104 protein-coding genes and 1 other annotated feature (1 of these 105 only partly in view) are annotated in these 114,171 nt (G+C 64.4%); of the genes, 73 read left to right on the top strand and 31 right to left on the bottom strand.

Annotated elements, in window-relative coordinates; all coding sequences use genetic code 11:
* The 7 genes from QCE69_RS30655 to QCE69_RS30685 all read left to right on the top strand — a co-directional run.
* Positions 1–503, top strand: partial view of an FAD-dependent oxidoreductase gene (locus tag QCE69_RS30655; protein ID WP_309934660.1) — the end only. It extends 1,246 nt beyond the left edge of the window; 503 of the gene's 1,749 nt are visible here — the last part of the coding sequence; the start codon falls outside the window, past its left edge; it ends in the stop codon at positions 501–503.
* Positions 500–1,111, top strand: coding sequence for an NIPSNAP family protein (locus QCE69_RS30660; RefSeq protein WP_309934661.1), 612 nt, complete (start codon positions 500–502; stop codon positions 1,109–1,111). Before QCE69_RS30655 ends, QCE69_RS30660 begins: the two co-directional genes overlap by 4 nt.
* Before the next feature lie 14 nt (positions 1,112–1,125).
* On the top strand, positions 1,126–1,950 hold the full coding sequence (locus QCE69_RS30665) for a sugar phosphate isomerase/epimerase (protein ID WP_309934662.1): 825 nt from the start codon (positions 1,126–1,128) through the stop codon (positions 1,948–1,950).
* A 68-nt stretch (positions 1,951–2,018) separates the two neighbouring features.
* Positions 2,019–2,873, top strand: a complete 855-nt coding sequence (locus QCE69_RS30670) for an IclR family transcriptional regulator (RefSeq protein ID WP_309934664.1) — start codon at positions 2,019–2,021, stop codon at positions 2,871–2,873.
* Between the two features lie 86 nt (positions 2,874–2,959).
* Complete coding sequence (locus QCE69_RS30675; RefSeq protein WP_309926133.1) at positions 2,960–3,157, top strand: stability determinant; 198 nt, start codon at positions 2,960–2,962, stop codon at positions 3,155–3,157.
* Complete coding sequence (locus QCE69_RS30680) at positions 3,154–3,375, top strand: type II toxin-antitoxin system RelE/ParE family toxin (RefSeq protein WP_309926136.1); 222 nt, start codon at positions 3,154–3,156, stop codon at positions 3,373–3,375. The genes QCE69_RS30675 and QCE69_RS30680 overlap by 4 nt, the downstream gene beginning before the upstream one ends.
* A 142-nt stretch (positions 3,376–3,517) precedes the next feature.
* On the top strand, positions 3,518–5,011 hold the full coding sequence (locus tag QCE69_RS30685) for a cytochrome P450 (protein ID WP_309926137.1): 1,494 nt from the start codon (positions 3,518–3,520) through the stop codon (positions 5,009–5,011).
* Here the strand turns inward: QCE69_RS30685 and QCE69_RS30690 are convergent.
* Positions 5,008–5,637 carry an XRE family transcriptional regulator gene (locus QCE69_RS30690; protein WP_309926140.1) on the bottom strand — a complete coding sequence of 210 codons (630 nt, stop codon included), beginning with the start codon at positions 5,635–5,637 and terminating at the stop codon, positions 5,008–5,010. The genes QCE69_RS30685 and QCE69_RS30690 overlap by 4 nt on opposite strands.
* A 262-nt stretch (positions 5,638–5,899) precedes the next feature.
* On the opposite strand from QCE69_RS30690, the gene QCE69_RS30695 reads away from it, so the two are divergent.
* The 8 genes from QCE69_RS30695 (at position 5,900) to QCE69_RS30730 (ending at position 14,398) form a co-directional block, all read left to right on the top strand.
* Entirely contained in the window at positions 5,900–7,399 is a 1,500-nt protein-coding gene (locus QCE69_RS30695; RefSeq protein WP_309926142.1) for an aldehyde dehydrogenase family protein, read from the top strand.
* Between the two features lie 54 nt (positions 7,400–7,453).
* Positions 7,454–8,626 carry an FAD-binding oxidoreductase gene (locus tag QCE69_RS30700; RefSeq protein ID WP_309926144.1) on the top strand — a complete coding sequence of 391 codons (1,173 nt, stop codon included), beginning with the start codon at positions 7,454–7,456 and terminating at the stop codon, positions 8,624–8,626.
* Between the two features lie 283 nt (positions 8,627–8,909).
* Complete coding sequence (locus QCE69_RS30705) at positions 8,910–9,107, top strand: hypothetical protein (protein ID WP_309926146.1); 198 nt, start codon at positions 8,910–8,912, stop codon at positions 9,105–9,107.
* A gap of 316 nt (positions 9,108–9,423) precedes the next feature.
* On the top strand, positions 9,424–9,813 hold the full coding sequence (locus QCE69_RS30710) for a PaaI family thioesterase (protein ID WP_404987610.1): 390 nt from the start codon (positions 9,424–9,426) through the stop codon (positions 9,811–9,813).
* A gap of 16 nt (positions 9,814–9,829) precedes the next feature.
* Complete coding sequence (locus QCE69_RS30715; protein WP_309926148.1) at positions 9,830–10,759, top strand: LysR family transcriptional regulator; 930 nt, start codon at positions 9,830–9,832, stop codon at positions 10,757–10,759.
* A 120-nt stretch (positions 10,760–10,879) separates the two neighbouring features.
* The gene (locus QCE69_RS30720; RefSeq protein ID WP_309926151.1) at positions 10,880–12,073 is read left to right on the top strand and encodes a CaiB/BaiF CoA-transferase family protein; all 1,194 of its coding nucleotides are present in this window, start codon (positions 10,880–10,882) and stop codon (positions 12,071–12,073) included.
* Positions 12,070–13,017, top strand: a complete 948-nt coding sequence (locus QCE69_RS30725; RefSeq protein ID WP_309926153.1) for a hydroxymethylglutaryl-CoA lyase — start codon at positions 12,070–12,072, stop codon at positions 13,015–13,017. Before QCE69_RS30720 ends, QCE69_RS30725 begins: the two co-directional genes overlap by 4 nt.
* 31 nt (positions 13,018–13,048) lie before the next feature.
* Positions 13,049–14,398 (top strand): MFS transporter, encoded by a 1,350-nt coding sequence (locus QCE69_RS30730; protein ID WP_309926154.1) that lies wholly within the window; start codon positions 13,049–13,051, stop codon positions 14,396–14,398.
* Positions 14,399–15,142: 744 nt separating this feature from the next.
* Here QCE69_RS30730 and QCE69_RS30735 read toward each other — a convergent pair.
* On the bottom strand, positions 15,143–16,249 hold the full coding sequence (locus tag QCE69_RS30735; protein WP_309926156.1) for an acetate/propionate family kinase: 1,107 nt from the start codon (positions 16,247–16,249) through the stop codon (positions 15,143–15,145).
* A 4-nt stretch (positions 16,250–16,253) separates the two neighbouring features.
* Positions 16,254–18,650 carry a phosphoketolase family protein gene (locus QCE69_RS30740; protein WP_309926158.1) on the bottom strand — a complete coding sequence of 799 codons (2,397 nt, stop codon included), beginning with the start codon at positions 18,648–18,650 and terminating at the stop codon, positions 16,254–16,256.
* Positions 18,651–18,906: 256 nt separating this feature from the next.
* On the opposite strand from QCE69_RS30740, the gene QCE69_RS30745 reads away from it, so the two are divergent.
* On the top strand, positions 18,907–23,292 hold the full coding sequence (locus QCE69_RS30745) for a DEAD/DEAH box helicase (protein ID WP_309934666.1): 4,386 nt from the start codon (positions 18,907–18,909) through the stop codon (positions 23,290–23,292).
* Positions 23,293–23,314: 22 nt separating this feature from the next.
* Here the strand turns inward: QCE69_RS30745 and QCE69_RS30750 are convergent, their stop codons facing one another.
* The gene (locus QCE69_RS30750) at positions 23,315–23,545 is read right to left on the bottom strand and encodes a hypothetical protein (RefSeq protein WP_309926162.1); all 231 of its coding nucleotides are present in this window, start codon (positions 23,543–23,545) and stop codon (positions 23,315–23,317) included.
* 478 nt (positions 23,546–24,023) lie between these two features.
* On the opposite strand from QCE69_RS30750, the gene QCE69_RS30755 reads away from it, so the two are divergent.
* On the top strand, positions 24,024–26,249 hold the full coding sequence (locus tag QCE69_RS30755; RefSeq protein WP_309934668.1) for a protein kinase domain-containing protein: 2,226 nt from the start codon (positions 24,024–24,026) through the stop codon (positions 26,247–26,249).
* Positions 26,250–26,318: 69 nt separating this feature from the next.
* Here QCE69_RS30755 and QCE69_RS30760 read toward each other — a convergent pair whose 3' ends face one another.
* Positions 26,319–26,744 carry a phasin family protein gene (locus QCE69_RS30760; RefSeq protein ID WP_309926165.1) on the bottom strand — a complete coding sequence of 142 codons (426 nt, stop codon included), beginning with the start codon at positions 26,742–26,744 and terminating at the stop codon, positions 26,319–26,321.
* 319 nt (positions 26,745–27,063) lie between these two features.
* On the opposite strand from QCE69_RS30760, the gene QCE69_RS30765 reads away from it, so the two are divergent.
* A complete protein-coding gene (locus QCE69_RS30765) occupies positions 27,064–27,255 on the top strand; it encodes a DUF2964 family protein (RefSeq protein ID WP_309820007.1) in 192 nt (63 codons plus the stop codon).
* 17 nt (positions 27,256–27,272) lie between these two features.
* On the opposite strand, the gene QCE69_RS30770 is transcribed toward QCE69_RS30765, so the two are convergent.
* On the bottom strand, positions 27,273–27,656 hold the full coding sequence (locus tag QCE69_RS30770) for a DUF3564 family protein (protein ID WP_309926166.1): 384 nt from the start codon (positions 27,654–27,656) through the stop codon (positions 27,273–27,275).
* A 70-nt stretch (positions 27,657–27,726) separates the two neighbouring features.
* On the opposite strand from QCE69_RS30770, the gene QCE69_RS30775 reads away from it, so the two are divergent.
* Positions 27,727–27,975: a hypothetical protein gene (locus QCE69_RS30775; RefSeq protein ID WP_309934669.1), complete on the top strand. Its 249-nt coding sequence runs from the start codon at positions 27,727–27,729 to the stop codon at positions 27,973–27,975.
* 317 nt (positions 27,976–28,292) lie between these two features.
* Here QCE69_RS30775 and QCE69_RS30780 read toward each other — a convergent pair whose 3' ends face one another.
* From QCE69_RS30780 to QCE69_RS30795, 4 genes are all read right to left on the bottom strand, one after another.
* Positions 28,293–28,970, bottom strand: coding sequence for a helix-turn-helix domain-containing protein (locus QCE69_RS30780; RefSeq protein ID WP_309934671.1), 678 nt, complete (start codon positions 28,968–28,970; stop codon positions 28,293–28,295).
* Between the two features lie 75 nt (positions 28,971–29,045).
* Positions 29,046–30,374: an ATP-binding protein gene (locus QCE69_RS30785; protein ID WP_309934673.1), complete on the bottom strand. Its 1,329-nt coding sequence runs from the start codon at positions 30,372–30,374 to the stop codon at positions 29,046–29,048.
* Positions 30,371–31,093 carry a response regulator gene (locus tag QCE69_RS30790; protein WP_309926172.1) on the bottom strand — a complete coding sequence of 241 codons (723 nt, stop codon included), beginning with the start codon at positions 31,091–31,093 and terminating at the stop codon, positions 30,371–30,373. Before QCE69_RS30790 ends, QCE69_RS30785 begins: the two co-directional genes overlap by 4 nt.
* Before the next feature lie 31 nt (positions 31,094–31,124).
* Positions 31,125–31,427 (bottom strand): EF-hand domain-containing protein, encoded by a 303-nt coding sequence (locus QCE69_RS30795; protein WP_309926174.1) that lies wholly within the window; start codon positions 31,425–31,427, stop codon positions 31,125–31,127.
* Positions 31,428–31,685: 258 nt separating this feature from the next.
* Here QCE69_RS30795 and QCE69_RS30800 point away from each other — a divergent pair, with 258 nt between their 5' ends.
* The 9 genes from QCE69_RS30800 (at position 31,686) to QCE69_RS30840 (ending at position 40,128) form a co-directional block, all read left to right on the top strand.
* Positions 31,686–32,042 carry a hypothetical protein gene (locus tag QCE69_RS30800; protein ID WP_309934674.1) on the top strand — a complete coding sequence of 119 codons (357 nt, stop codon included), beginning with the start codon at positions 31,686–31,688 and terminating at the stop codon, positions 32,040–32,042.
* Between the two features lie 206 nt (positions 32,043–32,248).
* Positions 32,249–32,530, top strand: a complete 282-nt coding sequence (locus QCE69_RS30805; RefSeq protein ID WP_309934675.1) for a DUF3303 family protein — start codon at positions 32,249–32,251, stop codon at positions 32,528–32,530.
* 203 nt (positions 32,531–32,733) lie between these two features.
* Complete coding sequence (locus QCE69_RS30810; protein ID WP_309926179.1) at positions 32,734–33,570, top strand: 3-keto-5-aminohexanoate cleavage protein; 837 nt, start codon at positions 32,734–32,736, stop codon at positions 33,568–33,570.
* A 194-nt stretch (positions 33,571–33,764) separates the two neighbouring features.
* The gene (locus QCE69_RS30815; protein ID WP_309926181.1) at positions 33,765–34,457 is read left to right on the top strand and encodes a FadR/GntR family transcriptional regulator; all 693 of its coding nucleotides are present in this window, start codon (positions 33,765–33,767) and stop codon (positions 34,455–34,457) included.
* A gap of 638 nt (positions 34,458–35,095) precedes the next feature.
* Positions 35,096–36,199, top strand: a complete 1,104-nt coding sequence (locus QCE69_RS30820) for an ABC transporter substrate-binding protein (RefSeq protein WP_404986155.1) — start codon at positions 35,096–35,098, stop codon at positions 36,197–36,199.
* A gap of 90 nt (positions 36,200–36,289) precedes the next feature.
* Positions 36,290–37,366 (top strand): ABC transporter ATP-binding protein, encoded by a 1,077-nt coding sequence (locus tag QCE69_RS30825; protein ID WP_309934676.1) that lies wholly within the window; start codon positions 36,290–36,292, stop codon positions 37,364–37,366.
* Entirely contained in the window at positions 37,363–38,229 is an 867-nt protein-coding gene (locus QCE69_RS30830) for a sugar ABC transporter permease (protein ID WP_309926185.1), read from the top strand. Before QCE69_RS30825 ends, QCE69_RS30830 begins: the two co-directional genes overlap by 4 nt.
* A 68-nt stretch (positions 38,230–38,297) precedes the next feature.
* The gene (locus tag QCE69_RS30835; protein WP_409021261.1) at positions 38,298–39,137 is read left to right on the top strand and encodes an ABC transporter permease; all 840 of its coding nucleotides are present in this window, start codon (positions 38,298–38,300) and stop codon (positions 39,135–39,137) included.
* 64 nt (positions 39,138–39,201) lie between these two features.
* On the top strand, positions 39,202–40,128 hold the full coding sequence (locus QCE69_RS30840; RefSeq protein ID WP_309935418.1) for an aldose epimerase: 927 nt from the start codon (positions 39,202–39,204) through the stop codon (positions 40,126–40,128).
* 109 nt (positions 40,129–40,237) lie between these two features.
* On the opposite strand, the gene QCE69_RS30845 is transcribed toward QCE69_RS30840, so the two are convergent.
* Positions 40,238–40,690 carry a histidine kinase gene (locus QCE69_RS30845; RefSeq protein ID WP_309820036.1) on the bottom strand — a complete coding sequence of 151 codons (453 nt, stop codon included), beginning with the start codon at positions 40,688–40,690 and terminating at the stop codon, positions 40,238–40,240.
* A gap of 192 nt (positions 40,691–40,882) precedes the next feature.
* Between QCE69_RS30845 and QCE69_RS30850 the strand changes: the two genes are divergently transcribed.
* Positions 40,883–41,578 carry a response regulator transcription factor gene (locus QCE69_RS30850; RefSeq protein WP_309934678.1) on the top strand — a complete coding sequence of 232 codons (696 nt, stop codon included), beginning with the start codon at positions 40,883–40,885 and terminating at the stop codon, positions 41,576–41,578.
* A 149-nt stretch (positions 41,579–41,727) separates the two neighbouring features.
* Positions 41,728–42,234 carry a hypothetical protein gene (locus QCE69_RS30855; protein ID WP_309926191.1) on the top strand — a complete coding sequence of 169 codons (507 nt, stop codon included), beginning with the start codon at positions 41,728–41,730 and terminating at the stop codon, positions 42,232–42,234.
* Positions 42,235–42,252: 18 nt separating this feature from the next.
* On the opposite strand, the gene QCE69_RS30860 is transcribed toward QCE69_RS30855, so the two are convergent.
* Positions 42,253–42,609 (bottom strand): hypothetical protein, encoded by a 357-nt coding sequence (locus tag QCE69_RS30860; protein ID WP_309934680.1) that lies wholly within the window; start codon positions 42,607–42,609, stop codon positions 42,253–42,255.
* 366 nt (positions 42,610–42,975) lie between these two features.
* Between QCE69_RS30860 and mprF the strand changes: the two genes are divergently transcribed.
* Together mprF and QCE69_RS30870 are read left to right on the top strand one after the other, a co-directional pair.
* Complete coding sequence (mprF, locus tag QCE69_RS30865) at positions 42,976–45,570, top strand: bifunctional lysylphosphatidylglycerol flippase/synthetase MprF (RefSeq protein WP_309934682.1); 2,595 nt, start codon at positions 42,976–42,978, stop codon at positions 45,568–45,570.
* Positions 45,567–46,862 (top strand): AcvB/VirJ family lysyl-phosphatidylglycerol hydrolase, encoded by a 1,296-nt coding sequence (locus QCE69_RS30870; RefSeq protein WP_309934684.1) that lies wholly within the window; start codon positions 45,567–45,569, stop codon positions 46,860–46,862. Before mprF ends, QCE69_RS30870 begins: the two co-directional genes overlap by 4 nt.
* Positions 46,863–46,906: 44 nt before the next feature.
* Here QCE69_RS30870 and QCE69_RS30875 read toward each other — a convergent pair whose 3' ends face one another.
* The gene (locus QCE69_RS30875) at positions 46,907–47,416 is read right to left on the bottom strand and encodes a DUF1993 domain-containing protein (RefSeq protein ID WP_309934686.1); all 510 of its coding nucleotides are present in this window, start codon (positions 47,414–47,416) and stop codon (positions 46,907–46,909) included.
* A gap of 140 nt (positions 47,417–47,556) precedes the next feature.
* On the bottom strand, positions 47,557–47,736 hold the full coding sequence (locus QCE69_RS30880) for an oxidoreductase-like domain-containing protein (protein WP_309934688.1): 180 nt from the start codon (positions 47,734–47,736) through the stop codon (positions 47,557–47,559).
* Positions 47,737–47,910: 174 nt separating this feature from the next.
* On the opposite strand from QCE69_RS30880, the gene QCE69_RS30885 reads away from it, so the two are divergent.
* The 3 genes from QCE69_RS30885 to QCE69_RS30895 all read left to right on the top strand — a co-directional run bounded on the left by QCE69_RS30885 (position 47,911) and on the right by QCE69_RS30895 (position 53,227).
* Positions 47,911–50,334: a penicillin acylase family protein gene (locus tag QCE69_RS30885; protein WP_309934691.1), complete on the top strand. Its 2,424-nt coding sequence runs from the start codon at positions 47,911–47,913 to the stop codon at positions 50,332–50,334.
* Between the two features lie 130 nt (positions 50,335–50,464).
* The gene (locus QCE69_RS30890; RefSeq protein ID WP_309934694.1) at positions 50,465–51,934 is read left to right on the top strand and encodes a M20 family metallopeptidase; all 1,470 of its coding nucleotides are present in this window, start codon (positions 50,465–50,467) and stop codon (positions 51,932–51,934) included.
* Positions 51,935–52,117: 183 nt separating this feature from the next.
* Positions 52,118–53,227 carry a malate/lactate/ureidoglycolate dehydrogenase gene (locus QCE69_RS30895; protein ID WP_309934696.1) on the top strand — a complete coding sequence of 370 codons (1,110 nt, stop codon included), beginning with the start codon at positions 52,118–52,120 and terminating at the stop codon, positions 53,225–53,227.
* Between the two features lie 76 nt (positions 53,228–53,303).
* On the opposite strand, the gene QCE69_RS30900 is transcribed toward QCE69_RS30895, so the two are convergent.
* On the bottom strand, positions 53,304–54,209 hold the full coding sequence (locus tag QCE69_RS30900) for an NAD-dependent epimerase/dehydratase family protein (RefSeq protein WP_309934698.1): 906 nt from the start codon (positions 54,207–54,209) through the stop codon (positions 53,304–53,306).
* A gap of 199 nt (positions 54,210–54,408) precedes the next feature.
* On the opposite strand from QCE69_RS30900, the gene QCE69_RS30905 reads away from it, so the two are divergent.
* A complete protein-coding gene (locus QCE69_RS30905; RefSeq protein ID WP_309934699.1) occupies positions 54,409–54,801 on the top strand; it encodes a RidA family protein in 393 nt (130 codons plus the stop codon).
* Between the two features lie 16 nt (positions 54,802–54,817).
* Here the strand turns inward: QCE69_RS30905 and QCE69_RS30910 are convergent, their stop codons facing one another.
* Together QCE69_RS30910 and QCE69_RS30915 are read right to left on the bottom strand one after the other, a co-directional pair.
* A complete protein-coding gene (locus QCE69_RS30910) occupies positions 54,818–56,539 on the bottom strand; it encodes an acid phosphatase (RefSeq protein WP_309934701.1) in 1,722 nt (573 codons plus the stop codon).
* A 226-nt stretch (positions 56,540–56,765) separates the two neighbouring features.
* The gene (locus QCE69_RS30915; RefSeq protein ID WP_309927505.1) at positions 56,766–57,560 is read right to left on the bottom strand and encodes a sulfite exporter TauE/SafE family protein; all 795 of its coding nucleotides are present in this window, start codon (positions 57,558–57,560) and stop codon (positions 56,766–56,768) included.
* A 179-nt stretch (positions 57,561–57,739) separates the two neighbouring features.
* Here QCE69_RS30915 and QCE69_RS30920 point away from each other — a divergent pair, with 179 nt between their 5' ends.
* Entirely contained in the window at positions 57,740–60,016 is a 2,277-nt protein-coding gene (locus QCE69_RS30920) for an amylo-alpha-1,6-glucosidase (protein ID WP_309926214.1), read from the top strand.
* A gap of 46 nt (positions 60,017–60,062) precedes the next feature.
* Here QCE69_RS30920 and QCE69_RS30925 read toward each other — a convergent pair whose 3' ends face one another.
* Together QCE69_RS30925 and QCE69_RS30930 are read right to left on the bottom strand one after the other, a co-directional pair.
* A complete protein-coding gene (locus tag QCE69_RS30925) occupies positions 60,063–61,244 on the bottom strand; it encodes a 4-hydroxybenzoate 3-monooxygenase (protein ID WP_309934703.1) in 1,182 nt (393 codons plus the stop codon).
* Positions 61,245–61,447: 203 nt separating this feature from the next.
* Positions 61,448–62,488: an aldo/keto reductase gene (locus tag QCE69_RS30930; RefSeq protein ID WP_309934705.1), complete on the bottom strand. Its 1,041-nt coding sequence runs from the start codon at positions 62,486–62,488 to the stop codon at positions 61,448–61,450.
* Between the two features lie 216 nt (positions 62,489–62,704).
* Here QCE69_RS30930 and QCE69_RS30935 point away from each other — a divergent pair, with 216 nt between their 5' ends.
* From QCE69_RS30935 to QCE69_RS30955, 5 genes are all read left to right on the top strand, one after another.
* A complete protein-coding gene (locus QCE69_RS30935) occupies positions 62,705–63,715 on the top strand; it encodes an AraC family transcriptional regulator (protein ID WP_309934707.1) in 1,011 nt (336 codons plus the stop codon).
* Between the two features lie 165 nt (positions 63,716–63,880).
* Complete coding sequence (locus tag QCE69_RS30940) at positions 63,881–64,264, top strand: hypothetical protein (RefSeq protein WP_309820075.1); 384 nt, start codon at positions 63,881–63,883, stop codon at positions 64,262–64,264.
* A gap of 85 nt (positions 64,265–64,349) precedes the next feature.
* Positions 64,350–64,487, top strand: a complete 138-nt coding sequence (locus tag QCE69_RS30945; protein ID WP_309926221.1) for a hypothetical protein — start codon at positions 64,350–64,352, stop codon at positions 64,485–64,487.
* A gap of 55 nt (positions 64,488–64,542) precedes the next feature.
* On the top strand, positions 64,543–65,067 hold the full coding sequence (locus tag QCE69_RS30950; protein WP_309820080.1) for an RNA polymerase sigma factor: 525 nt from the start codon (positions 64,543–64,545) through the stop codon (positions 65,065–65,067).
* Positions 65,064–65,858, top strand: coding sequence for an anti-sigma factor (locus tag QCE69_RS30955; RefSeq protein ID WP_309934710.1), 795 nt, complete (start codon positions 65,064–65,066; stop codon positions 65,856–65,858). The genes QCE69_RS30950 and QCE69_RS30955 overlap by 4 nt, the downstream gene beginning before the upstream one ends.
* Before the next feature lie 87 nt (positions 65,859–65,945).
* Here the strand turns inward: QCE69_RS30955 and QCE69_RS30960 are convergent, their stop codons facing one another.
* A complete protein-coding gene (locus tag QCE69_RS30960; protein WP_309820084.1) occupies positions 65,946–66,167 on the bottom strand; it encodes a hypothetical protein in 222 nt (73 codons plus the stop codon).
* Between the two features lie 422 nt (positions 66,168–66,589).
* On the opposite strand from QCE69_RS30960, the gene QCE69_RS30965 reads away from it, so the two are divergent.
* On the top strand, positions 66,590–67,114 hold the full coding sequence (locus tag QCE69_RS30965) for an Rrf2 family transcriptional regulator (RefSeq protein WP_309934712.1): 525 nt from the start codon (positions 66,590–66,592) through the stop codon (positions 67,112–67,114).
* Positions 67,115–67,129: 15 nt separating this feature from the next.
* On the opposite strand, the gene QCE69_RS30970 is transcribed toward QCE69_RS30965, so the two are convergent.
* Positions 67,130–67,552, bottom strand: coding sequence for a BspC domain-containing protein (locus QCE69_RS30970; RefSeq protein ID WP_309820088.1), 423 nt, complete (start codon positions 67,550–67,552; stop codon positions 67,130–67,132).
* Between the two features lie 232 nt (positions 67,553–67,784).
* Here QCE69_RS30970 and QCE69_RS30975 point away from each other — a divergent pair, with 232 nt between their 5' ends.
* The 3 genes from QCE69_RS30975 to QCE69_RS30985 all read left to right on the top strand — a co-directional run bounded on the left by QCE69_RS30975 (position 67,785) and on the right by QCE69_RS30985 (position 70,425).
* A complete protein-coding gene (locus QCE69_RS30975; RefSeq protein WP_309934714.1) occupies positions 67,785–68,330 on the top strand; it encodes a putative glycolipid-binding domain-containing protein in 546 nt (181 codons plus the stop codon).
* 78 nt (positions 68,331–68,408) lie between these two features.
* Complete coding sequence (gene selD / locus QCE69_RS30980; RefSeq protein ID WP_309935420.1) at positions 68,409–69,455, top strand: selenide, water dikinase SelD; 1,047 nt, start codon at positions 68,409–68,411, stop codon at positions 69,453–69,455.
* Between the two features lie 34 nt (positions 69,456–69,489).
* On the top strand, positions 69,490–70,425 hold the full coding sequence (locus tag QCE69_RS30985) for a cation diffusion facilitator family transporter (protein WP_309926229.1): 936 nt from the start codon (positions 69,490–69,492) through the stop codon (positions 70,423–70,425).
* Between the two features lie 17 nt (positions 70,426–70,442).
* Here QCE69_RS30985 and QCE69_RS30990 read toward each other — a convergent pair whose 3' ends face one another.
* A complete protein-coding gene (locus tag QCE69_RS30990) occupies positions 70,443–70,724 on the bottom strand; it encodes a hypothetical protein (RefSeq protein ID WP_309934716.1) in 282 nt (93 codons plus the stop codon).
* Positions 70,725–70,891: 167 nt separating this feature from the next.
* Here QCE69_RS30990 and QCE69_RS30995 point away from each other — a divergent pair, with 167 nt between their 5' ends.
* The 5 genes from QCE69_RS30995 (at position 70,892) to QCE69_RS31015 (ending at position 78,821) form a co-directional block, all read left to right on the top strand.
* Entirely contained in the window at positions 70,892–73,465 is a 2,574-nt protein-coding gene (locus QCE69_RS30995; protein WP_309934718.1) for a mechanosensitive ion channel domain-containing protein, read from the top strand.
* Positions 73,466–73,596: 131 nt separating this feature from the next.
* Positions 73,597–74,748 (top strand): purine nucleoside permease, encoded by a 1,152-nt coding sequence (locus QCE69_RS31000; RefSeq protein ID WP_309926233.1) that lies wholly within the window; start codon positions 73,597–73,599, stop codon positions 74,746–74,748.
* A 526-nt stretch (positions 74,749–75,274) separates the two neighbouring features.
* On the top strand, positions 75,275–75,592 hold the full coding sequence (gene flhD, locus QCE69_RS31005; protein ID WP_309926234.1) for a flagellar transcriptional regulator FlhD: 318 nt from the start codon (positions 75,275–75,277) through the stop codon (positions 75,590–75,592).
* Positions 75,593–75,610: 18 nt separating this feature from the next.
* On the top strand, positions 75,611–76,270 hold the full coding sequence (flhC, locus tag QCE69_RS31010) for a flagellar transcriptional regulator FlhC (RefSeq protein WP_309820112.1): 660 nt from the start codon (positions 75,611–75,613) through the stop codon (positions 76,268–76,270).
* A gap of 163 nt (positions 76,271–76,433) precedes the next feature.
* On the top strand, positions 76,434–78,821 hold the full coding sequence (locus tag QCE69_RS31015) for a DNA polymerase II (RefSeq protein ID WP_309934720.1): 2,388 nt from the start codon (positions 76,434–76,436) through the stop codon (positions 78,819–78,821).
* Here QCE69_RS31015 and QCE69_RS31020 read toward each other — a convergent pair.
* From QCE69_RS31020 to QCE69_RS31035, 4 genes are all read right to left on the bottom strand, one after another.
* A complete protein-coding gene (locus QCE69_RS31020) occupies positions 78,818–79,822 on the bottom strand; it encodes a hypothetical protein (RefSeq protein ID WP_309934722.1) in 1,005 nt (334 codons plus the stop codon). The two genes, QCE69_RS31015 and QCE69_RS31020, sit on opposite strands and share 4 nt — an antisense overlap.
* Positions 79,823–79,973: 151 nt before the next feature.
* Entirely contained in the window at positions 79,974–81,728 is a 1,755-nt protein-coding gene (locus QCE69_RS31025) for a pyridoxal-dependent decarboxylase (RefSeq protein ID WP_309934724.1), read from the bottom strand.
* Positions 81,725–82,831: a cupin domain-containing protein gene (locus QCE69_RS31030; protein ID WP_309934726.1), complete on the bottom strand. Its 1,107-nt coding sequence runs from the start codon at positions 82,829–82,831 to the stop codon at positions 81,725–81,727. Before QCE69_RS31030 ends, QCE69_RS31025 begins: the two co-directional genes overlap by 4 nt.
* A 9-nt stretch (positions 82,832–82,840) precedes the next feature.
* A complete protein-coding gene (locus QCE69_RS31035) occupies positions 82,841–83,860 on the bottom strand; it encodes an aminotransferase class I/II-fold pyridoxal phosphate-dependent enzyme (protein WP_309934729.1) in 1,020 nt (339 codons plus the stop codon).
* A gap of 407 nt (positions 83,861–84,267) precedes the next feature.
* Here QCE69_RS31035 and QCE69_RS31040 point away from each other — a divergent pair, with 407 nt between their 5' ends.
* Positions 84,268–84,510 (top strand): hypothetical protein, encoded by a 243-nt coding sequence (locus tag QCE69_RS31040; RefSeq protein WP_309820123.1) that lies wholly within the window; start codon positions 84,268–84,270, stop codon positions 84,508–84,510.
* Between the two features lie 58 nt (positions 84,511–84,568).
* Here the strand turns inward: QCE69_RS31040 and QCE69_RS31045 are convergent, their stop codons facing one another.
* Together QCE69_RS31045 and QCE69_RS31050 are read right to left on the bottom strand one after the other, a co-directional pair.
* Positions 84,569–84,994 (bottom strand): HPF/RaiA family ribosome-associated protein, encoded by a 426-nt coding sequence (locus QCE69_RS31045; RefSeq protein ID WP_309926246.1) that lies wholly within the window; start codon positions 84,992–84,994, stop codon positions 84,569–84,571.
* A gap of 95 nt (positions 84,995–85,089) precedes the next feature.
* Entirely contained in the window at positions 85,090–85,971 is an 882-nt protein-coding gene (locus QCE69_RS31050) for a LysR family transcriptional regulator (protein ID WP_309934730.1), read from the bottom strand.
* A gap of 143 nt (positions 85,972–86,114) precedes the next feature.
* On the opposite strand from QCE69_RS31050, the gene QCE69_RS31055 reads away from it, so the two are divergent.
* Positions 86,115–86,906, top strand: coding sequence for a TerC family protein (locus QCE69_RS31055; protein WP_309934732.1), 792 nt, complete (start codon positions 86,115–86,117; stop codon positions 86,904–86,906).
* A 241-nt stretch (positions 86,907–87,147) separates the two neighbouring features.
* Positions 87,148–88,566, top strand: coding sequence for a hypothetical protein (locus tag QCE69_RS31060; protein ID WP_309934734.1), 1,419 nt, complete (start codon positions 87,148–87,150; stop codon positions 88,564–88,566).
* Here QCE69_RS31060 and QCE69_RS31065 read toward each other — a convergent pair whose 3' ends face one another.
* Positions 88,567–90,186, bottom strand: a complete 1,620-nt coding sequence (locus tag QCE69_RS31065) for a Na+/H+ antiporter (RefSeq protein WP_309934736.1) — start codon at positions 90,184–90,186, stop codon at positions 88,567–88,569.
* A gap of 140 nt (positions 90,187–90,326) precedes the next feature.
* Here QCE69_RS31065 and QCE69_RS31070 point away from each other — a divergent pair, with 140 nt between their 5' ends.
* The 9 genes from QCE69_RS31070 to QCE69_RS31110 all read left to right on the top strand — a co-directional run bounded on the left by QCE69_RS31070 (position 90,327) and on the right by QCE69_RS31110 (position 99,678).
* Complete coding sequence (locus tag QCE69_RS31070) at positions 90,327–90,551, top strand: hypothetical protein (protein WP_309926255.1); 225 nt, start codon at positions 90,327–90,329, stop codon at positions 90,549–90,551.
* 106 nt (positions 90,552–90,657) lie between these two features.
* Positions 90,658–92,496 carry a glycoside hydrolase family 15 protein gene (locus tag QCE69_RS31075; RefSeq protein ID WP_309926257.1) on the top strand — a complete coding sequence of 613 codons (1,839 nt, stop codon included), beginning with the start codon at positions 90,658–90,660 and terminating at the stop codon, positions 92,494–92,496.
* Positions 92,497–92,578: 82 nt separating this feature from the next.
* Complete coding sequence (gene dhaL / locus QCE69_RS31080) at positions 92,579–93,214, top strand: dihydroxyacetone kinase subunit DhaL (protein WP_309926259.1); 636 nt, start codon at positions 92,579–92,581, stop codon at positions 93,212–93,214.
* A 21-nt stretch (positions 93,215–93,235) separates the two neighbouring features.
* Positions 93,236–94,225 (top strand): dihydroxyacetone kinase subunit DhaK, encoded by a 990-nt coding sequence (gene dhaK, locus QCE69_RS31085; RefSeq protein ID WP_309934740.1) that lies wholly within the window; start codon positions 93,236–93,238, stop codon positions 94,223–94,225.
* A gap of 348 nt (positions 94,226–94,573) precedes the next feature.
* Positions 94,574–95,782, top strand: coding sequence for an ABC transporter substrate-binding protein (locus QCE69_RS31090; RefSeq protein WP_404987799.1), 1,209 nt, complete (start codon positions 94,574–94,576; stop codon positions 95,780–95,782).
* An 86-nt stretch (positions 95,783–95,868) separates the two neighbouring features.
* A complete protein-coding gene (locus QCE69_RS31095) occupies positions 95,869–96,741 on the top strand; it encodes a branched-chain amino acid ABC transporter permease (RefSeq protein ID WP_309820144.1) in 873 nt (290 codons plus the stop codon).
* 10 nt (positions 96,742–96,751) lie between these two features.
* A complete protein-coding gene (locus tag QCE69_RS31100; RefSeq protein ID WP_309934743.1) occupies positions 96,752–98,695 on the top strand; it encodes a branched-chain amino acid ABC transporter ATP-binding protein/permease in 1,944 nt (647 codons plus the stop codon).
* A gap of 149 nt (positions 98,696–98,844) precedes the next feature.
* Entirely contained in the window at positions 98,845–99,315 is a 471-nt protein-coding gene (locus QCE69_RS31105) for a type VI secretion system tube protein Hcp (RefSeq protein WP_309926266.1), read from the top strand.
* A 12-nt stretch (positions 99,316–99,327) separates the two neighbouring features.
* A complete protein-coding gene (locus QCE69_RS31110) occupies positions 99,328–99,678 on the top strand; it encodes a hypothetical protein (protein WP_309934745.1) in 351 nt (116 codons plus the stop codon).
* Positions 99,679–99,709: 31 nt separating this feature from the next.
* On the opposite strand, the gene QCE69_RS31115 is transcribed toward QCE69_RS31110, so the two are convergent.
* Positions 99,710–100,944, bottom strand: a protein-coding gene (locus tag QCE69_RS31115; protein WP_309934748.1) for an IS3 family transposase whose coding sequence is annotated in 2 segments (ribosomal slippage) — positions 99,710–100,653 and positions 100,653–100,944 — 1,236 coding nt in all. Because the reading frame shifts where the segments join, the coding sequence is not laid out codon by codon here.
* Positions 100,547–100,663 (bottom strand) — a sequence feature (AL1L pseudoknot). It overlaps the preceding gene by 117 nt.
* A gap of 159 nt (positions 100,945–101,103) precedes the next feature.
* On the opposite strand from QCE69_RS31115, the gene QCE69_RS31120 reads away from it, so the two are divergent.
* The 10 genes from QCE69_RS31120 (at position 101,104) to QCE69_RS31165 (ending at position 112,545) form a co-directional block, all read left to right on the top strand.
* Complete coding sequence (locus QCE69_RS31120) at positions 101,104–101,478, top strand: DUF1493 family protein (RefSeq protein WP_309934750.1); 375 nt, start codon at positions 101,104–101,106, stop codon at positions 101,476–101,478.
* 11 nt (positions 101,479–101,489) lie between these two features.
* Positions 101,490–101,864 (top strand): DUF1493 family protein, encoded by a 375-nt coding sequence (locus QCE69_RS31125; RefSeq protein WP_309934752.1) that lies wholly within the window; start codon positions 101,490–101,492, stop codon positions 101,862–101,864.
* Positions 101,865–102,006: 142 nt separating this feature from the next.
* Positions 102,007–102,741 (top strand): ABC transporter ATP-binding protein, encoded by a 735-nt coding sequence (locus QCE69_RS31130; RefSeq protein ID WP_309838060.1) that lies wholly within the window; start codon positions 102,007–102,009, stop codon positions 102,739–102,741.
* A gap of 72 nt (positions 102,742–102,813) precedes the next feature.
* The gene (locus QCE69_RS31135) at positions 102,814–103,650 is read left to right on the top strand and encodes a ThiF family adenylyltransferase (protein ID WP_309934755.1); all 837 of its coding nucleotides are present in this window, start codon (positions 102,814–102,816) and stop codon (positions 103,648–103,650) included.
* Between the two features lie 148 nt (positions 103,651–103,798).
* Complete coding sequence (locus QCE69_RS31140; RefSeq protein ID WP_309934757.1) at positions 103,799–105,724, top strand: potassium transporter Kup; 1,926 nt, start codon at positions 103,799–103,801, stop codon at positions 105,722–105,724.
* Between the two features lie 95 nt (positions 105,725–105,819).
* The gene (locus QCE69_RS31145) at positions 105,820–107,820 is read left to right on the top strand and encodes an acyl CoA:acetate/3-ketoacid CoA transferase (RefSeq protein WP_309934759.1); all 2,001 of its coding nucleotides are present in this window, start codon (positions 105,820–105,822) and stop codon (positions 107,818–107,820) included.
* Positions 107,821–108,261: 441 nt separating this feature from the next.
* Positions 108,262–109,380, top strand: coding sequence for a hypothetical protein (locus tag QCE69_RS31150; protein WP_309934760.1), 1,119 nt, complete (start codon positions 108,262–108,264; stop codon positions 109,378–109,380).
* A gap of 33 nt (positions 109,381–109,413) precedes the next feature.
* Positions 109,414–110,412: an SGNH/GDSL hydrolase family protein gene (locus QCE69_RS31155; RefSeq protein WP_309934763.1), complete on the top strand. Its 999-nt coding sequence runs from the start codon at positions 109,414–109,416 to the stop codon at positions 110,410–110,412.
* 5 nt (positions 110,413–110,417) lie between these two features.
* Positions 110,418–112,250, top strand: a complete 1,833-nt coding sequence (locus QCE69_RS31160; protein ID WP_309934765.1) for a carbamoyltransferase — start codon at positions 110,418–110,420, stop codon at positions 112,248–112,250.
* Positions 112,243–112,545, top strand: a complete 303-nt coding sequence (locus QCE69_RS31165; protein ID WP_309926285.1) for a hypothetical protein — start codon at positions 112,243–112,245, stop codon at positions 112,543–112,545. Before QCE69_RS31160 ends, QCE69_RS31165 begins: the two co-directional genes overlap by 8 nt.
* A 55-nt stretch (positions 112,546–112,600) precedes the next feature.
* Here the strand turns inward: QCE69_RS31165 and QCE69_RS31170 are convergent, their stop codons facing one another.
* Complete coding sequence (locus tag QCE69_RS31170; RefSeq protein ID WP_309935422.1) at positions 112,601–114,100, bottom strand: amino acid permease; 1,500 nt, start codon at positions 114,098–114,100, stop codon at positions 112,601–112,603.
* Positions 114,101–114,171: the final 71 nt, after the last annotated feature.

The raw sequence follows: 114,171 nt of genomic DNA on the forward strand, positions 1-114,171 counted from the left end.
ATCTCAAGTCCGCGCCGACGCTCGAAGCGCTCGCGCAGCAATGCGGCATCGACGCGCGCGGTCTCGCCGATACCGTCGCCACCTGCAACGCGTACGCCAAGGACGGCTTCGATCCGCAGTTCCACAAGGGTTCGACGCCGTACAACCGCTTCCAGGGCGATGCGCTGCATCGGCCGAATCCCTGCGTCGCGCCGCTCGCGGACGGTCCGTTCCACGCGGTGAAGATCGTGCCCGGCAGTCTCGGCACCTTCGCCGGACTTTCCACCGACGCCCGCGCGCGCGTGCTCGATGCCTCCGCCGCGCCCGTCGCCGGGTTGTATGCGGTCGGCAACGACGCCGCGAGCATGATGGGCGGCCACTATCCCGCCGGCGGCATCACGCTGGGTCCGGCGATGACCTTCGGCTATCTGGCCGGCCTCGAACTGGCGCAGGCGCCGCTGCATGACGACAGCGGCGCCTGTGCGCAAGACTCTCATTCCACACAGGCAAGGACTTTTCAATGACTCTCTACGACACAGTCACGTTGACGGTGAAGCTCGGCGCGAACGCGCGGGTCTTCGAGCACATCGAGGCGAACGGCGCCGCGCCGGGCGTGAAGCTGCTCGGCTGCTGGTATTCCGACATCGGCGCACTGGGCCGCGTGATGGTGCTGCGCGGCTTCGATTCGGAAGCGGCGCTCGTGCGCGAACGGCAGCAGCTGTTGCTCGAAGGCAATCCGTTCGGCTGCGGCGAGTTCGTCACCGATGTCGAGGTGAGCAGCTACGCGCTGTTCCCGTTCCTTCCGCCGATCGAGCCTGCCGTGCACGGCGGCATCTACGAGATGCGCGTCTACGGCACGAAGCTCGCGAGCCTGCAACACACGATCGACGCATGGCAGGGCGCGTTGCCTGAGCGCACGAAGCGCTCGCCGCTGATCGGCGCCATGTATGCGCTCGACGGCACGGTGCCGCGCTTTCTCAACATCTGGCCGTATGCGAGCGTCGACGAGCGTTCGCGCATCCGCGCCGAAGCGGTGGCGGACGGCATCTGGCCGCCGAAGGGCGGACCGGCCCATCTGACGACGATGGAATCGACCATCTACATGCCGGCGCCGTTCTCGCCGCTGCGCTGAAGGGAGACGCCGCCATGTCACGACGCAAGTTGTCCCTGTCGGCCCTGACGGTGCTGGAGCTGACGCCGCCGCAGATGGTCGAGTGCGCGGCGCGGGCCGGTTACGATTTTGTCGGCCTGCGGCTCTTGCCGGCGACGGACACGGAGGTGCGCCATGAGATCGTCGGTGCGACGCGGCTCAAGCGCGAGACGCTGGCGGCGTTGCGCGATACCGGCATCGGCGTGCTCGATGCCGAGATCCTGCGTTTGAAACCGGACACGGATGTCGCCGCGTACGAGCCAATGCTCGCGACCGCTGCCGAACTCGGCGCGCGCTACGTGCTCGTCGCGGGCAACGATCCCGACGAGGCGCGTACCGCCGCGCGTCTCGCGGCGCTGTGCGATCTTGCGCAGCCGTATGGCCTGTCGCCCTCGCTTGAACCGATGCCGTGGACGGACGCGAAGGACATCGTGCAGGGCGCGCGCATCGTAAGGGCGGCGGGGCGTGCGAACACGGGCTTGATCGTCGATCCGATTCATTTTGACCGCGCCGGTTCGTCGACCGTCGCGCTCGCCGACCTGCCGCGCGAATGGTTCGGCTATCTGCAATTCTGCGACGCGCCCGCCGAACGTCCGACGGACCTCGACACGCTGCTGTATCAGGCGCGCGCCGAACGCATGATTCCGGGCGAAGGCGGCCTCGATCTGACCGGCATGCTGCGGGCGCTGCCGGAGAATCTGCCGCTGTCGATCGAAACGCCAATGAACCAGTGGGCCCGCAGCGCCGATGCCCTCACGCGGGCCACGCGTCTGCGCGAGGCGACGCTGGCGGTGCTGGAAGCGGCGCACGCAAAAGAATGACATCTGGCGGTTGAATTCCGAGGTGGAATCGTGTTCTTATTCCGAATCGGAACTTCGAGAGGCTGAAGATGGCAGGAAACCTGGAGCGGGCGTTGTCGATCATCGAGTTGCTGGCGAAAAACGGCGGGCGCATGCCGCTCGCCACCATCGCCGACACGCTCAACATTCCACGCAGCGGCACGCACCGGCTGCTCGCGATGCTGATTGACGAAGGCTACGTCCGTCAGGACGAGGATCACGGCGAATATATGCTGGCGCTGAAGCTGGTGTCGCTGGCGCTCATCTATCTGTCGACGGGCGGCGTGCTCGACGTCTCCCAGCCGGTGCTCGACCGGCTCGCGGCGCAATCGGGCGAACTGGCGCGGCTGGGCGTCGTGGAGGACGACCACATCACGTTCGTCGGCAAGGCGCAGGGCGCAAAATCCGGGCTGCGCTACGACCCCGACATGGGCAGCCAGCCGCCGCTGCATTGCACGGCGAGCGGGCAGGCGTGGCTGTCGTCGCTGACCGACGAAGCCGCGCTCGAACTCGTGGCGAGGCAGGGCGGGCTCGGCAAGCCGGGCGCGGGCGGGCCCAGGGCGCCGAAGGGCATTCAGGAATTCCTCGCCGGCTTGCAGGCGGCGCGCGAACGCGGCTATGGCATCGCGAGCGAAACGTACGAGGCCGGGATGACGTCGATGGCCGCGCCGATCCACCATCCGGTAACGGGCGTGGTGGTGGGCGTCGTGAGTCTGGCCGGGCCGACCAGCCGCCTGCCCGACACCCGCCTGGAGGCGCTCGCGCCCGCGTTGCTCGAAGCCGCGTCGGACATGAGTGCGGCGACTCTGAGTTCGCCTTATTTCAAGCGATCGGCGGGCAAGGTGGAGGGGCACGTGGTCTTGGCGTCGGGCGGCAAGGGCAGCCCTAAGTCGAAGGCCGGGTAAGCGGCGGGCGCGCTGGCCGAATGGCCGAGGTGACGCCCCGCGCGGCCCTGCGATATCATGAATTCATCATGAAACGAGAACCGCAAATGACTACTCCGCTCGATCCCATCGTGTCCGAGTTCGCTACCGTCGAAGAAGCCGAAGCCTATGACAAGTGGTTTCGCGAGAAAGTGAGACGGTCCATGGCGGATACGCGGCCGCGGATTCCGCATGATCAGGTCATGGCCGAAATGGAAGAAATCATTCTAGCTGCCGAGAGACGCCACAAGTCGAGGGCAACTTGACGTTAAATGTTGTCTGGACTCAAGCCGCGCGCCTCGACCTCAAGGAGATCATCCAGTACATCGCAGAACGCAGTCCCGCCGCTGCCCGCATGATCAAAGCGCTGATCGGGGCGGCACCTGAGTCGGCCGCGGAGCTCCTTATCTTTATCGTACTGGCCGCGTTTTCGGAACTCGCGAAATCGTCGTTCACCCTTATTTCATCATTGTGTATGCAGTGAAGGAACCCATCGAAATCCTCACGTACTTCATTCGCGACAAAGTTCCCCTTTTTTATAACCGTATGGTCGCGGCGGATCGTAGAGCCGCCACCAGCGGGCCTCGGCACCCTCCTGCCCGGATCAAGCCTTCGCGAGGCCGATCATGCACGCAGCGCCTGTTACGCCGTCCTTCCGCGAAGTCGACGACCTGCCGTCTCCGCGCGGCCTGCCTCTGCTGGGCAATCTGCATCAGCTACCGCCCGCCACGCACCACCTGACGCTCGAGCGCTGGGCCACCGAACTGGGCACGCCCTACGTCTTCCGCTTCGGCACCACGCGGGTGACAGTCTGGGACGACATCGACTTGTCCCATACAGTGCTGCGCGAACGTCCGTATCGCTACCGCCGCTATGCGCCCATCGAGAGAATCCTGAAGGAGTTCGGCTGCAACGGGCTGTTTTCGATCGAAGGCGACGGATGGGAATCGCAACGCCGCCTCGTCATGCAGGCGCTGTCCATTCCGCACATCAAGACGTTCTATCCGACGCTCGCCGCCATCACCGAGCGTCTGCGGCGCCGCTGGGAAGCCGCGGCGCGCGCCGGGGCGGTGGTGGACATGCTCGACGACCTGAAGCGTTTCACCGTCGATGTCACGAGCGCGCTCGCACTCGGCGACGACCCGAACACGCTGGAAAACGGGCGCGAGTTGATCCAGCAGCAACTGGCCATGCTGCTGCCGACGCTGATGGCGCGCGTCAATTCGCCGTTCGCGTGGTGGCATTACGTGAAGCTCCCGCGTGACCGCCAGTTCGACGCCGCGATGATCGACGTGCATCGCCATATCCGTTCGTTGATGGCGCGCACGCGCGCGCGCATGCGCGAGGAGGCGCGGGCCGAAGCCCGCGAGATGCCGTTCATGGATCTCGACGTCGAACCACGCAATCTGCTCGAAGCGATGCTCGCGCTGCGCGACGTGCCCGGCTCCGGCCTGACCGACGACGAAGTCGCCGCCAACGTGCTGACGATGCTCGTGGCGGGCGAGGAGACGACCGCGACGAGCATCGCCTGGGCGCTGCTGTTCCTAGGCGCGGACGAAGCCTTGCAGGAGCGGGTCGCGGCGCACGCGCGCACGGTCCTCGGCGATGCCGCCGTGTGCCCGGGCTACGCCGCGATGCGCACGCTCGACCTGTGCGAGGCGCTCTGCACGGAAGCGAGCCGTCTGCATCCGGTCGCGCCGTATCTTTCGCTCGAACCGGTCGAAGACGTGCGGCTGCGCGGCGTGCGCCTGCCGGCCGGCACCAAGATCTTCCTGCTGCATCGCCCCGCGATGCTCGACCCGCGCAACTTCGCCGCGCCCGAACGCTACGATCCGGACCGCTGGCTGCATGAGCACCGGGCGCAGCAGGGCGCGCCGGACGACTGTCCGGCGCAGCGTGGCGCGCACGAGCCCCATGCCTATCTGCAATTCGGCGCGGGGCCGCGGGTGTGTCCGGGACGCCATCTGGCGGCGGTCGAGATGCGGCTCGTGATCTCGATGCTGACGGCGAACTTCACCGCCCGGCTCGCCGTGGACGCGTCGCGGATCCACGAGACCTGCGCATTCACGGTGGGGCCGAGCGCCATGCCGATGCGGCTTGCGTTGCGCGCGCGCAGCTAGGCGGTGTTTTCGGGTGGATCGCCGGAAGGCACGCTGCCGCCCGTCGCCATCCAGAGCACTTCGGCGTCTTCCTCGCTCGTCGAGATGGCCGCGTGGCCGGTGCGCGAATCGAAGTACATGCTGTCGCCGGCGTTCAGCTGGGTGGGCGCATACAGCTCGGAATACAGGCACACGCTGCCGCTGATCACGTACAGGAATTCCTCGCCTTCGTGGCGGCCCCAGTCGTCGAATGCGTCGAGGGTATGCGCCGAGATCCGGATGCGGAACGGCAGCATGGCTTTGTGCGCGAGCTCGGTGGCGAGCAGTTCCATCTGATAGCCGCGATACGCGTGACGCTGCCCGGCGTCGCGCCGGGTGAGCGCCCGACGTCCGCTCGCGCTGGGCGCCGGCGCCGTGCCGAACAGTTCGCCGAGGTCGATGCGCAGCCCGCGGACAATTTTCTGCAACACGTCGAAGGTCGGCGACATCAGCCCGTTCTCGATCTTCGACAGCGCCGAACGCGACACGCCGCACACGCGGCTCGCAGTGTCGAGCGTCAGGTCGAGCGCGAGCCGCGCGTGCCTGACCCGCCGTCCGAGATCGACCGGGGAAGTATCCGGCGGGTTTTTCGTGCTGGGGCTAGCCATGGGAAGATGGGTGTCGTGGGTCGCAGAGGACATCGTTTTGTTTCCGATCATAACATCGCGATAGCGCCGGGCGGGACGTGCAGGAATGCCCAAAAGCGCTGGCAAGCATGCGTAACAACCATGATATTGAGCGCTGTTGTGGCGCGGAGCCGCAGCGCGTATAGTTTCCGAAATTCTCTCAAGTTTCTGATAAGAAACAGCGCTGGGCCGTCGCGTTGCACGGCCGGTGCGAGCCGGACTTACTTTCGAAAGGACCCTCATCGTGAACGCACAATCGATCCTCGCCGACCTCGGCATCGCGCATCTCGTCGCCGACGGCGACCTTGCCGTCGCTTCGCCGATCACGGGTGACGTCATCGGCCGCGTGAAGCAGCACACCGCCGCCGACGTCGACACCGCGCTGGCCGCCGCCCGCGACGCCTTCGCCACCTGGCGCAACGTGCCCGCGCCGCGCCGCGGCGAACTGGTCCGCCTGCTCGGCAATCGTCTGCGCGAGAAAAAGGAAGCGCTCGGCAAGCTGGTGTCGCTCGAAGCGGGCAAGATTCTTCAGGAAGGGCTGGGCGAGGTGCAGGAAATGATCGACATTTGCGACTTCGCGGTCGGCCTGTCGCGTCAGCTCTACGGCCTGTCGATCGCGTCGGAGCGTCCGGGTCACCGGATGGCCGAAACCTGGCATCCGATGGGCGTCTGTTCGATCATCTCCGCCTTCAATTTCCCGGTGGCCGTGTGGTCATGGAACGCGGCGCTGGCGCTCGTGTGCGGCAACGCCGTCGTGTGGAAGCCGTCGGAAAAGACGCCGCTCACGGCGCTCGCCGTCGATCGCATCCTGCGCGACGCCCTCGACGAATTCGGCTCGGCGCCGGCCGGACTGGCTGCGCTGCTCATCGGCGGGCGCGAGGTGGGCACGGCGCTCGTCGCGGACAAGCGTTCCGATATCGTCAGCGCAACCGGCAGCACGGAAATGGGCCGCAAGGTCGGCGTCGCGGTTGCGCAGCGTTTCGGCCGCTCGATCCTCGAACTCGGCGGCAACAACGCGGGCATCGTCTCGCAGACTGCGAATCGCGACCTGGCGCTGCGCGGCATCCTGTTCTCGGCGGTCGGCACGGCGGGGCAGCGCTGCACGTCGCTGCGCCGGCTGTTCGTGCACGACAGCATCTATGACGAAACCGTCGCGCGTCTGAAAGAGCTGTACGGCAAGGTGCCGGTCGGCAATCCGCTGGAGACGGGCGTGCTGATGGGACCGCTGATCGACGTGCAGGCGTTCGCGCGCATGCAGGACGCGCTCGAGCAGGCCAAGGGCGAGGGCGGCACCGTGCATGGCGGCGAGCGCGTCGCCGTGAAGGGTCACGAGAATGGTTACTACGTGCGTCCGGCGCTGGTCGAAATGCCGTCGCAGACCGACGTCGTGCTGAAGGAAACCTTCGCGCCGATCCTCTATGTGATGCGCTACAGCGATTTCGACGACGCCATCGCCGCCAACAACGCGGCCGTGCATGGCCTTTCGTCATGCACGTTCACGACCGACCTGCGCGAAGCCGAGCGCTTCCTGTCGGCTTCGGGCAGCGATTGCGGCATCGCCAACGTGAACATCGGGCCGAGCGGCGCGGAGATCGGCGGCGCGTTCGGCGGCGAGAAGGAAACCGGCGGCGGACGCGAATCCGGCTCGGATGCGTGGAAGGGCTACATGCGCCGCGCGACCAACACGATCAACTACTCGTCGGAATTGCCGCTGGCGCAGGGCATCGACTTCAACCTGGGCTAAGCGCGCAGCGGCGTCGGCATCGAATATCGGCAGTGGCATTCGCACGGAGGCGGCGTGGCTTCTCAAGTGGTGATTGTGGGTGGCGGCGTGATCGGCAGTTCGGTCGCGTATTTCTTGCGGGCTGCGGATCCGACCGTGCAGGTCACGGTGATCGAGCGCGATCCGACTTACGCGCGCTCGTCGTCGGCGCTCTCGGCGGCGTCGATCCGCCAGCAGTTCTCGACGCCGCTCTCGGTGCGCATGTCGCTCTACGGCATCGAGTTCCTGCGCTCGATCGGCGAGCGGCTGGAGGTGAACGGCGAACGGCCGTCGATCGATCTGCATGAAGGCGGCTATCTGTTCCTCGCGACCGCTCCCGGGGCCGCGACGCTGCGCGAGAACCACGCGCTGCAACGCGAACTCGGCGCGGATATCAGTCTGCTCGATGCCGCGCAGCTCGCCACGCGCTTTCCCTGGCTGCATACCGGGGATCTGGCGGCGGGCGCCTACGGTGAGAGCGGCGAAGGCTGGTTCGACGGCTACGGCCTCGTGCAGGCTTTGCGGCGCAAGGCTCAGGCGCTCGGGGCGCGTTACGTGGCGAGCGAGGTGACGGGCATCCGGCGTGACGGCCGGCGCGCGACGGCGGTGCAGGCGGCGAACGGCGAAACCCATGCGTGCGACGTGCTGGTGAACGCCGCGGGCGCGTGGGCGCGGCCGGTGGCGAAGATGCTGGGCATCGACCTGCCGGTGCATGCGCGGCGCCGGAGCATCTTCAATGTGTCGTCGCCGGCGCGGCTCGAAGGCGCGCCGTTGCTGATCGATCCGAGCGGCGTCTATTTCCGGCCTGAAGGGCAGACCTATATTTGCGGGACCTCGCCTTCCGCAGAACATGATCCCGACGACTTGCCGCTTGACGAAGTCGATCACGCGCTCTTCGATGACGTGATCTGGCCGACGCTTGCCCATCGCGTGCCGGGCTTCGAGGCGCTGCGGGTCGAGCGTTGCTGGTCCGGTTACTACGAGTACAACGTGCTCGACCAGAACGCGATCATCGGCGCGCATCCGGAGGTCGAGAACTGCTTCTTCGCCAATGGCTTCAGCGGCCATGGACTGCAGCAAGGTCCGGCGACGGGGCGTGGCGTCAGCGAAATGATCCTGCACGGGCGCTATGAAACGCTCGATCTCTCGCCGCTCGACTGGACGCGCGTGCTGGAAGGCCGGCCGATCGTGGAAAAGAATGTGGTGTAACTCATAGAAGAGTGCAGTGCGGAATGTGGAGTGCTTTTAAAGCACCGCTTTCGCACTCATTCGATTTGAGAATGCCCGGCTGCGACCGGGCATTCTTTTCGCTTCGAAAAAGGACAGGTAGATTGAAACGATTCCGTTTGCGCAACACGCAGACATTCTTTTGAGTCTTGCTTCGTTTTTCGGCCGCGTCCATTAATGAAATCCACTAGGGCCAGCCGCTTCAAGGAGGCGCATTCTGGAACCATCAATCTTGTCGAGTGCATCGAACGAAAGGAGACTAACGATGGATGCCAATACGAGCGCGCATTACTACGCCTGGATCGAAGACGGCGAACTGCCCCCGGATACAAGCGTGTCCGTATCGCACCGCTCCAGCCAGGTATCGGCGGAACCGGATTATGTCGCGGAAATCTGCGGACGCTTTGCCAGTGAGAAATCGGAAGAGGAACAGAAATCCTGCGTCATTCGTGGATATAACTGATCGCAACATCGCAATGTGTTGCGTGCATGGCACGCTTTGTCACGAGGCATTTTAAGCGTAACAAATTTTGTCAATTTCAATTGATGTTCCGGTTTCATGAGTCATGTGAAATTGGTGAATGACTGGCGGAGACGTAAAAAATCTCCGCTCGCGCGTCACTGGTTTTCGAGCATGCAGATTTTGCCAATTGGCCATGTTTTACGCGTTGACCGTTCCTGAATTCATCCAACCCGCTGCGAGCGGGTTTTTTTGTGCCCCGCAGCGATGTGGAGCTCCAGGTGGCACAATTGCACGCAACGAAAACGGAGAAGGAGCAATGGTGGCGCACCTGGACCTGGACAATCCGTTTCTCGAAGCGCTGGGCGCGACGTTCAGCGAGTGGCGCGCCGGTTACGCCGAATTCCTGATGCCGATACACGCCGGGCATCTGAACCGGCAACGCATCCTGCAGGGCGGCGCGATCGCCACGCTGCTCGACGCGGCATGCGGATACGCCGGTCTCTTCACGACCGGCCCCGAACCCGTGCACGGCTTCACGCTTTCGCTGACGGTGAACTATCTGGACCGGGGCGTCGGCGACAAGGTGGTCGCCAAAGGCTTCCTGGAGCGTCAGGGGCGCTCGGTCTATTTCGCTCGCGGCGAGGCGTGGGTCGACGGTCGCGTGATGATCGCGAGCGCGCAAGGCACCTTCAAATACGCCCGCTAGGCGCGCCCATCCGGCGATGGCCCTCAAGAATCTTCTCCGACGTCTCGATCTCACGACTCTGCAACTCTTCCTCGCGGTCCATGAGGAAGGCACTCTCACGCGCGCGGCGGAACGCGAGGCGATTGCGGTGTCGGCGGCCAGCAAGCGGCTGCTCGAACTGGAGCAGGCCGTCGGCGCCGTGCTGTTCGAGCGCAAGGCGCGCGGCATGGCGCTCACGCCTGCCGGCGAGACGCTGTTGCATCACGCGCGCCGCGTGTTGCGCGATGTCGAGAACATCGGCATCGAACTGGCGGAACATGCGAGCGGCGTGCGCGGCTACGTGCGCATGATGGCCAACCTGTCGGCGATCGTGGAATTCCTGCCGGAGGATCTGCGCGCGTTCATCTCGATGCACGACCAGGTCAAGATCGATCTGGAAGAGCGGCCGAGCGGCGGCATCATCGAGGGTGTGGCGGACAGTCTCGTCGATCTCGGCATCTGTTCCGGCGACGCCGATACGCGCGGCCTCGACACCGTGCATTACCGGCACGACCGGCTCGTCATCGTGACGCCGCTGACGCATCCGTTGACGAAACGCGACCGCGTGAGCTTCGCCGATACTCTCGACTTCGATCACATCGGCCTCCATTCAGCGAGTTCGATCAACATGCGCACGCATCTGGCCGCGCGTCAGGCGGGCCGCGCGTTGCGGTTGCGCATCCACGTGCCGGGCTTCGACGCCGTGTGCCGCATGGTGCAGGCCGGCATGGGCGTGGGCGTGCTGCCCTTGCACGTGTTCGAGGCGATCGGGCGGCAGCTTGGCCTTGCCGCCGTCGCGCTCGAGGAGGAATGGGCCGCGCGCAGTCTCGTGATCGTCGTGCGCGATGCGGACGCGCTGTCGCCGGTCAGCCGTCTTCTGTTCGATCACTTGCGCACGGTCGAAGCGTCTTCCGGCACGTCGGCCTAACGCTCAAAAGCCCGCGATCGTTCGCGTTTCGCGAACGATCCTTGCCGAAATGCGGTTGGACGCCCCCGAGCGTTCGCCAATAAGCTTGTCTCCATCAAACGAAATCAGGAGACGAGCGGCATGAGCGGACCCCTTCAAGGCATCCGGGTCATCGAAATCGGCACGTTGATCGCCGCGCCCTTCGCGGCGCGCATGCTGGCCGAGTTCGGTGCGGAAGTCATCAAGATCGAGACGCCCAATGGCGGCGACCCGCTGCGCAAATGGCGCAAGCTTCACGAGGGCACGTCGCTCTGGTGGTATCTGCAATCGCGCAACAAGAAGTCGGTCTGCGTGAACCTCAAGTCGCCGGACGGCGCGGAGGTCATCAAGCGTCTTGCAAAGGACGCGGACATCGTCGTCGAAAACATGCGTCCCGGCGCGCTCGAAAAGCTCGGCCTCGGCTGGGACGTGCTGCACGCAATCAATCCGAAGCTGACGATGGTGCGCATCTCCGGCTATGGCCAGACCGGTCCGTATCGCGACCGTCCGGGGTTCGGGGCGATCGGCGAGGCGATGGGCGGCATCCGCTATACGACCGGCGACGCGGAGGGACTGCCGGCGCGTGTCGGCGTGAGCCTCGGCGATTCGCTGGCCTCGCTGCACGGGGTGATCGGCGCCCTGATGTCGGTGTTGCGCGTCAAGACCGGACAGGGCGACGGACAGGTGGTCGATGTATCGCTCGTCGAAAGCGTCTTCAACCTGATGGAAAGCCTGGTGCCGGAATACGACCTGCTCGGCCACGTGCGCGAACGCAGCGGCGGCGCATTGCCGGGCATCGCGCCGTCGAATACGTATCGGACGGAAGAGGGCGGCTTCGTCGTGATCGCGGGCAACAGCGATCCGATCTACAAGCGCCTGATGCACGTGATCGGCCGGCCCGATCTCGCCGACGATCCCGCGCTCGCCCGCAACGACGGCCGCGTCCGTCACAGCGCGATGCTCGACGAAGCCATCACGGCGTGGACCACGCATCACTCGATGGACGACGTGCTCGCTGTGCTCGAGCGCGAAGAAGTGCCCGCGGGCCGCATCTATTCGGTCGCGGACATCGTCAACGACGCGCACTACCAAGCCCGCGACATGCTGCTGCACGCGAACCTGCCGGGCGGGGCGTCGGTGAAGATGCCGGGCATCGTGCCGAAGCTCTCCGAAACGCCGGGCGAAGTGCGCTGGCAAGGTCCGGCGCTCGGCGAACACACTCAAGCGGTGCTGGAATCGCTCGGCTTCGATGCCGGCGAGGTCGAACATCTGCGCGCGGAAGGAGCGGTTCAATGAATTTTGCATACAAAGAACCGCTGATCGTCCAGGAAGTCGCGCCGCGCGACGGTTTGCAGATCGAGAAGCAGTGGGTCGACACGGCGGACAAGATTGCGCTGATCGATGCGCTTGCGGCGTGCGGTTTCACGCGCATCGAGGCGGGCTCGTTCGTATCGCCGAAAGCGATTCCGGCGTTGCGCGACGGCGAGGCGGTGTTCAACGGCATCGCCCGCAAGGAGGGGGTGATCTACGTCGCGCTGGTGCCCAACGTGAAGGGCGCGGAGCGCGCGCTTGCGGCACGGGCGAATGAGCTCAATCTCGTGATGTCGGCAAGCCAGACGCACAACCGCGCCAACATGCGCATGAGCTGCGAAGACTCGCTGGCGGGCTTCGGCGATATCGTGCGGCTGGTGCAGGGGGCGTCGACGACGGTCTCGCTGAACGCGACTGTGGCGACGGCGTTCGGCTGTCCGTTCGAAGGCCGGGTGGATGAAGACCGCGTGGTGTCGATAGCCCGGACCTACCGTGAGATGGGCATTGCCGGCATCACGCTCGCCGACACCACCGGCATGGCGAATCCGCGTCAGGTTGCGCGGCTCGTCGAACGCGTGCTTGCGGACGTGCCCGCCGCCGACCTCACTTTGCATTTCCACAATACGCGCGGCCTCGGGCTCGCCAATGTGCTCGCTGCTTACCAGGCGGGTGCCCGCCGTTTCGATGCGGCGCTGGGCGGACTCGGCGGCTGTCCGTTCGCTCCGGGTGCGTCCGGAAACATCTGCACTGAAGACCTCGTGAATCTGTGCGACGAAACGGGCATTCCTGCGGGGATCGATCTTTCGCAACTGATCCGTCTGTCGCGCACGCTGCCTGGACTGGTCGGTCATGACGTGCCGGGGCAGGTCGCGAAGGCGGGCCGCAACTGCGATCTGCATCCGGTGCCCGACTACGTGCGGTCCATCTGACCCACCCATCACAACAAGACTGGAGACAAACATGAGCGACCTGAGCGTCAACGCGGCCGACGAGCCGCATTCCCTCGCCAACACATCGGACATCATTCGCAAGGTGGCATGGCGGCTGATGCCGCTCATCATGCTGTGCTACTTCTTTGCGTTCTTCGATCGCATCAATATCAGCTTCGCGAAGTTTCAGATGCAGAGTTCGCTGGGGCTGTCCGATACGGCCTACGGTCTCGGGGCGAGTCTCTTCGTGATTGGCTACGTGCTGTTCGAAGTGCCCAGCAACATGCTGCTCTACAAGGTGGGCGCACGCCGCTGGATCGCGCGCATCATGATCTCGTGGGGGATCGCGACGGCGCTCATGGTCTTCGTGCAGACGGAATGGCAGTTCTACGGACTGCGCTTCATCATCGGCGCGATGGAGGCGGGCTTCGCGCCCGGCGTGCTGTACTACCTGACGCTATGGTTCCCGGCGAGCTATCGCGGCCGCATTACTTCGATGCTGTTTCTCGCGTCGGCATTCTCCGGCTTGTTCGGTGCGCCGCTTTCAGGACTCGTGCTTGGGCACTTGAACGGTGTGGCGGGCATTGCGGGCTGGCACTGGCTGTTTTTGCTCGGCGGCATGCCGTGCGTGCTGCTGGGCATTCTCGTGCTGAAGGTGCTGAAGGATCGTGTCGATGATGCCGCCTGGCTCAGCAGCGCCGAGAAGACCTGTCTGAAGAGCCAGATCTCGACACAGAGCCAGCACACGGATACGGGTCATTCGCTGTTCGGCGCGATCAGGACGCCCGGTTTCCTGATGCTCGGCCTGATCTACTTCCTGATTCAGATCGCCTCCTACGGCCTCAACTTCTGGGCCCCGCATCTGATTCGCGCGGCGGGCACGCAGAATCCGACGATCATCGGTCTGCTTACGGCGGTGCCGTATATCTGTGGCGCGATCTGCATGGTGGTGGTCGGCCGCATGTCGGATCGCTCGGGCGAACGCCGCAAGTTCGTCGCGATCCTGCTGGTCATGGCGGCCGTGGGGTTCTTCGCAGCGGGCATCTTCGACAAGCAGACGGGCTTGCTGATCGCCGCGCTGGGCGTGATGGGCGCGGGCGTGATCGCGTCGATCCCGGCGTTCTGGGCGCTGCCGCCGAAGCTTCTGACCGGCGCGGGCGCGGCGGGCGGTATCGCGTTGATCAATACGCTGGGGCAACTTGGCGGCATCGTGAGCCCGGTGATGGTCGGCCGCATTCGCGACACGATGGGCAGCACGACGCCTGCGCTGTATGCGATTGGTGCGATGAGTGTGTTGTGCGCGTTGTTGTTGCTGTTCGGGTTGCCCCAGTCGCTGCGGCAGCGGGATCATGCGGAAGAGGGGGGAGGTGTTCGGGGGTAGTGTCTGGGCGTTCCTGCGCGAGGCGGGTAGCGGAGATTCGATGCGGCGGTTGATATGCCTGCCGCTTTGAGCTTTTGATAGAGCGTTTGGCGTTTTGAATGCGTTCGACCAGATGGCATTTTGAGTGACGCATTCAAAATGCTGCGAAACGACCCGGGCGAGGCGTGGCGAACGAGTGGTCCGCCACGCTTTGATGCGGAGCAACGCAAGATTGCATCGCGACCTGCTCGGCAGATCTGCTTGAGATTCGTGCATTTGGCGTTTTGCATACGTTCGACCAAATGGCGTTTTGCGTATTGGATGCAGGATGTCGCGAGACGGGCTAACTGCGGCGCGCAGCGAACGAGCGATCCGCCGCGCGGTGATACAGAGCAAGGCAAAGTCACATCACGACTTGCTCGACTACCCCGCCGAAGCTTCTCGCATCAGGCATTTTGCATGCATTCGGCCAAATGGCGTTAAGCATGCCGTATTCAAAATGCCGCGAGGCGAGCAAGCCTATGCTTCGGGAAGCAATAAGGCGAAGAGGGCGCAACGCAGGATCGCAACATGCCTCGCTCCGCTGCAAAAGACTTCGCCCGACAGTCCAGCCCAGCCCCTTTGCATCCGGCATTTCGAACGCCATCGACCAAATGGCATTTTCCGGGCCGCATGAAAAATGCCACAAAGCAAGCAGAACCGACCCCGGCACGCCAACCCACCGACGCCCATCATACCCTGCAAAGGCGCAACGCAAGCGTCACCTCAGTCCCCCACCAACCTCCTGCAATGCCGCGCGATCTGCCGTTCCTCCTGAGTCGCGACCACGCGATGCGCCGCCCCCAAAAACCCGAGCCCTTCAAGCACCTGCGAACGCACCGCGTCGCTGTGCTCTCCGATCCCTCCGCTGAACACGATCAGATCGACGCCGCCCAGCAACGCCGCATACGCGCCAATGGTCTTGCGCACCGCCGTGCAGAACACATCGACGGCCAGCGACGCATCCGCGTCGCCCTGCGCGCGGCGTGCCAGCAGCCCTTGCATGTCGTCGTCCGATTCCGACAACGCCTTCATTCCGCCGCGCCGGTTCACCAGCGTTTCGATGCCGTCGGCGTCGAGCGAGGCATGGCGCAGCAGATGAATCAGCACGCCGGGATCGAGATCGCCGCTGCGCGTGGCCATCGGAATCCCGCCGGCGGGCGTCATGCCCATCGACGTATCGACGGAGCGCCCGTTCTGCAGCGCACACAGACTGGCGCCGCTGCCGAGATGGGCGATGACCGTGCGCGCCGGCAGGTCCGCGCCAAGCTCGCCGACGATGGACTCGTAAGACAGCCCATGAAACCCATAGCGAACGACACCCCGCTCCGCATACTCGCGCGGCAACGCAAAGCGCGTTGCCCGCTCAGGCAGCGTGCGGTGGAACGCGGTATCGAAGCAAGCGAAATGAGGCACATCGGCGAAGATGCGCTGTGCCTCGTCAATCAGCGCCAGCGCGGGCGGCAGGTGCAGCGGCGCGAACGGCACCGCTTCTTGCAGCGTGTGCTTCACGTCCTCGGTGATGCGGCAATGTTCGCGCAGCCGCGGTCCGCCATGCACGACACGATGCCCGACGCCCACGAGCGGCACATCCAGATGCTCGGCGAGCGCGTCGGCGACGCGCTTCAGCGCATCGTGCTGCGTCTCCATCACATGATCCTGCGCGACATCGATACGGCCGTCCGACGACTTCATCGACCAGGATCCGTTGTCGCGCCCGATACCTTTCGCACTGCCCGAGAGCCATGCGTGCTCGTCGCCGTCGCGTGCGGTGAACACGCCGAACTTGAGCGACGACGAGCCGCTGTTGAGCACCAGAATGCCTTCGTCCATGGCATCAACCCTTCCAGGTCCAGTCACGGATCTCGTCGCGATCGATGCCTTCCTCATGCGCGTACCGCACGCTCTCGATGATCTCGTTCCTGAGCCACTCCTTCGCATGCGCGCTGCTTTCTGCGATGCGCGGCACGCGGTCGATCACATCGATGGCGAGCGTGAAGCGGTCCACCCCGTTGATGATCGCGAGTTCGAACGGCGTGTTGATATTGCCGCGTTCTCGATAGCCATGCACATGCATGTTCTCGTGATTGGTGCGGTTGTAGGTGAGCTTGTGCACCAGCGTCGGATAGGAATGGAAGTTGAAGATGACCGGCTTGTCGCGCGTGAAGAGGGAATCGAAGTCGCGGTCGGACAGACCATGCGGATGATCGGTATCCGGCATGAGCCTGAACAGGTCGACCACGTTGACGAAACGAATCTTCAGGTCAGGACAGTTCGCCTTGAGGATCTCGACGGCGGCAAGCGCTTCCATGGTCGCGATGTCGCCCGCGCACGCCACCACCACGTCCGGCTCCGCGCCCTGATCGGTCGAGGCCCAGTCCCAGATGCCGATGCCTTTCGCGCAGTGCACGATTGCATCCTGCATGCTCAGGTACTGCAGATGCGGCTGCTTGTCCGCGACGATCACGTTCACGTAATCGTGCGTACGCAGGCAATGATCCGCGACGCTCAAAAGGCAGTTCGCGTCAGGCGGCAGATAGATGCGGACAACGCCCGGGCTCTTGTTGGTGACGACATCGAGGAAGCCCGGGTCCTGATGCGTGAAGCCGTTGTGATCCTGACGCCACACGAGCGACGTGATGAGCAGGTTGATCGACGGGATGGGCTTGCGCCAGTCGAGTTCGTTCTTGGCCTTCTCCAGCCACTTCGCGTGCTGGTTGAACATCGAATCGATCACGTGCACGAACGCTTCATACGTCGCGAACAGGCCGTGTCTTCCGGTCAGCACATAGCCTTCGAACCAGCCTTCCAGCGTGTGTTCCGAGAGCATCTCCATTACGCGTCCGTCGATGGACAGCGCGCCGCCGTCGGCATCCTCCGGCAGCGTCTCGGCGAGCCAGCGCTTTCCCGAGGCTTCATATACGCCGTCGAGCTTGTTGCTCGCCGTTTCATCGGGACCGAACAGGCGGAAGCTCGTCATGTTGCGGCGAATCACGTCGCGCAGGAAGGTGGCGAGCACCATCGTCGGCGATTGATACGTGTTCGCCGCCCGCTTGAATTCGAACGCGTACTCGCGAATGTCGGGCAGATCCAGCGACTGGCGCTGCAAGCCGCCGTTCGCGTGCGGATTCGCGCTGATGCGCCGCAGGCCTTCGGGCGCCAGCGCGCGCAAGGATTCGATCAGCCGGCCGTCTTCATCGAACAGCTCTTCGGGCTTGTAACTGCGCAGCCATTCTTCCAGCAAGGCAAGGTTGCGGTGGTTGCTCGCCGGGTCGGCGATCGGCACCTGATGCGAGCGCCAGAAGTCCTCGACCTTGTGCCCATTGACCTCCTTCGGCCCGGTCCAGCCTTTCGGGGTGCGCAGCACGATCATCGGCCAGCGCGGCCGCGTCACGTTGCCGGGATTCGCGCGCGCGTTCGCCTGGATGGCGCGGATATCGGCGATGCAGCGTTCGAGCGTCGCCGCCATGCGCTGATGCATCTTCTCGGGCTCGTGCCCTTCGACGAAGTGCGGCTCGTAACCATAGCCCTTGAACAGCGCAGCGAGTTCCTCATGCGGGATCCGCGCAAGGATGGTCGGATTGGCAATCTTGTAGCCGTTGAGATGCAGGATCGGCAACACGGCGCCATCGGTGGCCGGGTTGAGGAACTTGTTCGAATGCCAGGACGTGGCGAGCGGGCCGGTCTCCGCCTCGCCGTCACCCACTACGGTAGCGACGATCAGGTCCGGATTGTCGAACGCCGCGCCGAACGAATGCGACAGGCTATAGCCGAGCTCGCCGCCTTCGTGAATCGATCCCGGCGTCTCAGGTGTGCAATGCGAGCCGATGCCGCCCGGCGACGAAAACGCGCGGAACAACTTGAGCATGCCGCGTTCGTCGGTGCTGCGATCGGGATAGATTTCCGAGTAGTGACCCTCGAGGTAAGAATTGGACAGCGTCGCGGGCGCGCCATGGCCCGGGCCTGACACGAACAGGATGTTGAGATCGTCGCGTTTGATCAGGCGATTCAGATGCACCCACACGAACGATTGTCCCGGATCGGAGCCCCAGTGCCCGAGCAGACGCCGCTTGATGTGCTCCGGTTGCAGGCGTTCGCGCAGCAGCGGATTGGCGCGCAGATAGATCATGCCGGCCGAAAGATAATTGCAGGCCCGCCAGTACGCATCGATTCGTGCGAGGAGATCGGGGGCGAGAGGCGTCTCGAGGGAAGTCGGGGTGACGTCGTCGTTCAAGGGCTTCTCCTTGCAGGTGGGATGAGGGGTCGAACGTGGTGCGTGCGGCTTGGCGCAAGATCGGGTCCCGCGCGTGTCTCCATGTTCAGGCGCGTTCGTGGCGCTGGTTTGACGATCAGGTATCGGCAGACATCATAGAACGGTCGGCGCGATCGGGCAGCGGAGGCGACAATCCACCGCGGGGCTTGTCTTCCGCCTGCGCGCACGCATATTCAGCGCTCCCGCGCCGTTTCGAAAGCGCCCCTAGAATAGCTGGATGCCCCGACAATCCCCTCCCGCGAACGACGCCCTGCAAGGCTTTCATCCGGCCGTCGCCGGCTGGTTCCGCGCACGCTTCGCCTCGCCGACGCCCGCCCAGGCGCGCGCCTGGCCGCTGGTGCAGGCGCGCCGTTCGACACTCGTTGCCGCGCCCACGGGTTCGGGCAAGACGCTCACCGCGTTCCTGGCTGCACTCGATGAACTCGTCCGCGACGGCATTGCCGCCGGTGGCGTGTTGCCGGACGAGACGCGGGTCGTCTATGTGTCGCCGCTGAAGGCGCTGTCCAATGACATCCGCGTGAATCTGGAAGAGCCGCTCGCGGGCATCGCGCAGGCCTTGCGCGAATCGGGCACGGCGGCGCCGGAGATCCGCGCCGCCGTGCGCACCGGCGACACCACGCAGCAGGAGCGCAATGCGGTCAGGAAGCGTCCGCCGCACATCCTCGTCACCACGCCGGAATCGCTTTACGTACTGCTTTCGTCGGACTCGGGACGCGCGATGCTGTCCACCACGCGCACCGTGATCGTCGATGAAATTCACGCCGTGGCGGGCAGCAAGCGCGGCTCGCACCTGAGCCTGTCGCTTGCGCGGCTCGACGCGCTGTGCGAGGAAGCAGGGCATCAGCGGCCCGTGCGCATCGGTCTCTCGGCCACGCAGAAGCCTATCGAACGCGTGGCGCGGTTTCTCGTCGGTGGCTATGAGCCGTGCGAGATCGTCGACGTCGGGCATGTCCGCGCGCGCGATCTCGCGCTCGATCTCCCGCCGATGCCGCTCGAAGCCGTCATGTCCAACGACATGTGGGAGCGCGTCTACGACCGTCTCGCGGATCTGTCGGCGCAACACCGCACGTCGCTCGTTTTCGTCAACACGCGACGCATGGCGGAGCGCGCGGCGCGCCATCTCACCGACCGCCTCGGCAAGGACGCCGTCGCCGCGCATCACGGCAGCCTGGCGCGCGAGCAGCGGCTGGTCGCCGAACAACGCCTCAAGCGCGGCGAGTTGCGTGTGCTGATTGCAACGGCGTCGCTGGAACTGGGCATTGATATCGGCGATGTCGATCTCGTCTGCCAGCTCGGCTCACCGGGTTCGATCGGCGCGTTCCTGCAGCGGGTCGGGCGCTCGGGGCATCACGTGGGCGGCATGCCGAAAGGGCGGCTGTTTCCGACTTCGCGCGACGATCTGATCGAATGCGCCGCCTTGATCGATTGCGTGCGGCGCGGCGAACTCGATGCGCTGAAGATTCCGCGCGCGCCCCTCGACGTGCTCGCGCAGCAGATCACCGCCGAAGTCTCATGCCGCGAATGGAGCGAGGATGCGCTGTACGAGCGCATCACGCAGGCGTTTCCGTATGCGGAGCTGGCGCGCAGCCGCTACGACGCCGTGCTGCGCACGCTCGCGGAAGGCTATACGGGACGTCAGGGCGTGCGCGCGGCCTATGTGCATCGCGACGCGGTGAGCCGGACGCTGCGCGGACGGCGCGGCGGCAAGCTAACTGCCGTGACCTCGGGCGGCGCGATCCCCGATAACGCCGATTTCGCGGTGCTGCTGGAGCCGCAGGGCTTGCAGATCGGCACCGTGAACGAAGACTTCGCCGTTGAAAGTCTCGCGGGCGATGTCTTCCAGCTCGGCAATACGTCGTACCGGATCGTGCGCGTGGAAGGCGGCCGTGTGCGTGTGGAGAATGCCAACGGGCAGCCGCCGAATATTCCGTTCTGGCTCGGCGAAGCGCCCGGGCGCAGCGATGAGCTGTCGCATGCGATCGCGCGCATGCGTGCGGGCATCGATACGCGGCTGGCGCAGGACGACAGCATCGAAGCGGTCATCGCGTGGCTGGCGCAAGAGAGCGGCATCGGCGACGAGGCGGCGCGGCAGATCGTCGAATACCTGGCGCGTGCGCGCGCCGCGCTCACCGTGTTGCCGACGCAGGACACGCTCGTCATGGAGCGCTTCTTCGATGAATCCGGCGGCACGCAGCTCGTGATTCACGCGCCGTTCGGCAGCCGCGTGAATCGCGCGTGGGGTCTCGCGCTGCGCAAGCGCTTTTGCCGTACTTTTAATTTTGAATTACAGGCTGCGGCGACCGAGGACGCCATCGTGCTCTCGCTGACAGGCAGTCACAGTTTCACGCTCGACGAAGTGTGGCGCTATCTGAAGTCCAGCACCGCCGAGCACGTGCTGATCCAGGCGCTGCTCGATGCGCCGCTGTTCGGCGTGCGCTGGCGCTGGAACGCGACCAACGCGCTCGCGCTGCCGCGCTATGCGGGCGGGCGCAAGGTGGCGCCGCAATTGCAGCGCATGAAGAGCGAGGACCTGCTCGCGGCGGTGTTCCCGGACCAGGTGGCGTGCGCAGAAAACCTGGCGAGCGAGCGCGAGGTGCCCGCGCATCCGCTGGTCGAGCAGACGCTCGACGACTGCCTGCACGACGCCATGGACAGCGACGCTTGGCTCGCGTTGCTGGGCCGCATCGAAAGCGGCGCGGTGCGGCTGGTGACGCGCGAATTGCCGGCGCCGTCGCCGCTGGCGGCCGAGATCCTGTCGGCCAAGCCCTATGCATTCCTCGACGACGCACCGCTCGAAGAGCGCCGCACGCAGGCGGTGCTGGCGCGCCGCTGGACCGATCCGCAATCGGTCGACGATCTGGGTGCGCTCGATCCCGAAGCCATCGAGAGCGTCCGCGCGGAAGCCTGGCCCGATGTCACCAGCGCCGACGAGATGCACGAGGCGCTGACGACGCTTGCCTGCATCGCCGAGCGCGAAGCGCAGCGCCACCCGCACTGGCCCGCGTGGCTGGAGACGCTGGCGCGCGGCGGCCGGGCGACGCGGCTGCAGGTCGCGGAACACGATGCGCTGTGGACGCCCGTCGAGCGGCTCGCGTGCCTGCGCGCGGTCTATGAGCACGCGCCGATGCAGCCGACGTTGCGGCCGCCCGCCGGCTTCGACGAGGTCTGGAGCCCCGACGACGCGCTCGTCGAGATCGTGCGGGCGCGCTTGTCCGGTTGCGGGCCGCTGACGGTGCCGGACATCGCGCGGCCGCTTGCGTTGCCGGCCTCGGCTGTCGCTCTCGCGCTGACACGGCTGGAGGCACAGGGTTATGTGATGCGCGGACGCTTCACGCCAGGCGCGCAGACCGAGGAATGGTGCGAGCGGCATCTGCTCGCGCGGATTCATCGCTACACGGTGCGGCGGTTGCGGCGCGAGATCGAGCCGGTCGAGCGGCAGGACTTCATGCGTTTCCTGTTCGAATGGCAGCGCGTCGGGACGGATGCGCGCGGTGCCGGCCGTGACGCGCTCGGCGCCGTGCTGGAACAACTGGAAGGTTTCGAGGCGCCGGCCGTCGCGTGGGAAGACGAGATACTGCCGGCCCGCATCGGCGATTATTCGGGACTCTGGCTCGACGAACTCTGCCGCGCCGGCAAGCTGGTCTGGACGCGGCCGGCGGGACGCGCACGCGCGACGGGCGCCCCGGTGCGCGGCACACCCATCGTGCTGTTGCCACGCCGCCATCTCGACGCATGGAATGCGCTCCTGTCCGCCGATGAAGCGCCGCAAATGTCGTCGCGCGCGCAGCGCGTGTTCGATGCGTTGCAAACTCATGGCGCCATGTTCTTCGACGAACTCCTTGCCGACGCGCGTCTCCTTCGCACGGAGCTCGAGGATGCGCTCGGCGAACTCGTGTCGCTCGGACTCGTCAACGCGGACAGCTTTGCCGGTCTGCGCGCGTTGCTCGCACCCGCGGCGAAGCGCAACGCCTTCGCACGGCGTCCGCGGCGCGGCGGACTGTTCATCGGCGGAATGGACGACGCCGGGCGCTGGGCGCTGCTGCGGCGCGCCCGCGAAGAAGGCGAGCGCGACGACGCCGCGCTCGAACACGTCGCGCTGACTTTGTTGCGGCGCTATGGCGTGGTGTTCTGGCGCCTGCTCGAACGCGAAGCCGGATGGCTGCCGCCCTGGCGCGATCTGCTGCGCGTCTATCACCGGCTGGAAGCGCGAGGCGAGATTCGCGGCGGGCGCTTCGTCGCCGGTCTGGCGGGCGAGCAGTTCGCGCTGCCGGAGGCGGTGCCCTTGCTGCGCGACATGCGCCGCCGCGCACGAGACGGGGCGTTGGTCGCGCTGTCGGCGGTGGATCCGCTCAATCTGGTCGGTACGCTGTTGCCCGGCGACAAAGTGCCGGCGCTCGCGGGCAATCGGGTGCTGTATCTCGATGGCGTGCCGGCGGGCGCGGTGATCGCGGGCAAGACCCGTTATCTCGGCGAATTCGATGCCGCGACGCGTGAGCAGGTGCGTCTCGCGCTGGTGAAGCGCACGGCGCGTTCGCTCGCGCTGTCGGCGAGCGCGCCGGGCGCCGGTCTGACGGGCGGTGCCGTGCCGGCGCGCCATGGATGACGCGCCTGCGCCGGCCGTGGCGTCAGTTTTCTTCCTTCTTGCCGACGATCTTCGTCGTGAACGGGCCGGGCGGCTGCACCGGCACGTCTCTCACCGGCACGCCCGGATAGTCGACGACACGATTCGGGTTCGCTGCGGTCCGGATACGAAACGATGGCTTGAGCCCGTCTCGCGCGCCGCCGACGATGGTATGCATCGCTTGCCGGTCGAGTTCGACGCTGTCGGCGAGATCCCTGATTTTGATGACAGCCATGATGAGTTCCTCCGTGGGTTCGTGAGCCGGCGCGCCGCACTTCAGTCGGGTTGACTTCAGCCTTCGCACTGTTTGGCTCTTTGCATGCAAAACACAACAAACCGCGCCAGCGCCTGCGGGGCAGGAGGTCTGAACCTTCCGCCCTGACCGACAGCGCCTGATCGCTCGTGCCGAATGACGCGAAAGGCATGCCAGATACGGCGTGATCGGCGCATCGGAGGCTCCGAGGTCCGCGCAGCGGGCGTTGCGCGCGATATCGAGGGCGCCAAAATCGAACCGCGCCACAGCGTTCGTCGTGCGTGAGCCGACACTTCAGCGAAATGTGTCGGTATCCGAAAGACATGTGCGCGATGCCGCGCAGAATCAAAAACGTCATTTGCTTAAGGCGCAAGCGAAGTCTAGTATCGAACCAGCATGAAGTATTTGTTACGACAAGTGGACTTGGTCGATCGAACAGGAGCCGCGTCGCGTCGCACAGATGACAAGTTTTGCGCAAGCGATACGTACTTTCCAGAGCAACAGCGCGTCGCGCGACGAGTTCTTTTCCCGGGTTGACGGCGCCCTTGCGACCGAGCAGTCCGCGCCAAAGCAACTCATGGAGATCCTCGACGAGGAGCACGCGGTCAAGCCTCTGCCCCCGGATGTCTACGCGGCCATCCGGCGCCGTGTCGACCATGCGGCACGCATTCGTCCCGAACTCGACTCAAACACCGGCCCCGTCGGCAGCGACGAGACGCGCCTGCAGACCACCACGAGCTTCGCCCCGCCCCCCATGCCGCCTTCGCTGCCCGAGCGCGATCCGAGCAGCAGCTCGGGCGGATCCGGCGCGACGAGCGGCACCAGCGGCACCAGCGGCACCAGCGGCACCGGCGGCACCGGCGGGACGTTCGGTCAGGCGACGCAGATAAGAACCGACCACGACCAGCGCATGAAAGGCGTCGGCGACACGCTCAACAGTCGCTTCGTGCTGGAGGAGTGTCTTGGCATCGGCGGCATGGGCACGGTCTACAAGGCCCTGGACCTGCGCAAGCTCGAAGCATCGGACCGTCGCCCGTATGTCGCGATCAAGGTGCTCAACCTGCAGTTCCGTGGCAATCCGAAGTCGCTGATCGCATTGCAACGCGAAGCCCGCAAGGCGCAGCAACTGGCGCACCGCAACATCGTGACCGTGTATGACTTCGATCGCGACGGCCCGGTTGTCTATCTGACGATGGAATATCTTTCCGGACAGCCGCTCTCGCGCCTGCTGCGAAATCCGAACTTCAAGGGCATGCCGTTCGCCGAGGTGTTTCCCATCTTCAAGGGCATGGCCAATGCGCTCGCCTATGCGCACGAGCGCGGCTTCGTTCATTGCGATTTCAAGCCGGCCAACGTGTTCCTGCTGGATACGTCGGAAGTCAAGGTGATCGACTTCGGCATTTCGCGCGTGATTCAGCGCCCCGAGGAAGAGAGCGAGGCAACCGTCTTCGATCCAGGCAGCCTCGGGGCGCTGACGCCCGCGTACGCGAGTCCCGAAATGCTGGAGCATCGCGAGCCGGACCCGCGCGACGATGTCTATGCGCTCGGTTGCATCACCTATGAGTTGCTGACAGGAAAGCATCCGTTCGACCGCGTGCCCGCGCAACAGGCGAAGGCCGCGGGCATGAAGCCGCAGCGTCCGGAGCATCTCGGCAACAAGCAGTGGAAAGCGCTGAAGGCGTCGCTGGCGTTCGAACGTGAAGCGCGCACGGCGAGCGTGGCGCAACTGCTGGAGGACATCAGCGACCCGCAGCCAGCCGCTGCGGCAATGCGCAAGAGCAAGCAGGGCGGGACGCCGAAACTGGCGATCGGCGCGGCGGCGGCGGCAGCGCTGTTGGTTGCCGGTGGCGGGTATTACTACTACGAGCATGGCAAGGGCGTGACGGAAGTGGCTCACGAAGCGGCACACGAAGCACCGCGGCCGTCCGTCGCGCATGTTGAACGCGCAGCGCCGCCGTCAGCCGGTTCGCAGGTGGCGATCACGCCCGTCCTGCCCGCGCCGCCCGCGCCGGTGCTCACGATGGCAGCGGTCACGCCCGTGCTGGCAAGCGTGCCGTGCTCGGCGCTGGTGGCTTCGGTGCACGACCAGACCGTCGACGTGCAGGGCTTCGTTTCACAGCGTTATGGCCTCGCACGGCTCAAGGACACGCTCGGACGCGTACCCGGCGTGAAGACCACCAATTTCGGCGTGCAGCAGGTCGCGGATGACAAGTGCGATCTGCTCAAGGTATTCGCGCCGTACTGGTCGGCGAATCGTCAGTCGGGACGGCCGGCCTCGGTGCATACGCGTTCGCAGGCGACCCGGCTCACCGAAGGGCAGCCGCTGATCATCGACCTGATGACGCCCGGCTTCGATTCGAGCGTCAACGTAGATTACTACAAGCTCGAAGGCAGCGTCGTGCATCTGCTGCCGAACCAGCGCTCGCGCGACAACCAGGCGCCGCCGAACTACACGGCGACGATCGGCTCGATGGGTGACTGGATCGTCGGCAAGCCGTTCGGTTCGGAGATGATCGTGCTGATGCTCGCGCCCGCGCCGCTCTTCGATGCACCGCGTCCGGACAGCGAAGCGAAGTCCGACTATCTGCGCGCAGTCGAGAAACGCCTGGCGGCGCTGGCAAGCAAGTACGGACGCGACAAGGTGGCCGTCGACATGTTCCAGATCACGACGCAGGCGAAGCAGTAACGGGATGTCGAAGCGGGTTCCGTTCGCGGTGGACTTGAAGACGAGAAGAACGGAACCGCGCCGGAGCGCCTAGCTTTGAGGCTTCTCCATCGATGACTTCAATTCCTTCAGCGCATCTTCCATCCGCTTGCTGACGAGCGCATAGGCTTCGGCCTGCGTCTGTTGAGTGGTGCGCGCGATGTCCTGCATGTCGGCGAGTGCGTTATGCAAGGCGCGCTGGACGACTTCGTTGGCGTTGAACGGCGGTTGCGCCGATCCAGTGGCGAACTGCTTGGCGATGCCCTCCAGATCGCTCAAGGTGCGGCGCAGGATTTCAAGCTGCTTGTCGCGCAACGCTTCGATGCCGCCGAACGCGACGCGGTTCGTTGCCGCGAGTGCCTCGACGTCCTTGCGACGCGATTCCATGATCGCGGCGACATCGAATCCCGGCAACTGATATTGCTGGAACATGGCGGCAAACTGGCTGAACGGATCGCTGAAATTTTGATTCATCATGTCTCCCAGATTCGTTCGGTCGAGCGCGGATTCCGCTGTCCGACTGCATGAAGAGCGCGGATGACCGGGCTGTCTCACCTTGCGTGCGTCCCCAGGCCGAGACGCCGCCGGCACCTGATACTACCAATTTAAAGGCCGATCTTGGGGCAAGGGAAAACGCCATGTGGGCGACGATGACGATCGCGCTCGCCATGATGCCCGCTTGATGCAGGTCAACGTGCGCCATGGTGCCGCAACGACCATGAATACACGGTGACAGGCGGTGGCGAGCGGTTCACGGGCAGCTGGCTCCCGCCGCGGAAGCAGGCGGGAGCGCATCATGATCAAGGGCGAAGGACGAATCGTTGCGGCGCTGGGGGCGGTCTTCGTGACACTCGGCGGCATTCATGCGGCACTGCGCGGGCTGCTGTTCGACGAGACCGCTGTGACCTGGTACGGCGTGCTCGCGATTCTGCTGGGGGCGGCGTCGTTTGTCGTGATGCTGACGCCTCTGCCGGGCGATGATCCCTGATCCTTCGGCCGGGTGAATCAGCGATCTTCTCCTCCCGCGAACACGCCATGCTCGGCCTGGATCTGTTCGCGGTCGATGCACTGCACATGCCAGCGTCCAGTGCTGTGCGGGTTTGAGCCATCGACGCCACCGGCATACCACAGCACGCGTCCGGCGAGGCCTTCGCAAGGGCCGCCGGGGGTATCGAAGTCAAGACGCTCCAGCACGCAGATCGGCTCTTCGATGCGCTGGCCGCAGATCATCGTTCCGTTCGTTCCCGCGCGCAGTCCGCCCCAGTCAGGGACTTCGACCGCCTGGTGTCCCTCGCGCGACCAGCGGCGTGTTTCCTTGTCGAGCCACAGAATGGCGTATGCCGCGGATTGGGCGCCTTCGAAACCATCCAGCTTCACGGTGATACGCATGTCATCCTCCATGATACGAATCGATGGACATGACGCTCGGCGCATGTACGCCGGCCATGAGCGTCGTCGAATGAAAGGCGGCGTCTCGAAGCAACTCGCTTCAGGCGTTGCGCCGCGCGTATTGGTTCGGGCCTCGCACGCCGAGAGCAGCAATGTCGGTTTCGAACGGCATACGGCCAATAAGTTTAATGGCGCCGCATGGACAAGTTTCATCGGCGCGACGTTCGGAAAGGGAGCCTCTATCGACAGCGCTTGCGCATTGCAGCAGAGCGAAGCATGCAAGCATCAAGCAAGTCCAATGCCGATTTGCGTCGGATGACGTCACGAAAGTACCGGCGCATCAATTTCAGTCTAGCTCGGCAATATGACGACTTTCAGTCGGCGTTTTGCCGCAGGCTTCCAAGGCGCAACCCCATCACATAAGCCGCAAGCGTGCCGACGGTGACACGCGAATCCGCCCGCCGTCCGTGCGCGTTGCACCACGCCGGACAATGAACGCCCCAGCAGGTTGCAACCCGCACGAACGGCGGCGTCGGGCGGGTCCGTTGCGTGTGCGGTGCAACAATGAATGCAGAATGCATCATTCAAAGAACCAGGCGTCGTTGGCATGGCGAAATGGATCGCGCACCGATGCGCTCAAAGGCGCTCCAGCTTCATGCGATCGACGATATGCAACTGCCTGCCGTTGAGCCCGATCACGCCTTCACGTTGCAGCTTCGACAGCATCCGGCTCACGGTTTCCAGTTCGAGACCGAGATAACTTCCGATGTCGCTGCGCGTCATTGGCAGCAGCAGGTCAGCCGGCGGCGCTGGCGCGTCGAGCCGCTCGGACAGGTCCAGCAGGAACGCCGCCACGCGCTCGCGCGCGGGCATCGTGCCCAGCATCAGTGCGAGTCGCGAGGCCCGCACGATCTCGGCGCTCATGATCGCCAGCAGTTCGTGCTGCATGGCCGCATATTCGCGGCACAGCGGTTCGAGAATGCCCACGGGCATGATGCGCACCACGCTGTTTTCGAGTGCGATGGCGTCGCTTTCATGTCGTCCCGTGCAGATGCCGTCGAGGCCAAGCGTTTCCTCCGGCAGATGGAAGCCGGTGACCTGGGTATGAGGCGCGCTGTCCAGATCGTTCGCCGGAAAGGTCGCGACGCTCTTGAAGCAGCCGCTCTGCACGGTATAAAGCGAGCGCAGCGGCTCACCCGTGGTGTAGAGCGCGGCGCCTCGTTCGAGAGTACGGGTGGGAAACGGAATCGCATCCGCGTCGGCTAAGCGGACGTGAAGCGTGACTGCCGTGTTGCGGTGAAGCGAGGGTTCCATGGCGCGCTCCTCCTGCTGATTGCAGTATGGTTCTCGGATCGCGGAAAGGACAACCCGCCGCTGATGGCGTAAGCATCAGAGCGGCAGAACGATACGCACCTCGGCGCCGCCGCCCTCGCGCGGACGCAGTTCGAGCGTGCCGCCATGCAGCCTGGCAATGCGCTCGACGATCGCGAGGCCCAGCCCCGTGCCTTTCGGCTGGCCTTCGCCGCCGCCGCGCCTGAACGGCTGCTTGAGCGCCTCGGGATCCTGCCCGGCGAGTCCCTTGCCGCGATCCGCAATCACGACGCACACGCTTCGTGTCCGCGCATCGGTCCAGGTGCGAGCCTCCAGTCCCACCACACCGTAAAGGACCGCATTCTGCATGACGTTCATCAACATGCGCATCATGCTGATGGGACGGAACGCGAAGGGCTGCACTTCGCCGAGTTCCAGCGTGAACTCGTGACCCAGGCCTGCAAAATCAGCGGCGAGATTCGCGATCAGCGCATTCAGGTCGCCGACGACCGGCATCTCCTTCGCGCCGCTTCCGGCATAGTCCATGAACTGCTGCAGGATCGTGTCGATGGTCTCGAGGTAGCCTTCCGCCGATGCCGCGAATGACGCGTCCATCGACGGCACGGACGACATGGCCATCGCGAGACGCAGCTTGGTCATCGGCGTGCGGATGTCGTGCGAAATACCGGCGAGCATCAGTGCGCGCGTCGCGTCGGCTTCCCTCAGCGCGGCGGTCATGCGGTTGAAGGCGTCGCTGACTTCCGCGATTTCGGTCGGGCCATCGTTCGGCAGGACGCCCGGGTCCCCACCCGCTGAGACACGGCGCGCCGCGTCGGCGAGATGGGCGAGCGGGCGGTTCAGGTGCCGCTGGATCACATACGCCGTGCCGGTGGCAAGCGCGCCCAGTCCCAGCGAGAGCAGCAGGGCCGTAGCGATGCCGTCGCCATGGGCGGCTTCGGGAACCGGCAATGCAATCCAGCGCGGCTCGTCCGACAGATGCGCGCGAATCCACAAGCGCTGCTGACCGTCGTCGCTGGTATCGCCGCTTTGCCAGCGCACCAGCAGATCGGCAGGCAGATGACGCCGCAGGCTCTCGACAAAGGTCCGCCGCTGATAGGTTTCATAGAAATGCAGGCGCGACTCAGGCGTGAAGGGCGCGGCGCCCGCGGGCAATTCGGCGCGCATGTCGAGATGCGACGTGACGGTTTGCGCGGCATCGGGCGGGGTCGTCCTGAGCAGCGTGTCGAGGGTGACGATGTAACTCGCGAACGCGGAGGCCGCGCGCTCAATGCGCGGCGTCTGGATGAAATGCAGCAGCACGGCGATGGCGCAGACCTGGCTCGCCGCGACCAGCGCGACAAGCAACAGCACGTTGCGCGCGAAGAGCGAGCGCGGCGCGAGCTTCACGGCGCATCCGCCTCGACTTCGGCGAGCAGCATGTAACCGACGCCCCACACGGTCTTGATAAAGCGCGGCTTGCCCGGATCTTCCTCGACGAGTTGCCGCAGCCGCAACACCTGCACGTCGATGCTGCGATCGAGCGCGTCATGATCGCGGCCTCGCGTGCGCGCGATGAGGTTGTCGCGGCTCACCCCACGATTCGGCGATGAACCGAGCGCGTTCAGCAACTGCATCTGCGCAGAGTGGATCTCGAAGGGCTCGCCATTCCTGAAGAGCATCTGGCGCGCGAGATCGAGGCGAAATTCGCCGAAGCGGATGACTTGCCGGGTATGGGTCGGATCGCCGGCGGCGATCTTCTGGCGGCGCAGCAGCGCGCGCACCCGCGCGACGAGTTCCTGCGGCAGGAACGGCTTGGCGAGATAGTCGTCCGCGCCGGTCTCGAGGCCGACGACCTTGTCGACGGGATCGCCCTTGGCTGTGAGCATGAGGATCGGCAGCGTCTGGCCTTCGGCACGCAGACGCTTGCACACGGAGAGACCGTCTTCCGGCTCCATCATCCAGTCGAGCACGAGCAGGTCATAAGGTTCGCGCTGGAGATAGCGGTCGAGCCGCTTGCCGTTCTCGACGACACGCACTTCGAATCCCTGCGAACTCAGAAAGCGCTGCAGCATGTTGCGCAACTCGGCTTCGTCGTCGAGCACGATGATCTTCGGCAGGGTGTCCATGAGCGGGCTCCGGGCGGTCAGCGTTCAGCGTTCAGCGTTGCGAGGCGTGGGCGCGCATGAACGCCTCGATCTGCGGCAGGGTGACGAAACCGTTCTTCTGCGTATCGATCTCGTCGAAATGCTTCGCCACCATCGGCATGCCGCTGGCGGCCTGCTCACGGGTGAGTCTGCCATCGCGCGTGGTGTTGGCGTTCGTGAAGCGGGCCTGCAACTGGCCAAGCGCGCGTTCGACATGCGGGCTTGCGCCCATCGGTTGGGTGGCGGTCTGCGCGAAGGCCGGGGCCAAAGCGACGCACACCAGGCAGGCAGCAACAGCGGCAAGGGTCTTTCGCATGAGTCTCTCCTTGATTCGGATGCGAATGAGCAAGACAGGTGAGGCTCATTCTATTGAGCCGCGTTGCAAGCGCAATCCCGAGCGCGCCGTGAATCCATGTCGCCGCATGTCATGTGCACGGCATGGCCGGCGATGACACGCGCCGACACAAGTCATCGCTCACGCTTTGCGCGGCGCTTCGCTATCGTTCTCATCGCCGGCCGACGCTTCCTTTGCTCGGCCATTCCCAACGTCTGACGTGCATTGAGGACCATCATCATGAACTTTCGCTTGCTGAGTGTTTCCGCCGTGGCCGCCATTACCCTGACTTGCGCGAGGACCGCAATGGCCGGTACGAGCGTGCAGGTTTCCTATGTGGCGCCCGCAGTCGTCATCGCAGCGCCGCGCCCGGTGTACTACTACGCACCGCCTCCGCGGCCTCCGTACTACTATGTGCCCGCGCGTACCGTGACGATTGTGCCAGTGGCTGCTCCGGTGGCAGTCATTGCACCGCCGCCCCCGCGGCCGCCAGTGATCGTCGCTCCGGTCCCGCTGCCAGCTTATGCGGTGACGCCCGCGATCCGGGTGACTTACGCGCAGCCGGTGACACGGGTGCCCGTTGTCGTGCTGCCCTGAACGCTTCTTCAATGCGACGCAACAGGTGGCAAGAGCATAGTGCATTCGAGGCATGCTGAATGCGTAATGCAATACGCAAAATACGTTTCACGCTTTTCTTTCCGGCCGCCTCCTATACTGGATTGATTGCATCGTCCACGCGCCGATGCAGCCGCGCGTACGTCGCCATGCATACGCGTCGCGGTGTCCATCGGGAGGATCGAGCCATGCTATTCATCGTCAACTGGACGGCGCAACCCGAAGTGGAAAGACAGGCCGCCGAGCGATTCCTCCAGACGCGCGGCGCGCCGCCGGATGGCATCCATCTGATTGGCCGATGGCATGCAATCGGTTCGATCTGGGGTATCGCCGTATGTGAATGCGATGACGTCGAACCGCTGGCTCGCTGGGCGCTCGAATGGGCCGACATCTTCATGTTCGACATCAAGCCAGCCATCACCGACGAGCAGGTCGGCAGGATGCTTGCGGAACACGCCCAGAAACCATAAAGAGGCCGCGCGCGCGGGCGTCAACCGCACCGTACAACGAACGGTCGTTTGCAACTGTCCGCGATGAACGATCTAAGGGTTTGTGTGGCTTGCAGCGCGGCAGGCCATGCCTCAGCATTCACAAACGTACTAGATAGTTAATTTTGGATGGCGTTGCGCGATTGCGTGCTCCGTCTGACGATATTGCCGCATAGGAGCGAAGCGTGACTGAAGCGAAGACCCAGGAACCTTGCGTGATTTCCGTCGCGATCACCGGATCGGTGCCGCGCAAGAAAGACAATCCCGCCGTGCCCATCACGATTGCCGAGCAGATCGAAAGCACGCACGAAGCCTACGACGCGGGCGCGACGCTCGTGCATCTGCATGTGCGCGACGAGGACGAGCGCTCCAGCTCGGACCGTCACCGCTTTGCGGAACTGCAGGAGGGCATTCGCAAGCACTGTCCGGACATCATCATCCAGTTCTCGACGGGCGGACGCGGCCGCTCCTTCGAGCAGCGGGGCGCGATGCTGGATCTGAAGCCCGACATGGCGTCGCTTGCCACGGGATCAGTGAACTTTCCGACTATCGTCTACGAGAATCCGCCGGACTTCGTGCGCTCGCTGGCGCAAACCATGCTCGACCATCACGTGAAACCCGAGATCGAAATCTTCGATCTGGCGATGCTGTACAGCACCGTCGATCTCGTGAACCAGGGCTTGCTGAAGTCGCCGGTGCATGTGCAGTTCGTCCTTGGCGTAAAGAATGCCTTGCCCGCGCGGCGCGAGATCCTCGAGTTCGAAGTCGAGCAGTTGCGCAAGCATCTCCCCGATGCAACCTGGACCGCAGCAGGTATCGGGCGCCATCAACTCGAGGTAAACCACTGGACGCTCGAAATGGGCGGTCACTGCCGTACCGGTCTCGAAGACAACGTGCGCTGGGACAAGGACACCCTCGCCAAGAGCAATGCACAACTGGTCAGCCGGGTGGCCTCGCTGTGCGCGGAGTATGGCCGGCCGGTAGCGACCGCGAAGGAAGCGCGCAGGCTGCTGTCGCTGTAGACGAACGAAGCAGTTCCGCAAACAGGGAAGGGCGCGCCGCCGGGCATCGGGGCGCGCCCTTGTCGTTTCCACGCAGCACTGAAACGCGTTTGCACGTTGCATTTTGCATTCGTGATGCAAAACTCATCCGCCGAATCAAAAAAAGCTGCCTTACAATCGGTGCTCCTCCCTGACAAGCGTGCCCTCGCGAGAACATGAACGAGCGCAAGGCAGCCGGCCTCGCCGACCGGATCTACAGCGACATTCTCAACCGCATCGTCGAAGGCGAGTTCAAGGAAGGCGATCGCCTGCTGACAGAGCACGCGCTCGCAGAACGCTTCGCCACTTCGCGCCCCACGGTGCGCGAGGCGCTTGCCCGCCTGCGCGCCGACGGCATCATCGTGACGCGGCGCGGTTCGGGCACCGTGGTCGGGCGTCGGCCTGATCCGGACGCTCGCCGCTTTGCGCCTGTGGAAACCTTGTCCGACATCCGGCGCTGCTATGAATTTCGTCTGGTGATGGAAACCGGCGCGGCCGAGCTGGCCGCCGACAAGGCCGAGGACTCCGACCTGCACGCGCTCAGGCTTGCCTGGAACCGGATGGCAAGCTCCGTCGAGGCGCAAAAGGGCATCGATGCGCACGACGACTTTGCCTTCCGGCTAGCCGTGGCGCGAACGTCCAGAAACCCTTTCTTCGTCACGATGCTGTCCTTCATCGAAGAGCAGATCATCTTCAGTTCGAATCTGTCGCAGACGCTGTCGCCGCTCAATGCGCTGGAACGTCAGCGGCTCACTCAGCAAGAGCTCCTCGAGGTGCTCGAAGCGATCGAAGCCCATGATCGCGAGAAAGCTGCGGCTGCCATGGACGCTCATCTCAGGCACGCACTCGAGCGCATGTTCGGCGTTTAGCGAGTTCTTCGGCAATGCGTTGTCATACAACCTTGGCAACCGCGCAGAGCTTTTGGAAGTTGCCTGACAACATCTCGCATGAAGGCAGGAAGAATTTGGGGGTGGCATCGAGTCCATGTAGACCGGCCGCTAGTCTGCCTGAAGGAGTCCAGGCGCTCGGACCCACGGCGTGGCCGCCCAATTGAAGCCTCAAAGGAAACTCACGGAAACGCTCAAGGAAACATTCTTGATGAGCGGTTAAACCGTCGAGAAAACACTGGCTTCGGGTATCTCCCGAGATACGGCCGCAAGCCGTTATCAGCTTAAGAAAACGATACCTCTCAAGGTTTCGGTAACACGCCAGCACAAGGCAATTTGCTTGACATCCTATAACCTCGTTAGCTATTTTTCAGCTTCCAGCGGCAATCAGGATGCGCGCAGAAACAAACCACCAGACAAGCCCGACTTAAAAAACACGCAGCACAGAGAAAGAATCACAAACGGGGCGGCGCTCGCGCGGCAAGCGATGTCGGTGACGCGACCGATCCCTTCCCGACCCGTGGTTGCGAGCGAAGTGAGGAGACGACAACATGGTTTTCAAGGCAGGACTGTCAGTGAAGCTGGCGGCGGTGTGCATCGCCGTCGGCGCGGCCTTCGGCATGAGTGCGGCGCAGGCGGCCGATCCCGTGTCGATCAACATCGTGGACGTCGCAGGCAATCTGCAACTGACGCAAAAGGGCTTCGAGGCTTTCAAGGCCAAGTATCCCGACCTGGTTTCCAGCATCACCTTCACCAATGCCCCGGCGCCGCAGCTGCCCGGCAAGATCAAGGCAATGCAGGCGGCGGGGCGCTCGGACATCGACCTCGTCGTGACGGGCACTGACGCGCTCGCGGCCGGCATCCAGCAGGGCCTGTGGGAGAAGCTCCTGCCGGATCAATCGAAGGCATTCCCCGGCGTACTCGACAAGTACGCGCCCGGTCCGCGCAAGATGCAGGACATCGCGCAAGGCTATGGCCTCGAAGTGACGTACATGCCCGCGGGTCCGCTGCTCGAATACAACCCGGCCAAGGTCACCGACGTCCCCAAGACTCCGGATCAGTTGCTGGCGTGGTGCAAGGCGCATCCGAACAAGCTGATCTATGCGCGTCCAGCCAACTCTGGCCCGGGCCGCACCTTCCTGATGGGTTTGCCGTACGTGCTCGGCGACAAGGACCCGATGGACCCGATCAACGGCTGGGACAAGACCTGGGCGTTCCTCAAGCAGCTCAACGACTGCGTTCCGTACTATCCGGGCGGCACGTCGGCCGTGATGAAGGAACTCGGGGAAGGCACGCGCGACATGACCGTGACAGTAACGGGCTGGGACATCAATCCGCGCGCGCTCGGCATCGTGCCCGCGGAATTCAAGGTCGGCGCCTTCGACAACATGACCTGGGTCAACGACGCCCACTACATGGTCATCCCGAAGGGCGTGCCGAAGGAAAAGCTCGACGTGCTCTACAAGCTGATGAACTTCATGCTGGAGCCCGCGCAGCAGGCGCTGACCTATGACGACGGCTACTTCTATCCGGGCCCGGCGGTGAAGGACGTGCCGCTCTCGATGGCCCCGGCGAAGAGCCAGGAAGTGATCCAGAAGTTCGGCCGTCCCGAGTACGCGAAGCTGCTTGCGGACCGTCCGCACGTCGTGCCGCTGAATGCCCAGGCGATGGTCGCCGCCTTCCAGAAATGGGATCGCGAGATCGGCGCGGCAAAGACGAAGTAAGCCCACCGCGGCCCCGATGCGGCGACGTTCCTGGCAAGGAGCGTCGCCGCCTGCACAAGACACGCGCTTATCCGCGCGCAGGAATTCGTCATGAAGCACACCTTTGAGCAACTGCGCCTCGACTCGGTCTCGCGCAGCTTCACCAACGCGGAAGGGCAACAGCTCGCCGCACTGAAAGGCCTCGATCTGAACATCCAGCGCGGGGAGTTCATCGCGCTGCTGGGGCCATCGGGTTGCGGCAAGTCGACCGCGCTCAACTGCATCGCCGGCCTGCAGCCGCTGACGGGGGGCGGTATCTGGCTCGATGACAAACGTATCGACGTGCTGCCGCCCGAGAAGCGCGGCTTCGGCATGGTCTTCCAGAACTACGCGCTGTTCCCGCATATGTCGGTGCTCGACAACGTCGGCTTCGGCCTCAAGATGCGCGGCGTGCCGAAAGCCGAAGCGACCAGGCGCGCAAAAGCCGCATTGCAACTCGTGCAACTGACCGGTCACGACGCCAAGCTGCCCGGCCAGCTCTCCGGCGGCCAGCAGCAGCGCGTGGCCATTGCCCGCGCGATCGTCATCGAGCCGCCGCTCGTGCTGATGGACGAACCGCTCTCGAACCTCGACACCAAGCTGCGCATCGAGATGCGCGCGGAGATCCGCCGCATTCACGGCAAGCTGGAGCGCGCCACGCTCTACGTGACGCACGATCAGGACGAGGCGCTGTCGATGGCGGATCGCATCGTGGTGATGAGGGAAGGCGTGGTGCAGCAGGTGGCGTCGCCGAAGGAAGTCTATTCGCGACCGAAGAACCTGCACGTCGCGTGCTTCATGGGCTTTCGCAATGTCGTCGCGGCGACGCTCGAAGGCACGCAGGGCGAGGCGGTCGCCGTGAACGCGAACGGCGTCAAGCTGCTCGGCACGCCGATGGAAGGTTTCGACAGCAAGCAGGTCGCGGTGGCGTTGCGCCCCGAAGACATGGAGCGCGCGACGCCCGGCACTGAAAACGCCTTCGATGCGCACGTGGAAGTGGTCGAGTATGGCGGCCGCGATTCGCTCATCATCGTGAATACGGCGTTCGGCAGGCTGTGGGCGCGCATCGCGGGTGAATGTGCGGAAGGCGAGCGCATTGCGCTGCGCGTGGCGCCATCGAAGATCCTCGTCTACGGAGCAGAGCAATGATCGCGCTGCCCGCCCAGCCGCGCGATCCGAAGGGCTGGCTGGTTGCGCCGGCGCTGCTCTTCATCGTCGCGCTGTTCATCTATCCGTTCGCGTACGGCCTGATGCTGTCGTTCCAGCCGATGAACGGCGGCAGCATCTGGGCCAACTACATCACGTTCTTCACCGATACGTCGATGTGGCCGACCATCATCGTCACGCTGAAGCTCGCCGTGCCTGCCACCGTCATCAACGTCGGCGTCTCGGTCCCGGTGGCGTTCGCGTTGCGCCGCACGTCGCCGTGGCAGAAGTTCGTGACCACGCTGCTGGTCGTGCCGGTGACGCTCGGCACGGTGCTGATCGCCGACGGCATGCTCACCTATTTCAGCCCCAACGGCTGGTTTCCGCAGGCCTTGCAGGCGTTGCACCTGTACGGCGATGAAGTGCGCCTCACGCATAACTACTGGGGTGTGCTGATCTCGCTGATCGTGTCGGGTTTTCCGTTCGCGTTCCTGCTGACCTTGTCCTACGTGACCGGCATCGACCCGACGCTCGCGCGCGCGGCCGCGACGCTCGGCGCGAGTCCCTGGCAGCAGTTTCGCCAGGTCTACCTGCCGTTGCTGCTGCCGGGCCTGACGATGACTGCGTGCCTGTCCTTCGTGCAGGCGTTTTCGGTGTTCCCGTCGGCGGTGCTGCTTGGCGCGCCGGCCGGTCCGACGCGCGTCATTTCCATCGCTGCGTCGGAAGCCGCGTTCGAAAGCTATGACTATGCGCTGGCATCGACCATCGCGATCGTCATGGGTTTCGTGCAGTTGCTCGTGGTGGGCGGCATGCTCGGCGCGCGCCGTTTCTTCTATACGGGTCCGGTGACCGGAGGCAAGGGCTGATGACAACCGATAACCACGCGGCGTCCGGCTGGCAGGCCGGCGCCCCGACACAAGGCGCCACCCGTGCGATGAAACAGCAAACGAGCCTCCGCGACCGACTGTGGAATTGCATCGTCTGGGCGACGATGGGCTTCTTCCTGCTCAACGTACTGTTGCTGATCGCGACCGTCGCCGTGAACTCGGTGGCGACACGCTGGTTCGGTACGCTGCTGCCGCAGGGCTTCACGTTGCACTGGTATGCGCAGGCATGGAGCGATTTCCAGCTCTCGAGCGTGCTGCTCGTGACGCTCGAAGTGGTGGGCGCGGTGGTGCTGCTGTCCATCGTGCTCGGCGTGCCGGCGGCGTACGCGCTGGCGCGCGTGCAGTTCCCCGGCAAGCGCTTCGCGATGCTCGTGTTCCTGCTGCCGCTGATGGTGCCGCCCGTGACCTACGGCATTCCGATGGCCACGGTCATGTACAAGTTCCATCTCGCGGGCACGCTGACCGGCGTGATTCTCGCGAACCTGGTGCCGGCGCTGCCGTTCGTGATTCTGGTGATGACGCCGTTTATCGAGCAGATCGATCCGAATCTGGAATCAGCCGCACGCATTTTTGGTGCGAACACGTTCCGTTATTTTCGTTACGTGCTGCTGCCGCTGCTCGTGCCGGGCATGCTCGCGGCAGGGCTGCTGGTGCTGGTGCGCACCATCGGCATGTTCGAGCTCACCTTCTTCACCGCCGGACCGACCACGCAGACGCTGGTGGTCGCGCTGTACTACGCGGTGTTCTCGACGGGCGTGCGCGCGCCGCAATCCATCGACGCCATGGCGATGATCTACATGGCGATCACGATGGTCTGGGTGCTGATCGCGCTGCAGTTCGTGAGTCCGACGCAGCTCGTGTCGCGGGTGAAGGAACAGAAACAGTGACCGTGACCGACATGGACGCGGCCGCGCGCCGGTTTCTCCCTGACGAAACAGCAACGTGACGAAGATGCGTGAGGTCGTGACACTCGAGGCGGAGCCGAAGCTCGTCATCTCCAGCGGGCCGCATACGCTGGAGATCGCGCCGCAGGCCGGCGGGCGCATCACGCGCTTCGCCACCGCGGATGCACACGGCGTTCAGGAATGGCTCGCGCCGGTGACGGCGGCGAGCTGGCCCTGCCACGCGTGGCCGAAAGGCGGAAGCTATCCGCTCGTGCCGTTCTCCAACCGGGTGCGCGATGCGCGCTTCGCGGGGCCGGACGGTTCACTCGTCGAACTGGCGACGTTTCCCGGCATGCGGCACGCGCTGCATGGCTTCGGCCAGTTCGCGGCGTGGCAGGTGGAACTGCACGAGCCGGATTGCGCCGTGCTGCGCTTCGTGCATCGCGCGGACCAGCATGGCTGGCCGTGGGCGTTCGAAGCGGTGCAGCTGATCGAGGCCACGCCCGAGGGCGCGCGCCTGTCGATGCGCGTGTTGAACCGCTCATCGCTGCCAATGCCGGTCGGGCTGGGTTTCCATCCTTATTTCGCCGCGACGGAGGCGGAAGTCGACGCGGCCACGCTGTGGCGCCATGAGGAAGAGATCGCGGTCGGGGTCGCCAGCGAGGCGCCGCCCCGCCGGCACGCGCGCGAGATGCAGGGCTACACGCGCTATCTCAGCGGCTGGGACGGCCGCGTGACGCTGCATTACGCGCACGGCCGCACGCTTGCCCTCATGGCCGGCGACGCCTTGAGCCATGTCGTCGTGCATTGTCCGGCCGGGGCGGGCTATCTGTGCGTCGAGCCGGTGTCGCACGTCAGCGACGGCTTCAATCTCGCGGCGCGCGGCGTGGACGGAACGGGTGTGGCGGTCATCGAGCCAGGTAGTGAAATACGGGCGTCGCTCGCGATGGCAACCGGCGTGATCCCGGCCCCAGGCGACGGCGGCGGCGCCTGACGCGCGCTTCCACCGAGGTCCGCACACGCGAGGCATTCGCCGGCAACAGGCCTCGAGCCACAAGACAGGCAAGCGGGTTCATGCGACACCTCCTGCAAACATGGAAACATCAGCGCCTGAGCGGCGCTGAAAAGAACGCTTCGACCATATCGACGATCCGCCAGGTCGCGCACGGCCGGCGGCAATGCGCGTCGAACCCGGCGTCCTTGAGCATCTGGACGGGATCGGCGGGCCAGACGTTGCTCATCGCGACGAGCAGGCGCCCGGTCATCTCCGAATCCATCTGTAGCGTGCGCAGGAAGACGTAGCCGGAGTCGCTGTCGAGGCTGGTGTCGAGCAGCAGCGCGTGCGGCTGCCAGCTGCCGACCAGCGCGCGGACGGATTTGAGATCCTGCGAATGGATGACCTGCAAGCCTTTGAGCCGAAGTTGCACGGCGAGCGAATCGCCGATCGACTTGTCCTTGTGGGCGATCAGCACGCGGCGTGATGCATCGCTGGTACGAGCCCGCTTGATTCGCCACAACGCGAACTCGCTCTCGTTGTGGGCTAGACGGCTTGACATCTCATCCTCCTGGTCGTTATTTGATATGGCTGATTCGATGCCGCCAGTTTCGACCGGCCGTGCTTATCGCTCAACCCGGCACGGGAAGGGGAGTTCAGAGATTTTGGGAGACTGCCGAATGGATCCCTGCGAAAGGGGGGTAGAAGTCGTCCAAGGCCCGCGTAAGATCGAAACCGTTCTCGGAGCGTCGCAATGGAAAATGGCTATTTCAAAACAGTGTTGCTAGTTGAGGACGAAGGGCTCACCAGGAGCGCGATGAAAAGTCTCATCCTGGCCAATGAGCCTTTGCTCGAAATCGACGAGGCCGACGGTTTCGAACAGGCGAAAGCCAAGCTTTCTGCCAATACCTACGACCTCATCTTCCTCGACTACCATCTGCGTGGCCAGGACACCGGCATGGACCTGCTGAACTGGATCCGCGAGGAAGAGCAGGAAGTCCAGACCATCATGCTGTCCGCCCAGGATGACCGCGACACCGTGCTCGAATGCATCAAGAACGGCGCGTGCGGCTTCATTTCCAAGGGCAGCGAGCAGGGCGCCGGCGTGTTCCGCGAGGCGCTCAAGACCATCCTGAACGGCCGCGTGTACCTGCCCAACACGGTGCTCGGCAAGGGCGGTCACAGTCCGAGGCCGGTCACGCCGCATCCGAGCGTGACGGTCGAGTCGCTCGACCTGCCGCCGCGCCTTACCGAGACGCTGCGCTATCTGCTGCAGGGGCTGTCGAACAAGGCGATCGCGCGCAAGATGAACATCAGCGAAAACACCGCAAAGGAATATTCGAGCGATCTGCTCGCGCGCTTCCACGTCACGCGGCGAACCTTCCTGATTGTCGAGATGGCGCGGCGCGGCATCGAGATGCCGATGAGCAATACCTCGTCGGCGTCCTGATCCGCACGCAGCCGCGCAGGGCCGTCTCGGAGGCGGCCCATCGTCGTTTAGGAACGTTCCGAGGAATTCATCGCGAGATGGTAAGGTAGAGCCCGGACTAATTCGAGACGGGTTCAGCGCAGGTGATTCGCAGGCTATCGTTCAAGACAATGCAAGGTGCCGGCGCGGCGGTTGCCGCGAGCGCGGTGCTCATTCTCGGCGCGTGTGCGCCCCTTCCACAGCAGGACGGCACGGATGCCGCCGCGCCCGCGTCGGGCACGGCGCCGGTCCAGACGGCGCGCACGCCGGTGCGGCCGCCCGCGCCGGCCCTGCCTCCCGGCGAGCGCCGCATCATGGTCGGCAGCCCGGACGGCTACCACCTGATGGTCAAGACGAAGACTCCCAGCCAGGTGTGCGACGACGATGCCTTCGCCGACGGCGTCCGCTACGGTTACGCGCTCACCTGGAACCGGATGGTCGGCGAGGACGCGCGCAACGGCGGCAAACCGAAGCGCAAGTTCGATCCGTCCGCGATCCACTCGCAGGACGATCAATACAAGATCCAGTGGGATGGCAAGGAGCGCGTCAACGCGTGCGCGTCGGACGGCTATCTGATCGGACGGGTGGTCGGCACCCATCTGGCGGGCGTCGACATGCGCGACGGCAAGCCTTCCTGAGCCGCCGCGCCGGAGAATTCAGTCGCAAGTATGGGTGGCCGCGACATAGCGGCTCGCCACGCCAATATCGCCGTAGATCGTGTAGCCGGTGTTGTTCGCCGATGCCTGCGCGATCAACAACACCACGGATTGACTCGTCGGACCGCCGCTCGGAATCGAGATGGCCTGCGTATCGGGGCCCGGCGAGTATTCCCGCACGCGCCCGCCAATCGACGTCCAGGCCGACTTCACACAACGTGTGAACTCGTAAGGCTTGCTCTGCGAGGTGCCGGATCCGATCGGCACGGTCCTGAGCAGGCTGTCGTCCGTCGCGACGCACGCGCACAGCAGGGAAGCACTCAGGGCCGCGCACAGGAGTGTCACTTTTCTCTTCATATGATTCGATACCTTTTTTAGTCATTTCCGCGTTGCCGCGTGGCCGGTCCGATCTTAGCGGCTTTCTTGCATTCCGACCGACAACGGTTATTACAATCAGTAATAACGGAAGCGCCGCAGCAGCGGCTGCTAACCTTACAGTCCGTACTTTTCCCAATATGCGTCAAGTCGGGTCAACCGTCGCCGTTATATAGGCGTTTCATTGCCTGAAGCCATTTGTATGGCGCGAGCGCGGGCGACCCGAGCCGAAAGCGCGTTTTCTGAGCGCGTGTGGCGCGTACGGTGCGCGAGCCCGATAACCCCGATGTACCGCTGCCCCCGGCGATTCCTCGCCGGCTGGCATCGTGAGCCAGTCTGATAGAACGCATGTCCCGCACAAAGTTGCTCGCCCGGCTTCGCGCCATCGCCCCGTCCGGCCCCACGGCCGGCGGCTTCCAGCTTCAGCGCCTCGCCGCGCCCGTCCTGACGGTCGTGATCTGCGTGCTGCTCCTGATCGTCTTCCAGCATCTTTCGCGCGCGGTCGACTATAAGTCGGTCGTGCATTCGCTGCGCGTGATGACGCCGCAAGCCTGGCTCGCCGCGCTGTTCGCCACCGCGCTGTCCTTCGCCGCACTCGTCGGGCGCGATGCGGTCGGGTTGCGGCACATCGGCGTGACGCTGCCGCGCTCGCTGCTGTGGGTCGGCGCGACGGTCGGCTCGGCGCTCGGCAACGTCACCGGCTTCGGCGCGCTGACGGGCGGCGCGGTGCGTTGCCGCGTCTATGGCGCCTCCGGCGTGACGCCCGCGCAAGTCGGCCGGCTCACCCTGTTCACCAGCATCACGCTGGCGCTCTCGCTGGCCTTCATGGCCGCGGCCGGCATGCTGTTCGACGCGCGCACGCTCGCGGCCCTGCTGCATCTGCCGCCCGCCGCACTCCGCGCGACGGGCGCAGCGCTGCTGGCCGTGTTCGCCGCGATGGTCCTGCTGTGCGGCCGCGCGCCGCGCACGCTGCAGTCGCGCTGGAAGTGGGTGTCTTTCACCGTGCCGGCGCGGCGCGATTTCGTCGCGCAGGCGGCGCTGGCCGTCGTCGATGTCTTCGGCGCGGGCCTCGCGCTCTGGGCGCTGCTGCCGAATCCGCAAGTCGGCTTCATCGACTTCATGACGGTCTTCTCGGCCGCGATGCTGCTGGGCATGATCGGTCATACGCCGGGCGGCGTCGGCGTGTTCGAGGCTGCGATGGTCTTCGCGCTCGGCGGCAGCGCGCAGACGCCGGACGTCGTCGCGGCGCTGCTCGCGTATCGCGCGATCTATTTCGGCCTGCCGCTGATCCTCTCGGCTGGCGTGATGGCCGCCTTCGAAGGCCGCGCGCTGAAGGGCCGCTTCGGCTTCCTGAGCCCGCATCACGTGTCGCAGCTCGCGCCGGTGTTCCTGTCGATCGTCACGTTCGCGGCCGGCACCATGCTCGTCATCTCCGGCGCGACGCCGGCCTTCAAGATGCGCATCGCGCTCCTGCAGACCCTCGTGCCGCTGTGGGTGCTGGAAAGCTCGCAACTGCTCGGCTCCGTGCTCGGCGTGCTGCTGCTGTTCGTCGCGCGCGGCCTGCTGCGCCGGCTCGACGCCGCCTGGTGGCTCGCGCTGGGCCTGGCGGTCGCCAACCTGGCGCTGTCGCTGGCGAAGGGTCTGGCCTTCGTCGAAGTCGGCGTGCTGGCGTTCCTGATCGTGCTGCTGGTGCTGACGCGCGAGCGCTTCAACCGCCGTTCGTCGCTGTTTGCCGAGCGTTTCACGGCGACCTGGCTGATCTCGATCGGCGTCGTGATGGCGTTCGCCTTCTGGATCATGTTCTTCGCGTTCCGCGACGTGCCGTACAGCGGCGATCTCTGGTGGCAGTTCGCGTTCGACGAGCGCGCACCGCGTGCGCTGCGCGCGACGCTCGCCGCGGCTGTGTTCGGCACGGTGTTCGCCGTCTGGCAACTGCTGCGTCCGGCGGCGGGCCGTTTCGTGAAGCCCGCGCCGCAGGATCTCGCCGATGCCGCGCGCATCTTCCGCGCGCAGGAACGCAGCGACGCCGGCCTCGCGATGATGGGCGACAAGAGTTTCCTGTTTTCGGAGTCGCGCGAAGCCTTCCTGATGTACGCCAAGCACGGCCGCACGTGGGCCGCGCTGCATGATCCGGTGGGTCCGCGCCGCGAGTGGGCGGAGCTGATCCGCAAATTCGTGGAACTGGCGCATGCACACAACGGCCGCGCCGCGTTCTATCAGGTGCGCGCCGACGCGCTGCCGCTGTATCTCGACGCCGGCCTGACGCTGATGAAGCTCGGCGAGGAAGCGCACGTGGCGCTGGCGGACTTCGACCTGAAGGGATCGCACCGCTCGCATCTGCGCTATGCGCTCAAGCGCGGCGAGCGCGATGGCTTCGATACCGAGGTCATCGGGCCGGACCGCATCGTCGCCAGCCTGCCGATGCTGCGCGCCATCTCCGACGACTGGCTCGACAGCCGTTCCGCGCGCGAGAAAAGCTTTTCGGTGGCGGCGTTCACGGAGGACTATCTGTCGGCGCAATCGGTGCTGCTGGTCCGGCAGCAGGGCGTGCCGGTGGCGTTCGTCACCTTCATGACCACCGACATGAACACCGAAGCGACCGTCGGCGTGATGCGCCATGTCGAAGCGGCGTCGTCGTACGCGATGGAGTATCTCTTCACGAAGCTCGCGCTGCATCTGAAGGAAACGGGCTTCAAGTCGCTGTCGTTGGGCATCGCGCCTTTGTCGGGCATGGAGCCGACGCCGCTCGCGTCGCACTGGCACCGCTTCGCCGGCCTCGTCTGGCGTTTCGGCGGACGCTTCTACAACTTCCGCGGGCTGCGCGGATTCAAGAGCAAGTTCCAGCCGCGCTGGGAGCCGCGTTATCTGGCGGCATCCGGTTCGGTCGGCGTATTTTTCACTTTGGCGGATCTCTCGCTTCTCGCGGGCGGCTGGCGTTCATGACATTCCTTTGCAAGAAAGCGGCGGCGTTCGTAGCCGCCGCCGTGTGTGCTGTTTCCTGGCTGGGCGCGGCGCATGCCGCTGAATCGATTCCCGGCGGCCGCTACGGCCAGGTGACGCTGACGAAACCCGCCGGCGACATGACCGGTTTCGTCGTGCTGTTTTCGGAGAAGAGCGGCTGGAGTCCGTCGGACCAGCAGGCCGCTGACGCCCTCGCCGCGAAAGGCGCGATGGTGATCGGCGTCGATACGCTGAAATACGCGGCGCAGGTGAAGGCGGACAAGAGCGAGAAGGAGTGTCACAACCTCGTCGGCGATGCGGAGAACATGAGCCATCAGCTCGAGCGCACCGTGCAGACGAACCACTACTATTCGCCGATCCTCGCCGGCACGGGCCAGGGCGCGGCGCTCGCCGAGAGTTCGCTGCGGCAGGCTCCGGACAATACGGTGGCGGGCGCGGTGTCGCTCAACGCCGATGCCCAGCTCGACGCCCGGTTCGATCCGTGTCCGCCTGACCCGACCATCATCCACGCCCAGGGTTTGCCGGGGTTTCTGGAGCGCGCGGCGGCGCCGCAGCCGGGTCATTCAAAGGCCGATGCGCTGGTCGCGCTGACCGCGCCGCACCTGAAGAAGGCCGAGCCGGTCGCCGAGGGCGATGTCTCCGATCTGCCGCTGATCGAACTGCGCGCTGACAAGCCGACCGATCTGCTCGCCATCGTGATTTCCGGCGACGGCGGCTGGCGCGATCTCGACAAGACCATGGCGCTTGCGTTGCAGCGTGACGGGGTGTCGGTGATCGGCATCGATTCGTTGCGCTACTTCTGGAGCGAAAAAACGCCGCAGCAGACGGCCAACGACCTCGCTCGCGTGATCCGCTTCTACAACGCGCGCTGGCATACGAGCCACGTGGCGCTGCTGGGTTACTCGTTCGGCGCCGACGTCATGCCGTTCGCCTACAACCGTCTGCCGGACGCGGTGCGCGAACAGGTGTCGTACATCTCGCTGATGGGCTTTTCGCCCGCCGCCGATTTCCAGATCCGCGTGACGGGCTGGCTCGGCATGCCGGCGAGCGACAAGGCGCTGAAGGTGCGGCCGGAACTGAACAAGGTGCCGCCGGCGATGGTGCAATGCATCTACGGTGAGAAGGAAGAAGACACGCTGTGCCCGGACCTGACGAAGACGGGTATTGAAGTGGTGAAGCTGCCGGGCGACCACCACTTCGGCGGCGACTACGACGCGCTCGCGCGCCGGATTCTCGCCGGCTGGCGCAAGCAGATCGCGGCGCGGCAGGGGTGAGCGGGACGGTTCGTCCCGCAGCGCCCGGCGTCTTCACTTGAGTCCTACTTGAGCGGACCGAGGAAATCCCGTTTGCCGATCGGCGCGCCGAGATGGCGCAGGATGTCGTGCGTCGTGACGACGTGGAAATAGAAGTTCGGCAGCCCGAAGCCGAGCAGATAATCGACGCCGGAAAACGACGGCGAAAAGTCCGGAAACTTCAGCGTGACCGTGCGCGCTTCGCTGTCGACGAGCGTGGACTTGTCGATGCTCGTCAGAAACGCAATCGTCTTCTCGATGCGCGCCTGCAGTGACGCGAAGCTGTCCTCGTCGTCCTCGAAACGCGGCGCCTCGACGCCTGACAGGCGTGCCGCCGACAGTTTGGCTGTGTCGCTGGCGCGCTGGATCTGCGCGACGAGCGGCAGCATGTCGGGTGCGAGCCGGGCGTTGAGGACATCTGCGTGGGCGAGGCCTTTCTGGTCCGCGAAGGCGGCGCCTTTGGCGAGCAGATCCGCGCACACTTCGAGGCCGCGGATGAAGACGGGAATCGATGCGCGATACATCGTGAGAGACATGGGGCGCTGCTCCTAGAGAATGGTTTTTGTCTGCTTTTTGCCTGCTTCCAGGCAGCCGGAACCGGCTCCGGCCAACAGGGGGACACCAGCATAGCGCCGTGCCCGCGGAACTGCTCGGATCGCCGGACGAAGGCCGTCTGTCAATCGTCCCGGGCTGCTTGCGGACGATGACGCGCTTCCCACGCAGCCAGTTCCGTCCGATAGCGCGCCAGCGCTTCGTCGTAAAGATCGAACACGCAGGGGTCGCAGCCGCTTTGACAGCAATCTCCAGGCAGCGGGGATTCGGGCGGAGTGGGGCGGGGATCTTCGGAATCGGTCATCTTCGGGGTGAATGATCAGGGGCGGCACCGGTTCGCGGTACCACCGCGAGCGGCTAGACTTTGGCGGTGCATGCTTCGCACCGGATGCGATACTGCGCGCGGACAGTGGTTCGCCCATCGTCACGGCTTCATGGTTTCATGGTGTCACGCTGACTGGACCGAGGGACTCGCGCGATGAATCAGACCATCAGCCTCGTCATCTCCGGTGTGCTCGCGAGTGTTTTGCTGGCCGGTTGCGCCTATCCGCCGTCTGCACAGTTCACACAGAGCACGAGCACCTGGAGCGCCGAAATCCGCCGCACCCGTGACGGCATTCCGCACATCCGCGCCGCCGACTGGGGCAGTCTGGGTTTCGGTTTCGGGTATGCACAGGCGGAGGATAACCTCTGCACGCTCGCCGATGCCTTCGTCACCTATCGGGGCGAGCGTTCCGCCTTCTTCGGCGCGGATGCCCGTCCTTCCGCGCCCGCGACCTTCGGTCAGCCGCGCAATATCGACTCGGACTTCTTCTTCAAGCTGATCGGCGAGCAGGCGAATCTCGACCGCTTTCGCGCGGCGCAGCCGGCCGACTTGCGCAATCTTATCGATGGTTTCGCCAGTGGCTACAACCGCTATCTCACCGAAATCGATGCAGGCCGTTCGCCGGGCGCGCATGCGGCGTGCCGGGGCAAGCCGTGGATCGCGAAGATCAGCGCCGACGATATCTACCGGCGTCTGATCGCGGCCAATCTGGCCGGCGGTTCGGTGCGCTTCATCACGCCGATCGCGACGGCCCATCCGCCGAGCGCGGCCACCACCGCGCCGCGCGGCGCACTCGACGCGCCGCAGCAGACCGCGAACACGCTGCGTTTTGCGATCGGCGACACGCCCGGCATCGGCAGCAATGCGCTTGCGTTCGGCGCTCCGGTGACACACGATGGACGCAGCATCCTGTTCGGCAATCCGCACTGGTTCTGGCGTGGCCCGGACCGTTTCTATCAGGCGCAGCTGACCATTCCGGGCAAGGTGAATGTCGCGGGCGTGTCGTTTCTCGGCGTGCCGCTGATCGTGCTCGGCTTCAACGAGAACGTCGCGTGGACGCATACGGTGTCGAGCGCGCGGCGCTTCGGCATCTTCCAGCTCACGCTGGATCCGGCTGATCCGACGCGCTATCTCGTCGACGGCCAAAGCGAGGCCATGACGCCCGTGCCGCTCACGGTGCGCGCGCGGCGCGCCGACGGTTCTTTCGAGACGGTCGCGCGCACGCTCTACAAGACGCGCTATGGTCCGGTCGTCGATCTGTCGGTGCAGGCGGCGGGCCTCGGCTGGAATGCGCAGCGCGCCTACGCGCTCGCCGACGTCAATGCCGACAACCTGCGCGCCTTCCAGAACTTCTTCGCGTGGAACCAGGCGCGTTCGCTGAACGACTTCATCGCGATCCAGAAACGCTACGCCGGGATGCCGTGGGTCAACACGTTCGCCATTGGTCGCGGCGATGCACGCGTGTGGTTCGCGGACATCGGCCCGATTCCCGATGTCCCCGACGATCTCCTGGAAACCTGCACGACGCCCGCCGGCCGTGCATTCGCGGGGCGCGTGCCGGGCGTGCCGTTCCTCGACGGCGCCAAGAGCGCCTGCGCGTGGCGCGTCGATCCGGCCAGCGCGCAAGCGGGTGCGCTGGCCGTCGGGCAGATGGCGAACACCGTGCGCGGCGACTATGTCGGCAACTTCAATGACAGCTACTGGCTCACCAACGCCAACGCGCCGTTGACGGGCTATCCGCGCATCGCCGGGGCCACGCGCGGCGAGCAATCGCTGCGCACGCGCTATGGCCATCTGCTCGCCGCGCGCCTGCAACGCGAGCGCGGCGGGGTGACGCGCGACGCGCTGGAAACGGCCGTGCTCGAGACTCACTCGATGTCCGAACGGCTGTTCCGCAAGCCGCTGCTCGACGCCGTCTGCACTGTCAACGATGCGCTGTCCAACCTGCACGACGCCTGCGAGGTGCTGCGCCAGTGGAACGGGACGGCGGACATCGACGCGCGCGGCGCCAACCTGTGGGACGAGTTCTGGATGCGCATCACGCGCATTGCGCCCGAGCGGCTGTACGTAGCGGGTTTCGATCCGGACAAGCCGCTTGCGACGCCGGCCGACTTCAACGTCGACAATCCGGCCGTGCTGCAGGATCTGCGTCAGGCGCTGGGCGGCGCGGCGCTTGCGCTCAGGCTGAACGGCTTCGCGCTCGATTCGCGACGCGGCGACATTCTCTACACCACTCGCCAGGGCGCGCGCGTGCCGCTCTACGGCGGGTGTGACGAGGCGGGATACTTCACGGTCGTGTGCGCGCGGCGGCCGCTGGACGCGAAAGACTATCCGATGGATCCGAACGGGCAGGGCGACAGCTATGTCCAGGTCGTGACGTTCGGCGCAGATGGAGTGGACGGCGTGGAGGCCGACACGATGCTGTCGCACTCCGAATCGGACGATCCGGCCTCGCCTCACTCCGCCGACGCAACCCGCGCATTCGCGGCGAAGCGCTGGGCGCGCTTCCCTTTCACCGAGCAGGCAATCGACGCCGATCCTGCCGTGACGCGCGTGGTGGTATCGGCTGCGCCGTGATGATGTAGCCGGAACGCAGTCCCCAGTCGATAGAGCGAAGTCAAACAAATTGTATGAGCAATGAGTCGCAATTCGAATCTGGCGTGAAACCCGTCTATCATGAGATTTTTGCTTCAATGGACACACGCTCATGACTACCGGCGGCGGCATGCAACACGACGAGGCGGTGCAGCTGGACTCCGCTGCGCTGCGCGATTTTGTGGAACGCAAGTGGAACGACGAGATCGTTCCGGCGCTGACTGACTACATCGCGATTCCCGCAAAGAGCCCGATGTTCGACCACGATTGGGCGCGCCATGGCTTCATCGAGCGCGTGGTCACGGACGCGGTGGACTGGGTGAAGACGCAGCCGGTCAAGGGGCTCAAGGTGGAGATCGTGCGCCTGGCCGGACGCACGCCGGTGATCTTCTTCGAGGCACCCGCGACCCGTTCGGGCAGCACGGAAACCGTGGTGCTGTACGGCCATCTGGACAAGCAGCCGGAATTCGAAGGCTGGCGCAACGACCTCGGCCCCTGGACGCCGAAGTTCGAGAACGACAAGCTCTATGGCCGCGGCGGCGCCGACGACGGCTACGCCACCTACGCCAGCATCACGGCGCTCGCTGCGCTGGACGCACAAGGCGTGGAGCGGCCGCGCTGCGTGGGCATCATCGAGACTTGCGAGGAGTCGGGCAGCTATGACCTGCTGCCCTACATCGACGCGTTGCGCGACAGACTCGGCGAGGTCGGTCTGGTGATCTGCCTGGATTCGGGCGCCGGCAACTACGATCAGCTGTGGCTGACCACGTCGCTGCGTGGTCTGGTCGGCGGCGACCTCGAAGTGCAGGTGCTCGACGAGGGCATTCATTCGGGCGGCTACGGCGGCATTGCACCGTCGACGTTCCGCATCATGCGGCAGTTGCTCGAGCGCCTCGAGGACGCGAGCACCGGCGATCTCCTGCCGAAGAACTTTCATTGCGAGATCCCGTTGCTGCGGCAGCGCGAAGCGGCAGTCACCGCCGATATCCTCGGCGACGATGTCTGGAAAAAGCTGCCGTGGAGCTGCGGGCAGGACGGCGGCAGTGTCCTGCCGACCACCACCGACCCGCACGAGGCGTTGCTCAATTCCACCTGGCGTCCCTCGCTGACCGTGACAGGCGCGGCCGGCCTGCCAGCGCTCGCCGACGCCGGCAATGTGCTGGCGCCGCGTACGGCGTTCAAGTTGTCGTTGCGCCTGCCGCCGCTCGTCGAGGCCACGGCGGCGGTGGCCCAACTGAAGTCCTTGCTCGAACTCGATCCGCCCTATAACGCCCGGGTGACGTTCAAGCCAGAGGCGGGAGCGGCGACAGGCTGGAATGCGCCCGACCTCGCACCCTGGCTCGCCGGCTCGCTGAGCGAGGCGTCGCGGCGGCACTTCGGCGCGGATGTGGCCTTCATGGGGCAGGGCGGCACGATTCCATTGATGAATACGCTGAAGGAAGGCTTCCCGCGCTCGCAGTTCATGGTGTGCGGCGTGCTCGGCCCGAAGTCGAACGCGCATGGGCCGAACGAGTTCCTTCATGTGCCTTATGCGAAGAAGCTGACGGCTTCGGTGGCGGAGGTGATTGCGCTGGCGCCTTGACAGCGAGGTTTTTGCAAGACACAGGCTTCAGCAAGGCCCGGCTTGTCCGGGCTTTTTGTCGGCCGTTCGCGGAAAACTGTGAATTCAAACTGGTAAGGCCAGTTGATCGTCGGTAAAGTGATAGGCCCGCACGCGTCCCGACGCCGGACGCGCAAGCCCATCATCATGGAGACGAGTCTTGCAATGAACGCATCTTCCACGCCCAGCACGAACGCCCCGGAACGGCGCATTGCCGCCGACACGCTGCACGCCTATGTCAGCGCCATCTGGACGCACGCGGGCAGTGCGCCGCGCGAGGCCGAACTGATCGCGGACCACCTCGTGATGTCGAACCTGTCGGGGCACGATTCGCATGGCATCGGCATGATTCCGCGCTATGTCGCTTCGCTCGGCGCAGGGCAACTGCAACTCAACACGCATGCCGAAATCGTGCGCGATGCCGGCGCGGTGTTGAGCATCGACGGCCGCAAGGGCTTTGGCCAGGTCGTCGCCTATGAGGCGATGGAACATGGCATCGAGCGCGCGAAGAAACTGGGTGTATGCGCTGTCGGCCTGCGCAACGCGCATCACATCGGCCGGATCGGTCACTGGGCGGAGCAGTGCGCGAAGGCCGGCCTCGTGTCCTTCCATTTCGTGAACGTCGCGGGCGATCCGCTGGTGGCGCCGTTCGGCGGCATCGACCGCCGTTTCGGCACGAATCCGTTCTGCGCGGCTTATCCGCGCGACGGCAAACCGCCGCTGGTGCTCGACTTCGCGACGGCCGGCATCGCGTACGGCAAGACGCGTGTCGCATACAACAAGGGCGTGAAGGTTGCGCCGGGCATGCTGCTCGATCACGAAGGGCATCCGACCATCGAGCCGAAGGTCATGCACGAGGAGCCGTTCGGTACGTTGACGGCCTTCGGTCTGCACAAGGGCTCGGGGCTCGCCGCGTTGTGCGAGATATTTGGCGGAGCGCTGTCGGGCGGCTATACGACGCATGAAAGCACGCTGGAGAAGACGAGCGCGATCATGAATTGCATGACCTCGGTGATTCTCGACCCGAACGCCTTCGACGCACCCGCCGCACAACAGGAAGCGGAAGCGTTTCTTGCCTGGATGAAGGCTTCGCCGCGTGCCGAGGGCGTAGACGAGATCCTGGCGCCCGGCGATGTGGAAGAAGCGCGCCGTGCGGAATATGGCGCGAAGGGCATTGCCGTCGATCCGACCACGTGGCAACAGATTCGTGAATCGGCGGAGAAATCGGGCATGCCTCGGGCGGATATCGAGCGTTATTCGAGCGAGCTGAAATAAGTCGATGTCTTCGGCCTGCGCGGCAAATTGGTCAAGCCAGTTTGCCGCACGCTGCGGCGCTCAACGCTATCCGTGCTTACGCCGCCTTGGTGACGAGTTCGTTTTCGATCCACTCGATCACGGACGTCCGCTTCGGCTGCCACCCGAGCGTTTCACGGACCCGCTGGCTGCGCACGCGGCTGTTCGAGCCGAGACCGTAAGAGGCCATTTCATAGCCCCATTCCTTGATCGCTTCCTCCAGCGGCCAGTCTTCTGGTCCGCGCAGTCCGAGCGCACGCGCCATTGCCGTGGTCATGTCGCGGAACTGCGCTTCGCTGCTTTCGACGAAATAAAACGTGCCCGCGGGCGACTTCTGGAGCGCGAGCCGGTAGGCTTCGACGACGTCGTCGATATGCACGTTCGACCAGATATTCAGGCCCCGGCCGACGTGGCGCACAACGCCGCTCTTCCGCGCCTGTCTTTCCAGGCGCGGCAACTGTACGCTGCACGCGCCGGGCACCACGCCATGGCCGTAGATCAGCGTGTTGCACAACACGGCCGAGCGCACGCCGCGGTTGGCGGCGTCGAGCACGAGACGGTCGATGGCGACGCGCGGCGCCTTGTCGGCTGTCGGTTCGGGCAGATCGTCTTCGGTGTAGATCCGCTCGGATGCCTCGCCGCCCGACGCGTCCCCGACGATGCTCGATCCGCTCGTATGCAGGAACGGCTTGTTCGAGCCTTCGAGCGCGCCAAGCAGCGTTTCGACCGCGCCGCGATGATCGCTGCTGGCGGCGTTGATGACGGCGTCGGCGGCTTGGGCTTCGGCGGCGAGCACGGCGGTGTCGTCCAGACTGCCGATGACCGGCTCGATGCCGAGTTGCTTCAAGTCGCCGGCTTGTTCGGCGCGACGGATGAGTCCGCGGACGCGATGTCCGTCACGCGCAAGCCCGGCGGCGATTGAACCGCCAATGAACCCGCCCGCACCCGTAATGAAAATGTTCATGTTCTTGCTCCAGTTGGATGATTCAGAATCGATGAAGCGAGTATGAACCGCTTCGACTTTCGCAAAAACAGCGATAGTTTCAAATCAAACTTGACTGCAGATCAAGAATCCAATGTGTTCGAATCGCTCTTTGTTTGCACGTGCCTGGTTTTCGTGGACCGGCGCTTTCCTCATCATCGACATCAATTGACAGCACGCCATGCCACCCATTGAACTCATCAACGCCCCTGGTCTGCCCATTCCCGCAGGCCATTACAGCCACGCGACGCGGGCGGGCAATCTCGTTTGCGTCTCGGGCCAGTTGCCCGTGCGTCCGGACGGCACGCATACCGGCGATCGCCCGTTCGAAGAGCAGGCCGAGCAGACGCTCGCCAATCTGCGCACCGTGCTGGAGGCGGCGGGCGCAAGCCTCGGCGATTGCATCGAAGTGACGGTGTACCTCGCAGGCGTCGAACACTGGAAGGCGTTCAACGAGATCTACGCGCGCCACTTCGGCGCGTGGAAGCCGGCGCGCGCCGTGGTGCCGGTGAACGCGTTGCACTATGGCTATCTGATCGAGATAGCCGCGCGCGCGTGGATCGAGCGGGACTAGCGGCATATGACCGGCGCTAGGTCAGGTCGAGCGCGGTGGTCAGGTCGCCGAGCGGCGCCTGCCCACGTTCGGCCATCGCCCGGTCTCGTCTGATGACGCCATCCAGCGGTTCAAGATCATGCACGCGCGAGATGAAGCGCAGGATCGAGTTGGTGTCGTGCACGGTGTGATCCACGTAGCCCTTTCTCGCAAGCGGCGAAATCACCAGGGCGGGAATGCGCGAGCCCGGTCCCCAGCGGTCGCCCTTCGGCGGTGACACGTGATCCCACCAGCCGCCGTTTTCGTCCACAGTGACGATGATGACGGTGTTCTGCCACTGCGGCCCGCGCTGGATATGCTCGATGACATTCGAAATGTGGCGGTCGCCCGATGCGACGTCCGCATAGCCCGCATGCATGTTGAGATTGCCCTGCGGCTTGTAGAACGTGACAGAGGGCAGGCGGCCAGCGTCGATGTCAGCGAGCAGCCTGTTCGTGGACGGGTCATCGCCGAGGCCGGCGTCGCGCAGGTGTTGGGCGCGCGCTGCCGTGCCGGGCGCGTAGTTGGCGAAGTAGTTGAAAGGCTGGTGGTGATACTGGAAATCCGGCACCGCGCCGGTGTCGCGATGCTCCAGCGCGTACTGCCATGCACCGCTATACCACGCCCAGTCGACGTTCTTCGCGGACAGCCGGTCACCGATGTTCGCGTAGGTCTGAGGCGGCAGCACGAGCGCGTTGGCCCGGTCCGCCAGACGCGGATCGCCGCCGGGTGGAGGGGGCACGTTGCTCGGCTGGAACGGCGGGAACATGGTGTTGACCGCGTAGCCGTCGGCGGTCAGGGCGCCATCGCGGACGAACTTCGGCGGGCCTTCGAGTGCCGACGCCGGAGAATTCGGCGCGAGCTTCAAGCGCGAGCCGGTGGGGTCGTCGCCTTCGACTACGGCCAGCAGCTTGGCTGCCGGACCGGTGCTGGCGTCGGTGTAAAACGGCGGCTGAGCCGAGATCAGGAAGATGTGGTTCAGCCATGACCCACCGAATGCCGACATGAAGAAGTTGTCGCACAACGTGTATTGCTGTGCGAGCCCCCAGAGTCTCAGTGTGTCCGGCGAGTTCTGGTAATGACCCATGACGAGGCCGCCTGAATCGCCCCACGCCGCGAACTGGTTGTTGCGTCCGGCGTTGATCTGCATCTGGTTCTGATAGAACCGGTGCACGAGATCCCGCGTGATGACGGAATTGGGCAGCGGTGCGCCGTTTGCATCGGGAATCTGGAACGGCCCGTTGCGCAAGCCGGTGATCTGCTGCTCGGAAATGGCGTAACGCACGCCGTTCACTTCCTGCGCCTGCGGGACGAGGCCGCCCCAGATCTTCGGCAGCGAAGGCATGGGCGTGACGCCGTCGCGGTCCAGCTGGGTGTAGTGCGACGCAGGCACGGCCGAGAGCGGATATTGAACGCCCGGAAAATTGCCGTAGAGATTGGTGAAGCTGCGGTTTTCCGCGTAGATCACGACGATGTTCCTGACCTGCACGGCAAGCGTGCGGTCGAGCGCGAGGTCTGCCGCTGTCTTCGGTGTGGACGGTTTCTGCTCGAACAGGTTGCAACCGCTGAGCGTGAGCCCCGCGAAACCCACGCCCGCGACGCCCGCCGCCAGCAGCCTGCGCCGCGCAGGGTCCGCGGGAGCGTCGCTGGCCGAGCCTTCGTTTCTCGATGATGCGTGCTCGTCAGAAAGCTCGTTCTGCGGATGGTCGTTCTGATTCATCGCCTGACTCCTCGTGAAGACACGGCACACGCCCGATGACGCACGCCAGACGCCCGTATTACCCGGCGGTCGATGGAGCGGCCATGATGCCGCATTGGCCGCTCGTGCGAAAGCTGGCCGAATGGCCTAGGACGAATACGGAATCAAACGGCGCCGGGATGCGGCAGGGTCAGAATCGGCCTATATCTTTTGGCCGACTGGAAACCATCATGCGACGTGACTAACATCAACTGAAAACGAGCTTGACTCCCACGAGCACCAGCGTGGCGGCGAGCACGTGTCGCAACAGGGCCTCGGGCGCCTTTGAGGAGAGCATGCTGCCCACGGCAATACCTGGAATGGAGCCCACGAGGAGGGAGGCGAGCAGGGCCCAGTCCACTGAACCGAGCATCCAGTGGCCCGCCCCGGCAATCAGCGTCAGCGGCACGGCGTGGGCCACGTCCGAGCCCACAATGCGCACGGTCGCGAGCCGCGGATACAGCAGCAGGAGCACGGTCACGCCGATCGCGCCCGCGCCCACCGAGGTGATCGAAACCAGCACGCCGAGCACGGCGCCGGTGAAGACGGTCCAGGCAACCGTGCGCGCCGGCCGCTCGGGACGGCTGCGGCCCTTCTGGTAGGCGAGGCGCGCGAGTTGCGGGCGGAAGATGAGTGAAACGGCGGTGATCAGCAGTGCGCTGCCGAGAATCACCTGAATGAGACGGGCGGTATCCGGAGAGCCTATGCCGTGCGCGTGCAGGAAATAGAGCGTGATGGCAGCTGCCGGCACGCTGCCCGCCGCGAGCCGGCCGGTGATGCGCCAGTCCACGGAACCCTTGAGGCCGTGTACCAGCGTGCCGGCGGTCTTGGTTGCGGCTGCATAGAGCAGGTCGGTGCCCACGGCTGTCGCGGGGTGAATGCCGAACAGAAGGACGAGGAGCGGCGTCATCAGCGAACCGCCGCCCACGCCCGTCAGTCCGACGAGGAAGCCCACCGCGAGGCCCGAGGCGGAATAGAGTAGATCAATATGCGGAAATGACATTGCGCGCGGAGAACCCGTCAGGCCCGGTTGAGTCGAAAAACCGTCGATGATAGCGGGTAAGCGCTTTACCGGGTGCATGCAGGTGCCGTCCGCACGGGCGTTCGGCGCATGCCGCGCCACTCCGGGTGCATTCAATCGTAGTTCACGAACACCCTTCAGATCACTTTCAGGAAGGTGCAATGACTAATCAGGAACAGAAGCAGGACCCCGGCCAACAGCAACAGCAACAGCAACAGCAGCAGCAATCGGAGGGGCAATTGAAGCCTGCCGGCACGGACGAGGCATTCATCCCGACCGAGCATTCGAACATGCCCAGCGAGCGCCAGTTCGTGCTCAAGTCGGGCAACACGTTCGCCGTGTACGACGCCAATGGCGACATCCGTGGCGGCGACGACGGTCTGTTCGTCAACGACACGCGGGTGCTGTCCGAACTCGTCCTGACCTTTGGCGGCCGGGCTCCTTCACTGCTTTCAGGCAGCGTATCGAGCGACAACGCCGTTTTCACCGCGCATCTGACGAACCGCCCATTGCCGCCCATCGGCGGGGCGCGCACGCCGGAAGGCGTGATTCACGTCGAACGCAAGCGCGTGTTGTCCGGGCACGTGCTGCATGAAAGCATCGTCCTCACGAACTACGGCACGGAGCCGTCCACGGTACCGCTGTCCATTTCCTTCAAGGCGGATTTCCTCGACATGTTCGAGGTGCGCGGCGCGAAACGCGGCAAACGCGGCAGCCTGCGCGCGCCGGTGGTGGAGAACGGCGAGGTCGTGCTCCGCTATGTCGGTCTCGATGAAGTGGAGCGCACCGCGCGCATCCAGTTCACGCCGGCGCCGGACGTGCTGTCGCCCTCGCGCGCCGACTACGCGCTGCATATCCAGTCGGAGACGGCCATCTCGGTCTATCTGTCCGTCACGGCTGTCACCCGCGCATTGAGCGACGCCAGCGAGGAAAGCAAGCGCAACGCGGCTGAAGCCGCGGAGTGCGAGCCCGAATCAGGGCGGCCGGCCATCCGCGAAGCGCTCGTCGAGGCGCACCGGCGCATGCGGGACCGGCGTCGGGCCAGTGCCCGCGTGCGTTCGAGCAATCCGCTCTTCAGCGAGTGGATCGACCGTTCCCTGGCGGATCTCGGCTTGCTGACCACGGATCTCGACACCGGTCCGTATCCGTACGCCGGCATTCCATGGTTTTCCACGGCCTTCGGGCGTGACGCCATCATCACGTCGCTGCAGATGCTCTGGCTGCACCCCACGCTCGCGCGTGGCGTCCTGCGCTTCCTGGCCGCCCACCAGGCCCGCGAGGATTCGGCGTTCCGCGACGCGGAAATCGGCAAGATCATGCACGAGACGCGCAAGAGCGAGATGGCCGCCACCGGCGAAGTCCCGTTCGCGCTTTATTACGGCGGTGTGGACAGCACGCCGCTGTTCATCGTGCTGGCGGGTGCCTATGCCGAGCGCACCGGCGACCGCGCGTTGCTCGACGAAATCTGGCCCGCGCTGCAACTCGCGGCCGACTGGGTGGCGCGCCACTGCGACAAGAATCCATGGGGCCTGCTCGACTATCAGCGCGCCTCCGAACACGGTCTGGCCAATCAAGGCTGGAAGGACAGCCAGGATTCCGTGTTCCACGCCGACGGCAAGTTTCCCATCGGCCCAATCGCGCTGGTCGAGGTGCAGGGTTATGCATCGACGGCCTTTTCCACGATGGCGCGTCTCGCGCGCGAACGAGGCGAAGAAGAGCGCGCCCGCGAGTTCGAGCGGCGTGCGCGTCACATTCGCGAGCGGGTGGAAGAAATGTTCTGGATGCCGGAGATGGATTTTTACGGCATCGCGCTGGACGGCAAGGGCGATCTGTGCCGCGTGCTGTCATCGAACGCGGGACATTTGCTGGCCTTCGATCTCGTCGACCGGACACGAGGCGAAGCGGTTGCCCGTCAGCTCGAATCCACGCTGTTCCATACCGGCTGGGGCGTGCGCACATTGGCGGCGGGGCAGCCGCGCTTCAACCCGATGTCGTATCACAACGGCTCGGTCTGGCCGCATGACACGGCCCTATGCGCGCGCGGTCTGGCACGCTATGGCGATCGCGGCGCGGCAGTCGGTCTGTTGCAGGCGCTTTTCGAGGCGGCCGTCACTTTCGACATGCGCCTGCCTGAACTGTTTTGCGGCTTCACGCGGCAGCGCGGCGAACGGCCGATCGCGTACCCGGTCGCGTGTCTGCCGCAGGCCTGGGCAGCCGGCACGCCGTTCATGATCCTGGAAGCGTGTCTGGGCGTGTCGGTGGATGCGGTGAAGGACGAAGTGCGCATCGATCGTCCGCAATTGCCCGAGGGCATCGACTGGCTCGAAATCGGTGACCTGCGGCTCGGCGACAAGAACGTGACGATCACGTTCCGGCGCGTCGGCGGGCAGGTGATTCCGTCGGTCGAGGGGGATGTCCGGGTGGTCGCGGTGCTGTGAGGTGCCCCCGCATGGCGCCTCGCAGGCGCCATGCGGGCACAGAAGCTCAAACCGCAACGCTCCCCACGTAGTTCTCGGCAAGCGCGATGGCGGCCGCACGCGACGTCGTCACATGCTCCAGTTCCGCCACCTGGAGACGCTGCTCAAACGGCGAGGTGTCTTCGAGCTTGTGCAGCATGCGCGTCATCCACCAGGAGAAGTGCTCGGCGCGCCAGACGCGTTTGAGCGCGGTTTGCGTGTAATGCGCCAGCTTCTCGCCGCTGCCTTCCTTGTAGAAGTCGACAAGCGCGGCATTCAGCACACGCACGTCGGACACCGCCAGGTTCAGGCCCTTGGCGCCGGTCGGCGGCACGATGTGAGCGGCATCGCCGGCGAGGAACAGCTTGCCGGACTGCATCGGCGTGGACACGAAACTCCGCATGCCGACAATGTTCTTCTGAAAGATCCGGCCTTCGGTGATCTGCCAGCCATCGGCGGTGTCGACGCGTGCGTGCAGTTCGGCCCAGATGCGATCGTCGGACCAGGCATCGACCGTGTCTTTCGGGTCGCACTGGAAGTACATGCGCTGCACCCCCGGCGACCGCGTGCTGATGAGCGCGAAACCGCGGTCGTGACGCGCGTAGATGAGTTCGTCCGAGGAGGGCGGCGCTTCCACCAGAATGCCGAACCAGCCGAACGGATAGATGCGCTGATAGTCCTGCCGCACCGCTTCGGGAATCGACTGCCGCGAGACGCCTTGCGAGCCGTCACAGCCGACAATGAAATCGCATTCGAGCGTTTCGTCGCGGCCCTCGTGCCGGTAGGTGATGCGCGGCTTGCGGTCGCTGCCTTCGTGGAAGTCGTGCAGCGAGACGTCCGACACATTGAACTTGAGCGCGCCATTCGCGGCCAGCCGCGCCGCGACCAGGTCCTTGATGACTTCGTGCTGCGCATAGACCGTGATCGAATGGCCGGTCAGTTCGGTCAGCGCGATGCGGCGGCGCTGTCCCTCGAAAGCCAGTTCGAAGCCGTGGTGCAACGCGCCTTCAGCCTGCATCCGCGCGCCCAGACCGGCCTGATTGAGCGTGTCCATCGTGCCCTGTTCGAGCACGCCGGCCCGGATCGTCGATTCGATGTCGTTCTGGCTGCGCGCCTCGAGCACGACGGATTCGATGCCCCGCAGATGCAGCAGATGAGAAAGAAGAAGCCCGGCCGGGCCCGCGCCGATGATGCCGACTTGAGTACGCATGCTTGTCTCCCAGAGGCAATGTGATGTTGTGCGTACAGTGTCGACAGACTGTTTCTATGCAGCAATGCGATAGCCGGGATAGGGAATATCTTATTTCGAGATAAAGGGGGTAAAAGGCAGCAAATCGCCCTGAATCGAGGGTAAATCCCTAGGCCTGACGGGCGGGTGGAAAGTCCGCCCGTCGTCCCGCTTCAGGCCGAGGACTAGTCCTTCATCTGCTTCAGACGCGCTTCTCCCTGGCGCGTGAGCATCCAGCCCGGATATTCGGCAGGCAACTGACTGACTTCGTCGAGCGCCGCCAGCTCGTCTTCGTTGAGCTTCACCTGGGTGGCCGCGATGTTGTCGTCGAGTTGTTCGATCCGCTTCGCTCCGATGATCACGCTCGTCACGACCTTCTGGTGCAGCAGCCAGGCCAAAGCAATCTGCGCAACCGTCACGCCCTTCGACTCGGCCATGCGCCGCATCACGTCGACGCAGTCGTAAGCGCGGTCCACGTTGACCGGCGGGAAATCGAACTTGCTGCGGCGGCTGCCTTCTTCCTTGCCGCCGTCGCGCGTGAACTTGCCTGAAAGCAGGCCGCCCGCGAGCGGACTCCACACCATCAGGCCGACATTCTCGCTTTGCAGGAGCGGCACGAGTTCGCGCTCTAGGTCGCGACCGGCGATCGTGTAATACGCCTGGAGCGATTCGAAGCGCGCCAGCCCGAGCCGCTCCGAAATCCCGAGCGCCTTCATGATCTGCCACGCGGCCCAGTTCGACACGCCGATGTAACGCACATGTCCGTGCTGCACTAGCGTGTCGAGCGCGCGCAGCGTTTCCTCGATCGGCGTGGCGGGATCGAAACCGTGGATCTGATACAGGTCGACGTGATCCAGTTGCAGGCGTTGCAGGCTCGCCTTGACGCCGTCGATGATGTGATAGCGCGATGCACCGCGCGAATTGGCGCCCTTGGTGCCGGTTTCGCCAAGAATCTTCGTCGCGACGACCACGTTTTCGCGCGGCACCTTGAGGTTCTTCAGCGCCTGGCCAGTGATGATTTCCGAGCGGCCGTCGGAATACACGTCGGCGGTGTCGATGAAGTTGATCCCCGCATCGAGCGAGCGGCCTACCAGCGTGTCGGCATCCGCTTGCTGCAACTGGCCGATGTTGTCCCAGATTCCGCCGGTCCCGCCGCCGAACGTCATCGTGCCGAGGCACAGTTCGGAGACGAAAAGACCGGTATTGCCGAATTTTCTGTAGCGCATGGTTGCTCCCGAATGGCTGAACGGGCGCGGCATCGCCACGGACTAGCGACGAACCGCCCCGGCAGTGCAGTATCGTCCCGCCGTGCCGCGCGGTCATAGCCTGATCCTGCTCGATCCTTGCCTGTTCCTGCAAACGCATCGGGTGTCCCCGAGCAATCTCCCCCTAGCGCGAGTATCCTGAACGCACTCTCCCATCTCGAAAATGGTCCGGAAATCATGGCTTTGAACGACACACCCGAATTCGCCGGTAAAGAGGAGCACGAGCAGCCGCGGGACGCACGCAACGGCGGGCACGGCGGCCACGCCCCCGATCCCGCGCTGGATCAGGCCCGCCTCGATCTCGTCACGCTGCTGGACCGCTTCACCGCCGGCTGCGAAGGGTCGGTCGAAACGCCGGTGCCGGGGCTGGCCCTGCATCGCATCATGAATCCCGGCGGTCCGAAGCACGGCATCCAGACGCCCGCGCTCGCGCTGATCGCGCAGGGCAGCAAGCGGCTGATGGTCGGCGACGAGGTCTATGTGTACGACCCGATGCACTACCTGGTGTCGTCGGTGGATCTGCCGGTGTGCGGGCAGGTGTCGGTGGCGAGTGAATCAGAGCCGTATCTCGGCATGCGGCTGGAGCTGGATGTCGAGGAAATCACTTCGCTGATCCAGGACGAAAAACTGCCGCCCGCGACCCAGGCCGACGCCTCCCGTGGTCTCTATGTGAACCGCCTGGGCAACTCGATGCTCGACGCGGTCCTGCGTCTGCTGCGGCTCGTCGACACGCCTGAAGACGTGCCGATCCTCGCGCCGCTGGTGAAGCGCGAGATTCTCTATCGGCTGCTGATGAACGGCTCCGGCGCGCGCCTGCGGCAGATCGCGCTGCAGGACAGCCAGACGCAGCGCATTGCCAAGGCCATTCAGCTGCTGCGCCAGTATTTCGATCAGCCGCTGCGCGTGGAAGACATCGCGCGCGACGTGCATATGAGCGTGTCGTCGCTGCATCATCACTTCAAGGCCGTGACCGCGATGAGCCCGCTCCAGTATCAGAAGCAGTTACGCCTGCAGGAGGCGCGCCGCCTGATGCTGCTCGATATCGCCGATGCCGCGACCGCCGCGCATCGCGTCGGCTACGAGAGCGCTTCGCAGTTCAGCCGGGAGTACAGCCGCCTGTTCGGTGCGCCGCCGCTGCGCGACACGCGCCGCTGGCGCGACGCCACGGCGGCGGCAGCCGGCGTCTGAGCGTGCGTGACATCACGAATCACTGGCCGAGCGCGCCCGAATGGTCTTGAATGGATGCCGTCTGGCGATGCGAGGGCGCTGCCGCATCGATTAATTTCATCGTCCGCGGAATAGTGCAGCGCTGACGGACGTTCTACGGATACTTCTACAACAAGGAAAGATGAAATGAAGAAGCGCATCCTGATGTCCGTCGCCGCGTTTGCCGCTCAGGCCGTGTTCACGGCGGGTTTTGCTTCGTCCGCCCATGCGGCGGCGCCGAAGGAAGCCAACGGCATGGCCGTCGATGAAAACGGCATGACCCTCTATACCTTCGACAAGGATTCGAAAGGCAGCCCGAGCGCCTGCACGGGCGGCTGCGCACAGGCGTGGCCCGCCGCGATGGCCGCCGACTCCGACAAGCCGTCGGGCAAATGGACCATGGAAGCCGCCGACGGGGGCAAGCAGTGGGCCTATGACGGCAAGCGTGTGTACCGTTTCGCGAAGGACACGAAGCCGGGCGACAAGAACGGCGACAACTTCCGCGACGTGTGGCATGTCGTGAAGCCTTGAGTAAGGCGGCACGACGCGGCACCAGGACGGGCTCGCGGAATAAAGCGGCTCGTCCGCCAGTCAATACACTGAAAGGAACACGATCATGAAACGATCGATCGGAGTGACGGCGCTCCTGGTCGCGCTCGTCCTCGGGGCGGGGCTGGCCGGCTGTGCAAGCGGAACGCAGGCGGCGCCTTCATCGGGCGCGCCGGGCGGACCCGCCGGCGGAGGGAGCTACTGATGGCCGATTCGGGGCAGCCGGCGCGATTGCGGTGCCGACGAAGGAAGTCCGGAACGTGAGCTTCGAAGGCGATCTCCTCGCGCACTTGCCGCAGCTGCGCCGCTATGCACGCGCGCTGACGGGCGACCGCGCCTGGGCCGACGATCTCGTGCAGGACGCGACCGAACGCGCGCTGAATCGCGCGGGATCGTTTCATGCAGGCACGAATCTGCGGGCGTGGTTGTTCACCATCATGCGCAACCTGTATATCGATCAGCTGCGTGGCCGGCGTGATATCGCGGTGGACGACGAAACCGCGCCCTGGCGGCAGATGGCCGCGCCGCGCGGAGAAGTCGACGGACTGGTGCTGCGGGACGTGCAGCGCGCGCTCTACTGCCTGCCGGTGGAACAACGCGAAGTGATGCTGCTCGTGTGCGTCGAGGAAATGAGTTATCAGGAGGCATCCGTGGTGTTGAACGTGCCGACCGGAACTGTGATGTCGCGTCTGTCGAGAGCGCGCGAGCACATGCGGGTTCTGCTCGGTGAGGAACCGAACCGCAAGGCTTCGGCGTCGTCGTTGAAAGTGGTGAGCCGCTCATGACAGATCAAGACCGTTCACCCGGTAACGGCGCGCACTCCGGGCAGCCCGTGCCGGATCGCGACCTTCAGGCGCTGTCCGCCTTCGTCGACGGCGAACTGAGCGGCGGCGAGCGCGAGGCCGCGGCCCAGCGCGTCGCCAACGATCCCGCAAGCGAGGCGACCGTGGCCGCCTATCGTGCGCAGGACAATGCATTGCGCGCGCTGTTCGCCGATCAGGGCGAGCCGCAGGTCATCCGTCTGAAGCCGCGCCCGCGCGAGCGCTATCTGCTGGCCGCGTGCTTCATGGTGGTCGGCGGGGCGTGCGGCTTCCTGCTGCACATGCTGCTGCCTGCGCTCGGCGAGTCGAGTCCGCCTTTTGCCGAACGCGCCGACATCGCCTACGCGGTCTATGCGCCCGAGCAACGGCACGCGGTGGAAGTGGCGGCGTCGCAGCAGGATCATCTCGTCACGTGGCTGTCCAAGCGCCTGAACCGTTCGGTGACGATTCCATCGCTGGCGGAATACGGCTTCCAGCTGGTCGGCGGACGGCTGCTGCCGGACGAGGAGGGGCCCGCGGCGCAGTTCATGTACCAGAACGCGGCAGGCGAACGGCTCACGCTCTACATGACCACGGCAACCATCCGGCGCAACGACACGAAGATCCGCGTGCTGCGCGACGGGCAGCGCACCACCTTCTACTGGGCGTGGAATCGGGTGGGCTATGCGTTGTCGGGGCAGATCGGCGAGGCGAAGCTGCAGGCGATCGCCTACGACACCTGCAAGGAACTCGGCGGCGATCCGAAGCGCTGGTGACGCGCACCGTCCGCCCATGCAAAAAGGCCGCAGCGATATGGAAATCGCTGCGGCCTTTTTCATGCACTCAGGCGCATGCCCGATGCATCAATAACGATGCGGGGGCGGCGGCGCTACGTGATGATGATGGCTTTCCCATTCACGCCGTTGCCAATAGCGATGCCCGTCCCAGTACCGTTCGCCGTGCCAGCCCACGCTGACGTGATGCGGCGCGTAGTGATGCGTGTCCGCCGAGGCGGCGTTTGCGAGGCCCAAACCCAGGGCCGCGGCAAGGGTGGCGATCAACACACTCTTCTTCGTCTTGTTCATGATGTTTGCTCCTGTTTCGTGTCTGGGCGCTGCGAGTTCGCGCGATCAGCTACAACACAAACTGCGACATGCTCAATCCAGGTTGACTGGGTGCTGCACGGGTAAGGTCAGCGATAGTAGTCGCCGTGATGGTGGTGATAACCGCCGCCATCCGGAACGACGATGCAGCCGGACAGCGCACCGCTCAACAACACGCCCAACGCTGCAAGGATCGCTAGTCTTTTCATTGGTTTCTCCCTGTGAATCCATGGAGACCAATGTAGCGGTTAGCAAAATGACAAGCCGTGTTCCTTTGTAAGCAAACGTGTAACCTGAAATATTCGCGACGGCCGTCTGTAAAGGCGTACCCGTGCCTATCAGTGGATTGCACGGCTGGTTAAGCAGGGCTATCCTGAACTCCGACATGATGCGTCGGAGTGGACATGGCTCACATCAGCACTGGAGTGGAGTACGCGTTGCACTGCATGCTGTATCTCGCGGAGCCGCCACACGGCGTGCGCGAGGCCGGCGTGCGCGATCTCGCTGAATTGCAAGGCGTGCCGGCGGACTACGTCGCCAAGCTGTTCACGAAGCTGCACAAGGCGGGACTCGTGGTGGCGACGGAAGGCGCGCGCGGCGGTTTTGCGCTTGCGCGGCCATCGAGTGAGATCAGCGTGCTGGATGTCGTCGATGCCATCGATGGCGACAAGCCGCTGTTTGAATGCCGGGAGATTCGCGCACGCTGCGCGGTGTTTGGCGATGACGCGCCGCCCTGGTCGACCAGCGGCGTATGTGCCGTGCACGCGGTGATGAAGAACGCCGAGAAGCGCATGCGCGAGGCGCTGGCGGCGGACCGTCTGGCGGACCTGGCGGGCCGCGTTCACGCGAAGGCGCCGCGCGCTTACGGGCGGCAGGTCGTCAAGTGGCTGGACGGCCGCACCCTGCAGCGGCGTCCCCGTCAGGGGTAGCTTGAAGCAGGAGGATCAGCGGACGATCTTCGGCTTCATGTTGGGCGTGAGCGAAACGCCCACGACCTGTCCGTCGCGCACGCCGCAGCGGCTGTCCATGCGCGTCCATTGTTCCTTGCCGCGCGACTTGGCGAACGCGCGCATCACGATGACCTTGTCCACCGGAATCGGATTGCCGAGGCTCAGGATCGGCGTTTCGCTGTCGATCTTCGCGGCCAGCACGCGGCGGTCGGGGACGATCAGCGTGTCGTACTTCGGCGCGTGTTCCACCCAGCGATCGAATGCCGCGACGCATTGCACGACGGAGTCGGGCACGCGCAATTTGGTCAGATACGAGTAGTCCTCGGGCCGGTCCGGCGTTTCCTGGGCCTGGACGACCTGAAACATCGAAGCCGACAGCGCGAGCGCGAGCAAGGCGGGAGCAAGAGTGTTCTTCATGCGGTGGGCGATCCAAAGAAGCGGGGACGTTCGACAGGCGCGGATCGCCGGGACACGGATCGCGTGAATGGCGCTGTGGCTACGATGCGCGCGCCTGCGCAGGGATGGCGCGGAGTATACCGTGTGAGGTTTCGTGTCGTCGAGCGAAACGCGGCTCCCGAAGGCATATCGAAAGGCTTTGTGACGCGTTGTATCCTTGGGCCGATCCGCATCACGCCGGGGAGGACACGCAATGAAGAGCGCGCGCTGGTCGCAGGAAGATGGCACGGGACTGGAGCATCTCGTGATGGAGGTGTCGGGGAAGGGCGTCGTGATCGAGAGCGCCGTGGTCGGCGAAAGCGATGCGCAGACGTTCGGTCTCGTGTACCGCATCGAATGCGACGGGCGCTGGCAGGTCACGCGCCTCGCACTGAAGCTCGCAGGCGGCGCGGCGCTAGACTTGCATCGCGACGATCACGACGCATGGCGCGATGCGAACGGCACGCCGCTCGATGCGCTGCGCGGCTGCATCGACGTCGATCTCACCGCGACCCCTTTCACCAACACGCTGCCGATCCGCCGGCTCGCGCTCGTACGCGGCGAGCGGCGCGTGATCCGGGTGGCCTACGTGCGCGTGCCCGAGCTTGTGGTCAATGCGGCGGAGCAGGCGTACACGTGTATCGAACCGGGGGGGCGCTATCGCTACGAGGGGCTCGACACGGGCTTCACGGCGGAGATCACCGTCGATGCGGACGGCCTCGTGCTCGACTATCCCGATTTGTTCAAACGGATCGTGTAGAACGTACTACGGCGCGAGCGGCGATAATGCCCGTTCAGGCACGCATCAATGCACGACCCCACATCCCTTTCCCCGACCATGAACGATACGACCTCTCCACGTCTCACGAGCCTGTCCCACGGCGGCGGCTGCGGCTGCAAGATCGCGCCCGGCGTGCTGGCGGACCTGCTGAAGCGCGCGACGCCGCTGCCCGTGTTCCCGGACCTGCTGGTCGGCAACGACACCGCCGACGACGCCGCCGTCTACCGGCTCAACGACGAACAGGCGATCGTCGCTACGACCGACTTCTTCATGCCGATCGTCGACGACCCGTTCGACTTCGGCCGCATCGCCGCGACCAACGCGCTGTCCGATGTCTACGCAATGGGCGGCAAACCGATCCTGGCGCTCGCCCTCGTCGGCATGCCGATCAACGTGCTGCCGCACGAGGTCATCGCGCAAGTGCTGAAGGGCGGCGAAGCGGTGTGCGCCGAGGCGGGCATTCCCATCGCGGGCGGCCATTCCATCGATTCAGTCGAGCCGATCTACGGCCTCGCGGCGATCGGCGTCGTGCATCCGTCGCGCGTGAAGCGCAATGCCGCCGCGCGTCCCGGCGACGTGCTGGTGCTCGGCAAGCCGCTGGGCGTCGGCGTGCTGTCGGCGGCGCTGAAGAAGGACCGGCTCGACGCGGCCGGCTATGCCGCGATGATCGCCGCGACGACCAAGCTGAATCGACCGGGCGCGGAACTCGCGCAAATGGACGGCGTGCACGCGCTCACCGACGTCACCGGCTTCGGCCTGCTCGGCCACACGCTCGAACTGGCGCGCGGCGCGCAGCTGACGGCGCGCATCCGCTATGCAGACCTGCCGTGGCTGCCGCAGGTTCAGGATTTCGTACGCGAAGGCATCTACACGGGCGCGTCCGGACGGAACTGGAACGCCTATGGCGCCGACATCGCGCTGCACGTCGAGGGCGACGAGGCGCGCGCCTTGCTGACCGACCCGCAGACCTCGGGCGGCCTGCTCGTTTCATGTGCGCCGGAAACGGTGAACGACGTGCTCGCCCTCTTCCGCGCCGATGGTTTCGACGAAGCCGCCGTCATCGGCGAGATGGTCGATGGCGCGGGGCGCGTCGAGGTTTCCTGAAACGTCCCTGATCACCACGCAACCACACGACCGCATGAAGGAAGAATCACCGAAAGCGATTTTCTACGCGCTCGCCGCGAACTTCGGCATCGCCGTGTGCAAGTTCGGGGCGGCGGCGTTCACCGGCTCGGGCTCGATGTTCGCCGAGGCTATCCATTCCACCGCCGATTGCGGCAATCAATTGCTGCTGCTGTTCGGGCTGAAGCGCGCGCAGGCGCCGGCCAACGCGCTGCATCCGCTGGGCTCGGGCCGCGAGATCTACTTCTATGCGCTGATCGTGGCGCTGCTGCTGTTCTTCGTGGGCGGCGCGTTCTCGGTCTATGAAGGCGCGCACCGGCTCATGCATCGCGAGCCGCTGTCGAACCCGGTCGTGGCGCTGGTCATCCTCGGCATTTCTGTCGTGCTGGAAGGGTTTTCGCTCGCGGGCGCGATTCGCGAGATCCGCAAGAGCACGCCCAACAAATCCCTGTGGCGCTGGTTCCGCGAAACACGCGAATCGGAATTGCTGGTGGTCGCGGGCGAGGATGTCGCCGCGTTGCTGGGCCTCGCCATCGCGTTCGCCGCCGTGCTGATGACGATGCTCACCGGCAATCCCGCCTTCGACGCGGCGGGTTCCATCGGCGTGGGCGTGCTGCTCATGATCATCGCGTATCTGGTGGCGCGCGAAGTGAAGTCGATGATCGTCGGCGAGTCCGCGAGCCCCGAAGTGCGCAAGGCCGTCGAGGCGCACTTGCGGGCGCGTCCCGAGATCACGCGCATCATCAGCCTCATCACGCTGCAATGGGGCAAGCATGTGGTCGTGGCGGTGCAGGCGGAAATGATCGACTACCCGAGCGGCCGCGCGATGATCGACGCGATCAACGTGATCGAGGACGACTTGCAGCGCGCGTTTCCGCAAGTGCGCTGGGTGTTCTTCGAGCCGGACGTTGCACGCGACCGCAACGAGCCGGCCGCCGCAGGTGAAGCGTGAGACGTGAGACGCACGTGTTAGCGTAGACTTCTTGCGGATGCGCCCGGATGCGGCCGCGGTGTCACGGGCGTGGCGGGCACCTGTGTCTGTTCGCGTGACGGAACCTGGGTGACGCCCATCTCGGGCAAGGGCGCCGCATCATATCGGGACGGCGCGGCCGTCGCCGATGCCGCCATGCCCTGGCTGCCGCTCGCCGTCTGCGCGGCAGCGGGCGCGCCAAGTGCTACCCCGATCAGGGCGGTCAGCAGCCTATGACGTGTCGTGGTGCTGCGCCACGTTCGTTCCGTTCTCTTTTGCATCGATGCAAGCGCCCGTTGTAATTCCACGCTGCATCGCAAGCAGAGTTTGTTCCGCAGCAGTCAAGCGCCCAGGAAACCTGTCTGTCGCGCAGCGTTGTTCGCATCACTTTGGGTCGTGCGTGTTGTCCGCATCGAGTCCCCGAAATTTCGTAATCTTCATCCGACCCATGCGCAAAGTTCTTCTTGCCGTCTTGTTCGTCACCGTGTCGAGTCTGCTCTCGACGTTCCCGCGATCCACCTTTGCCGCAGCCGGCGCCGCGACGCATGCGTCGCAGCCGGCGGTCGCGCTGACACCGCAGCAGGCGCGCGACGCGCTCTCCGTGCTCAACGATCCCGCGCGCCGCTCGCAGGTCGAGGACACGCTGCGCGCGGTCGCCGCCGCGGGCGCGCTCGCCACGCCTCAGCCCGCGAGCGCGGCGCAGGAGGCGTCGGCGGCGGCGCCTGCGTCCGGCGCATCCGGCGTGCTGGCGCATTCGCTGACCGCGAATGGCCTGGCCTCGCAGTTGTCGCGTCAGGCCGGTCACTGGCTCGTGCAGATCGGCTCGGGCACGCGTCACTCGATCTCTACGCTGCTCGACTTCGGCTCAGTCGCCGCATGGTGGCGCGGCAGCACCGCGACCGATCAGGGGCGCACGCTGCTGGGCCGCGTCGCGTGGACGGTGCTGGCGTCGTTGCTGCCTGCGGTGCTGCTCGAACTGCTGTGCTCGCGTCTGCTGAGGAAGCCGCGCGCGCGGCTCGCGGCGCGTGGCGTGGCGGACGCCGAGGTGCAGGAACCCGAACTCGTGCAGGAGCAGCGCGCGGCCGAGCATGCGGAAGACGCCGCGGTACGCAGCGGCGACGAGACCGCGATGCATCTCGCCGAACGCAAGGCCGACAGCGCACGTGGCCAACGTCACGCCGCGCGGCACTGGACCTTGCTGCAACGGCTGCCAAGCGCGCTGCTGAATGGGCTGCTGATGCTGGCGCCGCTGGTCGTGTTCATCGGCGCGGTGACCTTGCTGATGTCGCTCTTCATCGACGACAACACGCCCCAGGCGCGCGTCGCGGGCGCGCTCATCGATGTCTATCTCGTGTGCCGGGCCATCGTCATCGTCAGCGCGTTCTTTCTTGCGCCGCGCGCCAGCGGCCTGCGACTGCTGCAAATGCGCGATATCTATGCGGTGTACACGCACCGCTGCGTGAGGCGGATCGCGACCGTGGCGGGCGTGGGCATCGCGCTCGCCAATGCGGGCGAGGAAATCGGCCTGTCCGGCGACGCGCGCATTGCCGTCCTCAAGATCACGCTGCTGATCGTGCATCTGATGATCGCATATGTCATTTTCGAGTCGCGCAACTCGGTCGCGCAAGGCATCCGCGAGCGCGCACGCGCGAACCGCTCGGTGCGCCTGTTCGGCAACTGGGTCGCCGACGTCTGGGCCGGCGTCGCGATCTTCTTCGTGATCGCGCTGTGGTTCGTGTGGGCGCTCGATGTAAAGAACGGCTATCGCACGCTGTTCCATCTCGGCGGCCTGTCGCTGCTGGTGCTGATCGGCGCGCGCGTGCTGGCGATCGTCGTGTTCGGTGCGCTCGGCCGTGTCTTCCGTGAGAACGACGAAGACGACACCGCGCAGCAATCCATCGTGCGCCGTCGCGCGTATCGCTATTACCCCGGCTTGCGGCGCTTCGTGCAGGTGCTCATCGGGATCGTCACGCTGATTGCGCTGCTCGAAGTGTGGGGCATCGACATCATCCATTTCTTCACGGCGGGCGGCATCGGCAACCGGCTGGCCTCGGCGATCGTGACCATCGCGGTTGCGGCGCTGTTCGCGTTGCTGGTGTGGGAAGGGGCGAACGCGATCGTCGAGCAGCGCCTCGAGCAGTGGACCGCTAGCGGCGAACGCCTGCGCGCCGCACGCCTGCGCACGCTGCTGCCAATGATGCGCAGCGGCCTCTTCATCGTCATCGCGATGGTCGTCGTGCTGACGGGGCTGTCGGAGATCGGTGTGAACACGGCGCCGCTGCTGGCGAGCGCGAGCATCTTTGGCGTCGCGCTCGGCTTCGGTTCGCAGAAGCTGGTGCAGGATCTGATCACCGGCATCTTCCTGCTGATGGAAAACGCGATGCAGGTCGGCGACTGGGTCACGCTCGCGGGTGTCTCAGGCACGGTGGAATATCTGTCGATTCGCACGGTGCGTCTGCGCGGCGGCGACGGCTCGCTCTATACCGTGCCGTTCAGTTCGGTATCGACGGTGAACAACACGAACCGGGGCATCGGCAACGCGGCGGTGCGCGTGTCGATTGCACTGGGCCAGGATGTGGATCTGGCGATCTCCACGTTGAAGGAAATCGGCACGGCGTTGCGCGACGACGCGGCGTTCCGCGACGGCATCCTGTCCGACTTCAGTTTCTGGGGCGTCGATGCCGTCGATGGTTCGACCGTCACGCTGGCAGGCCAGATCCAGTGTCGCGACAGTTCGCGCTGGCCGGTGCAGCGCGAATTCAACCGGCGCATTCTCAACGAATTCACGGCGCGCGGCATCGAGATCGCGAATCCGCAGCGCAATTTCGTCATCGTCAACGGCGGGAATTCGGAGGGCGCTCAGGATTCGACCCAGGATCCCGCCGATGCCGGCGTTCAGGACGCCGATAAGGCGGGCGCGGAGCAGCGCGGCGAGCGGTCGCGAGCGGCCCAGCATCCGACCAGCGAGGCGGGCGTGGCCTCGAGCGCACCGCCGCCGCGCGCGACGCAGGGCGGCTCGTAACGGAGCGCCGTTCGACACGATTTGCAACATGGAGCGCTTATTGGCTCTCCTATAATTGCGCGGGCTGGCCGTGCCCGGTGAGCGGGCGCGGTCTTCTTTCGAAGGTCGAACCTTTATGAGGATCCGCCCGCATGAAAATAGCTCCCGCGTCACGTCCGAAATATCAATCAAGCGCGCTTCGAACCACTTCCCCCGCTGCAAAACTCACGAAATCGATCCGCGCCACTGCGCTTGCGCTGGGTATTGCAAGCCTGGCCACCGTCACCGGCTGCGCCTTCGCCCAGCAACGCGACGACACTTTCAGCAACGATCACGACCGGCACGGCAACGGCGGCCGTCCGGTCAAGGTCATGATCATCAGCATGTTCGGGCCCGAAGGCCAGATCTGGCTCGACAAGCTCGGTCCATGGGATACGGTGCAGGTGCCGGGGCTGTCGCCGGACTATCCCGCGGTGCACTGCAATCGCGACGAAGTCTGCGTCATCACAACGGGCATGGGCCACACGAACGCGGCGGCCTCGATCATGGCGCTGACCTTCTCCGACCGGTTCGACCTGCGGCGCACCTACTTCCTGATCGCGGGGATCGCGGGCATCGATCCGGCGCGCGGTACGGTGGGCTCGGCGGCATGGGCGAAATATCTCGTCGACTTCGGCATTCAGTGGGAACTGGACGCGCGCGAGAAACCCGCCGACTGGCCGAGCGGATTCCTGGGCATCAACACGAAGGGACCGAAGGAGAAACCGCCGCTCGACTATCGGACCGAGGTATTCGCGCTGAATCCGGCGCTCGCCGATGCGGCCTACGCCATGTCACGCAACGTAACCCTTTCGGACAGCGACGAGGCAAAGGTAGCGCGCGCAAAGTTTGGCTATGCGCCGGCCAACCAGCCGCCGCGCGTGATTCAGTGCGACACGTTGGCCGGCGACACGTGGTGGTCGGGGAAATACATTGGCGAGCGGGCACGCGAGTGGACCCGTCTATTGACGGACGGCAAGGGTGTCTACTGCACCACGCAGCAGGAAGACAACGCGACCTTCGAAGCGCTCAAGCGGGCCGCGAGCGTGAAACGTGTCGATCTGTCCCGGCTGGCGGTGCTGCGGGCTGGATCGGACTTCGATCGCCCCTACGAGGGACAGACCGCGGAAGATAATCTTCTGAACTATTCGACACAGGGCGGGTTCACGCCCGCGATCGAAAACTTGTATCTGACCGGCAATCCGTTCGTGCAGGAGGTTGTTACACATTGGGGCGCGTGGAGAAAGGGTATGCCTCAACGTTGACGAGTCTGTAACAACGGGACTGCGATTGGCAGTAACAACCCAGTAACACGTAAGAGGTATTTATTACTCGCTAAGCCGCATGTCTGCAATACAGCAGAAATGCGGCTTTTTAACGTCCATATCCTCTGATGAATATCTAAAAAAATCAGGAAAACGCTGTCAACGGACTGGCTGAAGCCCCCGTTATGGCTGACATTAAGCAAATACTCTGAAGAAAAAGACGTCAGTGGGCTTCGAACCCTTTAAACATCAGAAGAATAAAGTTTGCGGTCGCTACAGGTAACTTTGGATCGATCGAAAAAATTACCGATACAAAGTGTTGTTTGCAACAAAATATTATTGAGATGACCTTGCTTTCGCTTCAGCCCGTACTTAGAATCCGTTTCACAGTGTTGTTACAAGATGTAACGCGCTGAAACAAAGATTACGCAGTACGTAGCCGGGCGGAACGAGCCTGGTGAGGCCACAAAAAAGATATCGGCTAAAAGCCGGCGGGAAATTCGGGGATTTACTGGAAGTTGCAACCATGAACGGTCGCGAAACGCTGGAATCGATCCGGGAAATCAATCTGTCGTACATCATGCTCGCGCAGCGTCTGCTGCGCGAAGACCGCGCCATCGGCATGTTCCGGCTCGGTCTGTCGGGGGAGCTGGCCGACTTGCTGTCGGGTCTCACGCTCGCTCAGGTCGTCAAGCTTGCTTCGTCGGACAACCTGCTTTGCGCTTTCCGTTTCAACGATCACACGATGCTGTCGGCTTTGACGCAACCCGCGAAGAACGCGGACATTGCGCCGACGCACGCGGCAATCCTGCTGGCTGGCCAGCCGGCTGAACAGTTCGCTTAAGTGACGACGGAGCGAGCCATGCTGAAGAAGAGCCTCACTGAAGACGCCCAGGAAGTGTTCCGCGCCATCGCGCTGATTGAACTCGGTGCGCGCATGCAAGTGCTCGAAAGCGAACTGACGCTTTCGCGGGACCGCATGATTCGTCTCTATCGCGAAGTGAAGGGCGCATCGCCGCCCAAGGGCATGCTGCCGTTCTCGGCAGACTGGTACATGACGTGGCTGGCCAATATCCACGCATCGCTGTTCTACAACACCTATACGTTCCTGAAGAACGAAGCGGGATGCTCGCATCTCGATGCGTTGACCAAAGGGTATCGGCTGTATCTCGAGCACTGCAATCATAGCGGCGCCGAGGCGGTACTCGATCTCACGCGGGCCTGGACTCTTGTGCGCTTCTTCGACGCGGGCATGCTGCAGATGACCTCATGCTGCCGCTGCACCGGGAAGTTCGTCGCACACAAACATGATTTGCAGAACAACGTGGTGTGCGGGGCCTGCCAGCCGCCGTCACGCGCGGGGAAGACCAAGAAAGCGGCGGCCGCGAAACAGGCCAGTCAAGAAGCCGCGCTGGAGGTAATCTCGAAGAACGAAGTGCCGGAGCATGCGGAGCACACGGTACTCGATCACGTAGCGGCGTTACAGTCGCAACGGGCAAGCCTGGTCGCACAGGCTGCTTGAGCGGTGGCGGCACCGGGCGCCTGCGGGGGACCGCCCGCCAGGACGGTAGACGACCGGACCGCCGCCACCGCACTTATCTTTTCACCGCAACTCAGTTGAATGTTCCAGCCCGGCGCGATGTTTACGCCGGGCTGTTTGTTTTTACGCCAAGTAAAATGCTTCGATGGCACGCGCTCTCGAAGGTAACGATCTGGCTCCCGCACGACACGGTTTTCTGCTGACTCGTCACTGGCGCGACACACCGGCCGGCGCCGAAGTCGATTTCTGGCTCGCTACCGATGACGGGCCGCAGAAAATTCGCATCGGCGTGCAGACGAGCGTCGCGTTCATTCGCGAGGAAGAGCGGGCGAAGGCCGAACCGCTGATCAGCGCAATACGCGATGCCTACCTGCGCGATTTACCGCTGCGGGACTTCCAGCAAAAGCCGGTGCTCGGGCTGTACTGCACGCAATATCGCCAGTTGCTCGCGCTCGAGAAGTCTCTGCGCAATGCGGGCGTCAATGTCTATGAAGCCGATCTCCGCCCGCCCGAGCGCTATCTGATGGAGCGCTTCATCACGGCGCCGGTATCGTTCGAAGGCGTCGCGCGCGACGGCACCATCGCGAGCGAACTCAAGCCGGCGCCGGATTACCGGCCGGCGCTGAAACTCGTGTCGCTGGATATCGAAACGAGCGCGCGCGGCGAACTCTATTCCATTGCGCTCGAAGGCTGCGGCGCCCGTCAGGTCTACATGCTCGGCGCGCCGGACGAAACACCCGGCGACATCGACTTCGCGCTTGATTACTGCGCCACGCGCGCCGACATGCTGCGCCGCTTCAACGCCTGGATCGCGCATCATGATCCGGATGCGATCATCGGCTGGAACGTGGTGCAGTTCGATCTGCGCGTGCTGCAGCGCCATGCCGACGACTTCGGCGTGCCGCTCACGCTCGGCCGCGACGGCAGCCCGGTGGAGTGGCGCGAGCACGGCATCAACCGCAATCACTTCTTCATCTCGATCGCGGGACGGCTCGTGATCGACGGCATCGAGGCATTGCGCTCGGCCACCTGGAGCTTCCCGTCATTCAGCCTGGAGCATGTCGCGCAGTCGCTGCTGGGCGAGGGCAAGGCCATCGACACGCCCTATGCGCGCATGGACGAAATCGAGCGGCGCTTCCGGCACGACAAGCCCGCGCTCGCACGTTACAACCTCGTCGATTGCGAACTCGTCACGCGCATCTTCGAGAAAACCCAACTTTTGTCGTTCCTGCTCGAACGCGCCACCGTCACCGGCCTGCAGGCCGATCGCAGCGGCGGTTCGGTCGCGGCCTTCACGCACCTGTACATGCCGCGCATGCATCGGCTCGGTTATGTCGCGCCGAATCTCGGCGACGTGCCCGAGGAAGCCAGTCCCGGCGGCTTCGTCATGGACTCGCGGCCCGGTCTGTACGATTCGGTGCTCGTGCTCGACTACAAGAGCCTGTATCCGTCGATCATCCGCACGTTCCTGATCGACCCGGCCGGGCTCGCACAAGGCATGAGCCTGTCCGATGACGCCGATACCGTGCCCGGTTTTCGCGGCGCACGTTTCGCGCGCGACCTGCATTGCCTGCCCGCGATCGTCGCGCAGGTCTGGCAGGGACGGGAAGCCGCCAAGCGCCAGCACAACAAGCCGTTGTCGCAGGCGCTCAAGATCATCATGAATTCGTTTTACGGCGTGCTCGGTTCGAGCGGCTGCCGGTTCTTCGATCCGCGCCTGGCCTCGTCGATCACGATGCGCGGCCACGAAATCATGCATCGCACGCGCGAGCTGATTGAGGCGCGCGGCTACACGGTGATCTACGGCGATACGGATTCGACCTTCGTCTGGCTGCGGCGCGCGCGCAGCGAGGACGACGCCGCGCGCATCGGACGGGCGCTCGTCGCGCATGTGAACGAATACTGGCGCGAGCATCTGCGCGAAACCTTCAGGCTGGAGAGCGCGCTCGAACTCCAGTTCGAAACGCATTTCAGGCGCTTCCTGATGCCGACGATCCGCGGCGCCGAAGAGGGCAGCAAGAAGCGCTATGCGGGCATGACGACGCGCCCGGACGGCAGCGACGACATCATCTACAAGGGCCTGGAAACCGTACGCTCCGACTGGACGCCGCTCGCGCAGCGCTTCCAGCAGGAACTCTATACGCGCATCTTCAAGGGCCAGCCTTACGACGACTACGTGCGCGATTACGTCGGCCGCACGCGGCGCGGCGAACTCGACGAACTGCTCGTGTATCGCAAGCGCCTGCGCCGCACGCTCGGCGACTATCACCGCAACGTGCCGCCCCAGGTGCGCGCGGCGCGCATCGCGGATGAGTACAACCGGCAACAGGGCCGTCCGCTGCAATACCAGAACGGCGGCTGGATCAGCTACGTCATGACGACGGCCGGCCCCGAGCCGGTGGAGGCGCGTCATGCGCCGATCGACTACGAGCACTACGTCAGCAAGCAACTCCAGCCCGTCGCCGACGGCATCCTGCCCTTCATGCGCGACGACTTCGCCGGACTGATGTCGGGCCAGCAGGAGTTGTTCTAGAAGCGCATCCCGACGCCTGCCTCGATGATGTCCGCATCGCGATCATAGCGAGTGACCACACGGTTCCACGTGACGCGCGCGAGCCAGCGCTGATCGAACCGGTAACTCGCCGACAGCGACACGAGCCCGGAGAAACGGCCATCGCCGGTGCGGTTCTGCGGCAGGTCGTCGTTCTGCGTGACCGCCAGATAAGGCCCGGCGCCGACGCCCAGCGTCAGCCGGTCGTCGAAGAACGCGCGCGTGGCCCAGATCTGCGCGGCAATGCCGTCGCGGCGCGACTGCACGTGGCCGCCTTCGTGCAGGTAGGTGGCCGTGACATCGACGTAATGCCACAGCCCGCGCCGGTACTCGACGCTCTCCGCGAGATTCGACTCCGAGTCGAGACTGTTGAGGATGGTCGTCCCGAGCATGACGGTGACTTCGTTGTTCGTCACGTTGGTCGAGCGCGAGACCGGACGCGCGCGCGGTCCGCGGCCTTCCGGTGCATCGAGCTGATAGCCGATGCCGAACAGCAGCGCGGTCGTGTCCGGGCCGCCGGACGCCTGCACGCGGTTGAGCTTCACTTCGGCGATCCAGCGGTTGTCGAAGTAATACGCGGCGCGCAGCGAAAACAGGCCGCCCCAGCCGTGCGTATTGGAGTAGTCGCCGCCCAGTTGCGCCTGCTTGGTATCGAACCAGCGATACGGCCCCGCGCCCGCCGACAATTCCAGCCGATCGTTCCACAGCGGCAAACGCCCCCAGAACTGCAGCGACTGGCCGTCGCGATGATGATCCGGGATGTGACCTTCGTTGACCCAGGAAAAACTCCACGCGGCGTAACGGCCAATGCCCTCGCGATAGCTCGCCTCCCACGAATACGTGTGCTGGCTGCTGCTCTTGAGCGGACCGGCCAGGACGCTGAATTCCTGTGCATGGGCGGCCTTGCTCGCGACGGCGAGCGCCGCACAGGCGATCAGGCAGGCGGCGGTCTTGCGATGTCGGTCTTCTTTGGGCTTTGTCATGAAGCGATTGGGGTGCGCGACTGTCCGGCGCACGGTCAGACCGTCGGATTCGCAAACTGTCGGAACCGACGGCTGGCCCGGACAGACGGACAGCAGATGCGGTCCGGTTGTCGGCCATCCCATACGCGTGGAGGCGCCTTGTCGGACCGCTTCAGGTTTCTCTTCCCCCGATCCGCGCAAACAGGCGGTCGAGGCTATTGCGCAGAAATGCAGCGAACGCGTCGTGCGAGACCGGTTTCATCACGCAGCAGCGCACCACGGTCGTGTCGTCCGTTTCATCGGTTTCCCGGCGAACGGCGTCCGGCATGATGTCCCGCAACGACACCCGATTACGCGAAAACCATGGCAGCTTTTCATCTCCGCTACCGGGCAACTGTGCGTTGCCGATCATTCGCTCACTGAGCAGTTCAATTCTGCGCGCGTTTAATACTACCTGTTCCGCTGGATGGATGCAGAAATTGACGATGCAGAGGTCCGGCGCGAACATGCTTCTGAAGCGGTGAGCGACGCCATCGAGCAGGAAGGCCGGCTGCGCGTTGAGCGCGTGATGGAGGTGCGTCGCGGTGAGCGCGTTGCCGGCCAGCAAGGCGCCCAGTCCGCTTCGGTGAAGGCCGGACAGCCGATGCGCCATCCATACGGCCGCCGCGGCAGCGCCGGGCCGCGCGCCCTCGAGCGTGTGAGGGCCATGTTCCATATGGCGCGAAAATGACGGCCTGAAATAGCGGGTCTGGCTGGAGATCGCCCATGAGAAGCGGCGGTCGCGAATCGCCAGGCAGCCGGCGGGATACGGCACGCCGGCGCATTTGTGCGGATCGACCGTAATGGTGTCGGCGTGGCAAAGCGCTTGCAGTGCTTCCACGACTTCAGGCTTGAGCACCCCGGAGACGTGCGGCGCCGTGCATGCGTCTTCATCGATCAAAGGCTGAAGCAAGGTGCGGTAATAACCGCCGAACGCGGCATCAACGTGCAGGAAGAACGACACGCCAAAGCGCTCCTCGCACTCCTGCCGCAGCGCCACGATGCGGTGAATCTCATCGACGCTGCCTTCGCCGCTGCTGCCCGCCGTGGCAATGACGGCAACGACCGGATACGCCGCCTTGAAGTGAGCGAACAGGCGTTCGCGCAGCGCCGCGATGTCGATGCGCATCGAAGCGTCCATCTCCACCGGTTCGAGCACCAGTCCGAGCAGGTCGGCGCATTTGTCCCACGCGTAGTGGCGGCCGCTCGCCACGAGAATGCGTCCCCCGCGCAGTGCGGGATGATCGTGGAGTGCGTCGATCCGCGCCCGCAAACGTTCCGGTGGGGCGTTTTCGAGCGCGTGCGAGAGCCGCGCGACGATCTCCCGAGGCGGCAGATTGCAGAGGCGGGCGTCATCCTGCGGGTTATTCCCTTCTGCGAGAGCAAAGGGCACGCGCTGCAGATTCCGGGCGATCCAGATGGCCTCGTAATTGGCGGCATGGCCGCCCGACGTGAGATGCGCCCAGCCTTGTTGCGGATCGAACCCGAAGAGGCGACAGAAGTCGTCGCTCAGTTCGTGTTCCAGCGTCGTGGTGACCGGCGCTGCTTCCGGCGTGACGTTGTTCGGGTTGTAGAGCATCGCGGCGAAGTACGCGAGTCCCGCGGGAAGCAGCGGGTCCGCATTCATGTGCGCGAGATACTGCGGCGCGGGCCACGGCGTGGAATCCGCTTGCAGCCGCCGCGACAGATCGTCCAGCAACTCGATCGCGCGCAGCAGCGGTCGGTTGTCGGCCGGCGGCCGTTCGGACAGCGGCCCTTGCCAATGCTCATGCCACCGGCAGTAGTCGTCGAAGAGACGCCCGAGCGTTTCGCGAAAGACCGTCTGGTTATCCCGATGCGGCCATAGATGCCGCCAGCGCGCGAGCGGATCGTGAGACTCCGGATTCACGCGGCGAGGCCGGTCGAACCGGACGCCTCCGTCAGCGCGGCGATGCGTGCGTGAACCTCGTCCATCTGATCCCACGCCTGTCGGCACGTCCCGATCAGACCGGCGAATCGTTCGGCAGGAAGGTTCTGCCGCCAGGCTCGGCCGACCTCGCGGTGGTCGCCGTCCGCTTCAGCATGCAGGTCGAAGTAGCACGCGTCCCGCATGCGCTGCGGGGAGAAAAGCGGGCGGCTCGCCTGGCCGAACAGGAATCCGCTTGCCTCCACCACCTGATGAACGATCACCAGTTTTTCCGCTTCATCGGCATGCAGCATCCTGTCGACGAACCATTGCGCCGCCCTTTCGAGCAGCGGGTCGCGGGTATTGCCTTCAAGACCATGCTGTTCCTGCAACATCGTGTCGTGTCCGAGCTCGTCGCGCAGATGACGGGTATAAAGCGGTAGCAGCCCCGGCTCCGTGCAGAACGCCTGCCGCGCATGAATCATTCGCTGGAAATAGCGCGACCAGACGAGCAGCGCCTCCAGGAAGCGCTTGCGCCGTGCCGCATCCGAGCGTAACCGGTTGCCGCGCAACAGTTGGAACAGCGGATTGCGGCCGTGTCGCTCGAGCAGCAGCGCGTTGATTTTTTCGAGGCTCGCGAACGAATGCGTTGCGTCATTGTTGAATGCGACTCTTGGCGCGCTTTCGACTTCATATAATCCGTTGCCGTCGAACTGAATTGAAAGTCCGTGGAATTGCTGTCCTTCGCAGGTCCGAAATCCATGTTGTTTCCCGGCTGGCACGCAGGCAGCGTCTCCTTCGTTCAGCAGCTGTCCGGTTTCTCCCGTCAGATAAACCGAGCCGCTGCAAATCAGAATCATCGATTGCACCGGATGAACATGATTGTCCAGTATTTCACCGTCTTTCAGACTGACCCAGCTGAATGAAGTGCGTCCTTGGTCCGGAATGAACTCGCGAAAGAAGGGATGCCGGCGAAAATCGCGATGTTCACCGAGTGAGTGAATTTCTTCATCGACTTGAATTGATGTGATAGCCGGGATATCACAGCGCCTGATTACCTGAACTTTCGAAAGCGCGTGTGAGGTGAAATGTTCTGCGTCGGTCATCTTGTTTGACTAGTTGATTGATTTCAATGCGTGAATGACGCGTTCGTTCTCGCTGGCCGTACCGATCGAAAAACGAATGCAGTCATGCAGCCCTTCAGGGTTGAAAAGCGGCTCGATCCGGCAAGCGCGCAGTGCATGGACCACCTTGCTGAAAGCGCGCGTGCGAATGCTGATGAAGCCACAGTCGTCACCCCAGATGTCGGAGACGCAGGCGAGAGAGGCGAGGGCCCGATAGAGCGCGTCGCGGGCACGCCGGAATTGCTCGATGCCGCGCATGACCCTTTCTGGATTCGCAAGGACCGCGTGGGCAGCGTTCGCGGCCACGGACGAGATCGCAAACGGCAGTTGAACCCGGCGCAGCGGCTCGATGAGTCTTTCCGCGCCGATCGCCGCGCCAATTCGCAGTCCGGCCATGCCAAGAGCCTTGGACATCGTGCGGAGAATCAAAAGCCGGGGAAACGCTTCCAGACGACGGAGATTCGAGGGTTTCCGGCTGTACTCGACATAAGCTTCGTCGATGATGACAAGGCCCGGAAAGCGCCTCATCAGCAACTCAAGGTCAGCCTGATTCAGGCGGCTTCCAACTGGATTATTCGGGTCGCACAGTACGACGCCCTTGGCCTGACTTTCGCACAAGGCATCGACATCGAGGCGGTCATATGCCGAACCGAAGAGTGGCACGGGCACGACTTCGATGCGATGAATCGTCGCCAATCGGGAGAACACGCCGAAACACGGCGGCGTCAGGGCGATTCGCTCAACTCCGGGTTCAAAAAACGCGTTGATTACCTGTTCCAGCGCGCCGGCAGCACCCGTTGTGAAAATGAGGTTCGAAGCATCGAGCACGAGCGGCGCCGCGTGATCGGTTTGCTCGGATAGCTGGAGCCAGTCCAGATAGCTTTCAGTCAGCTTGAAAATTGCGTCATTGCCAAAACCAGGATAACGACAATAATCTGTGCCGAATGGATTTTCGTTGTTTCTCAGAAGCAGAGTAGCGGGCTTGTCGGGATCCGGTGGCTTTGGAACCAAGGGCCCAAGCTCATCAATGACACTACGTGCAAACGGGGATATCAAAACTTTGCTCCATCATCACATTCGAAACAATTCTTTATCAAGTAAGAATCGAATGCTTGCCAGGCCGTGCGTTAATAATCGAATGCGCTATTCGTCATGTCGTTTCAAGAAACAGAATAAATCACGTTTTCCGCTTCACGAGCGGGAAAATTCTTAAAACGAAATGGGAGAACCCTGATTGAAAGCGGAAGGGCGCTGCCCGGACGGGGATCGGCCAATCGTTTGCGTGAAGGGGTGCCGTCGGACGAACGAAAGAATCGCTAGGCCTGCGTTCGCAGGCACTCACAAGCGGGGTTACGCGTTTTTTGACACTTGAGTAGATTGGCTCATGCCCCTGTCCATTCAAGCGAGCGAGGTGAGTGATGGACTCCACCCCAGTCGAGTATCGAGGTTGTGAGCTTTCCGCGATCGTGCGGCATTTGTCCGGCGAATTCGTCGCGACGCTGCTGATCGAGCGTCCTGGCGGCACGCGCCGGGCGATCGGCCCGTTCCGTTCGTTCCCGACAGCGCAGGCTGCCGAGAACTACGCCATCCAGTACGGCAAGGCCGAACTCGACGGGCGGCTGGCGGAGCGCGGGCCGCGCGTCGCCATGGCGGAGCGCTAGCGCCGGACGGATGAACGCCCGGCTCGTGTCTACTGCGCGCGAGCCCGCAGGGGCTTCATCACACGTTACTCGCCGCCAGCCTGCGCAGCATGCGTACGCGCGGCGCCACGGCGGCCTGCAACGCCGGCTCCGGCTCCGCCGTCAGGTTCCACGCGATGCTGCCGGCGCGTACCCGCCGCGTCTTCGGCTTGCTCTGCTGGCGGCGGCGCACCAGTGAGCGCACTGCGCGAGCGAGCGCGAGATCGATCGCACCGCGCCAGTCCCGGGCGATCGAGGTCGCCACGACCTTGTTCTCCTTGCTGACCTGCACTTCCACCTGGCAGCGCTTGTCGAGGCCGCCGCGCGGCCCGTTGATGTCCGACAGGCTGACCGTCGCCTTTGAAATGAGCCACGCCAGACGCCGGAAAACGAATTCGCTGCGGGTTTTCGCCAGTTCGTGCATCGCGATGGCTTCGGGGTCGCGGGACTTGAACAGGACTTTCATGAACGCCTCCTTGGTGAACGTGAGGCTCAGGTTAAGCGGCGGCGGCGCATCGAAAAAGCAGAATCAATGGAACCAAGACTGCGAAAAAAGCGAAGTTAGCTGAGCGCGCTCGCGAGCACCTGCTGCGTCAACGGATGATGTCGTCCGCGCCGCGAGACGATGGCATGCACCTCTTCCTTCACGTCTGGCGAGCGGCCGAGCCAGCGCAGACCGCGCAGCAGGGGTGCGTCGCCGGCGCCGAATTCGGCGAGCGGAAACACGCCGAGCCCGCGTGCGCCGAAGACCGCCATCAGCGCGCTGTCCTCGAATTCGCCGACGATGCGCGGCGCAATCGCCTGCGTCTCCAGCCAACGATCCAGCCGCGCCCGCAGCGACGAGTGACCGGTGGGCAGCAGCATGGGCAGGGTGGCGAGACTCTCCGGAAAGCGGTCGATGGCGCTCTTGCGGACGATCGACGCGGGCCCGTACCAATCCACCGGCGACGCGATGAGCCGTTCGCTCGTCAGCCGCAGGTTCTGGTTATGCGGCGCGGGATGGCTTGACAGCACGAGATCGAGCCGATGCAAGGCCAGTTCGCCGAGCAGTTCGTCGGTCTCGCCTTCATGACACAGCAGCCGCAGCGACGAATTGCCGAGCACCGGCGCAAGCAACGCGTGCGCGGCTAGCTTCGAAATGCCATCAGACAAGCCGACCGCCAGCCGTGCCAGCGTGCCGCTCGCGGCTTCCCGCACTTCGTCCTGAATCAGTTGCCCCAGCTGAAAGATTTCCTCGGCGCGGGCGAACGCGGCCTGGCCCGCTTCGGTCATGGTGACGCCGCGTCCCGCCGGCTTGAGCAACTGATGCCCGAGCGACTTTTCCAGTTCCCGCACCTGCGCACTGATGGTCTGCACGGCCATGTCGAGCCGCTCGGCGGCCCGTGCGAAGCCGCCTTCCTTGACGACGACCCAGTAGTAATGCAAGTGACGATAGTTGAGCATGCGGATATTCCCCGGCGGTTAGGGCGTGAGGCCTGACTTCGGAAAAACCGAAGTACCGTTCCGATTATCGCTGATTTTTCCGTTGGGACGGACTGTGGATGATTGCACCATTCCTCAGCTGCCCGACATCCACAAAAAAATCCATGGAATATCTTCTTTTGCTCGCCACCGATCCCGCCGTCTGGGCCGCACTCGTTACGTTGATCGTGATGGAAGTGGTGCTCGGGATCGACAATCTCGTGTTCATTTCCATCCTGAGCAACAAGCTTCCCGTGGAGCAACGCGCGCGCACGCAGCGTATCGGCATCATGCTCGCCCTCGTGATGCGCCTTGCGCTGCTGGGCACGGTCGCGTGGATCGCGCGTCTCACCGCGCCGGTGTTTTCGCTTTTCGATCATGCGTTCTCATGGCGCGATTTGATCCTGCTGGCGGGCGGCCTGTTTCTCGTGTGGAAGGCAACCAAGGAAATGCATCACCACGTGGGGAAGGGGGCGCACGATGCGCCGGTCGTCGCGTCGAGTATCGGCACGATGACGGCCTGGTCCGCAATCGGCCAGATCCTGCTGCTCGACCTCGTCTTTTCCGTCGACAGCATCATCACGGCGGTCGGCATGACCGAACATCTGCCGATCATGTTCATCGCCGTCATCTTCGCGGTTGCGACGATGCTGTTTGCAGCGCAACCGCTGTCGCGCTTCATCGAACGCAATCCGACGGTCGTGACGCTGGCGCTGTCGTTCCTGCTCGTGATCGCCATGACGCTGATTGCCGAAGGGTTCGGCACGCATGTGCCCAAGGGTTACATCTACGCCGCGATGGGCTTCGCGGGCTTCGTCGAAGGCCTGAACCTGGTGGCGCGCAGAAAGAAGACCTCGCGCGATGGACGAAAGACTTCGTCCGTGTTTCCTGAACCGGAGTCGCGCGCGGCCGAATGAAGCACTTGCCTCATATCGTTCGGCACATTGAAATCGTGTGCCGAATGTAAGAGGAGCCAGCTTGCGCGCGGAATGCAAGGGCAATCCCGCTTGCCAAGGACGCGCCGAGTGACTACGGTAGCCCTGATCGGGTTTCGACTGGAATTTCGGTACCCGAAATAATCAGATGAGTCGTGTCGCACCAACGCCCGAGGTCAAACGCGTTCGAGCCACGACAACACCGATAAAGAGGGAAACAGGCATGGCGCCGCATTGGGAGAGAACGGTTCCCCGCGATGTGTTTGGCGAAGCGGCCCGCCAGCTCCTCGCATCCGGAATCCGGCTCGACCCTTATTTCGTGTGGGCAAACCTGGAGCGGCGCGCGAATCCCGCCGGCGAAGCAGGCGAGCGCATGCCGGTTGCCTTGGAACTCAAGCGGGGCGGTTTCACCGCACGGCAGCTCGCGCAGGAGATCGACCGCTATGGCTGGCAGGACTGGATCTGGATTTCCGCGCTGTATCGGGATCCTCCGGACGGACTCGAAAGCACGCGTTTCTGCACGGCTCACGTCACACGCGAGTTCTTCACACGGCTCGGTACCGATCTCTCCGGAAAAATCGAACGGCTAACGGGCATGACAACACTCGCGTCGGCGCACGGCGTGCGTCCGCACGGCCGGGCCGCGCTTAGCCCCGTACCGGCCTGCGCCTTTCCGGCGCGCATGATCGTGGGCGTGTGCGAGGAAGAGCTTTCATTTTTTCATCGGCGTCACGCGCAGCATTCATTCGGCACCGACACGCGCTTTCATTGTTTCTGGAACCAGAACGATGCAGCCAACAGCGCGCGCGGCCTCGGGTACGGCGGCGAACTGCTCAAGAACCGGATGAACGCGCTGTTGAGCGACGCGTCCGCCACGTCGAACCGGACGCACTTGCATCGTCCGGGGCCGCTCACCGGCCCTGAGGAACGCCCGCCGATGATCGGCGTACAGCTCCAGCGCCGCAGCCGCACGGTACGCGGCGGAGTCGGGCCGAGCCCGGACGCCAGCCTGCTCGACGCCGTCCGCTACGTGGCGCAGCGGGCGCGCGATATCGGCGGCCCGCGCAGCCATCCGCTCGTCAGCATGAACGCCGGGGATGTCGCCTGGCAGCAGGACGGCAGTTCGCTGATCGAAGGCGCGCTCGACGAGCTGATGGACATCGGCGCGTGCTCCATCATCCTTCCGTCCGGCACGGACAACTGGGCGCAGTGCCGCGATACCCGCACCCTCATCACGCAGGCCGCGTTGCCGTGGCAGGTGCCCGCCGCTTGCGCGTCGCCGAGTTTCGCGGAGATCTGGCTCGACGGCGCAGGCGCGGACCCGGACATCGACATTCAGGTGGTCACGCCGGACGGCGTCGGCAGTGCGTGGCTGACGCGTGGCGAGATCGGCGTCTACAGGCAGGGCGCCGATACGCTGTGCAGCGTCGTGCATCTCGGCCGGGGCGCGCGGGGCGCCCGGCCGATGATCCTCATCGCCGTTCAACCCACGACGCACAGGGCCCCGTCAGGCCGGTGGCTCATCCGCCTGCGCAACAATGCGCGCACGGCGGTCACGGCATTCGCCTGGATGTCGGACGATGAAGCGTCGGCAGACCTGCCGCTTGCCGCGCCTGTTCATTCCCGCGACGGCGGCGACTGATCACGTGCCGCGGGAATGCAGCGCGATGATCTCCTGCAGATCGAGGTCGTGTTCGAGCGAATGCAGCAGCTCGTCGTGAATCTGACCGCCGCGATGCATCTTCAGCAACTCGGCGCGACCCGCGGCGATGGCCGCGAGCACGACATCGTAGTGCGCATGACGCGCCTCGGTCGGGAAGTCCTCTTCGTTCTGGAAGCACGACGACAAGTCCGCGCGATACGTGTACTGCTCCAGCAGCCGCGGGTGAATGACCTCGCCGTTCGCGTCCCTGACGAGCGGCTGGATGGCGGCCAGTTGCGCGATTTCCATGCGCGCCCACGCCTGTGGCTCGCTCAGATGCCGCGCCGAGCGTTCATGCCCGGTCGCGAGCGCGAGCCACTTGATCAGCGGACCGATCGTCGCGCCTTGCAGCAGCACCGTGACGAGGATCACCGCGAAGCCCGCGAACAGAATGAGGTCGCGGCCCGGCATTTCCTCAGGTAGCGAGAGCGCGACCGCGAGCGTCACGACGCCGCGCATGCCCGCCCAGCTGACGACCGTGGCCGCGCGCCAGTCGGGCCGCATGGCGCGCGCGTCTTCGGCATCCGCGCCTGCGAGCTTGCGGCCCTTGAGCGACCACACGATGCCTTTCAGCCCCTCGACCCCGAACACCCACACGAAGCGCGACACGATCACGACGCCGATCACCGCGGCGGTCGCGGGCCCGAGCAGCGAAAAGGCATCGCCGACGCCGCCCAGACGCACGGCGATGCCGCGCAGCGACAGCCCGATCAGCACGAACACCAGCGCCTCCAGCACGAACACGACGACTTGCCAGAAGGCCGTGCCGCGCATGCGCTGCGCCGCCGAAAACACTTCGTGCTGATGCCAGCCGACCATCATGCCGCAGGTGACCGTGGCGATGACGCTGGACACGCCGAGCATCTCGCCCGCCATATAGCTGACCCACGCGGTGAGCATGGAGGTGGTGATGACGAGATAGTCGTCCGCGAGCGCGCGCATCAGCTTCACGGCGATGTACCCCGCGACGATGCCGACCACCACGCCGCCGATCGCGAGCCCCGCGAAGCTGGCGACGGCGCGCGGCGCGCTGAACACGCCGCTCATCGCCGCGACGAGCGCGAAGCGGAACAGCACGAGGCCGGCAGCGTCGTTGAGCAGGCTTTCGCCTTCGAGCAGCACCATCAGGCGCCGCGGCAACGCGACCCGTTCGAGCACGGCCTTGGCGGCGACGGCATCGGGCGGCGAGACGACCGCGCCCAGCGCGAAGCAGGCGGCCCATGGCAGCGAAGGCACGACGAGATGCACGGCCACGCCGACCACGAAAGTGGTGAAGGCCACCGCGCCTATGGCGAGCAGCAGGATGCCGCTCAGGTTGCGCTTGAAGTCGTCCCATACGAAGAAATAGGCGCCGTACATGAGCAGCGGCGGCAGGAACACGACAAGCACGAGTTCGGGATCGAGTTCGAACTTCGGCAATCCCGGCACGAAGGCCATGGCGACGCCGCCGATCAGCAGCGCGGCGGCGGGCGGCAGACGCAGCCTGCGCGCGAGGACTTCGAGCGCGATGATCGCGATCAGCGAGATGAGCACCAGATTGAAGGCCGTGACGGCGTGCATGAATATCCCTCGGGTCGGTTTTTTTGATCGATCGGTGCTGCAATGCGCGGCGGGCCACGCGGCCTTGACGGGTGGCGCTGCTAACATCGGCACGGGGCCGGCCCGCGAGCCGGGGACATCGTATCCGATCAGGAGGAACAATGAGGCGAAAGTCGTCAGGCTTCGCGGTGGCGGCGGTGCTGATAGGCGTTGCCGTGGCGGCGGTGGTCTATATCGCGAGCATCGGCCGGTCGCGTCACGCGGAGGCGCCGGTGCCGGCCGCCACGTCGCTGGCCGTGCAGGAAGGCGCGGCGAGTGCATCGGTGTTCGGCAGCGCGTCGGCAGAGCCCGCCACGGCAACATCCGAGCAAGCGGCCGCGCGCTGAGCTGTCGAGACTTTGTCGCGCCGGGAGCCTTGCTGACGCGCGCGACAGGAATATGACTTGCTCCCTTCCGACGACGCCAACCACGGCTCGCCGGGAGCACAACGTCATGGGACACCATCCCCAGCAGGTTCCACCGGTCGCGTTGCCTGTCGACGGGCGCGGCATGATCGGCAACATGAAGACGGCCGCGCTGGTCTCGCTGCGCGGCGCGCTCGACTTCATGTGCTTTCCCCGTATCGACTCACCCACGCTGTTCGCCGCGCTGCTCGACGGCGAGCGTGGCGGCTCGTTCGCCATTACGCCACGCGTGCCGCACGCCAACGTCAAGCAGATGTATCTGCCCGAGACCAATGTGCTGCTCACGCGCTTCATGACGGGCGACGGCGTATGCGAGCTGCTCGACCTGATGCCCGTCGCCGCCGATGCCCCGCGCGCCGATCAGGCGCCGAACTGCGTGCTGCGCATCGTGCGGCTTGTGTTTGGCCGCATGACGCTGGATGTGACGTGCGCTCCGCGCTTCGACTATGCGCGCGCCGGGCATGAGGCGCGCGCGGTGGAGCGGGGCGTCGAATTCATTCCCGCCGATGGCTCGCCGCCCGTGCAACTGCTCGCCAACGTGCCGCTGTCGCTCGACGGCGCGCGAGCCTGCGCCACCCTGGAACTCGAGGAAGGCGACTGTGCGTGCTTTGCCTTCGGCTTGCCGGAAGGCCTCGCGGATATCGAGGCGGAACACGATGCAGTGCTGGCGGCGACGATCGACTATTGGAAGAGCTGGTCGGCGCGCTCGACGTATCGCGGACGCTACCGCGAAGTGGTGCTGCGATCGGCGCTGACGCTCAAGATGCTGAGTTCGGAGGAGTTCGGCGCGATCGTCGCGGCGCCGACCTTCGGGCTGCCCGAGGCGCAGGATGGTTCGCGCCGCTGGGATTACCGCTTTACCTGGATTCGCGACGCCGCCTTCAGCGTGTACGCGCTGTTGCGGCTCGGCTATACCGGCGAGGCCGAGGGCTTCATGAAGTGGATCGCCGGACGTAGCCGCGATTGCAGCTCGCATGGGCAGTTGCGTGTGATGTATTCCGTCGACGGCGAGGATGCGCTCGCGGAGGCGAACCTCGACAGCCTCGTCGGCGATGGGAAGGGCCAGCTACTGATCGGCAACGAGGCGCGCGCGCAGATCCAGCTGGACGTCTATGGCGCGTTGCTCGACTCGCTCTATCTGTACAACAAGTATGGCGCGGCGATCTCTTACGAAGGCTGGCGGCACGTCACGCGCACCGTCGATTACGTGGTCGAGCACTGGCGCGATGCGGACAACGGCATCTGGGAATTCCGCAACGGCACGCGCCCGCTGCTGCATTCGCGCCTGATGTGCTGGGTCACGGTGGACCGCGCGCTGCGTCTCGCGGAAAAGCGCTCGCTGCCCGCGCCGCTCGCCAGCTGGTTCAGCACTCGCGACGAGATTCATCACGACATTCACGAGCACTTCTGGAATGACGAACTGCAAAGCTTCGTGCAGACCCCGGATTCCGACACGCTCGACGCCTCCACGCTGATGATGCCGCTGGTGCGCTTCATCGGGCCGAAGGATCCGCGCTGGATCGGCACGCTGGATGCCATCGGCCGCGAACTGCGCGTCGATCCGCTGATCTTCCGTTATACGCGTGGCCCGACGCTGGACGGCCTGCCCGGCACCGAAGGCGGTTTCTCCGCGTGCTCGTTCTGGTACGCGGAAGCGCTGGCGCGCGCGGGCCGCGTCGACGAGGGCCGGCTGGTGTTCGAGAAGATGCTCGCCTATGCGAACCATGTCGGCCTGTTCTCAGAGGAAGTGGCGACGAGTGGCGAGGCGCTCGGCAACTTTCCGCAGGCGCTCACGCATCTCGCGCTCATCAGCGCCGCGTATCAGCTCGATCGCGATCTCGACCGCGTGCATGTGCCCTGGACCTGAAGCGCCCGCGTGATGCACGACGTGACCCCGCACGACGCGGTATCCTTTCCGCTCACTCTGCCCGTGAACGGAGGATCGGCGCATGGACGGCAAGACGGTCATGGCGTGCATCGACGCAGCGCATGCGTCGCTCAAGGAACATGCAGACGAAATCGCATCGCTGGATCAGGCTATCGGTGACGGCGATCACATCATCAACCTGTTGCGCGGCATGGATGCCCTCGTGGCGCTGCGCACGCAGATCGAAGCCGAAGCCTTCGCGCCCGCGCTGAAACTCGCCGCGGCGAAGACGCTCTCCACGGTAGGCGGTTCATCCGGACCGCTGTTCTTCTCGATGCTGACCGGCATGGCAAAGACGCCGATCGATGACGCCTCTGATAGCGTCGCCGCGTTCGCGCGCGCATTCGCGGCGGGCGTCGAGGCAGTCGGGCAACGCGGCAAGACCTCGACCGGCAGCAAGACCATGATGGACGTCCTGATTCCGGTGGCGCAGCGTTTCACCGCGCTGGCCGGGGCGGGCGCATCGAAAGCGGAGGCACTGGATGCGCTGCCGCGCGTTGCAGAAGAGAGCATGCTCGCCACGCGCGACATGCTCGCCACCAAGGGCCGCGCTTCGTTTCTCGGCGAACGTTCGCGCGGTCACATCGATCCGGGCGCGCGTTCCAGTCAGCTCATGATCGCGGCCGTCTGCGCGCGCCTCGCGCAAGACGCGGCCTGAACCTCACAAGGAGAGGGAGACATGAAGAAGTTCATCAATCGCGTGGATGACTTCCTGAGCGAGAGTCTCGCGGGCTTCGGCGCTGCGCATGCGGATCTCGTCACGGTGAACCTGGATCCGGCGTTCATCGTGCGCAAGGTGCTCAAGCCCGGCAAGGTGGCCGTCATCTCGGGCGGCGGCTCGGGACATGAGCCGCTGCATGGGGGCTTCGTCGGCTACGGCATGCTCGATGCCGCCTGTCCCGGCCAGGTGTTCACGTCGCCGACACCGGACCAGATGCTGGCCGCCGCGCAGGCCGCCGACACTGGCGCGGGCGTGCTGTTCATCGTGAAGAACTATTCCGGCGACGTGATGAACTTCGAGATGGCGTCTGAGCTCTGCGAGATGCCTAACGCCACCGTGCTCGTCAACGACGATGTCGCCGTCGAAAATTCGAGCTTCACGACGGGCCGGCGCGGCGTCGCGGGCACGGTGATCGTCGAGAAGCTGGTGGGCAGCTTCGCCGAGACCGGCGCGGACCTGGAAGCGTGCCGCACGTTCGGAGAACGCGTGGCGGGACGGATCGCGTCGATGGGCGTTGCGTTTTCGAGCTGCACGGTGCCTGCCGCCGGCAAGCCGACCTTCTCGCTTGGCGACGACGAGATCGAGATCGGCGTCGGCATTCATGGCGAGCCGGGGCGCAGACGCGCGAAGTTCGCCACCGCCGATGCGATCGCCGACGAGCTGCTGGCCGCGATCGTCGAAGACCTGAAACCCGCCGCCGATGCGCGCCTGCTCGTGCTCGTCAACGGACTTGGGGGAACGGCGCTGGGCGAGCTGTATCTGCTGTATGACGCAGTGCGCCGCTGGCTCGATGGCCGCGGTCTCGGCATCGCGCGTTCGCAGGTCGGCGCACTGACTACGTCGCTCGAGATGGCGGGCGCGTCGATCACGCTGTGTATGCTCGACGACGAGATGACCCGTCATTGGGACAGCCCGGTGCACACGGCGGGTTTGCGCTGGGGCATGTAGCTACACGTATACCCGCGAACCGGCGCCTTTCGATACGCCGTCTGAAAGCTTTGGGATGCTGTTCAAGCGCATCCCTCATCTGATCCGATTTCCCTTTATTTGCAGGCCATGCACCTGTGCGATGCATCGCGTGTGTGCCAGCGCGCGTGCCCTCGGGTATGTCCGAATATGGTCATATCCTTACATTTTTCTAATATCGGACACGGCCGATGTAATCGATAACGCAGATTGCACTCAACAGCGTTGCATGCGCCGGCTGGCAATAACCTGCGGGACCGGGCACGCGCGCCGAGGGTTCGTCGCGCCGACCTTTTCATAACAATCGAGGCGACGGAGACACACATGGGTATGCAGATGAAGCTCATCGCGGGCGTGCTCGCATTCGGCGTATTTTCGTTGGCGCACGCGGCTGACCCGATCAAGATCGGCGTCGATGGGCCGTTCACCGGCGGTTCGTCGTCCATGGGTGTGAGCATGCGCGACGGCGTGCGTCTCGCGACCGCCGAGATCAACAAGTCGGGCGGCGTGCTCGGGCGTCAGATCGTGCTGGTGGAGCGCGATGACGAAGCGAAGAACGAGCGCGGCGTGCAGATCGCGCAGGAGCTCATCAACAAGGAGAAGGTGGTCGCGGTGGTGGGCTACATCAACACCGGCGTGGCGCTCGCTTCGCAGCGCTTCTTCCAGGAAGCGAAGATCCCGGTGTTCAACAACGTCGCGACCGGCACCGTGGTGACCAAACAGTTCGACGACCAGCCTGACAACTACGTGTTCCGCAATGCCGCGGCCGACCGCATTCAGGCGCCGATGATCGTCGAGGAAGCGGTGACGAAGCGCGGCTTCAAGAAGGTCGCGATCCTCGCCGATTCGACGAACTACGGGCAGCTTGGCCGCGAGGATCTGGAGAAGGCGCTGGCCGCGAAGGGCGTGAAGCCGGTGGCGGTCGAGAAGTTCAACATCAAGGACGTCGACATGACGGCCCAGTTGCTGAAAGCGAAGGAGGCGGGCGCGGAAGCTGTGCTGACATACGGCATCGGGCCTGAACTCGCGCAGATCGCGAACGGCATGGCGAAGCTCGGCTGGAAAGTGCCGCTGATCGGCAGCTGGACGCTTTCGATGGCGAACTACATCGACAATGCCGGCAGCAACGGCGAAGGCGCGCGCATGCCGCAGACTTTCATCCAGGAAGCCAATACGCCGAAGCGCAAGGCGTTCATCGAGGCGTATCTGAAGGAGTTCAAGCCGAAGAACGAACGCATCGATTCGCCGGTGTCGGCGGCGCAGGGCTATGACTCGGTGTATCTGCTCGCGGCGGCGATCAAGCAGGCCAACAGCACCGATGGCCCGAAGGTCAAGGAAGCGCTGGAGAACCTGAACACGAAGGTTGAAGGCGTGGTCATGGTCTATGACAAGCCGTTCACGAAGACCGATCACGAGGCGATCAGCCCGAACGTGCCGGTTGTCGGCGAAGTAAAGGGCGGCCGCGTGGTCTATGCCTACGACGCCGACAAGAAGGGCGGCAGCACGCTGCGCACCAAGCAGACGACGGCGACGAACTAAGGCCGGCCGTCCCGACATGCCGATCAAAGCCGCGCTCGCCGGGGAGGCGAGTGCGGCTTTTTCATGCTCTATCCTGGTGCCCGACGATGATCCTCCTGCAACTCGTCTATAGCGGTATCGCGCTCGGCATGATTTACGCCGTGATCGCATTTGGCTACCAACTCACGTTCGCCACGTCGGGCACGCTGAACTTCGGTCAGGGCGACGCGCTGATGCTCGGCGCGCTCGTCGGCCTGACGCTGGTGTCGGCGGGCGTCAACTACTGGTTGATGATTCCGCTGGTCTGCCTGTTCGGACTCGTGCAGGGATCGTTCGTCGAGCGCATCGGCGTGCGGCCCGCCATTCGCATCAAGTCGGAGTTCGGCTGGATCATGTCGACCATCGCGCTCGGCATCATCTTCAAGAATGTGGCGGAGAACGTGTGGGGCCGCGACGACCTGCGCTTTCCTTCGCCGCTGCCGGAAGCGCCGCTCAAGGTCTTCGGCGCGAACGTGCTGCCGATGGAACTGCTCGTGGTCGGCGGCGCGCTCGTCATGATGCTCGCGGTGGAGTTCTTCAATCGCAAGACGATCTTCGGCAAGGCCGTGGTCGCGACCGCCAACGACCGCGACGCCGCCGCGCTGATGGGCATCAACACCGGGCTGGTCATCACGTTCTCGTATGCGCTGTCCTCGCTGACGGCCGCGTTCGCCGGCGTCCTGATCGCGCCGCTCACGCTGACGGGTGCGACGATGGGCGCGGTGCTCGGCCTCAAGGCGTTCGCGGTGGCGATCATCGGCGGGCTGTCGAGCGGCATGGGGATCATCGTCGGCGGGATGATCCTGGGCATCGCGGAGACGACGACCGGCTTCTATATCTCCACCGGCTACAAGGACGTGCCGGGACTCGTGCTGCTGCTGATCGTGCTGGCCGTGAAGCCCGCCGGCCTGTTCGGCAAGACGGCGATCAAGAAAGTCTGAGGCGGCCACGATGAATGCAAAGAACTGGATCGCAGCGCTCGTCGGCCTGGCCGCGCTGGTGGTGTTTCCGCTGGCGTCGGGCAATCCGTATTACATCCATCTCGTCGAAACCATCATGATCTACGCGATCCTGCTGTTCGGGCTCGATATCGTGGTGGGTTATACCGGTCAGGTCTCGCTGGGTCATGCAGGGCTGTTCGGCGTGGGCGCGTACACGGCGGGCGTGCTGTTCATCAAGCTCGGCATGCCGTTCTACGTGACCGCGCCGCTTTCGATCCTCGTCACGGCCGGCTTCGGCGCGATCCTCGCGTTGCCCGCGCTGCGCGTGTCCGGTCCGTATCTCGCGATGGTCACGCTCGCGTTCGGCACGATTATCCAGATCCTCATCAACGAGATGGACTTCCTCACCAACGGCCCGATGGGACTCAAGATCCCGAAGCCGTCCTTTGCCGGGCATCGGCTCGACGAGGTGCAGTACTACTGGCTCGTCGCGGCGCTGCTGGTGGTGTCGCTGATCGTCGTGCACCGGGTGCTGAAGTCGCATCTGGGCCGCGCGTTCGAAGCCCTGCGCGACAGCCCGATCGCGTCCGATTGCATGGGTGTGTCGGTGTATCGATACAAGGTCTATGCGTTCGTGATCAGCGCGGGTTTCGCGGGGCTCGCCGGTTGTCTGTATTCGTATTCGGAGCAGTACATCTCGCCGAATACCTATAACTTCGAACTGACCATCCTGTTCCTGCTTGCCATCATCATGGGCGGACGCAAGACGCGGACGGGCGCGATCATCGGCTCGACGGTGATCGTCCTGCTGCCGAAACTGCTCGACGATATCTCGAACTTCCGCGTGGTTGCCACGGCGCTGGCGGTTATCGTCGTGCTGGGCGCCGCGCTGGCGCTGGCCCGCAAGACCACGACCTTGCAGCGCGTGGCGGTGCCGGTGATCGGCACGGCGGGGCTCGCCGTGTTCTCGTTCTGGATCGAGGCGTTGACCGACTGGCGTCTGACCATCTTCGGGCTGATGATCCTGCTCGTCGTGTATTACTTGCAGGACGGCATTGTCGGCTTCGTGCGCAAGACGCTGAATCTCGGCCGCGTGCGCGTGACCAAGGTGGATACCGAGGAACTCGCGAACCAGACGCGCGAGGACGATGCGCTATCGGCGGTCGAGGCTGCGGGCATGGATGCGATCCTCGACGTGCGCGGCGTCCTGATGCAGTTCAGCGGACTGAAGGCGCTGAACGACGTGAACCTGACGGTCAGGCGCGGCACGATCCACGGGCTGATCGGACCGAACGGCTCGGGCAAGAGCACGATGATGAACGTGCTGACAGGAATCTATGTGCCGACGGCGGGCGCCATCGACTACGAAGGGCAGTCGCTCGCGGGACGCACGTCGTCGAGCATCGCGCTTTCGGGCATTGCGCGGACGTTTCAGAACGTGCAGTTGTTCGGGGAGATGACGGCGCTGGAGAACGTGCTCGTCGGACTGCATCACACGTTCAGGTCAAACCTGGCGGATGTCGGCGTGATGAGTCCGCGTTACCGGCGCGAAGAACTTGCGGCACGGGAGCGGGCGTTCAATATGCTGCGCTTCGTGGGACTGGAGCATGCAGCCGGCGAGGAGGCGCGCAATCTTCCTTATGGCAAGCAGCGTCTGCTCGAAATCGCGCGGGCGCTGGCGCTCGATCCGCAACTACTGCTGCTCGATGAACCGGCAGCCGGACTGACTGCGCCGGATATCCGCGAACTGGTGGCGATCATTCGCAAGGTGAGGCATCACGGGATCACGGTCGTGCTGATCGAGCATCACATGGATGTGGTGATGAGCGTGTGCGATATCGTTTCGGTGCTGGATTTCGGGCAGAAGATTGCGGAAGGAAAGCCGGCGGAGATTCAGGCCAACGAGAAGGTTATCGAGGCTTATCTGGGTGGGCAGGCGGCTGAGGCGGCTTGAGGGCGATTTCGGATCTTTCGGGGTTATCAGGTTTTCGTTCTGGCGATAAGCTGCCGTCACCTCGACTTATCCTGATTTTCTGATGCTCTACAGTCATTCAGGATATTCAGCCGCTGAGGAGCGGCTTCCTCGGCCGAGCGTGGAGATCCATGTCTGGCGATATTTTTGTAGACATCGACGGTATCGACGGTGAGTCTCCGGACGCAATGCACCCTCGTGCCATTCAGGCCAGTTCATGGAACTGGGATATCCGGCAGAACGCTGCCAACACGTCAGGCTCGGGTGGCGGGGCATCCAAAGCTACTGTGGGCGACCTGACGTTCATACATCAGATTGACCGCGCCTCGCCCAATCTCGCGGTGTATTGCTTCAATGGGACGCGCATCAGGCAGGTCAAGCTCACCTTGCGGAAAGCGGGTGGGGTGCCGTTCGAATACTTTCGAATAACGCTTGGCGATGTAGTCATCACGCACGTGTCTCCGGCAGGTGGAGGCAGCATGGCAATCGAGACGGTCAGTCTCTCCTTCACTACCATGAAGCAGGAATACTTTCCGCAAAGCATCACCGGCGGCACGATGGGCGCGGTGACGGCAGTGATCGATCTGCGGCAGTTTCGATAACGGCGGCGGGACGTGAGCTACGAAGCGCTTGTCAGCGATGGGGAGTTGTCAGTCACCCTGTATAGCTATGGTGACCTGCATGATCTCACCAAGGAGGAGCTTTATCTCTGCGTGCTGGTGGAGATCATTTGCGAGCACTTCGACGTCGTTGAAGTTGCTGCCGTGTTTGCGGTTGTGTTGGGCAGGCCCATGTTGAAGACGCGCCAGAAGCCGAAAGGGGCATCGCCTGGAACATCGATCGCTTCTGTCATTTGCCGGGCGTTGCTCGACATCCGACTCAAGAGGAGCCTTCCCACATTAGTGGGCTTCCCCTCGATACGCGTCAGCTATACGGCTCACCTTGGCGCTGTTGTCGGAAGGTGAATCGCCCCGGGAATTGTGGAGGCTGGTTGGTTTAAGTTGATGCGGGTTCAGTGGCAGCTGTTTCAAGGCGTCGATAGTAGTTTGCCTCAGCTTCGGCGGGCGGGATATAGCCGAGGGGTTCCATCAACCGATGATGATTGAACCAGGCCACCCACTGCAGGGTTGCCAGTTCCACGGATTCCCGCGTTTTCCAGGTGCGGCGATGAATCAGTTCAGCCTTGTACAAGCCGTTGATCGTTTCAGCCAGGGCGTTGTCATAGCTGTCGCCCCGGCTGCCGACCGACGGTTCGATGCCCGCTTCGGCCAGCCGTTCGCTGTAGCGAATGCTAACGTATTGGGACCCTCTGTCCGAGTGGTGTATCAAGGTTCCGTCGTCGCCCGGGCGTCGCGCGTAAAGCGCCTGTTCAAGTGCGTCCAGAACGAAGTCAGTGGTCATCGAGGAGCTGACGCGCCAGCCGACAATACGGCGAGCGAACACATCGATCACGAAGGCCACATACAGCCAGCCCTGCCACGTCGAAACGTAGGTGAAATCCGAAACCCAGAGCTGGTTCGGCCGTGCCGCCTTGAACTGGCGATTGACCCGATCGAGTGGGCGCGGGGCTATGACATCAGGGACAGTCGTGCGAACACGCTTGCCTCGCATCACGCCGCGCAAGCCCAGTTGCTTCATCAACCGTTCGACCGTGCAGCGCGCCACCGCGATACGCTCCCGGTTCATCTGCTTCCAGACTTTATCCGCGCCGTAGACCTGCATGTTGGCCTGCCACACACGCTCGATCTCCGGCCGCAGATGTTCATCGCGGATGGCGCGAACAGAGCGCCGCGACGGATCACGAAGCTGCGCGGCGTGGCGTCGGTAACCCGACGGGGCAATCCGCAAGACCTTGCAGATCGGCTCGACCCCGAAGGTGTCGCGATGCTGATCGATGAAGGCCTTCAGGACTTGAAACGGCGGTCGAGCTCCGCCTGGGCGAAAAACGCGCTCGCGACTTTGAGAATCTCGTTGGCACGACGCAACTCCTTGACTTCGCGCTCCAGGGCTTTGAGGCGCTCGCGCTCGTCTGTGGTCACGCCATCGCGCTCACCGTGGTCGACCTGGTCGCGCTTGACCCACTCGTGCAGTGTCTGCGGCGTGCAGCCGATCATCGGCGCAATCGACTCGACCGCCGCCCACGTCGACGGATGTTCGCTACGCTGCTCGCGCACGAGGCGCACTGCGCGCTCCCGGACTTCCGGGGAAAACTTCGTTGCCTTCTTGTTCATTGCTCCATTCTCTCAAGAGTTGGAGCCTCCACAAAATCCGGGGCGGTTCAAGGTGGTTGCCGTGGTTTCCTATACCGGTCGCAGCGTATGACATCGTTTCGATTCAGGTGAAGACCATATTGCGCTACAACGCGCTTGTTCGTTCAGGGGACAGAATCAATGACGCAACCGTTGGCACTCTCGGTTGAACTGGAGAAGCTGATTCGCAAGCATGGACACAATCCAAATTGTTCACCATTCAAGCCGAATCACCGCCTGGAAGAAGATCTTCAAATGTCTCCCGAAGCCTTGGAGGATTTTTTTGTGGAATATTTCGAAAAATTCTCTATCGATCCAGGCGACTTCGCTTTTCATCGCTACTTCCCATTTCGGGGAGTCCGAATTCCGTTCCTGACCAAGTGGCTGTTCAAAAGATGGGGCATTGTCGATTACCGGGTTGCGGAACCGCTGACTCTCGCAATGCTTCAGCACGCAATCGCTATGGGCAGGTGGGACACTGACGAGCTTCGGCGCATAGGGGATCAAAACTTTTGACTAAAAACACAATGACGCATCCGTTGGCGCTCTCGGCTGATTTCGAGGAGCTGGTTCAAACGTATGGCTTCAACCCAAAACGTCGGCCGTTCAAATTGAGTGATCGGCTGGAAGAAGATCTCCAGATGGCGCCTGAGGACATAGAGGATCTGCTCGCTGAATATTTCGAACGCTTTCCTATCGATTTGGGCGACTTCGCGTTCAACCGCTACTATCCATTCCGTGGAATTCGGATTCCATTTCTGACGAAGTGGCTGTTCAAGAGGCGGGGACTGATTGATTACCGGGTAGCAGAACCCCTGACCCTCGGAATGCTCCAGCACGCTATCGACATGGGCAGATGGGACACCGCCGCGCTGCGCCACATCCACGACCAAAGCACCTGATCCCGCAGCCACGAAAATCCGTCCCAAGCGAGGGCCGTTGCTAATAGACCAGCGCGCACCACAGGTATCTAATCAGAAAGAACAACCCCGAAAAAGCACCCACCGCACAACCCGCGCCGAAGACGAAGAGAGCCCGCTCACGATGCTGACCATCAACAACCTCCACGCCGGCTATGGCAAAGTCAAGGTCCTGCACGGCATCTCGCTTCACGTGCCGAAGGCCAAGGTCGTCACCCTGATCGGCTCGAACGGCGCGGGCAAGACCACCACCATGCGCGCCATCTCCGGCATGATCAAGGCCACTGACGGCGAGATCACCATGGGCGTCGGCAGCAACACCCGGCGTATCGACTCGCTGGACTCGCACCGTATCGCGCGGCTGGGTCTTGCGCATTCTCCCGAAGGCCGCCGCGTCTTCGCGACGATGTCCGTCACCGACAACCTCCTGCTCGGCGCGTTCCCGCGCCTCACCTGGTCGCGTCCGAAGGGCGACGTGGACGCCGATCTCGAACGCGCAATCGAACTGTTTCCGCGCCTGAAGGAACGCCGTCATCAACTGGCCGGCACGCTCTCGGGCGGCGAACAGCAGATGCTCGCCATGGCGCGCGCGATCATGCTGAACCCGGATCTCGTGCTGCTCGACGAACCGTCGATGGGTCTTGCGCCCATTCTCGTCGACGAAGTATTCCGCATCATCGAGCGCCTGAAGGCGGACGGCGTCACGATGCTGCTGGTCGAACAGTTCGCGGCGGCCGCGCTCAACGTCGCCGACTACGGCTACGTGCTCGAAAACGGCCGGGTCGCCACGCATGGCCCGGCGGAGCAGTTGCGCAACGATCCCTCGGTCAAGGCGGCCTACCTCGGCGCAAGCCACTGACTCGCGCGAACCGCACTATCATGGTGAAGGCACGCGCTTTCCGCGCTGCCTGACCTTGCACAAGGAGCGGCCATGATCAGCGGCAAGACCACCCTCATCGCCCATCTCGGCTACCCGACCGAAGCTTTCAAGGCGCCGATGATCTACAACCCGTGGTTCGACCAGCAAGGCATCGATGCCGTCGTCGTGCCGATGGGCGTGAAACCGGACGATTTCGTCGCCTTCCTGCCGCAGTTGTTCAATCTCACCAACATCCGCGGCGCGCTCGTCACGATGCCGCACAAGATCACGACCCTCGGCCTGATGGATGAAGTCAGTCCGACCGCGCGCATCGCCGGCGCGTGCAATGCCATCCTGAAGCGACCGGACGGCACGCTGCTGGGCGATCAGTTCGACGGCGCAGGCTTCGTGCGCGGCGTCGAGCGTAAGGGTTGCAAGCTCGACGGGGCGCGCGTGCTGGTGCTGGGCAGCGGCGGCGTCGGTTCGCCGATTGCCGCGTCGCTGGCCGCCGCCGGTGTCGCCGAACTGGCGATCTTCGACATGAACACGGCGTCTGTGGAAGGACTTGCAGCACGTCTGCGCGAGCACTATCCGCAGTTGACCGTGCGCACCGACACGAAAGATCCCGCCGGTTTCGACGTCATCGTCAACGCCACACCGCTCGGCATGAAAGAGGGCGATCCCATGCCGTTCGATATCGACCGCATCGCGCCTGCCACGTTCGTCGGCGAAGTAGTGATGAAGTCGGAATACACGCCGTTGCTGCGCGCGGCGATGGACAAAGGCTGCAAGGTGCAAGTCGGCACCGACATGCTGTTCGAAATGATTCCCGCCTATCTCGAGTTCTTCGGCTACGGGACGGCAAGCGCCGACGACCTGCGCGCCGTGGCGCAGATCCGCTACGCGTGAAACGTGCTGCAAGAACACAAGCCGAACACGAACCCGAACACAAGCCCGCAACCGTTCCTATACTGCTATCGAGACAATCAGGCAGACGCTCATCCTCTGACAAATCGGCCGCGGCATACGCAGCGGCTCCATAACGCAGGGAGGAATCATGGGATCGACTGCAACTGGCATGCCGGCCGGCGACCAGCACGCGCCCGGACCGCACGGCCGAACGGCGTGGGCGGGGCTCTCGCTGGCGGCGCTCGGCGTCGTGTACGGCGACATCGGCACAAGCCCGCTTTACACGCTGAAAACCGTCTTCGATCCCGCCGGTGGTCTCGCGCTGCAGCCGGCCAATGTGATCGGCATCGTCTCGCTGATCTTCTGGTCGCTCACGCTGATCGTCTCGCTCAAATACGTCACGCTGATCCTGCGCGCCAATAACCACGGCGAAGGCGGCATCATGGCGCTGCTCGCGCTCGCGGCGTCCTCGGTCGAATCGAAGAAGCGCCTCAAGCAGACGCTGTTGCTGATCGGCGTGATGGGCGCCGCGCTGTTCTACGGCGACGGCGTCATCACGCCGGCGATCTCGGTGCTCAGCGCAGTGGAAGGGCTCGAAGTCGCCGCGCCCGGCCTGCAGCCCTATGTCGTGCCCGTGACGCTCGTCGCGCTGGTGGCGCTGTTCCTGATGCAGAAGTACGGCACGTCGGGCATCGGCGCGGTCTTCGGGCCGGTCATGGTGGTGTGGTTCGTGATACTGGCCGTATCGGGCGTCGTGAACATCGTGGCCATGCCGAAAATTCTCGCCGCGCTCGATCCGCTCGAAGGACTCGCGTTCTGCGCACATCATCGCTGGCTCGCGTTCGTCGCGCTCGGCGCCGTGGTGCTGTCGCTGACCGGCGCCGAAGCGCTCTATGCCGACATGGGTCACTTCGGCGCGCTGCCGATCCGCCTCACCTGGTTCGCGGTGGTCTTTCCGGCGCTCGCGCTCAATTATCTCGGGCAGGGCGCGCTGCTGATCGCGGATCCCGCCGCGCTGCAGAATCCGTTCTACCGGCTGTTCCCGTCGTGGATGCTCTATCCGATGGTGGTGCTCTCGACCATCGCGACCGTCATCGCCTCGCAGGCGGTCATCTCCGGCACGTATTCGATGACCAAGCAGGCCATGCAGCTCGGCTTTCTGCCGCGCATGAGCGTCGTCTACACGTCGGCACGGGAGATCGGGCAGATCTACGTGCCGGGCATCAACTGGACCTTGCTGCTGGCGGTGGTCGCCGCCGTGCTGGGCTTCGGGTCGTCGACGGCGCTCGGCTCCGCATACGGCATCGCCGTGACGGGCACGATGCTCATCACCACCGTGCTGACCTTCTTCGTGATCCGCTATGCATGGCATCTGAACTGGGCGCTGTGCCTGTTCGCGACCGCGTTCTTCTTCGTGATCGACGCGATGTTCTTCTCGGCGAACCTGCTCAAGATCAGGGAAGGCGGCTGGTTTCCGCTGGCGATCGGCCTCCTGATGTTCACCATCATGGCCACCTGGGGACGCGGCGCCCAACTGATGGTGCAGGAAGCGCGCGTGCGCGCGGGCACGATGCCGCTGCGGCAGTTCCTGTCGAACCTGCATGCCAAGGCGCCGGCGCGGGTGGAGGGCACGGCGATCTTCATGTCGAACGATCCGAACGGCGTGCCGCATTCGCTGCTCAACAATCTGATGCACAACCGCGTGCTGCACGAACACACGGTCTTCCTGACGGTCGCGACCGAGCCGGTGCCGTGGGTCGAGGAAGGGCGCCGCGTCTCGTTGCAGCAGCTCGGCGACGGCTGTTTCCAGTTGACCGTGAACTATGGCTTCAAGGACGAAGTGGACCTGCCCGCCGCGCTGGAGACGTGTCGTTCGTCGGGGCTCAAGTTCGATCGGGCGACGATCTCCTATTTCCTGTCCCGCGCCAGCGTAGTGCCGACTCCGGGCCACGGCATGGCGTTATGGCGCGAGCGGCTCTTCGCGATCATGCTGCACAACGTCGGCAATGTGGCGGCTTACCTGCGCCTGCCCGCCGATCGCGTGATCGAACTGGGTGCGCGCGTCGAGATATGACGGCGGAAATCGGCTGATCAGACTTCACGAGACATATACCCGGTGCAAATCGATGCAAGCGGGTGAAAACAAGATCACATCATCCAGGAGACGCCATGACCGCCAGCAGTCCGCCGACCCGCCAGCCGTTTCCGTCCAGCGCCCGGCTCGTCGAGCGCGGCAAGATCGTGTCGGCTCACGAGGCCGTGCGGCTGATCCGTTCCGGCGATACCCTCGCGACGAGCGGCTTCGTCGGCATCGGCTTTGCCGAGGAAGTGGCGATGGCGCTGGAAGAACGCTTTCGCGAAGGCACTGAGCCCCTCGCGGACCTGACGCTCGTGTATGCGGCAGGCCAGGGCGACGGCCGGGGCAAGGGCCTCAATCATCTGGCGCACGAAGGGCTGGTGAAACGCGTGATCGGCGGGCACTGGGGGCTTGTGCCGGGATTGCAGAAGCTGGCCATCGACAACCGGATCGAAGCGTACAACCTGCCGCAAGGCGTGATCTCGCAGCTGTTCCGCGACATCGCCGCGCATCGTCCGGGGCAATTGTCGCGCGTGGGTCTCGGGACCTTCGTCGATCCGCGTCACGGCGGCGGCAAGCTGAACGCGCGCACCACCGAGGATATCGTGCGGCTCATGCCGATCGACGGCACCGAGTATCTGTACTACCAGACCTTCCCGATCGATGTCGCCATCGTGCGCGGCACCACCGCCGACCTCAACGGCAACGTGACGATGGAAAAGGAAGCGCTGACGCTGGAAGCGCTGTCCATCGCGATGGCCGCGCGCAATTCGGGCGGTATCGTGATCGCGCAGGTCGAGCGGCTGGCCGAATCCAACACACTCAATTCGCGGCAGGTGAAGATCCCGGGCGTGATGGTGGATTGCGTCGTGCTCGCGCGGCCGGACAATCACTGGCAGACCTTCGGCGAGCCCTACAGCGCGGCATTCTCGAGCGAACTGCGCGTGGCCGCGAGCTCGGTGCCGCCGATGCCGCTCACCGAACGCAAGATCATCGCCCGCCGTGCCGCCTTCGAGCTGATGGCCAACAGCGTCGTCAATCTCGGCATCGGCATGCCGGAGGGCATTGCGAGCGTCGCGAACGAGGAGCAGGTCATCGACCTCTTCACGATGACCACGGAGCCGGGCGTCATCGGCGGCATTCCGGCGGGCGGCCTCAACTTCGGCGCGGCGACCAACACGCAGGCGATCATCGACCAGCCGTATCAGTTCGATTTCTATGACGGCGGCGGTCTCGACATCGCGTTCCTCGGTCTGGCACAGGCCGACCGTGAGGGCAATCTGAACGTCAGCAAGTTCGGCCCCAAGCTGGCGGGCGCGGGCGGCTTCATCAACATCAGCCAGGCCGCGAAGAAAGTGGTGTTCGTCGGCACCTTCAATGCGGGCAAGCTGGACCTCGCGATAGAAGACGGCCAGTTGCGCATCCGTCGTGACGGGGAGTGCGTCAAGTTCGTGGACGCGGTGGAGCATCGAACCTTCAGCGGCCGGTACGCGGCCGAGCGCGGCCAGACCGTGCTCTATATCACCGAACGCTGCGTGTTCGAACTCACGCAGCACGGGCTGCGGCTGACTGAGGTGGCGCCGGGCGTGGACATCAAGCGGGACATCGTCGCCAGGATGGGGTTCACACCGCTGATGGAGCCGCCGCCGCGCCTGATGGACGAACGCATCTTCCGCGATGCGCCGATGGGGCTGCGAACGCTGTTGCTGCGGCTGGATCTGTCGGAGCGCTTCAGCTACGACGCGGAGAAGAATCTGTTCTTCATCAATTTCGAAGGACACGAGGTCCAGAATGCAAGCGACGTCGAGGCGATCCAGCGCGAAGTCGAAAAGCAACTGAGCGGGGCGAAGGCGCGGCCGCATGCCATCGTGAACTACGACAACTTCTCGATCCGTCCTGACATGCTGGACGCCTATTCAGAGATGGTCACGCGTCTGGTCAACACGCTGTACGAGCGCGTGACGCGCTACACCACCAGCAGTTTCCTGCGCCTCAAGCTGGGCGATGCGCTGAAGCGTCGGGGGCTTGCGCCGTATATCTACGAAAGCCCTGAAGAGGCGCGCGAACACGAGTCGAGGCGCGCCGCAGAGTGAAGCGGCCGCCCACGCGCTGCGCACAGCGGCCATTGCATAGCGCCTATCGGCCATGGGCGCCTGGCGCAATGCACAAAAAGGGCGCTGAAGAAGCACCGCAAAAGCGCCCGAAAGCCCCGCCAGAAGGCGTTCCGCACGATCATGGCGCATCGCACCGGTCGAAGTGGCGCGCCTCGGGCCGCCTGTGGCTGTGTGGCCTTCCGAACATCGGCCTGTCAACGCGCTGAAGAAAATGTTTTCACTCCGGAAAGCTGCGCGGGTTCGCAAACGCAAAACCCGCCGCAGTACGCGAGGAAAGCGCTGCGCAAGACCCGCGGCGCACGCCGGATAGCACTTCTATATTCTGAACCGAAGCCATCGCGGTCAGGCGCGTTTGCGCCGCGCGAGGACAGTCGTCGTGCGTGCCGATTCATGCCTGGACAGTCGCATCCGGGACTCGGCATGACGCACACGGGGGCCGAGATGAATGCGCTGGATCAGCTTGCGTGTCATGCGAATCAGTGGGTGCTGTCCGATGCGTGGTATTTCGATTCGCTCACGCATCGTTTCGTGCGCGGCGATCTGGAAATAGACGGCGACCGCATCGCACGGATTCTGGCTCCGCGCGAGTCCGTGCGCACGGATCGCCTCGATGCCGCCGATCTCGTCTGCGTCCCCGGCCTCATCGATGCTGACGCCGGCATCGCGCCCGACTCATGGCGCGAACACTCGAACCTGCTGCTCACTCACGGCATCACCACCGCCGGCTCGTTCCAGCGCGGCTTTCCCGATGCCTGCGCATTCGCGGGCGGCAATGGCGTGCGCCGGTTGATCTACATCGAACTCGACGAACCGCCGGAAGCCGACCTGCACGCGTTGTTCGACACACCCGATCCGCGCTGCATGCTCCTGCCCGCCGTGGTGCCCGCGCGGATCTGGTCGGCTGCGTCGCTGCTTGGCGTGGCATCGGCAGCGGAACGTCTGCGCAAGCGCCTGTGCGTCAAGCTGTGTCCTTCGCATGACGACGAGCGCGAGTATCGGCAGACGCGCTACTTCACCGAGGTCGGGCTGCTGTCCTATCTGTCGATCCTGAGCTGCGAGACCACGCTGTTCGGTCCCGCCGACATTTCGCGTCAGGACGCGGCGTTCATCGCGGAAACGGATGTGAATCTCGTATGCGGCGCGCCGCTCGTGCGGGCTTCGCTGATCGAGCATCGGCTCTGGGCTCATTGGCTCAACGCACGCGCGCTGGCCTGCTCGGTCGATGCCGGCGCGCTGCACCGGCTCGCGCAGGGCGCGGCGGAGATGAGCGCCTGTCCGGACGCCGCGTGCGACGCATGGATCGATTCGCTGACGCACGGCGCGGCGCGCGCAGTCGGCCTGCGCGATCTGGGTTCGCTCGCCGTGGGCATGCGCGCCGACCTGTGCCTGTACGACCGGCCGCATGCATGGCAAGGCGGCGAGGGCAGTGCGGGCTTCGCGCATCTGCTCGCGACATCGAGTCCGCGTCACGTGTATGTCGACGGCGTCGCGGAAGTCATCAACGGTGCGCGCTCGGGCGAGCTTGCCGTCGCGGGATAAGCAACGACGCCCACGGGCGAACGGGAGAGACCGATGAATGCACGCGCAGAAGCGCCGCCCTTGCACCGCCAGCTGATGCAGTACGACGAGATGCTGGGATATCGCTTCGTGCCGGGTCTGAAGCTGCGGATACCGCATGAGGGCGGCGGCTATCTCGTCAAGACGAACGGCGCGGGCTTTCGCTGCAATCACGAAGCGACACCGCAGAAGAATCGCGCGCGCCGTGTACTCGTGTTCGGCGATTCCTTCACGGCAGGCGACGGCGTCAGCAACGGCAAGCGCTATTCCGACGTGCTGGAAGACAACCTGCCCGATACGGAAGTGCTCAACTTCGGACTGTCCGGCAGCGGCACCGATCAGCAATATCTGGTGTATCGCGAGTTCGCGAAGAAGATCGACTTCGATGCCGTGGTCATCAGCGTGCTGGTGGAGAACATCCAGCGCAACGTGATGAAGCATCGCGAATGGTCGGATCGCGAAGGCGCGCCGCTCTATGTGCCGAAGCCGTGGTTCGAGCTGTCGGAGTGCGGCGCGATCGACCTGCAGGGCGTGCCCGTGCCGCAGCCGTTTCATTGCGAGGCCGATCAGTCGCCCGCGCCGGGCGGCGGCCTGTTCTCCAAGGCGCGCCAGATGGTGAACGGCATGGGACCGGAGTTCAAGGACAAGGTGCAGAAGCTCACGCGCTTCCAGCCCTTGCCCGAATACGACTCGCCCGACAGTCACGCGTGGAAGCTGCTGCGCGCGATCCTGCTGCACTGGAGCGCCGAAGTGAAGGTGCCGGTGCTGATCGCCGTGCTGCCGGTGTATCAGTACGTCGAGAAGACCGCGAGTTATGCGGGCGTGCGCAAGCGTTTCGACGAACTGGCGGCCGAGTGCGGCGTGCCGGTGCATCACGTCGTGGACGACCTGTGGAAGTTCGACGACGAAACGCGCCGCGGCTTCCGTTTTCGCGGCGACGTGCACATGACACCGCCCGCGCACCGGGCGGTCGGGGAAGCCTTGGCCAATCAGCTTCGAAACATCATCGGATAACGACAATGGCACGCTACGTACTCGGCATTTCGGCCTTCTATCACGACTCGGCGGCGGCAATCCTCAAGGATGGCGAGATCGTCGCGGCGGCGCAGGAAGAGCGCTTCACGCGCAAGCGCCACGATCCGGGCTTTCCGGCGGGCGCGATCAACTACTGTCTCGAAGAGGCGGAGATCGACGGCACGGATCTCTCGGCTATCGCGTTCTATGACGATCCTGCGCTGACCGCCGACCGCATCATCCGCTCGTCGATTGCCTTCGCGCCCGAGTCGCAGGCGTTCTTCACGAACGCCGTCAAATCGTTCTTCGGCGTCAAGCCGTACTTCAAGGAACAGATCCGCGCGATGCTCGCGTGCGACGACGTGCCGATCTACTTCTCACGGCATCATTATTCGCATGCAGCCTCGGCGTTCTTTCCCTCTCCATTCCAGGAAGCCGCGGTGCTGTGCGTGGACGGAGTCGGCGAATGGTCCACGACGAGCCTCGGCTTCGGCAGCGGTTCGAAGCTCGATATCCTCAAGGAAATCCGCTATCCGCATTCGCTCGGGCTGCTCTATAGCGCCTTTACGTTCTATTGCGGCTTCAAGGTCAACAGCGGCGAATACAAGCTGATGGGCCTCGCGCCCTATGGCAAGCCGGTCTATGCCGACAAGATCCGCCAGCATCTGATCGATATCAAGGCGGATGGTTCGTTCCGTCTCGACCTCGACTACTTCGACTACCATCGCGGCCTCGCGCTGACTAACGCACGCTTCCATGAGTTGTTCGGCGGTCCGCCGCGCACGCCCGAATCGCGCATCACGCGGCGCGAGATGGACCTCGCGGCATCGATCCAGGCCGTCACCGAGGAAGTCATGGTGAAGCTGTGTTACGGGATCAGGCAACTCACCCGCGCGAGCAAGCTGTGCCTGGCGGGCGGCGTGGCGCTTAATTGCGTCGCCAACGGCAAGATCCTGCGCGAGGGCATCTTCGACGAAATCTGGATCCAGCCCGCCGCCGGAGATGCGGGCGGCGCCATCGGCGCGGCCTGTCTCGCGGACTTCAACGTGCTCGGCGGAACCCGTCCTGTACTCGCCCCGCAGGGCGATGCGCAAAGCGGCAGTTTCATCGGCCCGGCGTATCGCGACGATGAAGTCCTCTCCTTCATGCAGCGTCAAGGCGCCGTGTTCCATGCGCTGCCGGAGGGTGAAGAGGGCGCGCGGCAGGTGGCGTCGCTGCTGGCGCAGGAGAAGATCGTCGGCATGTTCTCGGGGCGCATGGAATTCGGCCCGCGTTCGCTGGGCGCACGGTCCATCCTCGGCGATCCGCGCGCCGCCGATACCCAGTCGCGCATGAACCTGAAGATCAAGTTCCGCGAATCGTTCCGCCCGTTCGCGCCCATCGTGCTGAAGGAGCGCGCGGCCGACTGGTTCGACATCGACGCCGACAGTCCCTACATGCTGCTCGTCGCGCCCGTGAAAGAGGCGCGCCGTATCACGCCGAAGGACGCCGCTGATCCGGAGGACATGCTGGAGATCGTCAACGCGGTGCGCAGCGACGTGCCCGCAATCACGCACGTCGATTACAGCGCGCGCATCCAGACGGTGACGCAGGACGTCAATCCGCGCATGTTCTCCGTGCTGCGCGCGTTCGATGAACTCACCGGCTGCCCGGTGCTCGTGAACACGTCGTTCAACGTGCGCGGCGAGCCTATCGTCTGCACGCCCGAGGACGCTTACCGCTGTTTCATGCGCACCGAGATCGACGCGCTCGTGCTGGGCAACTACATCCTCTATCGCGACGAGCAAGCTGCTGTCGAGATGGATGAATCCTGGAAGAAGGAGTATGAACTTGACTGATGCCGACCTGAACCAGTTCTTCGCCGCACGGCTCGCGGCCTTGAAGCCGGAAGTCGAAGGCTTTATTCCCACGGCCTTCGACGCCGACTGCGCGTCCTATCTGCAGGATGTCTTCGAGCCTGAGCCCATCGTGAGCGAGGACGACATGATCGCCTCGCTCGTGGACATCTGGAGGCGCCAGGGGCTCGATTCGCTCGCGGCGCTCGAACCCGAATGGCGCAGCATGGCCGCCGAATTGCGCGCCACCGATGAGGCGACGCAACAGGTGTCGAATTTCATCTACGCGATGTATTGAGCGCTTTCGATGCGCGAAACAATCGAGCCGCCTGTATGGGCGGCTCTTTGCTGTGTCAATGACGCGCCGGATGCGCGCTGCGCTGATCGCGCAGTCTGCTGTGACGGATGCCGTAGACGAAATAGATGACGACGCCGATCGCCATCCACACCACGAGCCGGATCCAGGTATCGGCCGGCAGTCCCGACATCAGGAACAGCGACGACAACGCGCCCAGCGGCGCGACCACATACACGGCCGGCGTCTTGAACGAGCGTTTCAGCTCGGGCTGCGTGATGCGCAGCACCAGCACGCCAATGCAGACCACCATGAAGGCGAACAGCGTGCCGATACTCACGAGTTCGCCGACCAGCCCGATAGGCAGCAGCCCCGCGAGAACCATCACGATGACGCCCGTGATGATGGTCGTGATGTAGGGCGTGTGGAAGCGCGAATGAATCTTCGACGCGAACGGCGGCAGCAGGCCGTCTCTCGCCATCGAATAGAAGATGCGCGGCTGGGACAGCAGCAGCACGAGGATCACCGAGGTCAGGCCGAAGATCGCCCCGAGCTTGACGATGGGCGAGAGCCAGCGCATGCCGATGGCATCGACGCCCACCGCGATCGGGTCCGAGACGTTGAGCTTGTCATAGGGCACGATGCCCGTGAGCACGTAGGACACGAGCACATAAAGAATCGTGCAGATGGTGAGCGAGCCGAGCAGGCCGATCGGCATGTCGCGTTTCGGGTTCTTGGTCTCCTGCGCGACGCACGACACCGAATCGAAGCCGATATAGGCAAAGAACACCACGGCCGCGCCGCGCAGCACGCCGCTCATGCCGAACACGCCGGACTCGCCGGTGTTGGGCGGAATGAACGCGCCGGTCGGGTTCTTCGCGGTGACCCAGTGGCCCGTGTCGACATAGGCGATGCCCGCGCCGATGAAGGCCAGCACGATCAGCACCTTGATGATGACGATGAAGCTGTTCACGCGCGCCGACTCGCGTATGCCGATCACGAGCAGGATCGTGATCAGTCCGACGATCAGCATCGCGGGAATGTTGAGCACCGCGCCCGCATGGCTCCAGCCGTGTCCGGGTTCGTACGAGAAGGGCGCACCCGCGAACTGTGCGGGTATGTCGATGCCGAGTGAATGCAGGAAGCTCACGACATAACCCGACCATCCGATCGCAACGGTTGTCGCGCCCACTGCATATTCGAGGATCAGATCCCAGCCGATGAGCCAGGCGATCAGTTCGCCCATCGTTGCGTAGGCGTAGGTATAGGCGCTGCCGGATACCGGCACCGTGGAGGCCATCTCGGCGTAACAGAGTCCCGCCAGCGCACATACGATGGCGCCGAGCACGAAGGACAGAATGATCGCCGGGCCGGCGTTGGTGGCGGCAGCATGGCCCGTCAGCACGAAGATGCCCGCGCCGATGATGCAGCCTATGCCCAGCATCACGACATCCAGCGAGCTGAGCGAGCGTTTCAGCGCATGGCCGCCGTGTTCCTGCATGGCGTCGTCGGTCGCATCCGCTTCGTCCTGCAGCGTAGCGATGGATTTTCTTTGCATGACAGTCACGATCGCCTCCTGTGCGGCGGCAGGGCGGCCGCGCCCGTTGGCACGGCGAAGGCTGTCCGCCT

This window comes from Caballeronia sp. LZ032 (assembly GCF_031451315.1).
In the GTDB taxonomy this organism is placed as follows: Bacteria; Pseudomonadota; Gammaproteobacteria; order Burkholderiales; family Burkholderiaceae; genus Caballeronia.

Excerpts from the sequence above, each read along its gene's own strand:
- QCE69_RS30660 (WP_309934661.1), top strand. The coding sequence starts at position 500 with ATGACTCTCTACGACACAGTCACGTTGACGGTGAAGCTCGGCGCGAAC.
- QCE69_RS30665 (WP_309934662.1), top strand. The coding sequence starts at position 1,126 with ATGTCACGACGCAAGTTGTCCCTGTCGGCCCTGACGGTGCTGGAGCTG.
- QCE69_RS30670 (WP_309934664.1), top strand. The coding sequence starts at position 2,019 with ATGGCAGGAAACCTGGAGCGGGCGTTGTCGATCATCGAGTTGCTGGCG.
- QCE69_RS30675 (WP_309926133.1), top strand. The coding sequence starts at position 2,960 with ATGACTACTCCGCTCGATCCCATCGTGTCCGAGTTCGCTACCGTCGAA.
- QCE69_RS30685 (WP_309926137.1), top strand. The coding sequence starts at position 3,518 with ATGCACGCAGCGCCTGTTACGCCGTCCTTCCGCGAAGTCGACGACCTG.
- QCE69_RS30690 (WP_309926140.1), bottom strand. The coding sequence starts at position 5,637 with ATGGCTAGCCCCAGCACGAAAAACCCGCCGGATACTTCCCCGGTCGAT.
- QCE69_RS30705 (WP_309926146.1), top strand. The coding sequence starts at position 8,910 with ATGGATGCCAATACGAGCGCGCATTACTACGCCTGGATCGAAGACGGC.
- QCE69_RS30710 (WP_404987610.1), top strand. The coding sequence starts at position 9,424 with ATGGTGGCGCACCTGGACCTGGACAATCCGTTTCTCGAAGCGCTGGGC.
- QCE69_RS30715 (WP_309926148.1), top strand. The coding sequence starts at position 9,830 with ATGGCCCTCAAGAATCTTCTCCGACGTCTCGATCTCACGACTCTGCAA.
- QCE69_RS30720 (WP_309926151.1), top strand. The coding sequence starts at position 10,880 with ATGAGCGGACCCCTTCAAGGCATCCGGGTCATCGAAATCGGCACGTTG.
- QCE69_RS30725 (WP_309926153.1), top strand. The coding sequence starts at position 12,070 with ATGAATTTTGCATACAAAGAACCGCTGATCGTCCAGGAAGTCGCGCCG.
- QCE69_RS30730 (WP_309926154.1), top strand. The coding sequence starts at position 13,049 with ATGAGCGACCTGAGCGTCAACGCGGCCGACGAGCCGCATTCCCTCGCC.
- QCE69_RS30735 (WP_309926156.1), bottom strand. The coding sequence starts at position 16,249 with ATGGACGAAGGCATTCTGGTGCTCAACAGCGGCTCGTCGTCGCTCAAG.
- QCE69_RS30745 (WP_309934666.1), top strand. The coding sequence starts at position 18,907 with ATGCCCCGACAATCCCCTCCCGCGAACGACGCCCTGCAAGGCTTTCAT.
- QCE69_RS30750 (WP_309926162.1), bottom strand. The coding sequence starts at position 23,545 with ATGGCTGTCATCAAAATCAGGGATCTCGCCGACAGCGTCGAACTCGAC.
- QCE69_RS30755 (WP_309934668.1), top strand. The coding sequence starts at position 24,024 with ATGACAAGTTTTGCGCAAGCGATACGTACTTTCCAGAGCAACAGCGCG.
- QCE69_RS30760 (WP_309926165.1), bottom strand. The coding sequence starts at position 26,744 with ATGATGAATCAAAATTTCAGCGATCCGTTCAGCCAGTTTGCCGCCATG.
- QCE69_RS30765 (WP_309820007.1), top strand. The coding sequence starts at position 27,064 with ATGATCAAGGGCGAAGGACGAATCGTTGCGGCGCTGGGGGCGGTCTTC.
- QCE69_RS30770 (WP_309926166.1), bottom strand. The coding sequence starts at position 27,656 with ATGCGTATCACCGTGAAGCTGGATGGTTTCGAAGGCGCCCAATCCGCG.
- QCE69_RS30775 (WP_309934669.1), top strand. The coding sequence starts at position 27,727 with ATGAAAGGCGGCGTCTCGAAGCAACTCGCTTCAGGCGTTGCGCCGCGC.
- QCE69_RS30780 (WP_309934671.1), bottom strand. The coding sequence starts at position 28,970 with ATGGAACCCTCGCTTCACCGCAACACGGCAGTCACGCTTCACGTCCGC.
- QCE69_RS30790 (WP_309926172.1), bottom strand. The coding sequence starts at position 31,093 with ATGGACACCCTGCCGAAGATCATCGTGCTCGACGACGAAGCCGAGTTG.
- QCE69_RS30795 (WP_309926174.1), bottom strand. The coding sequence starts at position 31,427 with ATGCGAAAGACCCTTGCCGCTGTTGCTGCCTGCCTGGTGTGCGTCGCT.
- QCE69_RS30800 (WP_309934674.1), top strand. The coding sequence starts at position 31,686 with ATGAACTTTCGCTTGCTGAGTGTTTCCGCCGTGGCCGCCATTACCCTG.
- QCE69_RS30805 (WP_309934675.1), top strand. The coding sequence starts at position 32,249 with ATGCTATTCATCGTCAACTGGACGGCGCAACCCGAAGTGGAAAGACAG.
- QCE69_RS30815 (WP_309926181.1), top strand. The coding sequence starts at position 33,765 with ATGAACGAGCGCAAGGCAGCCGGCCTCGCCGACCGGATCTACAGCGAC.
- QCE69_RS30820 (WP_404986155.1), top strand. The coding sequence starts at position 35,096 with ATGAGTGCGGCGCAGGCGGCCGATCCCGTGTCGATCAACATCGTGGAC.
- QCE69_RS30825 (WP_309934676.1), top strand. The coding sequence starts at position 36,290 with ATGAAGCACACCTTTGAGCAACTGCGCCTCGACTCGGTCTCGCGCAGC.
- QCE69_RS30830 (WP_309926185.1), top strand. The coding sequence starts at position 37,363 with ATGATCGCGCTGCCCGCCCAGCCGCGCGATCCGAAGGGCTGGCTGGTT.
- QCE69_RS30835 (WP_409021261.1), top strand. The coding sequence starts at position 38,298 with ATGAAACAGCAAACGAGCCTCCGCGACCGACTGTGGAATTGCATCGTC.
- QCE69_RS30840 (WP_309935418.1), top strand. The coding sequence starts at position 39,202 with ATGCGTGAGGTCGTGACACTCGAGGCGGAGCCGAAGCTCGTCATCTCC.
- QCE69_RS30845 (WP_309820036.1), bottom strand. The coding sequence starts at position 40,690 with ATGTCAAGCCGTCTAGCCCACAACGAGAGCGAGTTCGCGTTGTGGCGA.
- QCE69_RS30850 (WP_309934678.1), top strand. The coding sequence starts at position 40,883 with ATGGAAAATGGCTATTTCAAAACAGTGTTGCTAGTTGAGGACGAAGGG.
- QCE69_RS30855 (WP_309926191.1), top strand. The coding sequence starts at position 41,728 with ATGCAAGGTGCCGGCGCGGCGGTTGCCGCGAGCGCGGTGCTCATTCTC.
- QCE69_RS30860 (WP_309934680.1), bottom strand. The coding sequence starts at position 42,609 with ATGAAGAGAAAAGTGACACTCCTGTGCGCGGCCCTGAGTGCTTCCCTG.
- mprF (WP_309934682.1), top strand. The coding sequence starts at position 42,976 with ATGTCCCGCACAAAGTTGCTCGCCCGGCTTCGCGCCATCGCCCCGTCC.
- QCE69_RS30870 (WP_309934684.1), top strand. The coding sequence starts at position 45,567 with ATGACATTCCTTTGCAAGAAAGCGGCGGCGTTCGTAGCCGCCGCCGTG.
- QCE69_RS30875 (WP_309934686.1), bottom strand. The coding sequence starts at position 47,416 with ATGTCTCTCACGATGTATCGCGCATCGATTCCCGTCTTCATCCGCGGC.
- QCE69_RS30880 (WP_309934688.1), bottom strand. The coding sequence starts at position 47,736 with ATGACCGATTCCGAAGATCCCCGCCCCACTCCGCCCGAATCCCCGCTG.
- QCE69_RS30885 (WP_309934691.1), top strand. The coding sequence starts at position 47,911 with ATGAATCAGACCATCAGCCTCGTCATCTCCGGTGTGCTCGCGAGTGTT.
- QCE69_RS30890 (WP_309934694.1), top strand. The coding sequence starts at position 50,465 with ATGACTACCGGCGGCGGCATGCAACACGACGAGGCGGTGCAGCTGGAC.
- QCE69_RS30895 (WP_309934696.1), top strand. The coding sequence starts at position 52,118 with ATGAACGCATCTTCCACGCCCAGCACGAACGCCCCGGAACGGCGCATT.
- QCE69_RS30900 (WP_309934698.1), bottom strand. The coding sequence starts at position 54,209 with ATGAACATTTTCATTACGGGTGCGGGCGGGTTCATTGGCGGTTCAATC.
- QCE69_RS30905 (WP_309934699.1), top strand. The coding sequence starts at position 54,409 with ATGCCACCCATTGAACTCATCAACGCCCCTGGTCTGCCCATTCCCGCA.
- QCE69_RS30910 (WP_309934701.1), bottom strand. The coding sequence starts at position 56,539 with ATGAATCAGAACGACCATCCGCAGAACGAGCTTTCTGACGAGCACGCA.
- QCE69_RS30915 (WP_309927505.1), bottom strand. The coding sequence starts at position 57,560 with ATGTCATTTCCGCATATTGATCTACTCTATTCCGCCTCGGGCCTCGCG.
- QCE69_RS30920 (WP_309926214.1), top strand. The coding sequence starts at position 57,740 with ATGACTAATCAGGAACAGAAGCAGGACCCCGGCCAACAGCAACAGCAA.
- QCE69_RS30925 (WP_309934703.1), bottom strand. The coding sequence starts at position 61,244 with ATGCGTACTCAAGTCGGCATCATCGGCGCGGGCCCGGCCGGGCTTCTT.
- QCE69_RS30930 (WP_309934705.1), bottom strand. The coding sequence starts at position 62,488 with ATGCGCTACAGAAAATTCGGCAATACCGGTCTTTTCGTCTCCGAACTG.
- QCE69_RS30935 (WP_309934707.1), top strand. The coding sequence starts at position 62,705 with ATGGCTTTGAACGACACACCCGAATTCGCCGGTAAAGAGGAGCACGAG.
- QCE69_RS30940 (WP_309820075.1), top strand. The coding sequence starts at position 63,881 with ATGAAGAAGCGCATCCTGATGTCCGTCGCCGCGTTTGCCGCTCAGGCC.
- QCE69_RS30945 (WP_309926221.1), top strand. The coding sequence starts at position 64,350 with ATGAAACGATCGATCGGAGTGACGGCGCTCCTGGTCGCGCTCGTCCTC.
- QCE69_RS30955 (WP_309934710.1), top strand. The coding sequence starts at position 65,064 with ATGACAGATCAAGACCGTTCACCCGGTAACGGCGCGCACTCCGGGCAG.
- QCE69_RS30960 (WP_309820084.1), bottom strand. The coding sequence starts at position 66,167 with ATGAACAAGACGAAGAAGAGTGTGTTGATCGCCACCCTTGCCGCGGCC.
- QCE69_RS30965 (WP_309934712.1), top strand. The coding sequence starts at position 66,590 with ATGGCTCACATCAGCACTGGAGTGGAGTACGCGTTGCACTGCATGCTG.
- QCE69_RS30970 (WP_309820088.1), bottom strand. The coding sequence starts at position 67,552 with ATGAAGAACACTCTTGCTCCCGCCTTGCTCGCGCTCGCGCTGTCGGCT.
- QCE69_RS30975 (WP_309934714.1), top strand. The coding sequence starts at position 67,785 with ATGAAGAGCGCGCGCTGGTCGCAGGAAGATGGCACGGGACTGGAGCAT.
- selD (WP_309935420.1), top strand. The coding sequence starts at position 68,409 with ATGAACGATACGACCTCTCCACGTCTCACGAGCCTGTCCCACGGCGGC.
- QCE69_RS30985 (WP_309926229.1), top strand. The coding sequence starts at position 69,490 with ATGAAGGAAGAATCACCGAAAGCGATTTTCTACGCGCTCGCCGCGAAC.
- QCE69_RS30990 (WP_309934716.1), bottom strand. The coding sequence starts at position 70,724 with ATGCAAAAGAGAACGGAACGAACGTGGCGCAGCACCACGACACGTCAT.
- QCE69_RS30995 (WP_309934718.1), top strand. The coding sequence starts at position 70,892 with ATGCGCAAAGTTCTTCTTGCCGTCTTGTTCGTCACCGTGTCGAGTCTG.
- QCE69_RS31000 (WP_309926233.1), top strand. The coding sequence starts at position 73,597 with ATGAAAATAGCTCCCGCGTCACGTCCGAAATATCAATCAAGCGCGCTT.
- flhD (WP_309926234.1), top strand. The coding sequence starts at position 75,275 with ATGAACGGTCGCGAAACGCTGGAATCGATCCGGGAAATCAATCTGTCG.
- flhC (WP_309820112.1), top strand. The coding sequence starts at position 75,611 with ATGCTGAAGAAGAGCCTCACTGAAGACGCCCAGGAAGTGTTCCGCGCC.
- QCE69_RS31015 (WP_309934720.1), top strand. The coding sequence starts at position 76,434 with ATGGCACGCGCTCTCGAAGGTAACGATCTGGCTCCCGCACGACACGGT.
- QCE69_RS31020 (WP_309934722.1), bottom strand. The coding sequence starts at position 79,822 with ATGACAAAGCCCAAAGAAGACCGACATCGCAAGACCGCCGCCTGCCTG.
- QCE69_RS31030 (WP_309934726.1), bottom strand. The coding sequence starts at position 82,831 with ATGACCGACGCAGAACATTTCACCTCACACGCGCTTTCGAAAGTTCAG.
- QCE69_RS31040 (WP_309820123.1), top strand. The coding sequence starts at position 84,268 with ATGGACTCCACCCCAGTCGAGTATCGAGGTTGTGAGCTTTCCGCGATC.
- QCE69_RS31045 (WP_309926246.1), bottom strand. The coding sequence starts at position 84,994 with ATGAAAGTCCTGTTCAAGTCCCGCGACCCCGAAGCCATCGCGATGCAC.
- QCE69_RS31050 (WP_309934730.1), bottom strand. The coding sequence starts at position 85,971 with ATGCTCAACTATCGTCACTTGCATTACTACTGGGTCGTCGTCAAGGAA.
- QCE69_RS31055 (WP_309934732.1), top strand. The coding sequence starts at position 86,115 with ATGGAATATCTTCTTTTGCTCGCCACCGATCCCGCCGTCTGGGCCGCA.
- QCE69_RS31060 (WP_309934734.1), top strand. The coding sequence starts at position 87,148 with ATGGCGCCGCATTGGGAGAGAACGGTTCCCCGCGATGTGTTTGGCGAA.
- QCE69_RS31065 (WP_309934736.1), bottom strand. The coding sequence starts at position 90,186 with ATGCACGCCGTCACGGCCTTCAATCTGGTGCTCATCTCGCTGATCGCG.
- QCE69_RS31070 (WP_309926255.1), top strand. The coding sequence starts at position 90,327 with ATGAGGCGAAAGTCGTCAGGCTTCGCGGTGGCGGCGGTGCTGATAGGC.
- QCE69_RS31075 (WP_309926257.1), top strand. The coding sequence starts at position 90,658 with ATGGGACACCATCCCCAGCAGGTTCCACCGGTCGCGTTGCCTGTCGAC.
- dhaL (WP_309926259.1), top strand. The coding sequence starts at position 92,579 with ATGGACGGCAAGACGGTCATGGCGTGCATCGACGCAGCGCATGCGTCG.
- dhaK (WP_309934740.1), top strand. The coding sequence starts at position 93,236 with ATGAAGAAGTTCATCAATCGCGTGGATGACTTCCTGAGCGAGAGTCTC.
- QCE69_RS31090 (WP_404987799.1), top strand. The coding sequence starts at position 94,574 with ATGCAGATGAAGCTCATCGCGGGCGTGCTCGCATTCGGCGTATTTTCG.
- QCE69_RS31095 (WP_309820144.1), top strand. The coding sequence starts at position 95,869 with ATGATCCTCCTGCAACTCGTCTATAGCGGTATCGCGCTCGGCATGATT.
- QCE69_RS31100 (WP_309934743.1), top strand. The coding sequence starts at position 96,752 with ATGAATGCAAAGAACTGGATCGCAGCGCTCGTCGGCCTGGCCGCGCTG.
- QCE69_RS31105 (WP_309926266.1), top strand. The coding sequence starts at position 98,845 with ATGTCTGGCGATATTTTTGTAGACATCGACGGTATCGACGGTGAGTCT.
- QCE69_RS31120 (WP_309934750.1), top strand. The coding sequence starts at position 101,104 with ATGACGCAACCGTTGGCACTCTCGGTTGAACTGGAGAAGCTGATTCGC.
- QCE69_RS31125 (WP_309934752.1), top strand. The coding sequence starts at position 101,490 with ATGACGCATCCGTTGGCGCTCTCGGCTGATTTCGAGGAGCTGGTTCAA.
- QCE69_RS31130 (WP_309838060.1), top strand. The coding sequence starts at position 102,007 with ATGCTGACCATCAACAACCTCCACGCCGGCTATGGCAAAGTCAAGGTC.
- QCE69_RS31135 (WP_309934755.1), top strand. The coding sequence starts at position 102,814 with ATGATCAGCGGCAAGACCACCCTCATCGCCCATCTCGGCTACCCGACC.
- QCE69_RS31140 (WP_309934757.1), top strand. The coding sequence starts at position 103,799 with ATGGGATCGACTGCAACTGGCATGCCGGCCGGCGACCAGCACGCGCCC.
- QCE69_RS31145 (WP_309934759.1), top strand. The coding sequence starts at position 105,820 with ATGACCGCCAGCAGTCCGCCGACCCGCCAGCCGTTTCCGTCCAGCGCC.
- QCE69_RS31150 (WP_309934760.1), top strand. The coding sequence starts at position 108,262 with ATGACGCACACGGGGGCCGAGATGAATGCGCTGGATCAGCTTGCGTGT.
- QCE69_RS31155 (WP_309934763.1), top strand. The coding sequence starts at position 109,414 with ATGAATGCACGCGCAGAAGCGCCGCCCTTGCACCGCCAGCTGATGCAG.
- QCE69_RS31160 (WP_309934765.1), top strand. The coding sequence starts at position 110,418 with ATGGCACGCTACGTACTCGGCATTTCGGCCTTCTATCACGACTCGGCG.
- QCE69_RS31170 (WP_309935422.1), bottom strand. The coding sequence starts at position 114,100 with ATGCAAAGAAAATCCATCGCTACGCTGCAGGACGAAGCGGATGCGACC.